At 67.5% G+C, this 115,343-nt stretch carries 87 protein-coding genes and 1 tRNA gene (2 of these 88 cut by a window edge); 58 read left to right on the top strand and 30 right to left on the bottom strand.

Annotation, left to right across the window (positions count from 1 at the left end; genetic code table 11):
• The 19 genes from ACQHGV_RS04805 to ACQHGV_RS04715 form a co-directional block, all read left to right on the top strand.
• Positions 1–479, top strand: the 3' portion of a protein-coding gene (locus ACQHGV_RS04805) for a UDP-2,3-diacylglucosamine diphosphatase (RefSeq protein ID WP_440979643.1). 406 nt of this gene lie to the left of the window's left edge; only the last 479 of its 885 coding nucleotides appear in the window; its start codon lies beyond the left edge, outside the window; it ends in the stop codon at positions 477–479.
• A 16-nt stretch (positions 480–495) separates the two neighbouring features.
• The gene (locus tag ACQHGV_RS04800) at positions 496–1,524 is read left to right on the top strand and encodes a glycosyltransferase family 4 protein (RefSeq protein ID WP_440979642.1); all 1,029 of its coding nucleotides are present in this window, start codon (positions 496–498) and stop codon (positions 1,522–1,524) included.
• Positions 1,525–1,940: 416 nt separating this feature from the next.
• Entirely contained in the window at positions 1,941–3,575 is a 1,635-nt protein-coding gene (locus ACQHGV_RS04795; protein WP_440979641.1) for a Na+/H+ antiporter, read from the top strand.
• A gap of 87 nt (positions 3,576–3,662) precedes the next feature.
• On the top strand, positions 3,663–4,670 hold the full coding sequence (locus ACQHGV_RS04790; protein WP_440979640.1) for a DUF3667 domain-containing protein: 1,008 nt from the start codon (positions 3,663–3,665) through the stop codon (positions 4,668–4,670).
• 286 nt (positions 4,671–4,956) lie between these two features.
• Positions 4,957–7,542, top strand: coding sequence for a beta-mannosidase (locus ACQHGV_RS04785; protein WP_440979639.1), 2,586 nt, complete (start codon positions 4,957–4,959; stop codon positions 7,540–7,542).
• Positions 7,539–10,055: a glycoside hydrolase family 3 C-terminal domain-containing protein gene (locus ACQHGV_RS04780; protein ID WP_440979638.1), complete on the top strand. Its 2,517-nt coding sequence runs from the start codon at positions 7,539–7,541 to the stop codon at positions 10,053–10,055. Before ACQHGV_RS04785 ends, ACQHGV_RS04780 begins: the two co-directional genes overlap by 4 nt.
• Positions 10,056–10,075: 20 nt before the next feature.
• Complete coding sequence (locus ACQHGV_RS04775) at positions 10,076–11,476, top strand: glycoside hydrolase family 125 protein (protein ID WP_440980145.1); 1,401 nt, start codon at positions 10,076–10,078, stop codon at positions 11,474–11,476.
• Entirely contained in the window at positions 11,473–13,785 is a 2,313-nt protein-coding gene (locus ACQHGV_RS04770; protein WP_440979637.1) for a GH92 family glycosyl hydrolase, read from the top strand. Before ACQHGV_RS04775 ends, ACQHGV_RS04770 begins: the two co-directional genes overlap by 4 nt.
• A gap of 23 nt (positions 13,786–13,808) precedes the next feature.
• Positions 13,809–15,719 (top strand): alpha-L-fucosidase, encoded by a 1,911-nt coding sequence (locus tag ACQHGV_RS04765; RefSeq protein ID WP_440979636.1) that lies wholly within the window; start codon positions 13,809–13,811, stop codon positions 15,717–15,719.
• A 95-nt stretch (positions 15,720–15,814) separates the two neighbouring features.
• On the top strand, positions 15,815–16,879 hold the full coding sequence (locus tag ACQHGV_RS04760; RefSeq protein WP_440979635.1) for a patatin-like phospholipase family protein: 1,065 nt from the start codon (positions 15,815–15,817) through the stop codon (positions 16,877–16,879).
• Positions 16,880–16,958: 79 nt separating this feature from the next.
• Positions 16,959–17,723 (top strand): SDR family NAD(P)-dependent oxidoreductase, encoded by a 765-nt coding sequence (locus ACQHGV_RS04755; RefSeq protein ID WP_440979634.1) that lies wholly within the window; start codon positions 16,959–16,961, stop codon positions 17,721–17,723.
• Between the two features lie 127 nt (positions 17,724–17,850).
• Positions 17,851–19,866, top strand: coding sequence for an HAD-IIB family hydrolase (locus ACQHGV_RS04750; RefSeq protein ID WP_440979633.1), 2,016 nt, complete (start codon positions 17,851–17,853; stop codon positions 19,864–19,866).
• On the top strand, positions 19,863–21,011 hold the full coding sequence (locus ACQHGV_RS04745) for a hypothetical protein (protein WP_440979632.1): 1,149 nt from the start codon (positions 19,863–19,865) through the stop codon (positions 21,009–21,011). The genes ACQHGV_RS04750 and ACQHGV_RS04745 overlap by 4 nt, the downstream gene beginning before the upstream one ends.
• A complete protein-coding gene (locus tag ACQHGV_RS04740; protein ID WP_440979631.1) occupies positions 21,008–21,922 on the top strand; it encodes a galactosyltransferase-related protein in 915 nt (304 codons plus the stop codon). The genes ACQHGV_RS04745 and ACQHGV_RS04740 overlap by 4 nt, the downstream gene beginning before the upstream one ends.
• A complete protein-coding gene (locus ACQHGV_RS04735; protein WP_440979630.1) occupies positions 21,919–22,995 on the top strand; it encodes a glycosyltransferase in 1,077 nt (358 codons plus the stop codon). Before ACQHGV_RS04740 ends, ACQHGV_RS04735 begins: the two co-directional genes overlap by 4 nt.
• Positions 22,992–23,906, top strand: a complete 915-nt coding sequence (locus ACQHGV_RS04730; protein WP_440979629.1) for a polysaccharide pyruvyl transferase family protein — start codon at positions 22,992–22,994, stop codon at positions 23,904–23,906. Before ACQHGV_RS04735 ends, ACQHGV_RS04730 begins: the two co-directional genes overlap by 4 nt.
• Positions 23,903–24,796: a glycosyltransferase family 2 protein gene (locus ACQHGV_RS04725; protein WP_440979628.1), complete on the top strand. Its 894-nt coding sequence runs from the start codon at positions 23,903–23,905 to the stop codon at positions 24,794–24,796. Before ACQHGV_RS04730 ends, ACQHGV_RS04725 begins: the two co-directional genes overlap by 4 nt.
• 81 nt (positions 24,797–24,877) lie before the next feature.
• Positions 24,878–25,750 carry a glutathione-dependent disulfide-bond oxidoreductase gene (yghU, locus tag ACQHGV_RS04720; protein WP_440979627.1) on the top strand — a complete coding sequence of 291 codons (873 nt, stop codon included), beginning with the start codon at positions 24,878–24,880 and terminating at the stop codon, positions 25,748–25,750.
• Positions 25,751–25,836: 86 nt separating this feature from the next.
• A complete protein-coding gene (locus tag ACQHGV_RS04715; protein WP_440979626.1) occupies positions 25,837–28,230 on the top strand; it encodes a hypothetical protein in 2,394 nt (797 codons plus the stop codon).
• Positions 28,231–28,410: 180 nt separating this feature from the next.
• On the opposite strand, the gene ACQHGV_RS04710 is transcribed toward ACQHGV_RS04715, so the two are convergent.
• Positions 28,411–28,857: a MarR family winged helix-turn-helix transcriptional regulator gene (locus ACQHGV_RS04710; protein WP_183951442.1), complete on the bottom strand. Its 447-nt coding sequence runs from the start codon at positions 28,855–28,857 to the stop codon at positions 28,411–28,413.
• Positions 28,858–28,970: 113 nt separating this feature from the next.
• On the opposite strand from ACQHGV_RS04710, the gene ACQHGV_RS04705 reads away from it, so the two are divergent.
• Entirely contained in the window at positions 28,971–29,396 is a 426-nt protein-coding gene (locus ACQHGV_RS04705) for an organic hydroperoxide resistance protein (RefSeq protein ID WP_440979625.1), read from the top strand.
• An 88-nt stretch (positions 29,397–29,484) separates the two neighbouring features.
• Here the strand turns inward: ACQHGV_RS04705 and ACQHGV_RS04700 are convergent, their stop codons facing one another.
• Entirely contained in the window at positions 29,485–30,846 is a 1,362-nt protein-coding gene (locus ACQHGV_RS04700; protein ID WP_440979624.1) for an FAD/NAD(P)-binding protein, read from the bottom strand.
• A 135-nt stretch (positions 30,847–30,981) separates the two neighbouring features.
• Here ACQHGV_RS04700 and ACQHGV_RS04695 point away from each other — a divergent pair, with 135 nt between their 5' ends.
• A complete protein-coding gene (locus ACQHGV_RS04695) occupies positions 30,982–33,240 on the top strand; it encodes a S9 family peptidase (protein ID WP_440979623.1) in 2,259 nt (752 codons plus the stop codon).
• Here the strand turns inward: ACQHGV_RS04695 and ACQHGV_RS04690 are convergent.
• On the bottom strand, positions 33,204–34,040 hold the full coding sequence (locus ACQHGV_RS04690) for an acyl-CoA desaturase (RefSeq protein ID WP_440979622.1): 837 nt from the start codon (positions 34,038–34,040) through the stop codon (positions 33,204–33,206). The genes ACQHGV_RS04695 and ACQHGV_RS04690 overlap by 37 nt on opposite strands.
• Positions 34,041–34,226: 186 nt before the next feature.
• Between ACQHGV_RS04690 and ACQHGV_RS04685 the strand changes: the two genes are divergently transcribed.
• The 3 genes from ACQHGV_RS04685 (at position 34,227) to ACQHGV_RS04675 (ending at position 37,205) form a co-directional block, all read left to right on the top strand.
• On the top strand, positions 34,227–34,544 hold the full coding sequence (locus ACQHGV_RS04685; RefSeq protein WP_440979621.1) for a metalloregulator ArsR/SmtB family transcription factor: 318 nt from the start codon (positions 34,227–34,229) through the stop codon (positions 34,542–34,544).
• A gap of 145 nt (positions 34,545–34,689) precedes the next feature.
• The gene (locus tag ACQHGV_RS04680) at positions 34,690–36,045 is read left to right on the top strand and encodes an MFS transporter (RefSeq protein ID WP_440979620.1); all 1,356 of its coding nucleotides are present in this window, start codon (positions 34,690–34,692) and stop codon (positions 36,043–36,045) included.
• A 32-nt stretch (positions 36,046–36,077) separates the two neighbouring features.
• On the top strand, positions 36,078–37,205 hold the full coding sequence (locus tag ACQHGV_RS04675) for a glycoside hydrolase family 68 protein (RefSeq protein ID WP_440979619.1): 1,128 nt from the start codon (positions 36,078–36,080) through the stop codon (positions 37,203–37,205).
• Positions 37,206–37,208: 3 nt separating this feature from the next.
• Here ACQHGV_RS04675 and ACQHGV_RS04670 read toward each other — a convergent pair whose 3' ends face one another.
• From ACQHGV_RS04670 to ACQHGV_RS04635, 8 genes are all read right to left on the bottom strand, one after another.
• Positions 37,209–38,258, bottom strand: coding sequence for a LacI family DNA-binding transcriptional regulator (locus tag ACQHGV_RS04670; RefSeq protein ID WP_240455888.1), 1,050 nt, complete (start codon positions 38,256–38,258; stop codon positions 37,209–37,211).
• 417 nt (positions 38,259–38,675) lie between these two features.
• Entirely contained in the window at positions 38,676–39,605 is a 930-nt protein-coding gene (locus ACQHGV_RS04665; protein ID WP_440978846.1) for an electron transfer flavoprotein subunit alpha/FixB family protein, read from the bottom strand.
• Positions 39,602–40,351 carry an electron transfer flavoprotein subunit beta/FixA family protein gene (locus ACQHGV_RS04660; RefSeq protein WP_440978845.1) on the bottom strand — a complete coding sequence of 250 codons (750 nt, stop codon included), beginning with the start codon at positions 40,349–40,351 and terminating at the stop codon, positions 39,602–39,604. The genes ACQHGV_RS04665 and ACQHGV_RS04660 overlap by 4 nt, the downstream gene beginning before the upstream one ends.
• Before the next feature lie 14 nt (positions 40,352–40,365).
• Positions 40,366–41,676, bottom strand: coding sequence for an OmpP1/FadL family transporter (locus ACQHGV_RS04655; RefSeq protein WP_183951450.1), 1,311 nt, complete (start codon positions 41,674–41,676; stop codon positions 40,366–40,368).
• 38 nt (positions 41,677–41,714) lie between these two features.
• Entirely contained in the window at positions 41,715–42,122 is a 408-nt protein-coding gene (locus tag ACQHGV_RS04650; protein ID WP_440979618.1) for a DUF2147 domain-containing protein, read from the bottom strand.
• A gap of 162 nt (positions 42,123–42,284) precedes the next feature.
• Complete coding sequence (locus ACQHGV_RS04645; protein ID WP_440979617.1) at positions 42,285–44,081, bottom strand: acyl-CoA dehydrogenase C-terminal domain-containing protein; 1,797 nt, start codon at positions 44,079–44,081, stop codon at positions 42,285–42,287.
• An 18-nt stretch (positions 44,082–44,099) separates the two neighbouring features.
• The gene (locus tag ACQHGV_RS04640) at positions 44,100–46,427 is read right to left on the bottom strand and encodes a 3-hydroxyacyl-CoA dehydrogenase NAD-binding domain-containing protein (RefSeq protein WP_440980144.1); all 2,328 of its coding nucleotides are present in this window, start codon (positions 46,425–46,427) and stop codon (positions 44,100–44,102) included.
• Positions 46,427–47,563 carry a thiolase family protein gene (locus tag ACQHGV_RS04635; RefSeq protein WP_440979616.1) on the bottom strand — a complete coding sequence of 379 codons (1,137 nt, stop codon included), beginning with the start codon at positions 47,561–47,563 and terminating at the stop codon, positions 46,427–46,429. Before ACQHGV_RS04635 ends, ACQHGV_RS04640 begins: the two co-directional genes overlap by 1 nt.
• A 250-nt stretch (positions 47,564–47,813) precedes the next feature.
• On the opposite strand from ACQHGV_RS04635, the gene ACQHGV_RS04630 reads away from it, so the two are divergent.
• Together ACQHGV_RS04630 and ACQHGV_RS04625 are read left to right on the top strand one after the other, a co-directional pair.
• Positions 47,814–49,439: a long-chain-fatty-acid--CoA ligase gene (locus tag ACQHGV_RS04630; RefSeq protein WP_440980143.1), complete on the top strand. Its 1,626-nt coding sequence runs from the start codon at positions 47,814–47,816 to the stop codon at positions 49,437–49,439.
• Entirely contained in the window at positions 49,436–49,825 is a 390-nt protein-coding gene (locus ACQHGV_RS04625) for a MerR family transcriptional regulator (RefSeq protein WP_183951455.1), read from the top strand. Before ACQHGV_RS04630 ends, ACQHGV_RS04625 begins: the two co-directional genes overlap by 4 nt.
• A gap of 98 nt (positions 49,826–49,923) precedes the next feature.
• On the opposite strand, the gene ACQHGV_RS04620 is transcribed toward ACQHGV_RS04625, so the two are convergent.
• Both ACQHGV_RS04620 and ACQHGV_RS04615 read right to left on the bottom strand, forming a co-directional pair.
• Positions 49,924–51,333, bottom strand: coding sequence for a sensor histidine kinase (locus ACQHGV_RS04620; protein ID WP_440979615.1), 1,410 nt, complete (start codon positions 51,331–51,333; stop codon positions 49,924–49,926).
• Entirely contained in the window at positions 51,323–51,988 is a 666-nt protein-coding gene (locus ACQHGV_RS04615; RefSeq protein ID WP_440979614.1) for a response regulator, read from the bottom strand. The genes ACQHGV_RS04620 and ACQHGV_RS04615 overlap by 11 nt, the downstream gene beginning before the upstream one ends.
• A gap of 118 nt (positions 51,989–52,106) precedes the next feature.
• Between ACQHGV_RS04615 and ACQHGV_RS04610 the strand changes: the two genes are divergently transcribed.
• The 4 genes from ACQHGV_RS04610 to ACQHGV_RS04595 are packed head-to-tail and all read left to right on the top strand — an operon-like array spanning position 52,107 to position 56,682.
• Entirely contained in the window at positions 52,107–53,180 is a 1,074-nt protein-coding gene (locus tag ACQHGV_RS04610) for an ABC transporter substrate-binding protein (RefSeq protein ID WP_440979613.1), read from the top strand.
• Positions 53,177–54,667: a porin gene (locus tag ACQHGV_RS04605; protein ID WP_440979612.1), complete on the top strand. Its 1,491-nt coding sequence runs from the start codon at positions 53,177–53,179 to the stop codon at positions 54,665–54,667. The genes ACQHGV_RS04610 and ACQHGV_RS04605 overlap by 4 nt, the downstream gene beginning before the upstream one ends.
• Before the next feature lie 43 nt (positions 54,668–54,710).
• A complete protein-coding gene (locus ACQHGV_RS04600) occupies positions 54,711–56,012 on the top strand; it encodes a CitMHS family transporter (protein WP_440979611.1) in 1,302 nt (433 codons plus the stop codon).
• A 16-nt stretch (positions 56,013–56,028) separates the two neighbouring features.
• A complete protein-coding gene (locus ACQHGV_RS04595; protein ID WP_440979610.1) occupies positions 56,029–56,682 on the top strand; it encodes an alpha/beta fold hydrolase in 654 nt (217 codons plus the stop codon).
• A 396-nt stretch (positions 56,683–57,078) separates the two neighbouring features.
• Here the strand turns inward: ACQHGV_RS04595 and ACQHGV_RS04590 are convergent, their stop codons facing one another.
• Both ACQHGV_RS04590 and ACQHGV_RS04585 read right to left on the bottom strand, forming a co-directional pair.
• Entirely contained in the window at positions 57,079–57,279 is a 201-nt protein-coding gene (locus ACQHGV_RS04590; RefSeq protein WP_440979609.1) for a hypothetical protein, read from the bottom strand.
• Positions 57,280–57,338: 59 nt separating this feature from the next.
• Complete coding sequence (locus tag ACQHGV_RS04585) at positions 57,339–57,647, bottom strand: hypothetical protein (protein ID WP_440979608.1); 309 nt, start codon at positions 57,645–57,647, stop codon at positions 57,339–57,341.
• 292 nt (positions 57,648–57,939) lie between these two features.
• Between ACQHGV_RS04585 and ACQHGV_RS04580 the strand changes: the two genes are divergently transcribed.
• The gene (locus ACQHGV_RS04580) at positions 57,940–59,445 is read left to right on the top strand and encodes an MFS transporter (RefSeq protein WP_440979607.1); all 1,506 of its coding nucleotides are present in this window, start codon (positions 57,940–57,942) and stop codon (positions 59,443–59,445) included.
• Between the two features lie 9 nt (positions 59,446–59,454).
• Here the strand turns inward: ACQHGV_RS04580 and lldD are convergent, their stop codons facing one another.
• On the bottom strand, positions 59,455–60,615 hold the full coding sequence (gene lldD, locus ACQHGV_RS04575) for an FMN-dependent L-lactate dehydrogenase LldD (RefSeq protein WP_440979606.1): 1,161 nt from the start codon (positions 60,613–60,615) through the stop codon (positions 59,455–59,457).
• A 287-nt stretch (positions 60,616–60,902) separates the two neighbouring features.
• Here lldD and nhaA point away from each other — a divergent pair, with 287 nt between their 5' ends.
• Genes nhaA through map form a run of 4 tightly spaced genes read left to right on the top strand, consistent with a single transcriptional unit; the run spans position 60,903 to position 63,513 of the window.
• Positions 60,903–62,084: a Na+/H+ antiporter NhaA gene (gene nhaA / locus ACQHGV_RS04570; protein WP_440979605.1), complete on the top strand. Its 1,182-nt coding sequence runs from the start codon at positions 60,903–60,905 to the stop codon at positions 62,082–62,084.
• Positions 62,085–62,137: 53 nt separating this feature from the next.
• The gene (locus ACQHGV_RS04565; protein WP_440979604.1) at positions 62,138–62,497 is read left to right on the top strand and encodes a YbaN family protein; all 360 of its coding nucleotides are present in this window, start codon (positions 62,138–62,140) and stop codon (positions 62,495–62,497) included.
• A gap of 40 nt (positions 62,498–62,537) precedes the next feature.
• Positions 62,538–62,747, top strand: a complete 210-nt coding sequence (locus ACQHGV_RS04560; protein WP_440979603.1) for a ParD-like family protein — start codon at positions 62,538–62,540, stop codon at positions 62,745–62,747.
• 1 nt (position 62,748) lies between these two features.
• A complete protein-coding gene (gene map / locus ACQHGV_RS04555; RefSeq protein ID WP_440979602.1) occupies positions 62,749–63,513 on the top strand; it encodes a type I methionyl aminopeptidase in 765 nt (254 codons plus the stop codon).
• A gap of 127 nt (positions 63,514–63,640) precedes the next feature.
• On the opposite strand, the gene ACQHGV_RS04550 is transcribed toward map, so the two are convergent.
• From ACQHGV_RS04550 to ACQHGV_RS04520, 7 genes are all read right to left on the bottom strand, one after another.
• On the bottom strand, positions 63,641–64,327 hold the full coding sequence (locus tag ACQHGV_RS04550) for a response regulator transcription factor (RefSeq protein ID WP_440979601.1): 687 nt from the start codon (positions 64,325–64,327) through the stop codon (positions 63,641–63,643).
• Positions 64,327–67,008 (bottom strand): DUF4118 domain-containing protein, encoded by a 2,682-nt coding sequence (locus ACQHGV_RS04545; RefSeq protein WP_440979600.1) that lies wholly within the window; start codon positions 67,006–67,008, stop codon positions 64,327–64,329. The genes ACQHGV_RS04550 and ACQHGV_RS04545 overlap by 1 nt, the downstream gene beginning before the upstream one ends.
• Positions 67,005–67,577, bottom strand: coding sequence for a potassium-transporting ATPase subunit KdpC (kdpC, locus tag ACQHGV_RS04540; RefSeq protein WP_440979599.1), 573 nt, complete (start codon positions 67,575–67,577; stop codon positions 67,005–67,007). Before kdpC ends, ACQHGV_RS04545 begins: the two co-directional genes overlap by 4 nt.
• Positions 67,578–67,708: 131 nt before the next feature.
• Entirely contained in the window at positions 67,709–69,745 is a 2,037-nt protein-coding gene (gene kdpB / locus ACQHGV_RS04535; RefSeq protein ID WP_440979598.1) for a potassium-transporting ATPase subunit KdpB, read from the bottom strand.
• A 15-nt stretch (positions 69,746–69,760) separates the two neighbouring features.
• Positions 69,761–71,464, bottom strand: a complete 1,704-nt coding sequence (gene kdpA, locus ACQHGV_RS04530) for a potassium-transporting ATPase subunit KdpA (protein ID WP_440979597.1) — start codon at positions 71,462–71,464, stop codon at positions 69,761–69,763.
• A 12-nt stretch (positions 71,465–71,476) separates the two neighbouring features.
• Positions 71,477–71,566, bottom strand: a complete 90-nt coding sequence (gene kdpF, locus ACQHGV_RS04525) for a K(+)-transporting ATPase subunit F (RefSeq protein ID WP_019517694.1) — start codon at positions 71,564–71,566, stop codon at positions 71,477–71,479.
• Between the two features lie 108 nt (positions 71,567–71,674).
• Positions 71,675–72,526 carry a TorF family putative porin gene (locus ACQHGV_RS04520; RefSeq protein ID WP_440979596.1) on the bottom strand — a complete coding sequence of 284 codons (852 nt, stop codon included), beginning with the start codon at positions 72,524–72,526 and terminating at the stop codon, positions 71,675–71,677.
• A gap of 317 nt (positions 72,527–72,843) precedes the next feature.
• On the opposite strand from ACQHGV_RS04520, the gene ACQHGV_RS04515 reads away from it, so the two are divergent.
• The 3 genes from ACQHGV_RS04515 to ACQHGV_RS04505 all read left to right on the top strand — a co-directional run bounded on the left by ACQHGV_RS04515 (position 72,844) and on the right by ACQHGV_RS04505 (position 78,041).
• A complete protein-coding gene (locus ACQHGV_RS04515) occupies positions 72,844–74,913 on the top strand; it encodes a phosphocholine-specific phospholipase C (RefSeq protein ID WP_440979595.1) in 2,070 nt (689 codons plus the stop codon).
• Between the two features lie 102 nt (positions 74,914–75,015).
• A complete protein-coding gene (locus ACQHGV_RS04510) occupies positions 75,016–77,370 on the top strand; it encodes a glycoside hydrolase family 31 protein (protein WP_440980142.1) in 2,355 nt (784 codons plus the stop codon).
• A gap of 104 nt (positions 77,371–77,474) precedes the next feature.
• Positions 77,475–78,041: a hypothetical protein gene (locus ACQHGV_RS04505; protein WP_409786881.1), complete on the top strand. Its 567-nt coding sequence runs from the start codon at positions 77,475–77,477 to the stop codon at positions 78,039–78,041.
• Positions 78,042–78,335: 294 nt separating this feature from the next.
• Here ACQHGV_RS04505 and ACQHGV_RS04500 read toward each other — a convergent pair whose 3' ends face one another.
• Entirely contained in the window at positions 78,336–81,764 is a 3,429-nt protein-coding gene (locus ACQHGV_RS04500; protein ID WP_440979594.1) for a TonB-dependent receptor, read from the bottom strand.
• 318 nt (positions 81,765–82,082) lie between these two features.
• On the opposite strand from ACQHGV_RS04500, the gene ACQHGV_RS04495 reads away from it, so the two are divergent.
• Genes ACQHGV_RS04495 through ACQHGV_RS04475 form a run of 5 tightly spaced genes read left to right on the top strand, consistent with a single transcriptional unit; the run spans position 82,083 to position 89,900 of the window.
• Complete coding sequence (locus ACQHGV_RS04495; RefSeq protein WP_440980141.1) at positions 82,083–83,540, top strand: tryptophan halogenase family protein; 1,458 nt, start codon at positions 82,083–82,085, stop codon at positions 83,538–83,540.
• A complete protein-coding gene (locus tag ACQHGV_RS04490; protein WP_440979593.1) occupies positions 83,537–85,009 on the top strand; it encodes a tryptophan halogenase family protein in 1,473 nt (490 codons plus the stop codon). The genes ACQHGV_RS04495 and ACQHGV_RS04490 overlap by 4 nt, the downstream gene beginning before the upstream one ends.
• Positions 85,006–86,616: a tryptophan halogenase family protein gene (locus ACQHGV_RS04485; RefSeq protein ID WP_440979592.1), complete on the top strand. Its 1,611-nt coding sequence runs from the start codon at positions 85,006–85,008 to the stop codon at positions 86,614–86,616. The genes ACQHGV_RS04490 and ACQHGV_RS04485 overlap by 4 nt, the downstream gene beginning before the upstream one ends.
• 2 nt (positions 86,617–86,618) lie before the next feature.
• Entirely contained in the window at positions 86,619–88,412 is a 1,794-nt protein-coding gene (locus ACQHGV_RS04480; RefSeq protein ID WP_440980140.1) for a glycoside hydrolase family 9 protein, read from the top strand.
• A gap of 42 nt (positions 88,413–88,454) precedes the next feature.
• Positions 88,455–89,900 carry a GH1 family beta-glucosidase gene (locus tag ACQHGV_RS04475; protein WP_440979591.1) on the top strand — a complete coding sequence of 482 codons (1,446 nt, stop codon included), beginning with the start codon at positions 88,455–88,457 and terminating at the stop codon, positions 89,898–89,900.
• A 276-nt stretch (positions 89,901–90,176) separates the two neighbouring features.
• Here ACQHGV_RS04475 and ACQHGV_RS04470 read toward each other — a convergent pair whose 3' ends face one another.
• From ACQHGV_RS04470 to ACQHGV_RS04460, 3 genes are all read right to left on the bottom strand, one after another.
• Positions 90,177–93,083, bottom strand: coding sequence for a TonB-dependent receptor (locus ACQHGV_RS04470; protein ID WP_440979590.1), 2,907 nt, complete (start codon positions 93,081–93,083; stop codon positions 90,177–90,179).
• Positions 93,084–93,363: 280 nt separating this feature from the next.
• The gene (locus ACQHGV_RS04465) at positions 93,364–94,419 is read right to left on the bottom strand and encodes a glycoside hydrolase family 43 protein (RefSeq protein ID WP_440979589.1); all 1,056 of its coding nucleotides are present in this window, start codon (positions 94,417–94,419) and stop codon (positions 93,364–93,366) included.
• Positions 94,416–95,462: an arabinan endo-1,5-alpha-L-arabinosidase gene (locus tag ACQHGV_RS04460; RefSeq protein ID WP_440979588.1), complete on the bottom strand. Its 1,047-nt coding sequence runs from the start codon at positions 95,460–95,462 to the stop codon at positions 94,416–94,418. Before ACQHGV_RS04460 ends, ACQHGV_RS04465 begins: the two co-directional genes overlap by 4 nt.
• A gap of 184 nt (positions 95,463–95,646) precedes the next feature.
• Between ACQHGV_RS04460 and ACQHGV_RS04455 the strand changes: the two genes are divergently transcribed.
• The 8 genes from ACQHGV_RS04455 to cobA all read left to right on the top strand — a co-directional run bounded on the left by ACQHGV_RS04455 (position 95,647) and on the right by cobA (position 106,034).
• Positions 95,647–96,228 (top strand): ANTAR domain-containing response regulator, encoded by a 582-nt coding sequence (locus tag ACQHGV_RS04455; protein ID WP_440979587.1) that lies wholly within the window; start codon positions 95,647–95,649, stop codon positions 96,226–96,228.
• Positions 96,225–97,436, top strand: coding sequence for a CmpA/NrtA family ABC transporter substrate-binding protein (locus ACQHGV_RS04450; protein ID WP_440979586.1), 1,212 nt, complete (start codon positions 96,225–96,227; stop codon positions 97,434–97,436). The genes ACQHGV_RS04455 and ACQHGV_RS04450 overlap by 4 nt, the downstream gene beginning before the upstream one ends.
• 80 nt (positions 97,437–97,516) lie before the next feature.
• Positions 97,517–98,134, top strand: coding sequence for a GyrI-like domain-containing protein (locus ACQHGV_RS04445; protein ID WP_440979585.1), 618 nt, complete (start codon positions 97,517–97,519; stop codon positions 98,132–98,134).
• A 275-nt stretch (positions 98,135–98,409) separates the two neighbouring features.
• Positions 98,410–99,657, top strand: coding sequence for a nitrate/nitrite transporter (locus ACQHGV_RS04440; RefSeq protein WP_440979584.1), 1,248 nt, complete (start codon positions 98,410–98,412; stop codon positions 99,655–99,657).
• Between the two features lie 28 nt (positions 99,658–99,685).
• Positions 99,686–102,166, top strand: a complete 2,481-nt coding sequence (gene nirB, locus ACQHGV_RS04435; RefSeq protein ID WP_440979583.1) for a nitrite reductase large subunit NirB — start codon at positions 99,686–99,688, stop codon at positions 102,164–102,166.
• Positions 102,163–102,516, top strand: a complete 354-nt coding sequence (nirD, locus tag ACQHGV_RS04430; protein WP_440979582.1) for a nitrite reductase small subunit NirD — start codon at positions 102,163–102,165, stop codon at positions 102,514–102,516. Before nirB ends, nirD begins: the two co-directional genes overlap by 4 nt.
• Before the next feature lie 142 nt (positions 102,517–102,658).
• Positions 102,659–105,256 carry a molybdopterin-dependent oxidoreductase gene (locus tag ACQHGV_RS04425; protein WP_440979581.1) on the top strand — a complete coding sequence of 866 codons (2,598 nt, stop codon included), beginning with the start codon at positions 102,659–102,661 and terminating at the stop codon, positions 105,254–105,256.
• Positions 105,249–106,034 (top strand): uroporphyrinogen-III C-methyltransferase, encoded by a 786-nt coding sequence (gene cobA / locus ACQHGV_RS04420; RefSeq protein WP_440980139.1) that lies wholly within the window; start codon positions 105,249–105,251, stop codon positions 106,032–106,034. Before ACQHGV_RS04425 ends, cobA begins: the two co-directional genes overlap by 8 nt.
• 7 nt (positions 106,035–106,041) lie before the next feature.
• Here cobA and ACQHGV_RS04415 read toward each other — a convergent pair.
• From ACQHGV_RS04415 to ACQHGV_RS04405, 3 genes are all read right to left on the bottom strand, one after another.
• Positions 106,042–106,126, bottom strand: a tRNA-Leu gene (locus ACQHGV_RS04415).
• Between the two features lie 65 nt (positions 106,127–106,191).
• A complete protein-coding gene (locus tag ACQHGV_RS04410; protein ID WP_440979580.1) occupies positions 106,192–106,455 on the bottom strand; it encodes a hypothetical protein in 264 nt (87 codons plus the stop codon).
• 93 nt (positions 106,456–106,548) lie between these two features.
• Complete coding sequence (locus ACQHGV_RS04405) at positions 106,549–108,063, bottom strand: YifB family Mg chelatase-like AAA ATPase (RefSeq protein WP_440979579.1); 1,515 nt, start codon at positions 108,061–108,063, stop codon at positions 106,549–106,551.
• A 197-nt stretch (positions 108,064–108,260) separates the two neighbouring features.
• On the opposite strand from ACQHGV_RS04405, the gene rpmH reads away from it, so the two are divergent.
• The 7 genes from rpmH to ACQHGV_RS04370 form a co-directional block, all read left to right on the top strand.
• Positions 108,261–108,395: a 50S ribosomal protein L34 gene (gene rpmH / locus ACQHGV_RS04400; protein ID WP_007404632.1), complete on the top strand. Its 135-nt coding sequence runs from the start codon at positions 108,261–108,263 to the stop codon at positions 108,393–108,395.
• A gap of 59 nt (positions 108,396–108,454) precedes the next feature.
• Entirely contained in the window at positions 108,455–108,865 is a 411-nt protein-coding gene (rnpA, locus tag ACQHGV_RS04395) for a ribonuclease P protein component (protein ID WP_440980138.1), read from the top strand.
• Between the two features lie 2 nt (positions 108,866–108,867).
• The gene (gene yidD, locus ACQHGV_RS04390) at positions 108,868–109,080 is read left to right on the top strand and encodes a membrane protein insertion efficiency factor YidD (RefSeq protein WP_206362490.1); all 213 of its coding nucleotides are present in this window, start codon (positions 108,868–108,870) and stop codon (positions 109,078–109,080) included.
• Positions 109,081–109,098: 18 nt separating this feature from the next.
• Entirely contained in the window at positions 109,099–110,796 is a 1,698-nt protein-coding gene (gene yidC / locus ACQHGV_RS04385; protein ID WP_440979578.1) for a membrane protein insertase YidC, read from the top strand.
• Positions 110,793–111,467: a ribosome biogenesis GTP-binding protein YihA/YsxC gene (yihA, locus tag ACQHGV_RS04380; RefSeq protein ID WP_338110508.1), complete on the top strand. Its 675-nt coding sequence runs from the start codon at positions 110,793–110,795 to the stop codon at positions 111,465–111,467. Before yidC ends, yihA begins: the two co-directional genes overlap by 4 nt.
• Before the next feature lie 303 nt (positions 111,468–111,770).
• A complete protein-coding gene (locus ACQHGV_RS04375) occupies positions 111,771–114,854 on the top strand; it encodes a TonB-dependent receptor plug domain-containing protein (protein WP_440979577.1) in 3,084 nt (1,027 codons plus the stop codon).
• 110 nt (positions 114,855–114,964) lie between these two features.
• On the top strand, positions 114,965–115,343 hold the 5' portion of the coding sequence (locus ACQHGV_RS04370; protein ID WP_440979576.1) for a glutathione S-transferase family protein. The gene runs 284 nt beyond the window's last position; 379 of the gene's 663 nt are visible here — the first part of the coding sequence; it begins with the start codon at positions 114,965–114,967; the stop codon falls past the right edge of the window.

Raw genomic sequence — 115,343 nt, 5'->3', positions numbered from 1 at the left:
GCAAGGCGATCCACGAGACGGCGGACGGCCGCCGCCTGCTGGTCCTGCACGGCGACGAGTTCGACGCGATCACGCTGGCGCATCGCTGGCTCGCCCATGTCGGCGACTTCGCCTACACCGCGCTGATGGAGGTCAACCGCTGGGTGAACATCGTCCGGCGGTGGATGAAGCGCCCCTATTGGTCGCTGTCCAAGCACGCCAAGGCCAAGGTGAAGAACGCCGTCGCCTTCATCTCGCATTTCGAGGAGGTGGTCGCCCATGCCGCGGGCGCACGTGGCGTCGACGGGGTGGTGTGCGGCCATATCCACACAGCCGAAATCCGCGACATCAACGGCGTCACCTATTATAATGACGGCGACTGGGTGGAAGGTTGCACCGCGTTGGTCGAGCATTTCGACGGCACGATGGAAATCCTGCACTGGGGCGACGAGATGGAAGCGCGGCGGCAGCGGCCCGTCGTCGCCGCCATCGCCGCCTGACCAAGGGGCCGAACGGATGCGGATCGCGATCGTCACCGATGCCTGGGCGCCGCAGGTCAATGGCGTCGTCCGCACCCTGCAATCGGTGACCGCCGAACTGCGCACGATGGGGCATGAGCTGTGCATCATCGCGCCCGATCGCTACGCCTCGATCCCCTGCCCCACCTATCCCGAAATCCGGCTGGCGCTGCCCGGCCCGGGCAAGGTTGGGCGGACGCTCGCCGCCTTCCGGCCCGACGCGGTGCATATCGCGACCGAAGGACCGCTGGGCCTGCTCGCGCGGCGCTGGTGCCTGGCGCAGGCGCTGCCCTTCACCACCGCCTATCACACCCAGTTCCCCGACTATGTCGCCGCCCGTATCCGCGCGGTCAGCCCCGAATTCGTGTGGCGCTATGTCCGCTGGTTCCATGCCCCCTCGGTCGCCATCCTGGCCTCGACGCCCAGCGTCGCCGCCACGCTCGCCGCGCATGACCTGCCGCAGAGCCGCCACTGGGGACGCGGCGTCGACACCGCACTGTTCCGCGCCGACGGCCCGCGCGATGCCTTCGTCACCGGCCTGCCCGGCCCGGTGCAGCTCTATGCCGGTCGCGTCGCGGTCGAAAAGAACATCGCCGCCTTCCTCGCCACCGATACACCGGGCAGCAAGGTCGTCGTCGGCGACGGCCCCGCACGCGCGAACCTGGCCGCCGAATATCCCGACGTGCATTTCCTGGGCGCGAAGTTCGGCGAGGACCTGGCCGCCCTCTACCGCGCGGCGGATGTCTTCGTCTTCCCCAGCCGCACCGACACCTTCGGGCTGGTCATGATCGAAGCGCTGGCCTGCGGCACCCCGGTCGCCGCGCTGCCCGTCCAGGGGCCGGTCGACGTCCTCAGCCCCGAGGTCGGGGTGATGGACGAGTCCCTCGGCAAGGCCATCGCGCAGGCGCTGACGCTGGATCGCGAAACCTGCGCGACCTATGGCCAGGGCTTTTCCTGGCGGGCCAGCGCCGAGCAATTCCTGGCCGCGCTTGCCCCGATCGATCGGGGCTTGAAAGCGGCGGCCTGACGGAGGGGGCTTTCCCGCACGACATGCCTTGAGGCTTCGCGGTTCGCCGCGGTCCCCCTCTCCGTGCCGGCGGATCGCTGAAAAGCTTCTCACACTATCGCGGCGCAGGCCGGGGTCCAGTTGGGCAAACGCTGATAAGCGATGAGTAGCGTTCCGTATCTCGACCCCGGCCTTTGTCGGGGTCGAGCGTGAAGAGCAGGAAACGCCAAACTCGCAACGACCCCGCGCCGCAAAAGGATCGTATGTCACTCCAATCCATCATAAACCCCGTTTAACGGGTTGAACGCGCCATGCCTCGCATGTCATGCTGAGGCTCGCGCGATTCGTGATGCCTTGCCGTCACGCCTCGCTGATCTGCCGGTCGTGCCGCCCCGTCGCCATGGCCACTCCAACCGCTGCACCCGAAAGGTCCCCGATTGGACATCGTCACGCTCAGCCTGTTCCTTCTGTTCGCCGTCGTCCTGAGCGGCATCATCTCGCGGGTGCTGCCCTCCGCCCTGCCCCGACCTTTGGTCCAGATCGCGCTGGGCGCGGTGATCGGCGGGATCGCGCAGATCAGGGTCGAGCTGGACCCGGAAATCTTCTTCCTGCTGTTCGTGCCGCCGCTGTTGTTCCTCGACGGCTGGCGCATCCCGAAGGACGAGTTGTTCCGCGACGCGGGCGCGGTGCTGGGGCTGGCGCTGGGGCTGGTGTTCCTGACGGTGCTGGGCATGGGGCTGTTCATCCACTGGATGATTCCGGCCGTGCCCTATGCGGTCGCCTTCGCGCTGGCCGCCGTGGTCTCGCCCACCGATCCGATCGCGGTATCCGCCATCGCGCAGAAGGCGCCGATCCCGAAGCGGATGATGCATATCCTGGAGGGGGAGTCGCTGCTCAACGACGCCTCGGGCCTCGTCTGCCTGCGTTTCGCGGTCGCGGCGGCGCTGACGGGCGCGTTTTCGCTGACCTCCGCCTCGCTCACCTTCCTGTGGATGGCGGTGTCCGGAGTCGGGCTGGGCGTCGCCATCGCCTGGGGCACGATCAACGCCAAGAACATCTTCGCGCGCCGTTTCGGCGACGATAGCGGGTCGAACATCCTGGTCAGCCTGCTGATCCCCTTCGCCGCCTATCTGGTCGCCGAGCATGTCGAAAGCTCGGGCGTGCTGGCGGCGGCGGCGGCGGGCATCGCCATGTCGTTCACCAACGTCTCGTCGGGTGCCAAGGCCGCGACCCGTATCCGCCGGCAGGCGGTGTGGGACATGCTGCAATTCACGCTGAACGGCATCATCTTCGTCCTGCTCGGCGAACAGTTGCCGCAGGTGTTCGCCGGCGCGCGCGACACGGTGATGCTGACCGGGCATGACAGCGTCTGGTGGCTGGGCCTGTATGTCATCGCGATCGTCGCCGGGCTGGCGGCGCTGCGCTTCGCCTGGACCTGGGTCGCGCTGCGCCTGACCCTGTTCCGGCAGCGCAACGATCCGCAGCGGACCAGCCCTCCCCGCCGGGTCATCACGGCGATGTCGGTCGCGGGCGCACGCGGTGCGATCACGCTGGCGGGTGCGCTGACCCTGCCGCTGACGCTGAACGACGGCACCCCCTTTCCGGCGCGCGATCTGGTCATCTTCCTGGCGTGCGGGGTCATCCTGTTCTCGCTGGTCATCGCCAGCCTGACGCTGCCGCTGCTGCTGCGCGGGCTGGCGCTGCCACTCGAGGATGCGAACAACGAGCTGGACCGCACCCGCGTCGCCGCCGCCAAGGCCGCCATCGCCGAGCTGGAGCGGTTGCAGCACGAAATGGCCGAGGGCCGCGACGATGCCGACCAATATGTCGAGATCGCCTCGCGCCTGATGGACGGCTATCGCAGCCGCATCGACACGCTGGAGGGCGATACCGATCCCGACGAGGCGCGGCGCATGGAAGCACTGGAACGCAAGATGCGGCTGGCCGCGATCCGGGCCGAGCGGCGGGTGGTGTTCGACCTTCTGAACGCCCGCGTCATCGGTTCCGAGACCGCCGGCAAGCTGGGCCGCGAACTGGATCTGCTCGACACGCGCCTGTCCGCGCAGGTGTGATACCCGTCGTTCCGCATCAGGGCGCTTGCACGACGCGCGGAATTATCGTGTCTTTCGCGTGGGGTTACTGGATGGGGAGGGCACGATATGCAGACCGAGGGTCATGGGGCCGGGGCGGCACGCTGCCTGAATTGCGGGGCCGATCTGGTCGGCGATTATTGCCACGTCTGTGGCCAGTCGACGCATATCCACCGCACGCTGGGCGCGTGGTGGCATGATTTCAGCCATGGCGTGCTGCATATCGAGGGGCAGGTCTGGCGGACCATCGCCTTCCTCTTCACCCGCCCCGGCGAGCTGACCCGGCGCTATATCGCGGGCGAGCGGCGGCGCTTCCTGTCGCCGCTCGCGCTGTATCTGTTCAGCGTCTTCCTGCTCTACATCGCCTATTCGACGCTGGGTGGCTTCGCGACGCTGAGCGCCCCCGGCACCGAACAGGCCGTCACCGAATTACGGGCCGAGGTGACCAAGACGGAAGGCCGCATCGCCGCGCTCGACCGGCAGCGTGCCGCGATGCTGGCCGCGCGGCAGGATGTGACCGCGATCGACCGGCAACGCGCCCGTCTGGCCGAGCGGCAACATGATCTGGAGGTCACCAGCATGGCACTGGGCGGCGACCTGACCGAGGCATCGGCGGACGGCGAAAGCCATGGCGCGCAGCGGATCACCGGCTGGCAATCGCTTGACGAGAAGATCGTCCATGCCATCCGCGATCCCGAGCTGCTGATCTTCAAGATGGAGGCCAATGGCTATAAATTCTCCTGGGCGCTGATCCTGATCTCGATGCCGTTCATGGGCCTGCTCTTCGCCTGGAAGCGCGGGGTGGCGATCTTCGACCATGCCGTCTTCGTCACCTATTCGCTCAGCTTCATCTGCCTGTTGATGGTCGCGATGATCCTGTGGACGCGGGCGGCGCATCTGCCCGGCGTCGGCCTGCTCATGCTCGCCTTTCCCGCGCATCTGTTCCAGCAGGTGCGCGGCGCCTATCGGCTGGGCCGCCCCGCCGCGCTGGTCATGACGCTGGCGATTTTGATGATGGCGATGCTCGTCCTGTCGCTCTGGATCATTGCGCTGCTGGCGTTGGGCATGGCGCATTGAGCCGCCAATCCATTGCAATGCGGCCGGGCTAAATCCGACGCGCGAAAAGGGTGGACGCCCCCGATCCACCTCGCCATGATACCAAAACATATCATGAGAATACCGGCGAGCGACAAGCCGGTGGATTTGGGGGTCTGGGGTGGCGAGGAAGAGCCTGACACGACGGGGAAATTTTCCGTTCGCCGCCGCTCGCCCCGGCTCCGGCGATATGCATCGGCATCTGTCCACCGCCCTGGACCCGCGTCGCGACGCGACCGTCGGGGCGCCGTTTTCGGGGAAAATCGTCTTGAAACATCGCCTCGGCCTGATCCTGGCCGCGCTTGCCCTGCCCTTCCCTGCGCTGGCCGCGCCCAAGACGGTGGCGACGCTCGACCGCTGGCAGGTGCGGATCGACCCGAAGGACGCGTCCGCCGCCAGCGCGCATCCGAAAGCGGCGAACTGGCTGAGCGCCACCGTGCCGGGCAGCGTGCAGCAGGACCTGATCGCCGCCAATATCGTGCCCGATCCCTATAAGGGCGCGAACGAGGCCCCGATCCAATGGGCGGGCCTGACCGGCTGGCAATATCGCACCAACTTGGACGTAACGCCGGAGATGCTGCGCCGCGATCACCTCGACCTGGTGTTCGACGGGCTGGACACCTTCGCGACCGTGACGGTCAACGGCCAGCCCCTGTTGTCGGCGGACAATGCCCATCGCCGCTGGCGGGCGGACGCCAAGCCGCTGCTGAAGGCGGGCGCGAACGAGATCGTCGTCACCTTCGCCTCGCCGATCAAGACGCTCCAGCCGATGGTGCTGGCCGAGAAGCATCCGCTGCCCGGCGAATATGACTCGCCTTACGGCGACGAGCCCAAGGGCGTTCAGACCTCGCCCTATATCCGCAAGCCGAAATACCAATATGGCTGGGACTGGGCGCCGCGCATCGTCAATGTCGGCATCTGGCGCCCCGCGCGGTTGGAGGCGTGGGACGCCGCGCGCATCGACAATCTCCGCATCGAGCAGGAGGCGCTGACCGATGCCGAGGCGCGCATCCTCGCGCGCGCTTCGGTCGTCGCCGACCGTGCGCAGACGGGGCGGATGGACGTGACCGTCACCGGCCCCGACGGCAAGCGTATCCGTGTCCGCCGCGAGGTCGCGCTACAAGCGGGCCAGAACGACGTGGTCGTCCCCGTCGCGATCACCAGGCCGCAACGCTGGCAGCCGATCGGCTTCGGCGCGCATCCGCTCTACACGGTCAACGCCGCGCTGGCCGGGGCCGATGCGGTCGAAAAGCGCACCGGCCTGCGCACCGTCGAACTGGTGCGGAAGGACGGCAGCTTCGGGCTGAAGATCAACGGCAACGTCATCTTCGCCAAGGGCACCAACGTCATCCCGTTCGACGCCTTCCCGTCGCGCGTATCGCCCGCGACCGAGCGCCAGCTGCTGGAAAAGGCGGCGGCCGCCAACATGAACATCGTCCGCATCTGGGGCGGCGGCTATTATCCCGAGCACAGCTTCTACGACGCCGCCGACGAGCTGGGCCTGATGGTCTGGCAGGACTTCATGTTCGGCGGCGCGGTCACGCCCCCTGACGCCAAGTTCCGCGAAAATGTCCGTATCGAGGCCGAGGAACAGGTCGCGCGCCTGCAATCGCATCCCTCGCTGGTCATCTGGGCGGGGAATAACGAGGTGCTGTCGGGCTGGGAAAACTGGTCGGATCGCAAGGCGTTCAAGAAGGCGGTCGGCCCGGACGAGCAGGAGCGGATCGGCACCGGCATGGCCGTGCTGTTCGACCGCGTGCTGCGCGAGGCGGTGACGAAGAATTCGCCCGGCATCCCCTATTGGCCCGGCTCGCCCTCGACCGATTATGAGGGGCCGACCGACACCGACAAGGATGGCGACCGCCATTTCTGGGACGTCTGGTCGGGCTCCAAGCCGATCAAGAATTACACCCTGAGCTGCCCGCGCTTCATGTCGGAATATGGCTTCCAGGCCTTTCCCGACCTGTCGACTATCGCGACCTTCGCCGATCCGGCGGACTTCCGCATCGACAGCCCGGTGATGAAGGCGCACCAGAAGTTCCTGGCCGGTGAAGGCAATGACCGGATCACCTTCTACCTGAAGCAGAATCTGCGTGACCCGCGCGACTTCGCCGATCTGGTCTATCTGAGCCAGGCGATGCAGGCCCGCGCCATCGGCCTCGCTGCGCGTCACCACCGCGCCTGCCGCCCGGTGACGCTCGGTTCGCTCTATTGGCAGCTCAACGACAGCTGGCCCGCGATCAGCTGGTCGAGCATCGACTGGACCGGGCATGACAAGATGCTCCAGCACGAGGTTCGCCGTTTCTTCGCCCCCCAGACCATCGTCGCGGAGACCAAGCCCGGCGCCACACGGATCGCCCTCGTGTCCGACGCCACCACGCCCAAGCCGCTCGGCTGGCGCGTCACCGGATACGGCATGGGCGGCCGCAAGCTGGGTTCGCAATCGGGCAGCGTGACGATGGCCGCCGCCTCGGCCAGCGATGTCGCGACGATCCCCGACGCGACGCTGTTCGCAGGCGCGGCGCCGGAGAGCAGCTACGGCGTCGCCGAACTGTTCGACGGCGACAAGGTCATCGCCCGGCAGATCATCGAGCGGAAGGTGCCGCGCGACATGCTCTACCCTGCGCCGGGCATCACCGCGCGCTGGGCGGGCAAGCAGTTGACGCTGACCGCGCGCAACCTGGCGCGGCAGGTGCAGGTCAATTTTGGCACGACCGCCGCCGAACCCTCCGATGACGGCTTTGACCTGTTGCCCGGCGAGAGCATCACGCTCACCATTCAAAGCGACGCTGACGCCGCCACTCTGGCGCGCGAGCTGAAAATCTACACCCTCGGTCCGAAGGACGCCCAGTGATCCCCTTCCTCCTCCTCGCCGCCGCCGGTCAGGCCGCCACCCCCGCCCTTCCCCCCGAAGCGCAGAAGCTGACCATCGCGCAAAAGGCGGCACAGCTGGTCAACGAGGCACCGGCCGAGCCCGCGCTGAACCTGCCCGCCTATGACTGGTGGAGCGAGGGGCTGCACGGCATCGCGCGCAACGGGCCCTCGACCGTCTTCCCGCAGGCGATGGGCATGGCCGCGACCTGGGACACCGCGCTGATCCAGAAGGTCGGCGATGTCGTCGCTACCGAGGCGCGCGCGAAGTTCAATGCGCAGCCGCTGAACGCCGATCGCGGCCTGTATCAGGGCCTAACCATCTGGTCGCCCAACATCAACATCTTCCGCGATCCGCGCTGGGGCCGCGGCCAGGAAACCTATGGCGAGGACCCCTTCCTCACCAGCCGCATCGGCATCGCCTTCGTGCGTGGTCTGCAAGGCCCGGACCTGAAGCACCCCAAGGTCATCGCGACCGTCAAGCATATGGCGGTGCATTCTGGTCCCGAGGGCGGGCGGGACAGCTTCGACGTGATGGTGTCCCCGCGCGATCTGGAGGCGACCTATCTTCCCGCCTTCCGCGCGACGGTGACCGAGGGCAAGGCGCTGTCGCTGATGTGCGCCTATAACGCGATCCACGGCACGCCGGTCTGCGCCAACCCGATGCTGCTGACCCAGCGACTGCGTACCGACTGGGGTTTCAGCGGCCTCGTCGTGTCGGACTGCGATGCGGTCGGCAATATCTGGATGTTCCACCATGCCCAGCCCGACGCGCCCGCCGCAGCGGCGGCGGCGTTGCGCGCGGGCACCGACCTGAATTGCGGCAACGCCTATCGCTCGCTGTCTCAGGCGGTGGAGCGCGGCCTGATTACCGAGGGCGAGATCGACACCGCACTCGCCCGTGCGCTGGCGGTGCGGCGGATGCTGACTGTCGACAGCCCCTGGAACCGGATCAAGGCGAGCGAGGTCGGCACCCCTGCCCACCGCGCGCTGGCGCTGGAGACGGCACGCAAGGGCATCATCCTGCTCGACAATCCGAACGACCTGCTGCCGCTCAAGGGCAAGAAACTGGCGGTGTTCGGTGCGGATGCCGATGATCTGGGCGTACTGGAGGGCAATTATCACGGCACCGCGATCAACCCCGTCACCCCGCTGGATGGAATCCGCGCCAAGTTCGGCCGCGATGTCCGCTATGCACAAGGCTCGGTGCTGGCCGAAGGCGCGTTCGTCGGCGTGCCCGAGACCGCGCTGGCGGCGAACGGCAAGCCCGGCCTGACGGTCGAGACGATGGGCGCGAACGGCCAGTGGACCGCCGCCGGGCAGGATCGCCGCATCGACTTCAACTATACCAAGACCGCGCCCTTCCAGCGGCGCTGGACCGGCACGCTGACCCCGCCGGGGCCGGGCCAGTACAAGCTCCGCCTCGACGGCCCCGCCTGCTGGCACGCCTGCCCCGCGCATGACGCGGTGAAGCTCTATATCGACGACCAGCTGGTCGTGGACGACGTGATCGGCGGCAAGAAGCTGGAAACCATCATTGACGGTTCGGCCCCGCGCCGCATCCGCGTCGAGATCGATCACAAGGGCGGCGACGAAGGCCTACGTCTGCAATGGCTGCCGCCCGCCGAGGCGCTGACCGCCGAGGCGTTGAAGGTCGCGGGCACCGCCGATGTGCTGATCGCCGTCGTCGGCCTGTCGCCCGACCTGGAGGGCGAGGCGCTCGGCGTCTCGGTTCCCGGCTTCGCGGGCGGCGACCGCACCGAGGTCGTCCTGCCCGAGCCGCAGCGCAAGCTGCTCGCGGCGCTCCAGGCGACCGGCAAGCCCGTGGTCGCGGTCGTCATGTCGGGCTCGGCGGTGTCGCTGGGCGACTTCAAGCCCGCCGCCACGCTGGCGGCCTTTTATCCGGGCACCGAGGGCGGCACCGCGCTGGCCGAGATCCTGGCCGGAGACGTGAACCCGTCGGGCCGCTTGCCCGTCACCATCTACAGCTCGACCGCCGACCTGCCCGCCTTCGCCGATTACGGCATGAAGGAGCGCACCTATCGCTACTTCACCGGCAAGCCCGCCTGGGGCTTCGGGCACGGCCTGAGCTACACGAAGTTCGACTATGGCCAGCCGACCGTCACCGCCAGCGTCGCGGCGGGCCAACCGGTCGATGTCGCGGTGCAACTGCGCAATATCGGCCAGCGTGCGGGCGAAGAGGTGGCGCAGGCCTATCTGGTCCCGCCCGCCACCGACGAGAAGCTGGTGCTGACCGACCCCGTGCTGCAACGCCAGCTGGTCGGCTTCACCCGTGTCGCATTGAAGCCCGGTCAGGCGGGCACGGCGCGCTTCACCATCGATCCGCGTATGATGAGCCAGGTCTGGCGCGACGGCACCCGCCGCATCCTGCCGGGCACGTACAAGCTCTATATCGGTGGCGGCCAGCCGGGTGACGGGGCGGGCCAATGGACCCAGTTCACCGTGACCGGCCAGGCGCAGGACCTGCCCAAGTGACGCCCAACCGTCGCGAACTGATGGCGGGGGCAGCGGCGCTGGCCGCCGCCCCCGCCTTCGCCGCCGCGCCCGGCTTCGTCAGCAAGCGCCCGCCGGTCGCCGAACGGCGCTTCGTGTCCAAGGCGGTCGAGGCGGAGATCACCCGTATCTCCAAACTGATCGCCGATCCCGAACTCCGCTGGATGTTCGGCAATTGCTATCCCAACACGCTCGACACCACGGTGCTGTCGCTGGGCGAGGTGAACGGCAAGCTGGATGCCTTCGTCATCACCGGCGACATCCCCTGCCTGTGGCTGCGGGACTCGGCGGCGCAGTTGCGGCCTTACTTGCATCTGGTGAAGCGCGATCCGGCGCTAGGGCAGCTGTTTCGCGGTCTGATCGGGCGGCAGGCGCGGTCGATCCTGATCGATCCCTATGCCAACGCCTTCATGCAGGACCCGACCGCCAAGACCAACCTCAGCTGGGCGCTGCACGACGATACCGACATGAAGCCCGGCGTGGCCGAGCGGAAGTGGGAGATCGACTCGCTCTGCTACGCGATCCGGCTGGCGCATGACTATTGGCGTGAGACGGGCGACACGACGCCCTTCGACGCCGAGTGGAAAGCCTCCGCACGGGCCATCGTGAAGACCTTCCGCGAGCAGCAGCGCAAGGAAGGCCCCGGCCCCTATCGCTTCCGCCGCTCCGCGCCCGAGCCGACCGAGACGCTCTATCGCGGCACCGGCCTGCCGACGCGTCCCAACGGCATGATCCATTCTGGCTTCCGCCCCTCGGACGATGCCTGTCTCTACGGCCAGTTCGTGCCCGCCAATCTGTTCGCGATGACTACGTTGCGCGAACTCGCCGCACTGTCGAATGCGGTCGGTGAGCCCGCCCTGGCGCAGGACGCGACCGCGCTGGCCGCCGAGGTGGAGGCCGCGCTCAAGCAGTTCGGCACGATGACCCTGCCCAGCGGCAAACGCGTCTGGGCCTATGAGGTCGATGGCTATGGCAATACCGTCTTCATGGACGACGCCAATGTGCCGTCGCTATCGGGTCTCGCCTATCTTCGCTGCGTCGACGCAGCCGATCCGCTGTGGCAGCGGACGCTTGCGGCCTGCTGGAGCAAGGACAATCCCTGGTATTTCGAGGGCAAGGCGCTGACCGGTATCGGCGGCCCGCACACCGGCCCGGGCCAGGTCTGGCCGATGTCGATCATCACCCGCGCCCTGACCTCGACCGACCCTGCGCTGCTGCGCAACAGCCTGTCGATGATCCGTGGATCGCACGGGCATACGGGCTTCATTCACGAAGGGGTCGATATTGACGATCCCACCAAGTTCACACGCGACTGGTTCGCCTGGGCCAATGGCCTGTTCGGCGAGCTGATCGTCCATGTCTCGGCCACCCGGCCGGAAATATTGCGGGAGACGTTCGCATGATCCTCAGCCGCCGCTCGCTCCTCGCCGGGACCGCGCTCGCCAGCCTGCCGCTCGGGGGCGTCAGCGCCGCCGTGCCGATGACGGTCGCGCGACCCAATCTGTTCGTCGGCACTGGCGGTGACGGCCATACCTATCCGGGCGCGGTGATGCCCTTCGGCATGGTGCAGCTCAGCCCCGATACCGATGTCGAGCGCTGGGACACCTGTTCGGGCTATCATCATGGCGACGGCTCGATCATGGGGTTCAGCCACACGCATCTGTCGGGCACCGGCATCGGCGACATGCTGGACGTACTGGTCGTGCCCACCCGCGGCGCGCTGAAGCTGGTCGCGGGGCCGCTCGCCAATCCCGATGCAGGCTATCGCCAGCGTTACTCGGACGAGCAGGCCGAGCCTGGCTATTACCGGGTGAAGCTGGAGTCGGGCGTGCTCGCCGAACTGACGGTGACCGAGCGGACCGGCTGGCACCGCTACACCTACCCCAAGGGGCCGGGTCATGTGCTGATCGACTTGTCGCATCTGGTGCTGGACAAGACCGATGAGAAGCCGCTTATCACCGATGCCGAACTGACCGTCGAGCCCGACGGCACCATCACCGGCACCCGCCGCGTGTTCCGCTGGGCCAAGGGGCGGCGCATCTTCTTCGCGATGCAGCTGTCGAAGAAGCCTGCCCGCATCCAGCTTTACGGCGACAATGACGCGCCTGCGAACGGCACCGCCGTCAAGGGCAACCGGCTGAAGGCCGCTCTGTTCTTCGACGAACTGGGCGATGCGCCACTGCTGATCCGCTGCGGCATCTCGGCGGTCGATGTCGCGGGGGCGAAGGCGAACCTGGCGGCCGAGGCGAAGCACTGGGACTTCGACCGCACCCGCCGTGCCGCGATGACCCGCTGGGCCGAGACGCTCGGCGGCGTCCGGGTCGACGGCGGGACGCCGGACCAGCAGGCGATCATGGCCTCGGCCAATTACCACACGCTGGTCGCGCCGACGCTCTTCTCGGACGTGAATGGCCGCTATGTCGGGCTGGACGGTCAGGTGCACACCGCCCCCGCCGGGCAGTTCGCCTACAGTACCTTCTCCACCTGGGACACGTACCGCGCGCTCCACCCCTGGCTGATCCTGACCCAGCCGGCCCAGGCCAAAAAGCTGGTCGACGACATCATCCGCCAGACCCAGCAAAGCGCCTACGGCCCGCCGGTCTGGACGCTGCAGGGCAAGGAGACGGGTGTGATGATCGGCTGGCACGGCACGCCGATCATGGCCGAGGCGATGGTGAAGGGCATTCCCGCCGATTACGCCGCCGCCTGGCCCGGCATCGCCAAGCGCAGCTTCGACTTCTCCGCGCCCGACATGGACAACAGCAAGGGCCGCGACCTGTACGACGCCAAGGGCTATGTCCCAGCCGACAAATGGTTCGAGAGCGTCAGTCGGACCCAGGAATATGCCTATGACGACTGGGCGGCGTCGCACATCGCGCGTCGCGTCGGCAAAACCACCGAGGCCGACCGCCTGCGCAAGCGCTCGGGCAACTGGCGCAACGTCATCGATCCCTCGATCGGTTTCGCCCGCCCCCGCTTCGACGACGGCAGCTGGTGGAAGGATTACGACCCCGTCCAGCTCGGCCACATGCCCAAGCCCTGGTGGCGCGACTATACCGAGGCGAATGGCTGGCAGGCGACCTTCCTCAACCAGCATGACGTGTACGGCCTGATCCGCCACATGGGCGGCGACGCGAAGTTCGAGGCGAAGCTGGACGCGCTGTTCTCCGCGCCGTCGACGCTCCCGAAGAACGCGCCGCCGGACATTTCCGGGCTGGTCGGCCAGTATGCGCATGGCAACGAGCCGGACCAGCATGCCGCCTATCTCTACGCCTATGTCGGCGCGCCCTGGAAGACCCAGCGCATGGTCCGTCGCCTGCTGACCGAGATGTACAAGAACGCGCCCGACGGCATCATCGGCAATGACGATTGCGGCCAGATGAGCGCGTGGTTCCTGTTCTCCGCGCTCGGCTTCTATCCGGTCGATCCGGTCAGCGGCGCCTATGTCTTCGGCGGCCCGCTCTTCGACCGGGCGCAGGTGACGGTCGGCGGCAACGGGACGCTGGTCGTCGAGGCGAAGGGCAATGGGCCCGACACGCCCTATATCCAGTCGGTGACGTGGAACGGTCGCCCCTGGACGAAGAGCTGGATCGACCATGCCACCCTGTCCAAGGGCGGCACCCTGTCCTTCACCATGGGGGAGCAGCCCAATCCCGCCTTCGGCCGCGATCCCAAGGACCGGCCACCCTCCTTCGACCACCAGCCCGCCTGATCCCTCCCGGAGCCGAATTGACGATGACCGATTTCTCCCGCCGCGCCGTCCTCGCCTCCGGGCTGGTCGCTTCCGCCGCGCCCGCCTTCGCGCAAAAGGGGGCGGGTGCGCCCGCGCCTTATGGCGCGGTCCCCTCGGCGCGGCAGTGGCGCTGGCACCAGCGCGAGCAATACGCCTTCATCCACTTCGCGATGAACACCTTCACCGACAAGGAATGGGGCTATGGCGACGAAGACCCCAAGATGTTCAACCCCAGCGACTTCAGCGCGGACCAGATCGTCGGGGCGGCCAAGGCCGGCAATCTGAAGGGCATCATCCTTACCGCCAAGCATCATGACGGCTTCTGCCTGTGGCCGACCAAGCTGACCGAGCATTGCATCCGCAACTCGCCGTACAAGAACGGCCAGGGCGACATCGTCCGCGAAATGTCGGACGCGTGCAAGCGCGCAGGCCTCGCCTTCGGCATCTATCTCTCGCCCTGGGACCGCAACCATCCCGAATATGGCCGGCCCGCCTATGTCGACTATTTCCGCAAGCAGGTCGTCGAGCTCTGCACCGGCTATGGCGAGCTGTTCGAATTCTGGTTCGACGGCGCCAATGGCGGCGACGGCTATTATGGCGGCGCGCGCGAGACGCGGCAGATCGACGCGCCCAAATATTACAACTGGCCCTCGATCATCGCGCTGGTCCATCAGCATCAGCCGATGGCCTGTACCTTCGATCCGCTGGGTGCCGACATCCGCTGGGTCGGCAATGAGGACGGCATCGCGGGCGATCCGTGCTGGCCGACCATGCCGAACCATCCGTACGTCCAGTCGGAGGGCAATTCGGGCGTGCGCGGCGGTGCGCTCTGGTGGCCCGCCGAGACCAACACTTCGATCCGGCCCGGCTGGTTCTATCATGCGGATGAGGACTCCAAGGTGCGCAGCCCCGAGAATCTCGTCGGCTATTTCGACACCTCGGTCGCGCGCGGCACCAACATGAACCTGAACCTGCCGCCTGACCGGCGCGGGCGCATCCCCGATCAGGACGTGAAGATCCTGAAGAGCTTCGGCGACGCGATCCGCGCCAGCTTCGCGACCGATCTGGCAAAGGGCACGGTGGCGAGCGCCAGCCATGTGCGCGGCAAGGGCTATGAGGCCGCCAAGGTGCTGGACGGCCAGCGCGACACCTATTGGTCCGCGCCGGACGGCGTCACCACGCCCAGCCTGACGCTGGACCTGCCGCCGGGTCGCCGTTTCGACTTGATCCGCATCCGCGAATATCTGCCGCTGGGCGTGCGCGTCACGCGCTTCGCGGTCGATGTCGAAGTGAACGGCAAATGGCAGCAGCTCGCCGAGCATGAGTGCATCAGCGCGCAGCGGATCATCCGCCTGCCCCAGCCGATCACGGCGCGCCGTGTCCGCCTGCGCATCGTCGACGCGCCGGTCTGTCCGGCGATCAGCGAGGTGTCGCTGTTCCAGAGCGTCGCACCGGTCCCCGTCCCCGCCATCGTGTCGAGCGACCCGACCGTGCTGGCGACGACCGACTGGACGATCGTCGCGGCAACCGCGCCGGGCGCCGAAAAGCTGCTCGACAATGATGCCAAGACCATCTGGGTCCAACCTGCGCCGGTCGCGGGCAAGCCGGCCAGCGTCACGGTCGACATGGGCCAGGTCCGCGATGTCGCGGGCTTCAGCCTGACGCCTTCGCGCCAGGTCATGATCGACGCCGCACCGCCACGCGGCTACGTCGCGGAGACCAGCGTCGACGGCAAGAGCTGGACCCCGGCGGGTTCGGGTGAGTTCTCGAACATCGCCTATGCCCTGTCGACCCAGCGCCTGCCCTTCACCAGCGTCCGGCCGGTCCGCTATCTCCGTCTGACCTTCGCCGAAATGTCCAAGCCCGCCGCGAAGCTGGCGATCGCCGGGATCGGCGGCTTTACCAGGCGCTGACCCGATCCCACCCCGCCGCCGTTAATTTTGCATGGCGGCGGGGTGGTATTTGCCTCTTGTGCGTTGCAACATGGCATGACGCACAGGAGGATGACATGACCGACCGTCACGATCCGAACGCGACGAAGCCGGAAGGTGCCGAGCGTCCCCGCGTCGCCCTCGCGCTGCAAGGCGGTGGCGCGCACGGGGCCTATGGCTGGGGCGTCGTCGAACGCCTGCTCGAAGAGGACATCGAAATAGTCGGCGTCAGCGGCGCCAGCGCCGGGGCCATCAACGGGGCGGCCGTGGTTTCGGGCTATGTGGCGCATGGTCGCGAGGGCGCGGTGGCCGCACTCGAGCGACTGTGGCGCAACGTCGCCGACGCCTCGCCGCTCGCCCCGCTCGACGTCGGTGCCCTGGGCGGCCCGTTTTTCGAGCCGCTGCTGCGCCGCTCGCTCGACATCGCCAAGATGTCCAGCCGCTATGTCGCGCCCTTCCTGCCCGGCGTCCGCGATATGAGCGCGCTGCGCCGCGCGGTCGGGGGCAGCGTCGATCTCGACCTGCTCGCACGCCAGACCACCCTGCCCTTCTACGTCGCCGCCACGCATATCGCCTCTGGCTCCGCGCGGCTGTTCACCGGCGAGGCGGTGACGCTCGACGCGCTGATGGCCTCGGCCTGCCTGCCCGATCTATTCGCGGCGGTGGAGATCGATGACGAGCAATATTGGGACGGGGGCTTCACCGCCAACCCGGCGCTGGAGCCGCTGCTGGCCAATGCGATCGGCGCGACCGACATGATCATCGTCCAGATCACGCCCTTCACCGTCGAGGATGTCGGCGATTCGGTCGGCGAGGTGATGCGCCGGGTCAGCGACATCAGCTTCAACGCCTGTCTCCGCCGCGATCTGCGCGCGCTGTCGGAAGTTCAGGACATCGCGCGCGCCGACGCCTCGCGCGATCCACGCATGCAGGCGATCGCGCGGGTCAACCTGCACCTGATGTCGCCGCCCGACGCGCTTGCCGGTCCCTCGGGCACCAGCAAGGTCGATACGCGCTGGTCGGTGCTGGAGGATTTGCGTGCCATGGGTCGGACGCAGGCGGAGACGTGGCTGACCGAGCATCGCGATTTTCTGGGGCGCGATTCCTCCTTCGAGGGGCTGCCTGAGGATCGGCGGCCATAAGGCCCTGCGCACTTCCGGCGGAACGCTATGCCATGGCGACGGTTCAGGCACCCTTGATCCCAGGGCAGGAGCTGACACCATGGCCAGATTTTCCGACACGATCGTCGTCATCACCGGGGCGGCGTCGGGGATCGGCGAAGGTGCCGCGCGACGCTTCGCCGAGGAAGGCGCGACCTTGGTCCTGGGCGACACCGATGCCGAAGGGCTGAACAGGCTGGCCCACGACTTGGCGCCCGCCACGGTGGCGACGCGGGAAACCGATGTGTCCGACATGGCGGACTGCGAAGCGCTGGTGGCGCTCGCCATTGAGCGGTTCGGGCGGATCGACGTGCTGGTCAGCAATGCCGGGATCGATCATCTCGGAAAACTGGACGAAGGTGACGTCTCGGCCTTCGCCAAGGTGATCGAGACCGATCTCTACGGCGTCGTCCATATGGCGCGCGCCGCCATCGCGCATCTGCGCGTCTCACGGGGCTGCATCATCAACATGTCCTCGGTGTCCGGGCTGGGCGGCGACTGGAACCACAGCTTCTATTGCGCGGCCAAAGGCGCGGTGACGAACTTTACCCGCGCGCTGGCGCTGGACGAAGCGGCGCATGGCGTGCGCGTCAATGCGGTGAACCCATCGCTGACCTACACCGCGCTGACCGCCGGCATGAAGGAACAGCCCGAGCTGATCGCCAAGTTCGAGGAGCGCATCCCCATGGGCCGTGGCGCGCAGCCCGAGGATATCGCCGGCGCGATCGCCTTTCTGGCGAGCGACGACGCACGCTTCATCACCGGCGTCAACCTGACGGTGGATGGCGGCCTGAGTGCATCGAACGGGCAACCGCCGCTCCACTGAAATATAGATGCAGATCAAGATTGATCGGAGCCATCGAAGCGCGGCCCCTATCCCGTATCAATCTCTTATGTGATTGGGAGCCAAATAATAAATCCGACGTTGTCGCTCCATAACGAAAGGGGCGAGATTGTTCATTCTGCATCTGGCGCTTGGCGGCTGCCTGAAATCGCCTCCCGTCCATTATGGCATTACGGCCGATACGGGCGGACATATCGCCTATATTCTGGATGCAGCCGCCGCACAGGCCGAGAATATCGATACCGATCAAGTCTCGATCGTCACGCGCCTGTTTGAGGGCGAAGGCCTGGCGGCCGAACATGGTCTCGTCTCGGAACGCCTGCGTCCGGCCCTGACCATCGATCGCATCGCCACCGACGACCGCCGCTATCTGGAGAAGGATGCGCTGGCCGAGGACATGCCGGCCTTTGTCGAGGCATTCTGCGCGCACATCGCCCGACTGCCGCGACGCCCCGACGTGATCCACGCCCATTTCTCGGATGCCGCCGCCGTCGCGGCCGAAGCGCGCCGCCGCTTCGCCATCCCCTTCGTCTACACCCCGCACGCGCTGGGCATCGACAAGCGCACCCAGCAGGGCTCCTGCCCCGCGCTCGATGCGCGGATCGCGGCGGAGGAGCGCGCCATCGCGCAGGCCGATGCCATCATCGTGTCGACGCGTGACGAGGCCGAGCGACAGGTCCATGCCTATCGCACGGCCACCTCGGCGCGCATCCATTGCATCGCCCCCGGCGTGCCCAGCCGCGATGGCGGCACCGCCGCCGCGCCGACGCTCGCCGATCGCGTCGACCAATGGTTCACCGATCCGGCCAAGCCCATCGTGCTCGCCATCGCCCGACCGGTCGCCAAGAAGAACCTGATCGGCCTCGCCCGCGCCTATGCCGCGTCGCCCGACATGCAGGCGGCGGCCAATCTGGTCATTCTCGCCGGCCAGCATGACGGCCCCGGATCGCCCGAGGAACGCCACGTCCTGGGCGAACTGCAAGACATGGCGGCGCAACCCGCAATGCAGGGGCGCTTCGCTTTGCCGCCGACGCATGACGGGCGCGATGTCGCTGCGCTGTATGACCGGGCGGCGCGGGGCGGCGTCTTCGTCAACCCGGCCTTGCACGAGCCGTTCGGCCTGACCCTGATCGAAGCGGCTGCGGCGGGCGTGCCGGTCGTCGCGACGCAGGCGGGCGGCCCGGCGGAGATCGTCGCGGCGCTGTGCCACGGCCTGCTGATCGATCCACGCGACGACGCGGCCATCGCCGATGCCTGTCTGTCGATCCTGACCGATGCCGACCGCCACGCACGGATGAGCGCATCGGGTCGCCGCGGCGTGACGCGCTATGACTGGGGTCGCTACGCGGCGGAGTCGATCGCGCTCTATGCCCGCCTGCCGCGTGCGCCCTCGCTCCTCGCCAGCGACATCGACCATACGTTGACCGGCTGTCCGGTCGGGGCGCAGGGTTTCGCCCAGTGGCGGCGCGCCAGCAGCCTGCCCTTCGTCGTCGCGACCGGCCGCTCCTTCGCGATGGCGCGGATGATCCTGACGCAATGGGGGCTGCCCGAACCCGATGCCTTTATCACCGATGTCGGCACGCGGATCATGCTGAAGGGCCAGCGCGGCTGGCACGAATGCCCAGTCTATGCCGCGCGGCTGAACGAGGGATGGGATCGCAAGGCGGTGGCGACCGCGCTCAAGCCGCTGCGCCTGCGTCCCCAGCCGCGCGACACCGCCGGTCCGCACAAGCTGAGCTTCTTCGGCACCGCCGCCGATGCGGAACGCGTTCGGACCGTGCTCGCCGAGCAGCAACTGGCGGCGAAGGTCGTCTTCTCGCACGGCAAGCTGATCGACGTGCTCGCACCGCTCGGTGGCAAGGCGGCGGCGGTGGCGGCCTATGCCCGGCGGCTCGATCTGCCGCTCGGCGCGTGCATCGCGGCGGGCGACAGCGGCAACGATGTCGACATGCTGGAGGCGTGCGGCCATGCCATCGTGGTCGGCAATGCCAGCGGCGAGCTGGACGGGCTGTCGCCGCGCGAGGGGCTGATGCGCGTCGCGGGCCATCATGCGCACGGCGTCATGGAGGGATTGGAGCGGCTGGGCCTGACGGCACCGGCGCTCGCCCAGGCCAGCGCGGCATGATCCGCCCCTTCGGCTATTTCGTCCATCATCAGGGGCGCGGCCATGCCGAACGCTGCGCCGCGATCCTGAACGCGCTGCCGCCCGAGCGGCCGGTGACGATCTTCTGCGCGCGCGACGACATATTTCCGCCGCTCCCCAAGAGCGCGACGATCGTGACCATCCCCTCGCTGTTCGAGCCGACCGGCGGCGAGGCCGGGACGATGGATGCGGTGCCGACCCCCGACACGCTGCATTGCGCGCCGCTCGGCTGGCCGGGCATCCGCCATGCCATGGCGGTGATCGCCCAATGGTTCGACACCGCCGACCCCGCGTTGATGATCTGCGACGTGTCCGCCGAGATCGCGCAACTGTCGCGCATCTGCTCGGTCCCGCACGTCAAGGTGCTGCAGCATGGCGACCGCCACGATCCCGGCCACCGTGCCGCCTATGACGGCGCCGCCGGCCTGCTGGCGGCGTTCGACGAGGCGCTCGCCCAGCCCGAATGGGACACGGGCATGCGTGCCAAGACCTGTTTCGCCGGCGGGCTGGGCGTCGATACCCGCGTGCCCGAGCGCGAACTGGCGCGACAGCGGATCGGCGTCGGCGCGGACGAGGAACTGATTCTCGTCATGTCGGGCGGCGGCGGTGGCGGCTTCGCGCAGGCGCCGCTCGGCGTCGGCGCCCGCAGCCGGCCGGGTGCACGCTGGATCACCATCGGCCCGGTACAGCGCGACTGGCATGCGACCGAGCCCGGCAATATCGAGCATCGCGGCTGGGTCGATAACCCGGCGGACCATGTCGCCGCCGCCGACCTCGTCATCGCCTCGACCGGCAACACGACGTGCCAGCAAATCCTGGCCGCCGCGCGCCCCTGGCTCGCCATTCCCGAATGGCGCTATTTCGACGAGCAGCACCGCAAGGCCGAAGCGCTGGCCGCCGCCGGCGTCGCCTGTGTCCGCCCGCATCTGCCCTCCTCGGCGCAGGCCTGGACCGCCGCGCTCGCCGAGACGCGCGCGGGTCATCGCCCGGCGGCGCAGCGGGCGATGATCGCCGATGCGCCCGCGCAGCGCGCCGCCGACTGGCTGGAGGCGCTCGCCACCCGATTGTGGCCGGTCGCGATCGACCTGTCCATGCCCTCACCCGATCCCAGCGGAGTCGTTTCATGATCTCGGTCGTCACGCTTGCCGGGGGCCGCCCCGACCACCTCCGCAACGTCGTCCTCGGCCTGGCCCGCCAGACCGTCCTGCCCGCCGAGCTGATCGTCGCGGTGATCCAGGACACGACCTATGACCTGCCGAATGCCCCCTTCCCCATCCGGCAGATGATGATCGACGGCCCCCGCCTGCCGCTGGCGACCGCACGCAACACGGCGGCGCGCGCGGCGATCGGCGACAAGCTGATCTTCCTCGACATGGACTGCATCCCGACGCCCGGGCTGCTGGCCGATTACGACCGTTATCTCGACGAGATGGACGGGTTGCTGATGGGCGAGGTGATGTACCTGCCCGGTGGCGCGACCCAGGGGGACTGGTCGACCGACCGGTTCGCCGACATCGCGGTGCGCCATTCGGACCGGCGCGGCCCGCCACCGGCGGGGATCGAGGTGTGCGAGGATTATCGCTGCTTTTGGTCGCTCAACTTCGCGATGCGGCGCGACACCTTCCTGGGCACCGGCGGGTTCGACGAACGCTATGCCGGCTATGGCGGCGAGGACACCGATTTCGGCAAGGTCGTGGACAAGGCCGGCATTCCGATCGCCTGGATCAAGGGGGGCCTTGCCTATCACCAATATCACCCGCACCACATGCCGCCGGTCCATCATCTGGAAAGCGTGGTCCGCAACGCCGAGGCGTTCGAGGCCAAATGGGGCTATCGCACCATGGGCCACTGGCTGCACGCCTTTCGCCTGATGGGCCTGATCGACGACACGCCCGGCCGCCCGATCCGCATCCTGCGCGCGCCCAATGAGGAGGACCTGACCCTGACGGGCCAGCAGAGCCACCAGCCCTATGCCAATACCGCCAGCGTCATCCGCCTGCTGGAGGAGCGCGCGGCCGCCGGCCGGGCCGCCGCATGAGGATCGCGCTCCTCGCCCATGTCCGCCAGCCGATCCGGCAACCCTTTCTGGGCGGCATGGAGGCGCATGGCTGGTATCTGGCCGAGGGGCTGATGGCGCGCGGGCATGAGGTGGTGCTGTTCGCCAGCGGCGACAGCGACCCGCGCTTTACCATCGATCCGGTGCTGCCCACCCATTATGAGGCGGTATTCCCCTGGGCCGAGCATCGCGGCAAGCCCGAACTGATCGCGCATGTCGATGCCGGCTATGCCGCCGCCTGCGACCGGATCGCGCGCGGGGGTTTCGATGTCGTCCACAATAACAGCCTCCACCGCTTTCCGCTGGAGCAGCGGCGCACGGCGGTGACGCCGACCGTCACCTCGCTGCACGTACCGCCCTATGACGCGCTCCACCATTTCGTGACGGTCAGCCCGTCCCCCAGCCATCATTTGACCGTCACCTCGCAAAGCCAGTTGCGCGCCTGGTGGCCCGATGGCGCGCCGCCCGAGGTGTCGGTCCTGCACAACGCGATCGATCCCGCCGCCTGGCCCTTCGTCGCGAACGGCAATGGCGAGGCGGTATGGTGCGGGCGGATCACCCCCAACAAGGGCACGCATCTGGCGATCGACGCCGCGCGCCGGTCCGGCGTGGCGCTGACGCTGTTCGGTGCGGTCGAGGACCCGGATTACTGGGCGGCCGAGATTGCGCCCCGCCTGGGCGACGGTGTCCGCTATGGCGGGCATCTGGACGGGGCGGCGCTCGCTGCCGAGTTGGGCCGCGCCTCGGTCTTCCTGTTCACCCCCTGCTGGGACGAGCCCTTCGGTCTGGTCGCGATCGAGGCGATGGCGTGCGGCCTGCCCGTCGCCGCCTTCGACCAAGGAGCCGCGCGCGAGGTGGTCGGTGAGGCCGGGGTGATCGCACCCGCCGGAGACGTCACCGCGCTTGCCGCTGCCATTCAAGACAGCCTGGCCATCCACCGGGCGGTGCCGCGCCGCCGGGTGGAAGCGCATTTCGCGCGCGACCTATGGCTCGACCGATGCGAGGCGCTTTACGCCGGCGTCACCGCCGCCCGGCCGGGTGCCATCGCGGCGTGAACGATCCCGTCATCGCCGCCCAGCGTGCGGCCCTGATCGATCTCTATCGCCGCCATGCGCCGCCGCCGGGCACGCCCTATGCACTGGTCGATTTCCCGGACCACCCCAATGTCGGCGACAGCGCTATCTGGCTGGGCGAGATCGCGCTGCTCCGGGAGGTCGGTGCGGGCGATCCGGCCTATGTCTGCCGCTGGGACGATTTCGACGAGGAGGCCTTTCGCGCCGCCTGTCCCGAGGGGCCGATCCTGATCCATGGCGGCGGCAATCTGGGCGACATCTGGCCGCATCACCAGCATTTCCGCGAGGCGTTGCTGACCCGCTTTCCCGACCGGCGGATCGTGCAGCTGCCCCAGTCGATCCGCTTCCGCGATCCCGCCAACCGCGATCGCTTTGCCGCCACCGTCGCGCGGCATCCGGACTTCCACCTGTGCCTCCGCGATGACGCCAGCCTGGCCGAGGCGCGGGCGCATTTCGCTTGTCCCAGCGAACTCGCCCCCGACTCCGCCTTCGGGCTCGGAGCCCTCGCCCGGCCGGTCAAACCCGATTGCGACGTGCTGATGCTGCTGCGCTCCGACGCGGAGCGGGCCGCACGCGATGATGACGGCTTGCGCGCGCTTCGCGGTGCCGTCGCGCTCGACTGGCTGGAGGAGGAACCGGTCACGGGGACCGACCCGACCGAACGCGCCCGCCAGCGTGTGGAGCGCGGGCTGCGCCTGTTGTCGCGCGGGGATAGGATCGTGACCGATCGGCTCCACGGCCATATCCTGGCGCTGCTGCTCGGCATCCGCCACGTCATCCTCGACAATGATTATGGCAAGGTCGCCGCCTATCATGCCGCCTGGACCGCCGGCTCGCCGCTGGTCCGTCAGGCCGCTACGGCGGAGGAGGCCTTGGCCGGGCTGATGGCATGATCGACATCAGCCTGCTGATCTGCACCCGCAATCGCCGCGCCAGCCTGTCCGCCACGCTGGCCTCGATCGCGGCGGCGGCGGGTGGTCAGCGGCTGGAGGTGATCGTCGTCGACAATGGCTCGACCGACGACAGCGCCGCGCCGGTCCGGGCATGGGCAGCGGATCAGTCCTTCACCGTCCGCCTGCTCGCCGAGCCGCGCCCCGGCCTGGCCCGCGCGCGCAACGTCGCATTGGCGGCGGCGCGGGGGCGGATCATCGCGATGACCGACGATGACTGCGTCCTCCATCCCGACTATTTCGCGCAACTGGCCCGCGCCTTCGCCGAACAGCCGGCCCCCGTCATCATCGGTGGCCGTATCCTCTTGGGTGATCCGGCCGATCTGCCGGTGACCGTCAAGCTGGAGGATCACCCGATGATCGCCCCGGCAAGCGGCTTTCCCGGCGGCTTCGTGATGGGCGCCAACCTGGCCTTCACCGCCGATGTCCGCGACCGCGTGGGTCTGTTCGACGAGCGCTTCGGCGCGGGCGCGCCGTTTCGCGCGGCCGAGGATACCGATTACCTGTTCCGCGCGCTCGGCCACGGCATTCCGGTCCGCTACGACCCGCATTTCGTCGTCGATCATCACCATGGCCGCCGCCGCGCCGAAGAGGTCGTCGCGCTGCTCGCCGGCTATGGCTATGGCGATGGTGCACTCTATGCCAAGCATCTGCTGACCGACCGGCGCATCTCCTGTGCGATAGGGCGCGACCTGGCGCATCTGCGCGAACGGATCGTCGGTCCGGTGCCTGCCATCCGCCATTTCCACGCCTTTCGCCTGCGCCACGTCCTGGCGGGACTGGTCGGCTATGGCCGCGCGGCGATCCGGCATCGGGTGGCACTTCGCCGCTGAGCGAATACGGCACGGTCGCGGTTGTTTTCGCCGACCCAGCCTCCCATTTGCGGCGACGAACCCCGATGGAGCTATCCGCCGATGAGTGACGACGCCTATACCCCGCCCGCCATCTGGACCTGGGACAAGGAAAGCGGCGGTCGCTTCGCCGCAATCAACCGCCCCATCGCCGGCCCGACGCATGACAAGGACCTGCCGGTCGGCCAGCATCCCTTCCAGCTCTATTCGATGGGCACGCCCAATGGCGTGAAGGTCACCATCCTGTTCGAGGAACTGCTCGCCGCCGGCCATGCGGGCGCGGAATATGACGCCTGGCTGATCCGCATCAACGAAGGCGATCAGTTCGGCAGCGGCTTCGTCGCGGTCAACCCCAATTCCAAGATCCCCGCGCTTGTCGACCGGCGCGGCGACCAGCCGATCTCCATCTTCGAATCGGGCGCGATCATGGTCCATCTGGCGGAGAGCTTCGGCGCGTTCCTGCCGACCGAGCCCGCCGCCCGCGCACATGTCCTGTCCTGGCTGTTCTGGCAGATGGGCAGTGCGCCTTTCCTGGGCGGCGGCTTCGGCCATTTCTACGCCTATGCGCCGGTGAAGATCGAATATGCGATCAACCGCTATGCCATGGAGGCCAAGCGCCAGCTCGACGTGCTCGACCGGCAACTGGCGCAGCACCGCTATGTCGCGGGCGACGAATACAGCATCGCCGACATGGCGATCTGGTCGTGGTACGGGCAGCTGGTGCTGGGCGATCTCTACAACGCCGCCGAGTTCCTGCAGGTGAACGACTATACCCATGTCCGCCGCTGGGCCGAGGAACTGGCGGCGCGGCCGGCGGTCAAGCGCGGGCGGATGGTCAACCGCACGATCGGCGACCCCGCCGAACAACTGCTCGAACGCCATGACGCCAGCGACTTCGACGAGCGCACGCAGGACAAGCTCGCCACTGACGCCTGACCCATGAGCGCTTCGCGGCGGGATCGCCCGCCATCCGCCGCGAAGCGCTTGATCGGCGCAACGTATCGCGCTTTTACACTGCCCTCATGTCGCGCGTTCTTCCCCGCCTGCCCCGCCCCCTCCTCGCGCTCGGGCTGACCGGGCTGGGGCTGTGCGCCACGCCGTTCGTCACGGCCGACCCCGCGCCGTTCGACCTGCCTGGCCCCACGCTTCGCATCACCGTCACGCGCGGCGAGCGGACGCTGCCCATCGCCGAGGTGCCCAATCTGGCGGCGGGCGACCGGCTGACCGTCGATGCCGACCTGCCCAAGGATCAGCGCGCGCATTATCTGCTGTTCTCCGCCTTTCTGAGCGGTGCGACCAATCCGCCGCCCAAGAACTGGGTCCAGTCGGCCGAGACGTGGAAGGACAAGGACAAGGATCGCCGCCTGACCCTGACCGTGCCCAAGGGGGCGCGACAGATGGCGCTGTTCCTGGTGCCCGAGACGGGCGGCGCGTCGGGCACCATCGTCGATGCGGTCCGCGACCGCCCGGGCGAGTTCGTCCGCGCGGTGCAGGACCTGAACCAGGCCTCGCTCGACCGGTCGCGGCTCAACGCCTTCGTCGCGGCGATCCGCGCGCAGGAAAACAGCCACCCCGAATTCCTGCGCACCATCGCGCCGGCCCTGGCGGGCAGCCTGGCGATCAAGATGAACCCGGACTGCCTGGCGCGGGTAATCGAGTTGCAGGCGGCCTGTCTCCTCGAAAATCGCGACGCGCTGGTCCTTGCCGACATCCATAGCAGTTCGATGACCGACACCCTGATCGGCGCGCCGACCGATCTGGCGCTGCAGCTCAGCTATACGCGCGAGGCGGGGCTGGGCTATTACAGTCCCTATATCGGCGTCATCCGCGACATCGCGCGCGTGTTCGGCGCGTTCGGCAATCCGCAGTTCGGCTATCTGCCGACACTCGCCACGCGCGACGGCGACAGGCTGTCGTTGCTGCTCAACGCCGCGCCGTCCTTCGCCAAGCCCAAATCGGTGCTGGTCGCCGCCATGCCTGCGATCGATGCGGGCAGCCCACCGCGCCTGCGCGCCGCCACCGACCAGCCGCTGTGCGGGGCGAAGCCGGGCCTCGTCCTGCCGGTCGAGGGTGCGCCGCTGATCTATTCCACCGCCTTCGCGCGCGACATGGCGGTGACGCTGACCCAGGCGAACGGTCAGCGGATCGAGGTGCCGGTGCGCGCCCGCGCCGATCGCGGTGGCTATATCCTGGCCGAGCCGCTGCCCGCCGGTCTGTCGGGCAAGGCGACCGCCAAGCTGCACGGCCAATGGGGCTTCGAGTCGTTCGAAGGGCCGGGCTTCGCGCTGCAATTCCCAAGCGACGGCGAGTGGCGCGCCGGCGACACCGACCAGAGCCTGGTGGTCGGGCGCGACAATGTGGTCGAGCTGACCGGTCCGGCCGCCGCCTGCGTCACCGGCGTGACGATGCGCGCCGGCAATGGCGCGGCGCAGGGCGTGGCTTTTACCCCGCGCGGGGCCGATGCGATCGCCGTCACCCTGCCGATGAAGGGCAGCCGCGCCGGACCGGTCACGCTGGAGGTGCAGCAGATGGGCCGCGACACGCCCCGCACCGTGACCTTGCGCGCCTATTCGCCCGCGAGCCGGGTCGACAGCGTGGCGCTGGCGCGCGGCGACCGGTTCGTGACGCTGACCGGCCAGCGGCTGGACGAGATCGCCGGGGTCGACATGGGCGGCGTGGCCCTGTCCCCCGGCACGGTGACGCGCGAGGGCGACAGCGACCGCCTGATCGCCACGGCGGCGGGCGACCGCACGCCCGAGGGCACGACCGCCCGGATCAAGCTGAACGATGGGCGGACGCTGACCGTCCCGGTGACGAGCGCCCCGCCGCGCCCCGCCGCGATGCTGGTCAGCCGGACGCTGACCATGCCCGACAGTCCCAAGGGGCTGGCGCTGGCGACGCGCGACGAGACGGTCCTGCCCGACAATGCCCGGCTGACCTTCGCCATCCATGCCGGTGAGGGACAGTCGCTGACCCCCGCCGACGCGGTCGAGGTGACGACGGCGGATGGCGGCACGTCGGTGGTTCTGGAGGGCGGGCGCGACGTCCGGCTCTCCTCGCCCGAGATCGCGGTGGCGACGCTCGATCCGGCACGGCTGGGGCCGGCGGCGGCGGGGCCGCTGCGCTTCCGGCTGGTGCGCGGGGCGATCAAGGGCGATTGGGTGCCGCTCGCCACGCTGGTGCGCCTGCCCAGGATCGAGGCGGTGCGGTGCGACGCCGGCCAGTGCCGGATGGAGGGACGCGACCTTTTCCTGATCGACCGGGTCGCGGCCAGCGCTGACATGGCGGGCGCGGTCACGGTGCCAGCGGGCTATACCGCCGCGCGCCTCGCGGTGCCCGCCCCCAATGCCGGGTCGCTCTATGTGACGTTGCGCGATGCCCCGGCCGTGCCCTTCACGCTGGCGACAGGGCAATAACCAGGGCGGGAAAGACGGCTGGTCCTGGAAGAAGTGCGCCCACCCCTCCCCTTCAGGGGAGGGGTGGGGGGTGGGGCGTGTCCTCAAGCGCGGCGTTCGTGGAGAGGCCCCACCCCACCCCCTCCCCTGAAGGGGAGGGGCTTATAATAATGCGAGGCATCGTTATCGAAACCTGAGGCATCACGCCGTCTCGGCACCCCGTTGCTCCAGCGCATCGCGCAGCGCGCGCACCTCGTCGCGCAGCGCCTGGAGATCGTCGATCGCCATGCCCGAGCGCGCGATGATCTCCTCGCCTAGGCAGCCGCAGCGATCGCGCAGGTCTAGCCCCGCCGGGGTCAGCGTCACGCGCACCTGTCGCTCGTCCTGCGCATCGCGCTCGCGGGTCACGAAGCCACCCGCCTCCAGCCGCTTGATCAGCGGCGTCACCGTGCTCGATTCCAGCCCCAGCCGCTGCGCGATGGCGCCGATCGTGCGACCATCCTCTTCCCACAGGACATGCAGCGCCAGATATTGCGGATAGGTCAGGCCGAGCTGGTCGAGCATCGGCTTATAGGTCCGCTGGACCGCCATATTGGCCGCGTAAAGCGCAAAGCAAAGCTGGTCGTCGAGCGGCCATGGTGCCGACATTCGGCCTTCTCCCGGAAAATCGTCGAAATTTCATATCGCGATAAAAGAAGGACTGGACAAGACCAAGTCGCCATGTACATATATATCGCGATAAAGATTATCGGAGACACGGTGTGACGATCGATGTGAAGTACCAGACCCAGGCCCGCGCGACCGGTGGCCGTGACGGCCATGCCCGGACCCAGGACGGCACGCTCGACGTCGCGCTCTCCACGCCCAAGGAGCTGGGCGGCGCGGGCGGTGAAGGCACCAATCCGGAACAGCTGTTCGCTGCAGGCTATTCGGCCTGTTTCATCGGCGCGCTGAAGGTCGCCGGCCAGCAGTTGAAGCTGAAGGTCCCCGCCGATGTCGCGGTGTCGGCCAAGGTCGGTATCGGACCCCGCGCGGCGGGTGGCTTCGGCATCACCACCGACCTGACCGTCGAGCTGCCGGGCCTGGACCGCGCCGACGCCGAAAAGCTGGTGGAAGCGGCGCATCAGATCTGCCCCTATTCCAATGCCACGCGCGGCAATGTCGATGTCGGCCTGACCATCGCCTGATCGCGCTCACGAACTCCCGTCCCTGCCGGCGCGATCGATTCTTCCCTAAGATCGCGCCGGTTTTTTTTTGCGTCCGGTCGGGGTGACCCTACAGCCCCTCGCCGCCCACCCACTGCGCATGGGCGAGCCGCCGGGCCAGTTCCCAATTCTGCTGCCGAAGGTCGGGCACCGCCACGACTTCCCACAGGCCGCCGCGCGTCATCGGGCCGATGCAATAGAGCCGGTCGTCGATGCAACCGTCCGCCGTCACGACATGGCTCTGCGCATCGACCTCCAGACCGATGCGAAGGGTATCGGGGCGGATCATGCCCGCCGCCAGCAATTGCCGGATCAGCGGCTCGCGTGAACGCAGCAGGTCACCCTGCGGCCCCGTGCAATTGACGATCCGCGCGACGCGCAGCGTCTCGACCCCGTCCTGCCCGCGCGGCCGCCAGTCGGCGATCGCCCCCGCACCGTCCGGCGCGACCCCAACCAGCTTGCCGCCCGCGATCGTCAGCCGCCCGCGCGCCATGAGGCCGTCGACCGCCTCAGCGATGGCGGGGGCCAGCCGGTGGCGGTGGACGTCCCAATAGGGGCGCAGATGGCGCAGGAACCGCGCCCGCGTCGCCGCATCGGCCGCACCCCACATCATCTGAGTCACCGGGCGCAGGCTGTCGACAGCGCCGCGCCAGCCCTGCTCGCCCGCGACGCAGCGGACATGACGGACCAGCGCCGACAGGCTCGCCGCCGGCCGCTCGCGCAAGGGCTGGACCGGCGGGCTGTCGGCATGCCGCCGGGGGGCGAGGCCCCGCCGCGACAGCGCCAGCGTCCGCCCGCCAAAGCCATTGGCATCGAGCAGCAGCGCGGCATCGATCGCGGTCAGCCCACTGCCGACGAGCAGCACCTGATCGTCGTCGCACAGCCCCTCGGCAATGTCGCCCGCCCAGGGGTCCTCGCGATAGCAGCCCTCGGCCAGCACCGATGGATCGATCCCCGGCGGGGTGTGCGGCGGCAGATTGCCCAGCGCCAGCACCGCCGCATCGGCGGTCATCTCACGCCCCTCGGCCAGGGTCAGCCGAAAGCCGGCGCCATCGCGGGTCAGCGCACAGACCTCGCCCTGCGCCAGCGCCAGCCGCGTCGGATCGGCGGCGATCGTCTCCATCAGCAGATCGCGCAGATAGTCGCCGTACACCCGGCGCGGCACGAAGGTCCTGGCGTCCCCGGCCCCGCGCGCCTGCAACCAGCGGACGAAATGACCGGGATCGTCGCGCAACGCGCTCATATTGCCGGCACGGACGTTCAACAGATGTTCGGCATGCGCCGCGCTATAGGCGACGCCCCGCGCCAATTGCCCCGCATGCCGCTCGATCAGCGTCGCGCGCGGGCCGCCATGGCGGACGAGGTTGATGGCCAGCAGCGTACCGGCAAAGCCGCCGCCGATGATCGCCACATGGTCGATACCCGAAGTCATGATCCCGCCACATCCTTCACGCTGTCGATCCGCTTTCCTCTACGCCACCGACGCGCATCCGCCACCCGAGAAATCGGTATACGATCCCCTGATGCTGCATTACGCTGTCCTTTTTGACGAAGGATCGAGCGGATCATGCGGGGATATTGGCGGGTTTCCGGCTTGGCCTTGGCGCTGACCACGACCGCATGGGTCGTGCCCGTGACGGCGCAGACCGCCCGCCCCGCCCCGCTATCGGTCGAGGGGATTTTCGGGCCCAAGGCGGTCCGCACAGAGTCCGTGCGCGCCAGCCGCTGGAGCCCCGACGGCGAGAGCTATCTGGCGATCGAGGACAATCCCAAGGCCGGGCAGGACATCGTCCGCTATCGTATCGCCGATGGCCGGCGCGAGGTGGTGGTCGCCGCCGCCGACCTGACGCCCAAGGGCGCCGCCGCGCCGCTGGGCATCGATGGCTATGAATGGTCGCCCGATCACCGCTGGCTGCTGATCCGCACCAATGGCAAGAGCTTCCGGCGGACCAACGCCATGGCCGACTACTGGCTGTTCGACGGCACCAGCAAGAGCCTGCGCCAGATCGGCGGCGGCGCGGCGCCCTCGACGCTCTTCTATGCCAGCTTCTCCCCCGACAGCGGCCGCATCGCCTATGTCCGCGCCAACAACCTCTATGTCGAACCGGTCGCGGGCGGCGCGCCGGTCGCGCTGACGCGGGACGGCGACGACTTCATCGTCAACGGCCTGGCCGACTGGGTCTATGAAGAGGAATTCTCGCTCCACCGCGCGTTCGAGTGGAGTCCGGACTCGAAGCGCATTGCCTTTTTCCGCTTCGACACCCGCGGCGTCGGCACCTTCGACATGGTGAAGAACACCGGCGGCCAATATTCGCAGATCATACCGCTGCAATATCCCAAGGCCGGCACGACCAATTCGGCGGTGACGGTCGGCACCGTCGACGTCGCCGACGGCGCCACGCGCTGGTTCAAGCTGGAGGGCGATCCGCGCCAGAATTACGTACCGCAGATGAGCTGGGCCGGCGGATCGAACGCCGTCTTCCTCCAGCAGTCCAACCGCTTGCAGAACACCTACAAGGTCCTGCTCGGCGATCCCGCGACCGGCGCGGTCAAGCCGGTCATGGTCGAGAAGGACGCCGCCTGGGTCGAGGCCAATAACGCGCCCGAATGGCTGGAGGGCGGACACCGCTTCACCTGGCTGTCGGAGCGCGACGGCTGGCGGCACCTCTACACCATCGACCGGGCGAGCGGGCGCGCGACCTTACGCACGCCGGGCCGGTTCGATGTGGTCGAGCTGCTCAATGTCGATGAGAAGGCCGGCTATGCCTGGTTCATCGCCTCGCCCGACAATCCGACCCAACGCTACCTCTATCGCACCACCCTGTCAGGTACGCCCAAGGTCGAGCGGCTGACGCCTGCGAACCAGCCGGGCACGCACAGCTATGACATCGCACCCGGCGAGCATTGGGCGCTGCACACCGTGTCGCGCTTCGACGCCCCGCCGGTGACCGACATGCTCGACCTGACGCGCCAGCAGCCGCTGCGCACGCTGGCCGCCAATGCACCGCTCACCAAGGTGGTCAAGGACACCGGTCTCGCGCCGACCGAGTTCTTCCGCGTCGACATCGGGGGCGGTACGCAGCTCGACGGCTGGCTGATCAAGCCGGCCGGCTTCGACCCCGCCAAGCGCTACCCCATCCTCTACTTCGTCTATGGCGAACCCTGGGGCCAGACGGTCGCGGATCGATGGGCGGGATCGCAAGGACTTTGGCACCGGATGCTGGCGCAAAAGGGCTATTTGGTCGCCAGCATCGATCCGCGCGGCACCGCCACCCCGCGCGGGCGCGACTGGCGCAAGAGCATCTATCGCCAGGTCGGTATCCAGGCCTCCGCCGACTATGCCGCGGCGGTCCGCAAGATGCTGAGCACCCGCCCCTATATCGATCCCGACCGGATCGGCATCTGGGGCTGGAGCGGCGGCGGCGCGATGACCCAGAACGCGCTGTTCCGCTATCCCGATCTCTACAAGACGGGAATCGCGGTGGCGGGGCCGACGGACATGACGCTCTACGACACCGTCTACCAGGAACGCTATATGGGCCTGCCGCCGGACAATGCGGAAGGCTATAAGAACGGCTCGCCCATCACCTTCGCCGACCGGCTGAAGGGCAATCTGCTGCTGATCCACGGCACGCTGGACGACAATGTTCATTACCAGAACCAGGATCAGCTGGTGGATCGCCTGATCCACTTCAACAAGCCGTTTACGATGATGGCCTATCCCGACCGCAGCCACGGCATCTATGAGGGGGAGAATACCAGCATCCACCTGTATTCGCTGATGACCCGCTATCTGGAGACGAACCTGCCGCCCGGCGGGCGGTGATCGACGGTAACCCGGTGAAGGCCCTCGCGCGGGGCCAGCATCGCGGGTTCCTTGATATCCCAGACCAGCCCTAAACGCCGCAGGGTGATTAAGACCCACCAGCCGGGATCATGCTGTCCCGGCTCGATGCCCAAGCGCGCCGAGTCCGGCCAAGCGTGGTGATTGCCATGCCACGCCTCGCCAAATGTGACCAGCGCGGCGGCGGGCAGATCATGGCCCTGCACCGCGACATCCTCGATCCGCCAGCCCTGGGGGCCGCGACGATGGGTGATGTGACCGACCAGCCAATGGCCGGTTACACCTACCGCCACCCGTACCGGCACGCCCCAGATCAGCCAAGGCAGCCCGCCGATCCACAGGAACAACAGCGCCCAGGGCAGTTGCTGCGCCATCCAGCTTCGCTCGAGCAGCGCCAATAGGGGGTCGGTGCGCAGCCGGGCCTCGGGCGCGAAACGCGGCGGGTGCGCCAGTTCCAGCCGACAATGCATCTGCCACCATGCGTCGCGAAGCAGCGACGCGCGGTGTGCATGCAGATCGTGGCAGGCAACCTGTCGCTGCGCCCAATCACGCATGTCGTGCAGTCGCACCATGCCGAGCGGCCCCGCCATGCCGACCAGCGTGCCCAGATAGACGAGCAGCCTTTCCAGCCAAGGCGAAGTCGCAAAGCTGCGGTGAATCAGCAGGCGGTGAAGCCCGATCGAATGTCCCAGGCACAAGGTGACCACCGATGTCGTCATCCATAGCAGCATGGCCCCAGGCGTGACGTAGATCGGTGCAAGGATCAGCGCCGATCCGGTCATGCCGATCATCCAAAGCGATCGCCCCGGAGACCATTGCACATGCCCGTCACAGGCGTCGCTATCAGCCGAGGCGATCATGCGAGCGGTCGAACGACACGTCATTTTGCGCCCCTTCCTTATTTAGCTATATTCCTAAATATTTTAGATGGTTTGTCAATGCTTAGGTAATTCCCTAAATGCATCGCCATGCAACGCGTGTTCGAGGCGCTGGCCAACCCGGCCCGTCGCCGTATCCTCGCCTATCTGGCCCATGCCGAACTCAGCGCTGGCGACATCGCCTCGCGGTTCGAAATGACCAAGCCATCCATCTCACAGCACCTGTCGGTGCTCGAAGCCGCCGGATTGGTGAGCAGCGAGAAGCGGGGCCAGTTCGTTTTCTATCGGCTCGTTCCCGAAAGCCTGACGAATACGCTTCATGGCTTCGTGCAGGAGGTCTGCCCCGTGGCGCGTCCGCTCAAGCGCGAAAGCGCCACCCTGGCACGGGATCAGGACAAGGACCCCTAACCTGTGCTGATTGCGGTATAATCATAAGCCACAGTCGTTTTTGCAATCGTTTGTTGCAAACCATCCCAGACCACGTCATGATGCTCCCCGACGCGGTAAACCGGCGCTAGATACGGTCCTTACCCCCGCGTGCGAGAGGACCCTGATGACCCCGTCCCATCCTGCCGCCGGCACCATGGCCTCGATGAAGCCGCGCCTGTCGCTGGTCCGTATCCTCGAGATGAATCTGGGCTTTCTCGGCCTGCAATTCAGCTTCGGGTTGCAGCAGGGCAATATGGCACCGATCTACAGCTATCTAGGCGCGTCGGAGGCGCAGATTCCGCTCTTGCAACTGGCGGGGCCGATGACGGGTCTGCTGATCCAGCCACTGATCGGCGCGATGAGCGATCGGACCGACAGCCGCTTCGGCCGGCGCACGCCCTATTTCCTGATCGGTGCGGTGCTGTGCGCGCTGGGGCTGTTCTTCATGCCACTCAGCTCGTCGATCCTGATGGCGGTTTCACTGCTGTGGATTCTCGACGCCGGCAACAACATCACCATGGAGCCGTACCGCGCCTATGTCTCCGACCGGTTGGACCAGAGCCAGCACAATGTCGGCTTCCTGACCCAGAGCGCCTTTACTGGGCTGGCGCAGATGCTCGCCTTTCTGACGCCGTCGCTGCTGGTCTGGGCGGGCATGAACCCCGACTGGGTCGACAGCCACCATATCCCCTATACCGCGCGCATCGTCTTCATGATCGGCGCGGTCCTGTCCTTCGTGACGATCGTCTGGTCGATCCGGCGCGTCCCCGAATTGCCGCTGACCGCTGACGAGCGCGCCCGCATCGCCGCTGCGCCCAAGGGTATCGGCGCGACGCTGGGCGAGATCGGCGATGCGATCCGCACCATGCCGACCGCGATGCGCAAGCTGGCGCTGATGAGCCTGTTCCAGTGGTATGCGATGATGGCCTATTGGAATTACGTCATCTACGCGATCGGGCGTTCGGTCTATGGCACCGCCGACGCCACCTCGTCGGGCTTCCACGCCGCCGTGCTGACCAATGGCGAGGTCGCGGCCTTCTATAACGGTGTGGCGTTCCTGGCGGCCTTTGCGATGGTGCCGCTGGCCAGGCGCTGGGGGGCCGCGCCGCTGCATGCGATCTGCCTGGTCATCACCGGCATCGGCATGATCGCGATGCCGCACATGACCAGCAAGGCGATGCTCTTCCTGCCCGCCATCGGCATCGGCCTGGGCTGGGCCAGCATGATGGGCAACCCTTACGTCATCCTCGCCGGGTCGATCCCGCCCGAGCGGACGGGCGTCTATATGGGCATCTTCAACATGATGATCGTCATCCCGATGCTGATCTTCGGCGTGACGCTGCCACTCTTCTATCAATCCTGGCTGGGCGGCGATCCGCGCAATGTGCTGATCCTGTGTGGGGTACTGATGCTGCTCGCCGCCGCCTCGGTGCTGTCCGTCCGCACGCGACAGCCCCGCGAAGCCCTGCGCCACGCCTGACCGGCTCTCCCCCTTTTCCATTTCGAGGTATCATGACGACAGCCCCTACCCATTGGTCGGCCGACGCGCTTGCCGGTATCGCCGACCAGGCCGATGCCCGCCTGCCGGTCTTCGCCGATGCAGACGTGGTGCCGATCCTGCCCGACCATGATCTGTGGGACATGTGGCAGATCGCCTATGCCGACGGGCGCACCGCGATGCTGGCCGGGCGGAGCTGGTGGTTTTTCCTCGCCACGCCGCGCTTCGACGATCCCGAATGGCGGCATGACGAAGCGCGTATCCGCCTGACCAGCCACGGTGCGGACGGCTGGCGCGACCACGGCGTCACCTTTGCCGACGGCTTCACGCCGGGCAGCCGCGAATGGTCGGGCTCGGCGGTGCTGGGCGAGGACGACACGACGCTGACCATGTATTTCACCGCCTCGGGCCGGTGCGGCGGTCCGCGCACCTTCGAGCAGCGGCTGTTCGAGACGATGGGGCGCTTCATCGTCGAGGGCGATGAGGCACGCTGCGAAGGTTGGGATACGCCGGTGGAGAGCGTGGCGGCGGACGGCCATCACTATATCGTCGCCAATCAGGCCGAGCCGGAAAATGGCGGCATCAAGGGCTTTCGCGATCCGGCCTATTTCCGTGACCCGGCGGACGGTTCAGAATATCTGCTGTTCGTCGGCTCGGCCGGTTGGGTCGACGAGCATCTCGACGGCGTCATCGGCGTCGCCAAGCGGGTCGACGGGCGCTGGGTGATCCAGCCCGCGATGATCGAGTCGATCGGCGTCAACAGCGAGCTGGAGCGGCCGCATATCATTGTGCGGGACGGACTCTATTACTGCTTCTGGTCGACCCAGGCCAAGCGCTTCGCCCCCGGCCTAAGCGCGCCGACCGGCCTCTATGCGATGGTCGCCGACAGCATGGCGGGCCCGTGGCGGCCGGTGAACGGCACCGGGCTGGTCGCCGGCAATCCGGTCGAGGAGCCGACCCAGGCCTATTGCTGGTGGGTCACCGGAGAGGGCGATGTCATCAGCTTCGTCGATTATTGGGGTTTGGAAGGTGTCGACGTCAGCACCGACGCCGCGCTTCGCCGCCGGCATTTCGGCGGCACCGCCGCGCCGTGGTTCCGTATCGAGATGGCGGGCGACCGGGTGGCGATCGCCCGCGACTGAGGCTCAGGCGGAGTCCCGCGCGATCAGATCGGGGGCCAGCACCACGGAGCCGGCCTCCTCGCCACCGATCCGCGCGAACAGCGCATCGACCATCGCCTGGGCGCCGGCCGCGATGTCCTGGCGAATGGTGGTCAGGCGCGGCACCGCCTGGGCGGCGAGCGGCAGATCGTCATAGCCGACCACCGCCAGCGCGCCGGGCACCGCGATCGACCGGTCGGCCAGCACGCGCACCGCCGTCATGGCGATCATGTCGGAGGCCGCCGCAATCCCGCAGACCGGCATCTCTCCCCCGCCCTGTTGCAGCAGCGCGTCGATATGCGCGGCGATCTCCTGCTCCATGATGTCGGAGGCGAGATGACAGGACAGCTGCAGCGGCGCATCGGGCAACCCCGCCTCGGCCATGGCGGCGACGACACCGTCATAGCGGGCGCGGATTTCGGGCGCGCTGGTATCGCCCAGAAAGGCGATACGCCGGCATCCATGCGCCACCAGCCGCTCACCGGCCAGCCGGCCGCCGGCCAGATTGTCGGTCCCCACCGCCGCATGGACCTGCCCCGGCAGGGTGACGCCCCAGGCGACCAGCGGGCGATAGCGCCGCGCGACCCGCTCGATCGCGTCATACTGGTTGGACTGACCGATCAGCAGCACGCCATCGACCATCCCCGAATCGACCACCCGGTCCAGCCAGTCCTCGGCATCAGGGATGACGCGTGACAGCATCACGTCATAGCCGTTCTCGGTCAGCGCATCGACCAGATGGCCGAGCATCGTCATGAAGAACGGGTCGGACAGATGCTGCCGCCGCTCATGCCCTAGCGGCACGACGACGCCGATCACGCCGGTGCGACGGGTGCGCAGGCGGCTGGCCATCTGGTTGGGGCGAAAGCCATGCTCGTCGGCCAGCGCCTTGATCCGCTGGCGCGTCTGCTCGTTGACCAGAGTCTTTCCGGCCAGGGCACGCGACACGGTGCCCGGCGACACGCCGGCCAGTTCCGCGAGATCCGCGATGGTACGCACCCGGCGCACATCCTGCTCCATAAAATTCTCATTCATTTGAGAACGCTAACCGCAGCACCCCATGGCGAACAAGCAGGCAACGGCATTTGTCGGACCATTTTTACATGGATTAGCAATAATCGTCCGTGACGCGCTTTGGCGCGCTATGCAAGGCCGCAGGTTGAGGGGGGATCAGACGGCTGGGGGAGTGTATCCGGTGATGACGGTCGAACGGGCTCGCGACCGTCACATGCGTGGTCGCAAAGAAATTCCTATTCCTCCCCTGCAAGGGGAGGTGGCAGGCCGAAGGCCTGACGGAGGGGTGTCACCCTCTCGATAGCGGGACACCCCTCCGACGCGCTACGCGCGCCACCTCCCCTTGCAGGGCAGGAATGATGGTTCGCGCAGAGGCGCAGAGAACGCGGAGAATACGAAATCTTCTCTGCGCCCTCCGCGCCTCTGCGCGAACGCATCTCAGACCTTGTCGGTCAACTCCGGCACGACGGTGAACAGGTCCCCGACCAGACCGATGTCCGCCACCTGGAAGATCGGCGCATCCTCGTCCTTGTTGATCGCGACGATGACCTTGGAGTCCTTCATCCCCGCCAGATGCTGGATCGCGCCCGAGATACCGACCGCGACATAGACTTCGGGTGCCACGATCTTGCCGGTCTGCCCGACCTGATAGTCGTTAGGGGCATAACCCGCATCGACCGCCGCGCGGGATGCGCCGACGGCGGCACCCAGCTTGTCGGCGAGCGGGTCGATCAGCGCGTGGAACTGCTCCTCCGAGCCCAGCGCCCGACCACCCGAGACGATGATCTTGGCGCTGGTCAGCTCGGGGCGGGCGCTCTCGGCCTTTTCCGCGCCGACGAAGCGGGACTTGGCGGCATCGCCGGTTGCGGCGACCGCCTCGACCGTACCCGAACCGCCCTCGGCCGCTGCCTTCTCGAAGGCGGTGGTGCGGACGGTCAGGACCAGCTTCTTGTCGCTAGTCTTCACCGTCGCGATGGCATTGCCCGCATAGATCGGGCGGGTGAAGCTGTCGGGGGCCTCGACCGACAGGATGTCGCTGATCTGCATCACGTCGATGAGGGCGGCGACACGCGGCGCGATGTTCTTGCCCGTCGTGGTCGACGGGGCGAGGAAGGCATCGTGATGACCCATCAGCTCGGCGATCAGCGGCGCGACGTTTTCCGCTAGTGCGTTGGCGTACGCCGCGTCATCGGCGACATGGACCTTGCCCACGCCCGCGATCTTGGCGGCAGCCTGCGCCACGCCGTCCACACCCTGCCCCGCGACGATCAGGTGGACCTCACCCAGCTTGGCCGCCGCCGTGACGGTCGCCAGCGTGGCATCCTTGACGGACCCGCCGTCATGCTCGACCCATACCAGCGTCTTCACTTGGCCACTCCCAGTGCTTTCAGTTTCTCGACCAGTTCGTCGACCGAGCCGACCTTGACGCCCGCCTGGCGCTTGCCGGGTTCGGCGACATGGGTGATCGTCAGGCGCGGCGCGATGTCGACGCCGTAGTCGGCGGCGGTCTTGGTCGCCATCGGCTTGGACTTGGCCTTCATGATGTTCGGGAGCGACGCATAGCGCGGCTCGTTGAGGCGAAGGTCGGTCGTGACGATCGCGGGCAAAGTCAGCGCCACCGTCTCCAGGCCACCGTCGACCTCACGCGTGACGTTGGCGCTGTCACCGTCGATCTCGACCTTCGATGCGAACGTCCCCTGCGCCCAACCGAGCAGCCCGGCGAGCATCTGGCCGGTCTGGTTGTTGTCGCCGTCGATCGCCTGCTTGCCCAGGATCACGAGGCCGGGCTGTTCCTCTTCCACGACCTTGGCCAGCAGCTTGGCGACGCCGAGCGGTTCGACCGGCTGGTCGGCGGTGATGAGGATCGCCCGGTCCGCGCCCATGGCGAGCGCGGTGCGCAGCGTGTCCGCGGCCTTGGGCTCGCCGATCGAGACGACGACCACTTCGGTCGCCGCCCCCTTCTCCTTCAGCCGGATCGCCTCTTCCACCGCGATCTCGTCGAACGGGTTCATGCTCATCTTCACGTTCGCCAGATCGACGCCCGTCCCGTCCGCCTTCACCCGCGGCTTCACATTGTAATCCAACACCCGCTTCACGGGCACGACGATCTTCATAACCACTCTCTCAATCAGAAGCTGAAGCGGCCGCCGATCGACGCCACGAACGCTCGCGCGTTCTGCACCTGGCCCGAGGTCAGGATCGGCGTCTGCACGGCGGTGCCCGCATAGGCGGCGGTGCGGCGGTCGATGCTGGCATTGGCGAAGTCGATATAGCTGCCCGCCGCATCCAGCGTGAAGCGCGGCGTCACCTGATACGAGCCGCCGACCGAGTAATTCCAGCGGTTGGCGTCCGGCACGCGCGCGTCGCGATTGCCGTTCTGCGTCGGGGTGATGCCGCGCTGGACACCCGCCCGCAGGGTCAGGCGATCATTGGCCGCATAATCGAAGCCACCCGCCAGCGAGAAGCTGTTCTTGTAGTTTTCGGGGATCGCGGTGTTGATCGGCGCACCCAGACGGATCGCGTCGAAATCGGCCCAGGTGAAGCGCACGGCCTGCGCGTTCAGCGTCAGCTTGTCGGTCGCGCGGAAACGGCCCGCGACGATGATCTGCGCGGGCGTGTAGAATTCCGCCGTCGCGCCGTCGACCGTCCGGTTCTGGCCAGCCAGCGGGCCGAGCAGACCGCCCACTTCCAGGCTGCCCTTCAGCGTATGCTTGATCCGCGACTTGTAGCTGATGCCGACCGTCGCCCAGTCATTGTGCAGCTGCACGCCGGCGGTCCATCCCAGATCCCAGCCATCGCCCTTCAGCCGCTGGAACCCGTCGGGCAGCGCCGAGGACAGGTTGGGCAGCGCATTGCCCAGCTCGGCCTTGGTATATTCGACGTTCAGCGCGCCACCGACGCGCAGCCAGTCGAGCAGCGCGACGCCGACCGAAGGCTGGATGTCGATGGTCCGAAGCTCGGTCTTGAGCGCGCTGTACCGTGCCCAGCTGTTCGCCTCATATTCGGTGGTGAAGCTGTAGGGCGAGGTCACCGCCAGGCCGACCGCGACCCGGTCGTTCAGCGGAAAGGCGACCGCACCCGAGGGCACGACGCCGCGATTGATCGGATCGCTCGACACGCGGTTGCCGCCGACCGGCTGCAAGGTCTGGCCCGGACGGCGGATCAGCGTGCCCGTATCGACGACATCGCCCTTGGGGATGATCGCCGATGCGCCCAGCACCGCCTCACCGCGTTCCATGCCCGCGATCGAGGCCGGGTTCCACCACAGCGACGACGCGCCGGTGTCGGCACCCTCACCCGAAAAGGCGCGGCCCTGGCCACGGGTCGACTGTTCCTGAAGGTAGAAGGCCTGGCCATGCGCCGCACCCGCGAAGGCGAAGGACGAGGACAGGATGGCGGTCGCCAGCAGCGGCGCCTTGAGCGACTTGGTCATGAGCATACTCCCCGAGATTTTCTATGATGCGTTGGGACGAAGGATCAGCGGATGCGGGTCCAGGTCTGCGTCTTGCACAGCGGCACGAAGACGCAGCCGCGCACCTTCAGCGTATCCGGCCCTTCGGGCGTCAGCTTGGCGCTATAGGTCTTGCCGTCCTCGGCATTGTAGATCGTGCCGCCGCTCCAGGCCGCACCATCCTGCGAGAAGCCCTGCAGGATCAGCAGGTTCTTCAGCGGGCGATTGCGCAGCTTGGCATCGCGGTTGTTCTGGTCGGTCAGATTGGGATTGGTGCGCAGCTTTTCGGAGCTGAGGATCCGGCCGCACACCGAATTGCCGCACTTCTGGATTTCGACCACGCCACCGCGCGTCTGGGTCTGCCAGCGGCCGATCACCGTGTCCGCATTCGCACCGGCCGCCGCAAGGGCCATGGCCGTCAGGGTCAACAACATGCCTCTTCTCCTCTCCATGCCCCATATCCGGGCCGAAGCGCCGCCTGTTCACGGTCGCCCCTGAATTTCCCTATACGTCCATGACGTGACGCATAGGACAACACCGCACTATGACTATAATGCCGACTGACCCTGATCAAGGCCCGCCGGCATCGTGTCACCTCAAAACGCTTCCAGTTCCAGCGCCATCGTCGAGCGCTTGCCCGACTTGATCGCCAGGAACGCCGCCGTCGCCTGCGGCAGGATGCGATCGAAGAAGAAGCCGGTGGTGGCGAGCTTGGCGGTGTAGAACGCCGTCTCGTCCGTCCCCTCGGCCAGCCGCTCGGTCGCGATCCGCGCCGACTTCAGGAAGCAATGGCCGATGCCGACCAACCCCAGCAGACGCAGATAATCGGTCGCCGCCGCGCCCGCTTCCTCGGGGTCCTTCATCCCCTTCTGCGCGATCATGCCGGTGCTGAGCTGGAGCGCGCCGAACGCCTGCTGGAGCGCGGCGGCCCAGCCGGTGATCGCCTTGTCCTCGTGGCAGGTCAGCGCCTCGACCTGTTCCGACACCGCATGGAAGAAGGGACGCATATAGCGGCCCATATGCGCGGGCATCTTGCGGCCGACGAGATCGAGCGCCTGGACGCCGTTGGTGCCCTCATAGATTTGCGCGATGCGGGCGTCGCGGACGAACTGCTCGATGCCATGGTCGCGGATGAAGCCGTGACCGCCATGCACCTGCACCGCCAGATTGGCCGCGTCGAAGGCGAGGTCGGTGAACAGCGCCTTCACGACCGGGGTCATCAGCGCGACGAAATCGGCCGCGCGCGCCTTGTCGGCCGGGTCGATCGCATTCGCCTCGGCATCCAGCCCGCGCGCCGCCCACTGGCCTAGCGCGCGACAGCCCTCGGCATAGACACGCATCGTCATCAGCATGCGGCGCACGTCCGGATGGACGATGATCGGGTCGGCGGGCAGATCGGGCCGCTTGGCCCCGCCCAGCGCACGCCCCTGCAACCGGTCCTTGGCGTAGGCGACGGCCGACTGGTACGCGATCTCGTTGACGCCCAGCCCCTGGATGCCCACCGACACACGCTCGGTATTCATCATGGTGAACATCGCGGCCAGGCCCTTGTTCAGCTCACCCACGACCCAGCCCTTGGAGTCGTTGAACTCCAGCTGGCAGGTGGCCGAAGCCTTCAGGCCCATCTTGTGCTCGATCGCCGCGACGCTGACGCCATTGGCGGGACCAACTGAGCCGTCGTCCTTGGGCAGATATTTCGGCACCAGGAACAGGCTGATCCCCTTCACCCCCTTAGGCGCATCGGGCGTGCGGGCGAGGACAAGGTGGATGACGTTGTCGGTCAGGTCATGGTCGCCCGCCGAGATGAAGATCTTGCCGCCGGTCAGGCGATACGACCCATCCTCCTGCGGCTCGGCGCGGGTGCGGAGCAGACCCAGATCGGTGCCGCAATGCGCCTCGGTCAGGCACATCGTGCCGGACCATTCGCCCGAGATCATCTTCGGCAGGTAGAAGCTCTTCAGGTCTTCCGAACCATGGCCCATCAGCGCGGTGGTCGCGCCGTGCGTCAGGCCGGGATAGAGGCTGAACGACAGGTTGGTCGCGCAGATCATCTCCTCGACCAGCTTGTTCACCGCCTCGGGCAGCCCCTGCCCGCCATATTCGACCGGCGAGGCGAGCGCGGCCCAGCCGCCTTCGCAGAACTGGCTATAGGCTTCCTTGAAACCGGTCGGCGTGCGGACGACGCCGTTCTCCAGCTTGCACCCTTCGATGTCGCCGGTGGCGTTGAGCGGCAGCAGGACCTCCTGCGTGACGCGCGCCGCCTCTTCGAGGATCGCGTCGTACAGTTCGGGACCGAATTCGTCCTGGCCCGCGACGGGGCCGAACTCGTCCTCCTTGAAAAGTTCGTGGAGGACGAAACGCATGTCGCGTAGCGGCGCGTTATAGACTTGCATGGGATTATCCTCTCCCGATCAATTGCGCAGCGGCTTGCCGGTTTCGAGCATATGCTCGACCCGCGCCTGGGTCCGCGCATCCTTGACGCTTTCCATGAAGGCGGCGCGTTCCAGCTTCAGCAGCTGATCCTCGCTCACCTCGTCGATGATGTCGGCCTCGCCGCCGGTGACGATGTTCGCCAGACGGCCCGCGACCACCACGTCATAGGGCGTGGCGACGCCCTTCTTGGCGAAGTCGGCGACCGCGCCGTTGAAGGCGACGCGTCCGGCCGCGCCCGGCAGGCGGAAGACCGGCTTTTCGGGCGGCTGATAGCCCTCGACCAGCGACAACGCCTTCTGCTTGGCATCGGCCAGCAGACGGTCGCGGTTCATGGTGATGCCATCGTCCTTGCGGAGATAGCCCAGGTCCTTGGCCAGTGCCGCCGAGCGCGACACCTGCGCGGTCGAGATGGTTTCGAACGCCTTCATCGCGGCGGGCATCGGACCCTTGGGGCTCTTGGGCGACTTGGCGAGACGATCGATTAGCTCGCCATTGCCGCCCCAGCCCGGCACCAGACCGACGCCGGTTTCGACCAAGCCGATATAGCTCTCCGCATGGGCCTGGATGGCATCGGCATGGAGCAGGATCTCGCACCCGCCGCCCAGCGCCATGCCCGCCGGCGCGGCGACCACCGGGAAGGGCGCGTATTTCAGCGCCTTATACGCCTGCTGGCCTGCGACGACCAGCTTGTCGACCTCACCCCAGGCGGCGATGTTCACCGCGAACATGGCGAGGCCCAGATTCGCGCCGGCCGAGAAGTTGCTGCCCTCGTTATAGATGACCAGCGCCTTATACTGGCTCTTCACCAGCGCGATGGTCTTTTGAAGGAGCGACAACACCTGCTCGTCGAGCGCGTTCATCTTGCCGGTGAACTCGAACGCCACGACGCCGTCGCCGACGTCCCAGGCCGAGGCCGAACCGTTCTTGAGCAGCGGTTCGGAGCGCAGCTTGATGTCCTCGAGCAGCAGCACGCCCTCGGCGCGGACGACATCGGCATAGTCGCCGCCGAGCGTCAGATACTGACGCTTGCCATCGACCACGCGGTAGAAGGGGCGATCCCCCGCCGTCTCCAGCAGCGCGGGCACGGGCTTGCCCTCGGCGCGCCGCCGCTCGGCCAGCTTGCCCGGACCCATGCGATCGATCAGCTCGAACGGGCCGAACTTCCAGTTATAGCCCAGCTTCATCGCGTCATCGATCGCGACCACATCGTCCGCCGCTTCACCGACGAGGCCAGCAGCATAGGACAGGACCGGGCCAAGGATCGCCCAGGCATAGTCGCCGACCTTGCCCGGCGTTGCGACCAAAGCGGCCAGGTCCTTTTCGGCGCGACCGGGTAGACGTTCCGGCTTCTTTTCCGCGCGATACTCGCCGGTCTGCAGATCGATCGCCTGCTTGGCCTTGGTGCCGTCGGGCTTGCGGTCGAGGCGGTAGAAGCCACCCTTGCCCTTGCGACCCGTAAAGCCCTCCGCGATCATCTTGTCGACCAGCGGCAGCGGCCGGATCGTGTCGAAATAGGCGTCACCCTCCGGCAGGGTCGAGGACAGCGACTTGGCGAGCAGCGGCATTAGGTCGATGCCGACCAGGTCGATCAGCCCGAAAATGCCGGTCTTGGGCACGCCCATCGGACGGCCGCCGATCTGGTCGGCCTCCTCAACGGTCAGCCCCTGGTCCATCGCCGCGTTGATCGCGACCGCCAGCCAATAGGTGCCGATGCGGTTGGCAATGAAGCCCGGCGTGTCCTTGGCGCGGACGATCCGCTTGCCCATGCGGTGATCGACGAACTGCTCGACCTTGGCCGCGACACCGGCATCGGTGTGCTCGGAGGTCACGATCTCGATCAGCCGCATATAGCGCGGCGGGTTGAAGAAATGGGTGATGAGGAAGTCTTGTCTGAACTGCTCCGACCGCCCCTCGACCAGATGACCGAGCGGGATGGTCGAGGTGTTCGACGACACCGCCGTGCCGGGGCGCTTCAACTCCTCAAGACGGGCATAAAGAGCCTGCTTGATGTCCAGCCGCTCGACCACCGCCTCGACGATCCAGTCGCACTCGGCAACCTTGTCGAGGTGATCCTCGATGTTGCCCGTTTCCACCAGCTTGGCGGCGGCTGGCGACATGAAGGGCGCAGGCTCGGTCTTGAGCATCTTGGCGACGGCGCCCTTGGCGATCGCGTCGCGGTCGGCGCCGTCCTTGGGCACGATGTCGAGCAGCAGGACGGGCACACCGGCATTGGCGACCTGCGCCGCAATGCCAGCCCCCATCACCCCTGCGCCGATCACGCAAACCTTGTTGATCGTGTCAGCCATCATGCACGCTCCAATACCGTGGCGATGCCCTGCCCGCCGCCGATGCACTGGGTGGCGAGCGCATATTGGCCGCCGTCGCGCGCCAGCAGGGCCGCCGCCTTGCCGACGATGCGCGCGCCGGTCGCGCCCAGCGGATGGCCGATGGCGATGGCGCCGCCGTCCTTGTTGATCGTCTCGTCCTTCAGACCTAGATCGCGGATGCAGGCGATCGCCTGGCTGGCAAAGGCTTCGTTGATCTCGACGACGTCGAGGTCGCTGGCCGAGATACCAGCACGCTCCAGCGCCTTCTTCGACGAACCGATCGGGCCGAGCCCCATCGTCTCCGGCTCGCAGCCCGAAATGCCCACCGACTTGATGCGGGCGAGGATCTTCAGGCCGTGGCGAGTGGCGAACTCTTCAGAGGTGACCAGTACGGCGGCCGCACCATCGGTCAGCGGCGAAGCGGTGCCCGCGGTCACGGTGCCGTCCTTGTCGAAGGCGGGCTTCAGGCCCGACAGAACTTCCTCGGTGGTGTCGGGACGGATCAGGCCGTCCTCGGTCACATCGCCCGCCTTGGTGTGGATCGGCACGATCTCATCGGCCAGACGCCCGGCCGTGCGCGCCTCGGCGGCCTTCTTCTGGCTGGCGACCGCGAACTTCTCCTGCTCGGCGCGGGTGATCTGGTACTTCTCCGCGACATTCTCGGCGGTCTGGCCCATGCCCATATAGGCACCGGGGCGCGCGGCGGCGAGTTCGGGGTTGGGCAGCGGGTTGTAGCCGCCCATCGGCACCCGGCTCATCGACTCGATACCGGCGCAGATGAACGCCTCGCCCGCGCCGATCTGGATCTGGCCCATCGCGATATGGATGGCCGACATGGACGATCCGCAAAAGCGGTTCACCGTCATGCCGCCGACCGACAGCGGCAGGTCCGCCAGCAGGCCGATCAGGCGCGCGACGTTCATCCCCTGCTCGCCCTCGGGGAAGGCGCAGCCCAGGATGATGTCTTCGATCTGCGACGCATCGACGCCGGTCCGCTCGATCAACCCGCGAATCACCTGTGCGGTCAGATCGTCGGGGCGAACCCGGGCCAGGGCGCCCTTGCCCGCCTGAGTGAAGGGAGAGCGGGCATAGCCTGCGATCACGATGTTGGTCATCCAATCCTCTCTTGTGCGGTCATCTTTGGGCTTGCAGCCTCACGTTAAGGTGCGTTACCTACCCTATACGTAAACACCATAAGAAACTCGACCGCAATCGACAACCGGGTATGGTCGAAAAAATAACGAGGAGAGCCGCACGATGACGATCGGATCTGTCGCAGAGGCTGGGGGTGGTGCTGGGAACGGTGGCGTGACGGGCCAGGCGACGGGACGGCCGCTGAGCTTCGTGCCGCGACTGCTGACCGACATGTTCGAGACTACGGTACGGCGGCATCGCGATCGTCCCGCCATCGACTTCATGGGGCGGATCACCCGCTATGGCGAACTGAGCGACATGGTCGATCGCGCCGCCGCCGGCCTCCAGGCGCTGGGCGTGACGAAGGGGACACGCGTCGCGCTCTGCCTGCCCAATATCGTCTATTACCCGGTGCTGTTCTTCGCGACGCAGAAGGTCGGGGGCATCGTCGTCAATGTGAACCCCCTCTATGTCGAGCGCGAGCTGTGCCATCTGCTCGAGGATTCGGGCGCGGAGATCATCGCCACCTGCGACATTCCCGACATCTATGAACGCGTCAGCCATGTCGCCGACAAACTGTCCTTGCGCCACGTCATTTCCTGCCCCGTCGCCGATGCGCTGCCCACCGTGAAGGGCCTGGCCTATCGTCTGCTCAAGCGGTCGATGATCGCCGCGCCCGGCTCCTCGCCCCGCCACCTGACCTTCGCGCAGATGACGAAGCGCGGCGGCGCCCTGACCCCGGTATCGGCCAGCCCCGACGATGTGGCGGTGCTACAATATACCGGCGGCACGACCGGCAGCCCCAAGGCGGCGATGCTGTCGCACGCGAACCTGATCGCCAATGCCGATGCGATGGTGATCCACACCGGCGGCGAGGACGCGATCGGGGCCGAGCGCATCCTGGGCGTCCTGCCGCTGTTCCACGTCTTCGCGCTGACCACCGTGCTCAGCTTCGCGATCCGCGTCGGCGCCGAGATGATCCTGCTCCCCCGGTTCGAGCTGGACCAGGTGCTCAAGACCATCGCGCGCAGCAAGCCGACCTATTTCCCCGCCGTGCCCACCATCTACAACGCCATCGCCGGCGTCGCCGAGGCGCGCGGCGTCGACCTGTCGGCGATCAAGGCCTGCATCTCGGGCGGCGCGCCGCTGCCCGCCGAGGTGCGGGTCGCGTTCGAGACGACGACGGGGGGCAAGCTGGTCGAAGGCTATGGCCTGTCCGAAGCGTCGCCGATCATCACCTGCAACCCGTTGACCGGCGAGAACAAGGGCGGGTCGGCGGGCCTGCCCTTCCCCGGCACGATCATCGAGATCCGCGACCGCGACAATCCCGACCGGCTGATGCCGCCGGGCGAGGTCGGCGAAATCTGCGCGCGCGGGCCGCAGGTGATGGCCGGTTACTGGAACAGGCCGGCGGAAACCGCGCAGGTCTTCATCGACGGCGCGCTGCGCACCGGCGATGTCGGCTATCTGGACGAGGACGGCTATCTGTTCATCGTCGACCGCATCAAGGACGTGATCCTGTGCGGCGGCTACAACGTCTATCCGCGCATGATCGAGGAGGCGTTGTACGAGCATCCGGCGGTCGCCGAGGCGGTCGTGATCGGCATCCCCGACCCCTATCGCGGCCAGTCGCCCAAGGCCTTCGTCAAGCTCGCCCCCGACCATCACGCGACGCCCGACGAACTGCGTGTGTTCCTTCAGGACAAGGTCAGCAAGATCGAACTTCCCCGCGAGGTCGAAATCCGCGAAAGCCTGCCCAAGACCCTGATCGGCAAATTGTCGAAAAAGGAACTGGTCGAGGAAGAATTGGCGAAGGCGGCCGCCAAGGCGGCTGCGGGTGGGGGTATCGCAGGGTGAGTGAAGACGAGGAGTTGCGCGGCATCCAGGATGTGGCCAACAGCCTGGGTGTGACGACGCGCACATTGCGCTTTTACGAGGATCGCGGCCTGATCGAGCCGCGCCGCGTCGGCACCGCGCGCGTCTATTCCAAGCGGGAGACGGCGCGGATGCAGTTGATCCTGCGCGGCAAGCGGCTGGGCTTCTCGCTGCGCGACATCGAGGAATTCCTGCGGCTGTACGACGCCGATCCGCAGCATGTCGAACAGATGCGCGCGCTGGCCGAGCGGTGCCGCGAACGCGTCGACGAGCTGCGCCAGCAGATGACCGCCCTAGTCCAGACGGTCGAGGAACTGGAGACGATCGAACGCGAAGCGCGCGAGCGCGTCAACGCGGCGGGGGCGTGATTACCGACTATTCCTCCCCTTGAAGGGGAGGTGGCAGGCCGAAGGCCTGACGGAGGGGTGTCGCCGGTCGTGAGGGGGTGCCCTCTCCAATATGTGACCTAACCCCGCGCGTCACTCTCCACCTCGGCCGGGAAGCGCAGCGTCGCGCGCAGGCCCGGGCGGGTATTCTCCAGCGTCAGCGTCGCGTCCAGCCGCTGCGCGGCGGAGCGGACGATGGCCAGCCCCAACCCGCTGCCGTCGCGACCCTCGCTGGTCGACAGGCGCGCGAAGCGGATGCCCGCGCGGGCCAGTTCGGCCTCGGGCAGGCCGGGCCCGTCATCGGCGACCGACACCGATATGCCCTGCGCGTCGCGTGCGATCGACAACGTCACCTGTCCGCCGGCGCGATTATAGCGGATGGCATTGTCGACCAGATTGGAGAGGATTTCGAACACCAGCGTCCGGTGGCTGGCGATCGCGATGTCGCCTTGCGCCTCCAGATGCAGGTCCACGCCCGCCTCGATCGCCTGACCGATGCGGCGGTTGATGACCACCACGGCCACCTCACGCAGATCGACCCGCTCGCGCGGGGGCGAGGCGCCCGCCTCCTCGGCACGGGCCAGCGCCAGCAACTGGGTCACCAGATGCTCCAGCCGGTCCGCCGCATCGCCGATCTCGCCCAGTGCCGCCGGGTCGCCGCGCCGCGCCAGTGCCACCTGCACCTTCAGCACCGCGAGCGGCGTGCGCATCTGATGCGAGGCATCGGCGGTGAAGCGCCGCATCCCCGCCGTCGCACTATCCAGCCGGGCGAGCAGATTGTCGAAGGCATCGGCGAGCGGCCGCAGCTCAGCCGGAAGCGGGCCGGTATCGAGCGGCGACAGGTCGGGCGTCGCACGCGTGTCACGCGCCGCCACCGCCCCACGCAACCGGGCAAGCGGCTTCAGGCTCCAGGCGAGCGCCGGCCGGATCAGCAGGAGCGCGACACCGACCAACAGCGTCTCGCCAATCAGCAACGCCATCACCAGCCGCCGCTGCAATGCATGGCGATTGTCCAGCGTCTCGGCGATCTGGACGACGACCGGCATGGCGATGCGCGGCAGGGCGCGGCGCACCTCGGCGATGCGGATGTCCTGATCGCGGTAGCGGGCATAGCGGAACCGGGGCACGTCCAGCGCCAGGTCGCCGGGCTGCGGCGCGGGCAGGTCGGCATAGCCGGTCAGCAAACGGTCACCCACCGCGATCCGGTAATAGACATTGTCGCGCTCGTTATTCTCCAGCATGCCGAAGGCGGCGGCGGGCAGGTCCATCGTCACCTCGCCCCGCTCGACCTGCACCGTCTCGGCGATGGCGCCCAGCGCGCCGCCCAGCACCCGGTCGTTCGTGCGCCGGACGACATCGGCGATCAGCGTCGCCCCGGCCAGCCCCAGCAGGATCGCGATGCCGATCAGCGGCGCCAGCATCGCGGCGGCGAGCCGGGTCCGCAGCGCCAGTGCCTGCCCCCGCTCGGTCTTGTCGTGCTCAGCTTGCATCGAGCAGATAGCCGACGCCGCGCACCGTCCGGATCATCGGCCCGTCGGGGGCCAGCTTGCCGCGCAGCCGGGTGATGTTCACCTCGATCGCATTGGGGCCGACCGGCTCGTCATAGCCGAAGACCTCGGCGAGCAGCGTCTCGCGCGGCACGATCTGGCCGGCGCGCGTCGCCAGCGAATCGAGCACCGCCCATTCGCGTCGCCGCAGGTCGAGCGCCCGCCCCGCCACCTGCGCCTGTCCGGTCGACCGGTTGAGGACCAGCGTGCCGACCATCAGTTCGGGCGTCGGATCGCCACCGCGCCGCCGGCCGAGCGCCCGGATGCGCGCCTCCAGTTCCTCGGGCGCGAAGGGTTTGCGCAGATAATCGTCCGCGCCCAGATCGAGACCGCGCACCCGGTCGTCCAGCGCGTCGCGCGCGGTCAGCATCAGGACCGGCACCCGCTCGCCGCGCCGCCGCAGCGCCTGAAGCACCGCGAAGCCATCGATGTCGGGCAGGCCGACATCGAGGATGACCAGGGCGTATGGCTCGCCCGCGATCACCTCCAGCGCCTCCTCGCCACGCCCGACATGGTCGACCGCATGGCCCGCCGCGCGTAGCAGCGCGATCAGGCTGCGTGCGAGCGCGGCATCGTCCTCTACGATCAGAATCCGCATGACGGGCAGAATCCGCATAAGCAGGCCGACCGGTGAAAGGCGGATGACAGGTTACGGACATAGATCATCGTCATCAGCCTAACCGAACCCAGAGGCGGTAGGCGAGAGGACCTGATCGATGCGTTTTGCAATTTTGCTATCGGCATGGCTGTTCCTGGCCATCCCCGCGGGCGCGCAGCGGCCGACCGGCTATCCGCGCTCCTATGACGCGCTGATCGAGGCGGCGCGGGCGGAGCGAGGCGTGCGCATCTATGGCAATGCCGATGCCACCGCCATGGCGCCGGTGATCGCCGCCTTCTGCCGCGTCTATCCGGGCATCGCCGTCGACTATCGGGACCTGCAATCGCGCGACATCTATACGCGCTTCATGGCCGATATGCGCGCCGGCCGGCCCAGCGCCGACCTGGTCTGGTCCTCGGCGATGGACCTTCAGGTCAAGCTGATCAACGACGGCTATGCCCAGGCCTATCTCAGTCCCGAAAAGCCCGCTCTGCCGCCGGTGTCGGTCTGGAAGAACATGGGCTACGGCGTCACCGCCGAGCCGGTCGCGATCGTCTATAACCGCCGGCTGATTCCGGCCGCGCAGGTGCCGCGCACGCATGAGGCGCTGGAGCGGCTGTTGCGCGCCCGACGCGCCGCACTGACCGGCAAGGTCGTGACCTATGATCCGGCGCGTTCGGACGTCGGCTATCTCTTTCTGACCGAGGATTTCGCGATCACCCGCGACACCCGCTCGCTGATGCTGGCGATCGCGGCGACGCGGCCCTGGCTGTCGCGCACCACCGGGCCGATGCTGGACGCGGTGGCCGACGGGCGCGTGGCGATCGCCTATAATGTCGTCGGCTCCTATGCGCTCACCCGCGCGCGGCGCGATCCGCGACTGGGAGTCGTCTTCACCCGCGATTACAACATCGTCGCCTCGCGCGTCGCCTTCATCGCGCGCGATGCCCGGCGGCCGGCGGCGGCGCGGCTGTTCCTCGATTTCCTGCTGTCGCGCACGGGGCAGACGCTGCTGACCCGCGAATGGCTGTTGCCGGTGCGCCGCGATGTGCGTGCCCCCCGCCTCGCCCCCGATCAGGCCCGGCCAATCCGTGTCGGTCCCCAGTTGCTCGTCCATCTCGATACGCTCAAGCGCCGCCGGTTCCTGGCCGACTGGCGCTCCATTTTGGCCGAAGGAGCCCGTTCGCAATGAAACTTCCCCTGATCGGCTGCGCGCTCGGCGCGCTCGTCATCGCCACGCCCGCATTGGCGCAGACGCCAAGCCAGGAGGATCTGGCCGCGCTGGTCCGTGCGCAGGCCGCCGAGATCGCCGCGCTGAAGGCCCGGCTCGACCGGCTGGAGGGCACGGCCGCCACCGCACCGGCGACAATCGCCGCCACGCCACAGACGACTCCGGCGACACCCGCCCCCGAACGGCTGGCGCAGGTCACCCCACCGCCCATCATCACCCAGCCCTTCGCGCCGCAACTGGTGCCACCCGGCCCCGCCGAGCGCGACATCACCCGCGCCCGCAGCGCCGAGGCCGCCGGCGTCACCACCGAATGGGGGGCGGGCCTGCCCGTCTTCCACTCGGCGGACGGCATCTACACCTTCAAGCCGCGCGGCCGCATTCTGACCGATGTCAGCTCGACCATGGGATCGCGCTATAACGGGCGCAACATCACCACCACCGGCATGCGCGCGCTGCGCCTAGGTCTGGAAGGCGGCGTCGGCAACCACTTCTTCTACCAGTTCGAATCCGACTTCTCGGAGAACGAGGTCGATATCGTCACCGCCTTCATCGGGTGGCGCAACCGGATCGGCAAGGGCATCGACTATGACGTGCGCGCCGGCCATCTGTTCAACGATCGCGGCTTCGAAGGCTCGACCGGCTCGGACTCGACGCCGTTTCTGGAGCGCACCGTCGTCTCCACCGCGATCCTGCCCCAGCGTGGCTTCTACGGCATCGGCATCATGCCGCGGCTGTTCTGGAAGACCGGCCATGCCTCGCTGACCGTGACCGGCGACCGGGTCGATGGCAATCAGGGCAGCAATGACAGCCGCACCGTGCTGGCCCGCGCGCACTGGAACCCGATCAAGGACGACCGCCGCGTCCTGCATGTCGGCCTGTGGGGCTTTGACGAAGGGCTGTCGGCGACCGCCGGGACGCTCACCCGCAACACCGTGATCGGCGGCCGCTTCAACGGCGCGCTGCGCGTCTCCACCGGTGCGCTGCTGGGCGGGACCGGCACCACCGGTTACGGCGCGGAGCTGGGCGGCTATGTCGGTCCGGTCTGGGTCATGGGCGAAGCGGGCGAACGTCATGCGCGCCTCGACGGCGGTCGGCCCGATTTCGTCAGCAAGGCGTGGAGTCTGTCGGGCGGCTGGTTCATCACCGGCGACCTGCCCCCCTACAACCCCCGCCTCGGCAGCTTCGGCCAGCCGCGCGTGCTGAAGCCGATCTTCGACGGCGGCCCCGGCGCGATCGAGCTGACCGCGCGCTACGAGAATCTCGACTATTCCAGCCTGTTGACCGGCGGACGCGGCTGGGCCGCGACGGTGGGCGCCAACTGGTACCTCAACAGCTTCACCCGCATCCAGATCAACGCCATCCACTGGGACACCGACAACCGCGCCGGCGCCTATATCGGCCCCGACAATGGCGAGACGGTCAGCGCGCGCGTCGCCGTCACCTTCTGATCCGCCTTCCTCTCTTCATCCCTTTTACGGGAGCTTGCCTGTAATGGACCTCGCCCTGCTCGGCTTCCTGATGGTCGCCACCTTCATGACGCTGATCATGACGAAGCGGATGACCCCGCTCGTCGCGCTGATCGTCGTGCCCACCGCCTTCGCGCTTCTCGCCGGTTTCGCCAGCGGCGTGGGCGACATGATGATCGACGGTATCAAGAACCTCGCGCCCACCGGCGTCATGCTGCTGTTCGCGATCCTGTTCTTCTCGATCATGACCGATACCGGCCTGTTCGACCCGCTGGTCAACCGGTTGCTGCGCGTGGTGCATGGCGACCCGATGCTGATCCTGATCGGCACGGTCGTGCTGTGCGCGCTGGTCAGCCTGGATGGTGACGGATCGACGACCTACATCATCACCATCGCCGCGCTCCTGCCGCTCTACAAGCGCTACGACATGAACCGGCTGTACCTGTGCTGCCTGTTGATGACGACCAGCGGCATCATGAACCTGACCCCCTGGGGCGGCCCGACCGCGCGCGCGGCCAGCGCGCTGAAGCTCGATCCCGCCACGCTGTTCCTGCCGCTGATCCCCGGCATGATCGCAGGGCTCGCCGCGCTGATCGCGCTGGCCGTCTGGTTCGGCCGCAAGGAGCGCCACCGCATCGGCCATGTGAAGGCAAACGAGCCGACCGCTTTCACCGGCATGGCCGTGTCGCAGTTCCCGGAAGCGCGCCGCCCGCATCTGCGCTGGTTCAACGGCGCGCTGACCCTCGCGCTGATCGCAGGGCTGGTCACCGGCATCCTGCCGCTGTCGGTGCTGATGATGCTGGCCTTCGCCATCGCCATGATCGTCAACTATCCGCAGGTCGCCGAGCAGAAGGAGCGCATCTCCGCCCATGCCGGCAACGTCCTGTCGGTCGTGTCGCTGATCTTCGCCGCCGGCATCTTCACCGGCATCCTGTCGGGCACCGGCATGGTCGAGGCGATGAGCAAGGAAGTCGTCGGCTTCATCCCGCCGGTGCTGGGGCCGTATATGGCGCCGATCACTGCCGCGCTCAGCCTGCCCTTCACCTTCTTCATCTCCAACGACGCCTTCTATTTCGGCATGCTGCCGATCCTGGCGGAGGCCGGCACCCATTATGGCGTGTCGCCGATGGCGATCGCGCGCGCCTCGCTGATGGGCCAGCCGGTCCACCTGCTCAGCCCGCTGGTGCCGTCGACCTATCTGCTGGTCAGCTTGGCCGGGATCGATCTGGCCGACCATCAGCGCTTCACGCTGGTGCCCGCCGCCGCGATCTGCGCGGTGATGACCATCGTCGGCATGGCCGTCCTCGCCTTCCCGCTCGTCGGCTGACCCAGGGAGATCCGCGATGATGCGCCACCCCGTCCCGCTCCTCCTGCTGCCCGCCATGGGTTGCGATGGCCAGCTCTGGGCCCGGCAGGTCACCGATCTGGTCGACATCGCCCATCCGCAGATGGGCGACCTGACGGTCGACGACAGCCTGACGGCGATGGCGGCGCGCGTGCTCGCCCATGCCCCGCCGCGCTTCGCCGTCGCCGGGGTCAGTCTGGGCGGCTATGTCGCGCTGGAGATGATCCGGCAGGCGCCCGACCGGATTACCCGCGTGGCGCTGTTCGGCACTCGAGCCTCGATGCAGATGCGACCGCGCACGGTGGCCGAACAGGGACTGTTGGCGACCGCGCCGCATGACGATCCGATGCTGACCCCGATCATCAGCGGCCCGGTCCAAGCCATGGCCGAGCGCGTCGGCACGGCGGTGTTCGAACGACAGCAGCGCGCGCTGCTCGCGCGCCCCGACATCGCCCCCGCCATCGCGGCGGTGACCATGCCCGCGCTAATCGCGGTGGGCGACCGCGACCGCATCTGCCTGCCTGAGGATGCGCGCGCACTGGCCGACCGTATCCCGGGCGCGAATTTTCAGCTGATCCCGCGATGCGGCCACCTGGCCCCGATCGAACGACCGGGGGCGGTGACCGCGCTGCTCCGGGACTGGCTCTCCTGAGCGCGGTCGGGGGCCGATCGATGTCGACGCCGCCATTCCCTTTCCCCTGGATAGGGGAGAGGGTTAGCGGAGCTTGCCAGCGTGCTGGCTAGCGTAGCTTGGGTGAGGGGTTGAGCGAGCCTTTGGCTCGCGCGCTCGCCGAGCGAGCGCAGCACCCCTCACCCAGCTCCGACTAACTCTTTGCTTTCGCAAAGACCAAGTCTGCGCAACCCTCTCCCCTCTGAGAGGGGCGAGGGAAAGCAAGCGCATAGCCGAATGCCGCCTCTAGAAAAGGATGACATGAGGTGGATTCGTCATTGCGAGCGTAGCGAAGCAATCCAGTGTCCAGGCAAGACGCTTTGGATTGCTTCGCTACGCTCGCAATGACGGCTTGGGTCAAACTGACGTTATCCCGCTCTAGCTCGGATGCGCCTCGGATTCGGCCACCGCGCTGTCGGCTTCGGTGGGAAGGGTCGCATTGTCCGTTGCGCCGTCCCCGTCCGACAGGCGCATCTGTTCATAGGCGATTTCCAGATCCTGCACGCCCGAGCCCGTGGGCTGGATCGGCAGGTCCGAAAACGTCTGCGGTTCGGCGGGGGTCATGGGGTCGTCGCGCATGTCGCTCTCCTGGTTATCCGCCATCAACGCACCGGACGCGCGAATGTCCCCGCAGCCGCTTAGCGGGCCAGCGCCAGCATGATCCGCGTCGAACATAGCGCGCAGTCCAGCGCGGATGCGGTCGCGCGCGGACAATCGACACAGGCGGCGCGCGAGCGGGTTCCGTCGAGCAGCCCGATCAGCATGGACTCATCCGCCGACAGACGTTGGCGGCCGACCCGGAAAGGCCGTCCAAGCGCCGCCTCACACAGCGTCATTAGGCTGTCGAACACCGGCGCCAATATGTCGCATCCCATGGGCGCGAGCATCGCGTGCAATCTCTGTTGCACCGGTCCATGCTCGTCGCGCGCCGTACGCCAGGTCCGCATGACGGCGCTGATCAGATCGTCCGCCGCACGAGTGCCTGCCCCGGAGTCGGGTGGCTTTGGCCTTGTATCTGCGGGCATTTCCTGAACCTCCCGACCAACTCTATATTGCGAGTAATTATCATTATCTCATTTGCCATTCGCTGAAAAGAGGCGCAACGGGGTCGGGCCCAGCGGTCGGTCGCCCCGTCGATGCGCGCCGTGACGGGTTTCCGGTCGCCACATCGACGGCCCTGATGATCGCTCGCGCATCCCTTGCGTTGAGGCGGCGGATCGAAAGGAACAGATAACAGGCATGCGGTGGCGGCGGCGGAATCTGGCCTCGATGAGTGCCGATGTGAACGATGGTCTGGCACCGGGTGTCGAGGCGGTCACGAGCGGGACGGGCAGCAAGGAACCGGTCCAGACACGCGGATACCGGGTCATCGCACTGGTCGTCGCGTCGGCCCTGTTCATGCAGCAACTGGACGGCACCGTGCTGACTGTGGCGCTTCCCACCATGGCGCGCGACCTGGGCACGCCGGCGACGGGCCTCAGCCTGGCGCTGACCAGCTATCTACTGGCGCTCGCGCTGTTCATCCCCGCCAGTGGAACGCTGGCCGATCGGTTCGGATCGCGGACCATCTTCTGCTCGGCGATCGGTGTGTTTCTGCTCGGCTCGATCGCCTGTGCGCAGTCGGGCTCGCTGGCCATGCTGGTCATCGCGCGTTTCATCCAGGGCATTGGCGGGGCGATGATGGTCCCCGTCGGTCGCCTCGTCCTGCTGCGCAGCGTCGCCAAGGAGGATATGGTCCAGGCGCTGTCCTGGCTGGTGATGCCCGCGCTCGCCGGGCCGATCCTTGGGCCACCGCTGGGGGGCTTCATCGTCACCTGGCTCGACTGGCGCTGGATCTTCTATCTCAACATCCCGATCGGCCTGTTGGGGGTGCTGGGGTCGATCTTCCTGATCCCCGACGTGCGCGGCGATCCCCGGGCGCGGTTCGACATATCGGGCTTCATCCTGTCGGGCGCGTCGCTAGGTTGCCTGCTTTTCGGGTTCGAGCTGGCGAGCCGGCCGGGCACGGGGCTGGTCGCCATCGGCCTGTTGCTGGTCGGCCTCGTGCTGGGGCTGATCTATATCCGTCACGCCCGCCACACGCGCGAGCCGATCCTCGACCCCACGCTGATGCGGGTACCGACCTTCCGCCTGTCGGTGATCGGCGGGTCGCTGACCCGGATCACCCAGGGGGCGCAGCCCTTCCTCCTGCCGCTGATGTTCCAGATCGGCTTCGGCCTGTCGGCGGCCAAGACCGGCACGATCACCATCGCCGGCGCGATCGGGGCGCTGGCGATGAAGGCGCTGGCGCCGCGCGTGCTGCGTCGCTGGGGGTTTCGCCGCAGCCTGATCGTGTCGGGCCTGGCCAGCAGCGCGGGCTATGCCACCTGCGCGCTGTTCCGTCCCGACTGGGCGGTGCCGGCGATCATGGCGGTGCTGGTCGTGTCGGGTTTCTTCACCTCGTTCCAGTTCACCGGCTATAACGCGATCGCCTATGCCGATATCGACAAGGACCGGATGAGCGCGGCGACGAGCTTCTATGCGACCTTCCAGCAACTGACCCTGTCGCTGGGCATCTGCACCGCCGCGACCGTGCTGGAGCTGGGCAGCTGGGCCAGCGGACGCGGCCAGCCGGCGCTGATCGACTTCTCGATCGCCTTTGTCGTGGTCGCGACCATCTCGGCCTCGGCACTCATCTGGAACCGCCGCTTCGCCCCCGATGCCGGTGAGGCGATGAGCGGCCATCACGCGGCGGAGGAGAAATAGGCCTTCGCGCTACAGGTCGGTCGGGCGGGTCGCCAGGATGTCGGGTGTGATATCGCTGACATCGGTCGCGCCGGTCAGCGCCATGGCGACCCGCATCTCCGCCTCGACCAGCCGGAGCAGATGCGCCACCCCCGCCTGCCCGCCGCCGGCCAGCGCATAGACCCAGGCGCGGCCCAGCAGCACGCCTTTCGCCCCCAGCGCCAACAGCCGCACCACGTCCAGCCCCGATCGCACCCCGCCATCGGCCAGTACGGTCAGCCGGTCCCCCACCGCCTCGGCGATCGGCGGCAGCGCGCGGGCGCTGGACAGCACGCCGTCCAGCTGACGCCCGCCATGGTTCGAGACGACGATCCCGTCCGCGCCGATCTCGGCGGCGGCGCGCGCATCCTCGGTATCGAGAATGCCCTTGATGATCAGCGGGCCGTCCCAGACGTCACGGATGAAATCCAGGTCGCGCCAGCTGACGGTCGGATCGAAATTGTTGCGCATCCAGGCGAAAAAATCCTCCAGCCCGGTATTCTTGCCCAGCACCGGCGCGACATTGCCCAGCTGGTGCGGGCGGCCATGGACGCCCACGTCCCAGGCCCAGCGCGGATGTGTCACGCCCTGCCACATGCGGCGCAGCGCACCGCTCAGGCCCGGATTGCCCGCCAGCCCCGAATGATAGTCGCGGTAGCGCGATCCAGGCACCGGCATGTCGACGGTGAAGACCAGCGCGGAGCAGCCCAGCGCCTTCGCCTTAGCGAGTAATTCGCGCATGAAGCCCCGGTCGCGGATCATGTAGAGCTGGAACCAGAAGGGATCGGCGACCGCCGCCGCCACCTCGTCGAGCGGACAGGCCGAGACGGTCGACAGGCAAAAGGGCACCCCCGCCGCCTCCGCCGCGCGCGCCGCCTGCACCTCGCCGCGCCGCGCGTTCATGCCCGCCAGCCCGACCGGCGCGAGCGCCACCGGCAAAGCCTGGCGGCGGCCGAACAGGGTGGTCGAGACGTCGATGCTCGACACGTCGCGCAGGATTCGCTGACGCAGCGCCACCGCCTCCAGATCGGCGATGTTCCGGCGCAGCGTCACCTCGGCATAGGAGCCGCCATCGATATATTCGAACAGGAAGGGCGGCAGGCGGCGCTTGGCCAGCGTGCGATAATCGAGTGCGGAGGCGGCCTTCCTCATGCCCGGACACCTGCCGCGCTGCGGGCGGCACCGGCCCCTGTCGTGGTTCGATCGCGCATCCGACTGTCCTCACCTATCGTCGCTCGCCTGCGACATCCCCTTCCCTACACGCCGATCCATGGCCGTCGTCAATGGCGGTGCTAGGGCTGGGCGGGGGGCGGGGCGGGCCCCTTGCGCCAGGCCGTGCGACAATGCGATAGCGGTGCCGGGTGTCCACGGGAACGGTGGGCAGGTTCGTGCGCTGGTCGGGCCGCCAGCGATATCCGATCTTGCGGAAGCCCTTTGTCATGCCCGTCCTGTCCCCGCGCCCCGTCAGCGCTATTCGCCGCTTTCTGAACGGCCAGAGTTCGTCGGGCATCGTCCTGATGGCCGCCGCCGCGATCGCGCTGCTGATCGCCAATTCGCCGCTGCGCCACGCCTATGAGCATTTGCTGCATGCGGGCATCGGCCCCTTCTCGGTCGGCCACATGGTCAATGACGGGCTTATGGCGATCTTCTTCCTGCTCGTCGGGCTGGAGATCAAGCGCGAGATGCTGGACGGACAATTGTCGAGCTGGCCTCGGCGCATCCTGCCCGGCATCGCGGCGCTGGGCGGGATGCTGTTCCCGGCGATCATCTACCTCGCCTTCAATCATCATGGCGTGACGAACGGATGGGCGATCCCCACCGCGACCGACATCGCCTTCGCGCTGGCGGTGATCACGCTGGTCGGCGACCGGGTGCCCGCCTCGCTGCGCGTCTTTCTGGCGGCGCTGGCGATCATCGACGATCTCGGCGCGGTCGTGATCATCGCGCTATTCTATACCAGCGGCGTGTCGGTCTTCGATCTGGCGGGTGCGGCGCTGACGCTCGCCGTGCTGATCGGGTTCAATCGCTTCAAGGTCAGGGCTCTGGCGCCCTATCTCCTGGTGGGGGTCATCCTGTGGCTGTTCGTGTGGCGGTCGGGCATCCATGCGACGATCGCCGGCGTGCTGCTGGCGCTGACCATCCCGATGCGCCGCACGCCGGCGCGGTCCGATCACGACCATCGCGACAGTCCGCTCCACAGGCTGGAGCACCGGTTGCACGCGCCTGTCGGCTTCCTGATCCTGCCCTTGTTCGGGCTGGCCAATGCCGGGGTGCCCGTGCTGGGCCTGCCCGCCGGTGCGCTGCTGTCGCCGGTGACGCTCGGCGTCGGGCTGGGCTTGCTGGCCGGCAAGGTCGCCGGCGTGTTCGGGATGACCAGCCTGGCCGTGCGCCTGGGCCTCGCCGACCGCCCCGCCCATGCCAGCCAGGGGCAGTTGTTCGGGATGGCGCTGCTCTGCGGGATCGGTTTCACCATGAGCATCTTCATCACGCTGCTGGCCTTTCCCACCGATCCGCTGCTTCAGGCGGAGGCGAAGATCGGCGTGCTGATGGGATCGATCCTGTCCGGCGTGCTCGGCTATGCCGTGCTGCGGCGCGCCGGGCGGGAGGGTGAGGCGCGCTAGGCCGGACCGGCTTTGGCTTTGCCATGGCGGCGGCGACGCGGTACGCAACCGACATGATACGGCTCGGCTGGCTTGCCCTGGGATGCCTGTTCGTCGGGCTCGGCATGGTCGGGGCCGTCCTGCCGCTGATGCCGACGACGATCTTCCTGATTCTGGCGGCCGGGTGCTTCGCCCGCTCCTCGCCCCGGCTGGAGGCGTGGCTGCTGAACCATCCGCGCTTCGGCCCCACCTTACGCGACTGGCGGGAGCGCGGCGCGATCGGTCCCCGGGCCAAGGCGATGGCCTGTGGCGGCATGACCCTGGGCTACGTGTTCTTCCTGCTCGGCGCGCGGCCGGGACCGGGGCTTGCCCTGTTGGTGGCGGCGGTGATGGGCGGCTGTGCGGCCTTCGTCCTGTCGCGACCCGGCCACTGACGGTTGCGCTTCGGATATACGGACCATATACGCTCCATATATGGGCATTGTGAAAATCGACGATCAGCTTCACGAAGACATCCGCCGCGCCAGCACTGTCATGTGCCGGTCGATCAATGCGCAAGCCGAATTCTGGATGAAGATGGGCATGCTGGCCGAGGCCAATCCGACGCTGAGCTTTCACGAGATCGTGAGGGCGCAGATGGCCGCTGCCGACATCGCTCCGCCGGCGGCGACGCTGGTCGCCTGACATGATCAAGACATCGGACGAACTGGCGTTGATGCGCGTGTCGGGGCGGCTGCTGGCGCGGGTGTTCGAGATGCTGGACAAGCTGTCGCTCGCCGGCCTGTCGACGCTGGCGGTCAACGATCTGGTCGAGCGGTACATCACCCACGACCTGGCCGCCCGTCCTGCCAGCAAGGGGCAATATGGCTTTGCCTATGTGCTCAACAGCTCGATCAACCAGGTGGTGTGCCACGGCGTGCCGAGCGCGGACGATGTGATCCGCGACGGCGACATCGTGAACCTGGACATCACGCTGGAAAAGAACGGCTTCATCGCCGATTCGAGCAAGACCTATATGGTCGGCGAGGTCTCGCCCGCCGCGCGCAAGATCGTGCGCGTCGCGCAGGCCGCGATGTGGAAGGGCATCACGCAGGTCCACCCGGGCGCGCGGCTCGGCGACATCGGCGCGGCGATCGAACGCCATGCCAAGGCGCATGGCTGTTCGGTGGTGCGCGATTATTGCGGCCATGGCATCGGGCGCGAAATGCATGAGGAGCCGAACATCCTCCATTTCGGCCGCCCCGGCACCGGCCCGGCGCTGCGCGAAGGCATGACCTTCACCATCGAGCCGATGATCAACGCCGGCACCCACCGCGTATCGACCGCCGAGGATGGCTGGACGGTGGTGACCAATGACGGGAAGCTCTCGGCGCAGTTCGAGCATACCGTCGCGGTGACGGCAAAGGGGGTCGAGGTGCTGACGCTGCGAGAGGGCGAGACGGTGGGCTGATCCACTTTCCTCCCCCTGTAAGGGGAGGTGGCAGGCCAAAGGCCTGACGGAGGGGTGTAGCGCTATCGAGAAGGGGACACCCCTCCGACGCGCTGCGCGCGCCACCTCCCCTTACAGGGGAGGAATTTTAGACTTCCATCCGCAACCGATACCCGACACCCAGCTCGTTCGCGATGACGCTGCCCACCGGCTGCGGCGCCTCCAGCTTCTGGCGCAGGTTGCGCACGACGATGCGCAGATAATCGATGCGCGGGTCCTCGTCCCCGCCCCAGGCGGCGTCGATGATCCTGTCATGCGTCACCACCCGGCCGGGATGGCGGGCCAGCATCGCCAGCACGTCATACTCCTTGCGCGTCAGATGCTGCTCCTCGCCGCCGCGCGTCACCAGACGGCGGTCGAGGTCGATGACGAGGTCGCCGGTCTTCACCGTGCGCGGCGCCGCCTCGGCCGCGCGGGCATGGCGCAACGCGACGCGCAGCCGGGCGAGCAATTCCTCGCTGTCGAACGGCTTGGTCACATAATCGTCTGCCCCCAGATCGAGCGCCGCGACCTTCTCCTCGGTCGCCTCGCGCGCCGAGACGACCAGCACCACCCGCGCCCCCTGCCCGCGCAACAGCGGGATCAGGCTGAGCCCGTCGCGATCGGGCAGGCCCAGGTCGAGCAGCACCGCATCGGGATGGTCCGCCACCGCACGCGCCAGCGCCTCGCGCCCGTCGCGTGCCTCGACCACCTGATGCCCCGCCTGTTCCAGCGTGTTGCGCAGCAGACGGCGGATCGCGATTTCGTCATCCACCACCAAGATCGTCGCGGGCATCAGGCCATTCCCTCCGGCGCCCCGTCACCCATGACAAGGTCGCGCATGATAAGCTCACGCGGAAAGCACAGCGCGAACGCCGCGCCCTCGCCATCCTCGCGATTGCCCGCCTCTACGCTCAGACCCATCGCCTCGGCAAAGGCCTTGACGATGGCGAGGCCCAGGCCGGTGCCGCCGACCACCCGGTCGGAGCCCTCAAGCCGCCGGAACGTCTCGAACACCTCCTCCTCACGGCCCGGCGGCAGGCCGGGGCCGTGGTCGAGCACCGAGAGGCGCAAAGACCCGTGGCGGTGCCGCCCCTCGATCACGATCTCGGTCCCCGGATCGCCATAACGACCGGCATTGTCGAGCAGGTTGAGCAGACAGTGGTGCAGCAACTGGGGATCGGCGCGGACCAGTGGCAAGTCGGGCGGTACGTCGAGCCGCACCGCATGGCCCTCCAGCGCGCGGCGGGCGTCATGCGCGGCACCCGTCACAGCGTCGCTCAAGTCGATCGCCTCGATTTTCAGCTTCAGCGCCCCCGCCTCGACCCGCGCCATGTCGAGCAGATTGGCGACGAAGCGATTGAGCCGCGCCGCCTCCCCCTCGATGGTCGAAATCAGCTCGGCCGTCGCGCCCTGCCGCAGTTGCGCGGCGGCGGCCATTACGGCGGTCAGCGGTGTGCGCAAGTCATGGCTGACCGAGGACAGCAGCGCGGCGCGCAAGCGATCGCGGGTGCGCACCGCATCCACGTCACGCACCTCCACCTCCAGCCGCAACCGTTCGAGGATCAGCGCCGCCTGATCGATCAACCCGGTCAACAGAGGTAGGCGATCGGCGCGTACCGGCTCGCCGCCCGTCTCCCGCGCCAGCCCCAGCACGGCGAGCGTCCGGTTGCCCGCCTTCAGCGGCTGAAACAGCCATTCGGACGCGGCCAGCGTCGCCGACCCCTTGCCCGCGGGCGTGCCGGTGTCGAACGCCCAGTGGGCGGCGGCCATCTCCATCGTCTCCAGCCGATAATCGGGCTTGGTCGCGGCCTGTACCGCCAGCCCGGCGGGCGACGGGGTGAGCAGCACCGCCTGTACCTCGAACAGTCGGGCGATGTCTTCGCAAATCACGCGCGACGCCTCGGCCGGGTCCGCCAGGCCGCTCAGCCGGTGGAGGAACCCCGCCAGCGTGGCATTATCCCGCGCACTCGCCGCCGCCAGATCGGCTTGGGCACGGACTCGCGAGGTCAACTGACTGGTGGCGATGGCGACGCCCAGCAGGACGAAGATCGAGATGATATTCTCTGGATTGCTGACGCTGAGCGTGCCGACGGGGGGCAGGAAGAAGAAGTTGTAGGCCAGACTGGACACAATCCCGGCGAACAGGCCGGTGCGCAGGCCATAAAGGCTCGCGGCCGCCATGACCGGCAGCAGGTAAAGCAGCGCGACATTGCCCAGGTTCAGGATATGGAACAGCGCGCTCGCCAGCCCGGTGACGCCCGTCACGCCCGCCAGCGTCAGGGCATAGCCGATGGGCGATCCCCATTGCCCACGCCGCCGGGTCCGCTCGCGCTCGAGCGGGGCCTCGCCCACCGGCAGGACATGGACGGTGACGCCCGGCGTCTCGCGCACCAGCCGGTCGACGACCGAGCCATGGCGCAGCTCGAACCAGCGCGAGCGTTTGGCCTTGCCGACGACCAGCTGCGTGGCGCGCGCGTCGGTCAGGAAGGCGCGGATGCCCTCGACCACGCTGGGCGCGGGGACCGTCGCCACCGCCGCGCCCAGTTGCGTCGCCAGCGTCATCGTCGCCGCCAGTCGCCGGTGCTGTGCCTCGCCCAAGGTCGCGGTGCGCGGCGTGTCGATGAACAGCGCGGTCCAGGGTGCCCGCAGCGCGTCGGCGGTGCGCTTGGCGGCGCGGACCAGTTCGTCGGCGCCGGGCAGTTCGCTGACCGCGACGACGAGCCGTTCGCCCGCCGCCCATTTTCCGCCGACGCCCAGCGACCGCACATGGTCGAGCATCTGCGCATCGACCGCCTGCGCCGCGCGCCTAAGCGCCAGTTCGCGCAACGCCGACAGGTTGGATTTGGAAAAGAAATGCGACAGCGCCCGCGTCGCTTCCTGCGGCAGATAGACCTTGCCCGCCTTCAGCCGCTCGATCAGCTCGTCGGGCGGAATGTCGACCATCTCGATCTCGGCGGCCTCCAGGATGCGGTCGGGCACCGTCTCGCGCACGCGGACGCGGGTGAAGCTGGCGACGACGTCGTTCAGGCTTTCGACGTGCTGGATGTTGACCGTCGAATAGACGTCGATCCCGGCCGCCAGCAGCTCCTCGACATCCTGATAGCGTTTGGGATGGCGACTGCCCGGCGCATTGGTGTGGGCCAGTTCGTCGACCAAAGCGAGGCGGGGCGCGCGGGCGAGGACCGCGTCGATGTCCATCTCGTGCAGCGTCCGCCCCTCATAGGGTACGGCGCGGCGGGGCATGACCTCCTGGCCGCGTACCAGCGCCTCGGTCTCGACGCGGCCATGGGTTTCCACGACCGCGACGACGACATCGACGCCGTCGCGGCGCCGGGCCGCACCCTCGGACAGCATCTCGAACGTCTTGCCGACGCCGGGTGCCGCCCCGAGGAAGATTTTCAGGCGGCCGCGCCCCTCGCGCTCGGCGGCGCGTAGCAGGGCATCGGGGTCGGGGCGCGGCTCGCCTGCCGTCATCGCTTGGAAGCGGCGTCTAGCGCGCGGTTGAGGGCCAGGACGTTGACATGCGGGTCGCCCAGGACCGAGTCCTCGCTATGCGCGACGACCAGCGCGCGGACCTGCTCGACGCCCAAGCCACGGGCGCGGGCGATACGTGCCGCCTGCGCCAAGGCAGCGGCGGGCGATAGATCGGGGTCTAGGCCCGAACCGCTGGCGGTGACGAGATCGGCGGGCATTGCGTCCATCACACCCTCGGCCCGGCGCTTGGCGACATCGGCCTTCACCCGGTCGGCCAGCGCCTGCGACGTTGGCCCCAGGTTCGAGCCCGACGAGGCCAGCCCGTCATAGCCCTTGCCCGCCGCCGAGGGGCGCGTCTGGAAGTAGCGGTCGCTGGTGAACGCCTGGCCGACGACCTCGGAGCCGATCACGCGGCCACCGACCCGCACCAAACTGCCATTCGCCTGATGCGGAAAGATTGCCTGTCCGATGCCGGTCATCGCCAGAGGATAGACCAAGCCGAGCAGGATCGCGAACAGGATCGTCATCACGATCGCGGGCCGAAATGCGGAGGTAATGTCCGTGTTCATGATATTCCCTTCCTCAAGCCCCTCCCCTTCAGGGGAGGGGTAGGGGGTGGGGCGCCGTCGCAAACGTAACGCTTGGGGAAAGGCCCCACCCCAACCCCTCCCCCTGAAGGGGAGGGGCTTTTGCCCTCAACTCACGCCAGCCCGAGGCCACCGACCACAAGGTCGATGATCTTGATGCCGACGAACGGCGCGATCAGGCCGCCCAGGCCATAGACGGCGAGATTGCGCGCCAGCAGCGGCCCCGCCCCCATCGGCTTGTAGGCCACGCCCTTCAGCGCCAGCGGCACGAGCAGCGGAATGATGAGCGCGTTGAAGATGATCGCGCTCAGGATCGCCGATTGCGGCGTCGCCAGCCCCATGACGTTCAGCACGCCGAGGCCCGGATAGAGCGCCACGAACATCGCCGGGATGATCGCGAAATATTTCGCCACGTCATTGGCGACCGAGAAGGTCGTCAGCGCGCCGCGCGTCATCAGCAGCTGCTTGCCGAGGCCGACGACCTCGATCAGCTTGGTCGGATCGCTGTCCAGATCGACCATGTTGCCCGCTTCGCGCGCGGCCTGGGTGCCGGTGTTCATCGCGACGCCGACATCCGCCTGGGCCAGCGCCGGCGCATCGTTGGTGCCGTCGCCGCACATCGCGACCAACTTACCGCCCTGCTGTTCCTTGCGGATCAGTGCCAGCTTGTCCTCCGGCGTGGCTTGCGCAAGGAAGTCGTCCACGCCCGCCTCGGCAGCGATGGCGGCGGCGGTCAGGGGGTTGTCGCCGGTGATCATCACCGTGCGGATGCCCATGCGGCGCAGCTCGCCGAAGCGTTCGCGAATGCCTGCCTTGACCACGTCCTTCAGGAAGATGGCACCGAGCAACCGGCCATTTTCCGCCACCGCCAGCGGGGTGCCGCCCGCGCGGGCGATCTCGTCGGTGATGCGGCGCAGCTGGGTCGCCGCCGCCGTCTCCCCCACACCCGGATGAGCACGCAGGATCGAGTCGACCGCGCCCTTCTGGATCAGCCGGTCGCCGATCTTCACGCCCGAGATACGGGTCTGGGCGGTGAAGGGGATGATCTCGGCGTCCGTTGGCAGGCTGGCGATCGAGACCTTGAACTGCTCGCGCGCCAGGACGACGATCGAGCGGCCCTCGGGCGTTTCATCGGCCAGGCTGGCCATCAGCGCGGCCTCGGCCAGCGCATCCACGTCCGAGCCGCCGACGGCACGGAACTCGCTCGCCTGACGGTCGCCGATGGTGATGGTGCCCGTCTTGTCGAGCAGCAGCACGTCGACGTCACCCGCCGCCTCGACCGCACGGCCCGACTTGGCGAGCACGTTGAAGCGGACCAAACGGTCCATGCCCGCAATGCCGATCGCCGACAGCAAGGCCGCGATGGTCGTCGGGATCAGGGTGATGAGCAACGCCGCCAGGATCGCCACCGGGATGCTGCCGCCCGCATAGGAGGCAAAGCCCGGAATGGTGCCGACCGCGATCAGGAAGATGATGGTCAGACCGACGAGCAATATGGTCAGCGCCACCTCGTTCGGGGTCTTCTGCCGCTCGGCCCCCTCGACCAGCGCGATCATGCGGTCGAGGAAGCCCTGCCCCGGATTGACGGTGACGCGCACCCGGATTTCGTCCGAGATGACGCGCGTGCCCGCCGTGACGGCCGAACGGTCGCCACCCGCCTCGCGGATGACGGGCGCGCTCTCGCCTGTGATGGCGGCTTCGTTCACGGAAGCGACACCGGCGACGACTTCACCGTCCGAGGGGATCAGGTCGCCGGTCTCGACCAGCACCACGTCGCCGATCTTCAGCGCGCTGGCGGGGACATTCTCCCACTCATGGCCCGCGCCCTTCAGCCGCTTGGCGGTGAGTTCGGCCTTGGCGGCACGAAGCGAGGCTGCCTGCGCCTTGCCGCGCCCTTCGGCCAGCGCCTCGGCGAAGGTGCCGAACAGCACGGTCAGCCACAGCCAGACGACGAGCTGCAGCTTGAACCCGGTGGTCAGCCCGTCATGCCCGACGACGAGCAGGATGGTCAGGAGTGCGGCGACCACCGCGGTCACGAACATCACCGGGTTGCGGATCAGCTCGCGCGGATTGAGTTTGACGAACGAGGCCTTGATCGCCGGGAGCACGAGCTCGGCGGTGAACAGGCTCTTGGTAGGGGAATGGGCCATGAATGGCGCTCCCGATCAGAAGAGTTGACCGCGGATCATCGCGAGATGATCGGCGATGGGACCAAGGGCGAGGCTCGGGAGGAAGGTCAGGCCGCCTAGCACCAGCACGATGCCGACCAGCAGACCGACCCACAGCACACCCGTGGTCGGGAAGGAGCCGGCCGAGGCGGGGACATGCTTCTTCGCGGCGAGGCTGCCCGCAATGGCGAGCATCGGCACGATGATGAAGAAGCGGCCCACCCACATGGCGACGCCCAACAGGCCGTCATACCAAGGGGTAGAAGCGGTCAGGCCCGCAAAGGCCGAGCCGTTGTTCGCCACCGCGCTGGTAAAGGCATAGAGGATTTCGCCGAACCCATGCGGCCCCTTGTTGAGTGGCCCCGCCAGACCCTGCCCCGTCACGCACGACAGCGCGGTCAGGCCCAGGATGAACAACGGCAGGACGGCGATGGCGAGGACGGCGAGTTTCACCTCGCGGCTCTCGATCTTCTTGCCGACATATTCGGGCGTGCGACCGACCATCAGGCCCGCCACGAATACCGCCAGAATGGCGAACAGCAGGAAGCCGTAGATGCCAGCGCCCACACCGCCGATGACGACCTCGCCCAGCTGCATGTTGAACAGCGGGATCATGCCGCCCAGCGCGGTGAAGCTGTCATGCATCGCATTGACCGCGCCGCACGATGCCGCCGTGGTGACCGCCGCGAACAGAGCCGAGGCGGCGACGCCGAAGCGGACCTCCTTGCCCTCCATATTGCCACCCGCGACGCCCAGCTGGTGCAGCACGGGATTGCCCGCCGATTCGGCCCAATAGGCCACGCTGACGCCGCCCAAGAACAATAGGATCATCGCTGCCAGGATCGCCCAGCCCTGACGCGTGTTGCCGACCGCCTTGCCGAAGCACCAGGTCAGGCCGAAGCCGATCGCGAAGATCGACAGCATCTGGACGAAGTTGGTCAGCGCGGTCGGGTTCTCGAACGGATGCGCGCTGTTGGCGTTGAAGAAGCCGCCGCCATTGGTGCCGAGCATCTTGATCGCTTCCTGGCTCGCGACAGGGCCGAGGAGGATCGACTGGCGCACGCCCTCCAGCGTGTCGACGCTGACGACACCGGCCATGGTCTGCGGCACGCCGCTGGCGATCAGGAAGACGGTGTAGACCACGCAGATCGGCAGCAGCAGGTACAGGGTGATGCGCGTGACATCGGCCCAGAAATTGCCGAGATGCTTCGTCTCGCGCCCCGCAAAACCCCGGAACAACGCAAAGGCCAGCGCGATGCCGGTCGCCGCCGACAGGAAGTTGTGGATGGTCAGGCCCAGCATCTGGCTGAGGTTCGACATGGTCGCCTCGCCGCCATAGCTTTGCCAGTTGGTGTTGGTCGTGAAGCTGATCGCAGTGTTGAACGCCAGATGCGGGGTCAGCCCGGCCAGCCCCTGCGGATTGCCCGGCAGGTAGAATTGCACGCGCAGCACGATATAGGTCAGGACCATCAACGCGACGTTGAAGATCAGCATGTGCAGCGCATAGCGGCGCCAGCCCTGCTGTGCGTTCGGGTCGATACCCGCCAGCTTGTAGAAGCCGCGCTCGACGGGGCCGAGCACGGCATGGAGCGGCGTGCGCCGCCCCTCGTATAGCGCGAACAACCACGCGCCGACCGGCTTGGTCAGCGCGAGCAGGATCGCGACGAAGCCCAGGATCAGGGCCCATCCTTGAAGCGTCATGATGCCGCCCCCTTAAAAACGTTCGGGGCGGATCAGCACCGCCACCAGATAGACGAGAAGGCCGATCGCGGTCAGCGCCGCCAGCCAGAGGTCGAGGGTCATGGCTCAGCCCTCCTCACGCATGGTCGCACAGGCGGGCATAGGCGAGCGTCGCCGCCACCAGCCCGACCATGATCGACAGCCAGATCAAATCATCCACGGCGATGCTCCTCAGAAACCGGCGGTGAGGGTGGCGAGGACGGTGCTGCCCGCGATGTTGCCGGTGCCGTCCTGCCCCTTGCTGAAGCTCGGCCGCAGATAGGCGGCGTCGCGGTCGGAGATGCTGGTATCGACCCAGGCGACGCCCAGCGTCAGGTTACGCCACGTCGTGTCCGCGCCCAGCGACCAGTCCCAATAATCGCCGGTCGGTGTCGGCGCGGTGGCGTTGGGGCCGAGCCCGTCCATGCCCCAGCTATGGCCAATATGCGCCTTGGCGGTGAACGGCGTGCCGGCGATCGCCGCCGCGCCGTCGCCCCAAAGATAGAGATTGTCGCTCTTCGCGCCGGGATGGTCATAGACGCCGGCGGCGGCACTGGCGCCGTTATTGTACCATTTGCCGATAGCCTGCTGCTTGGGCGCATAGGCGACGCCGGCGGTCAGCGAGACCGGGCCGGTCGTGCCCGACAGCTTGGCGAAAGGCTCGGCATAGTCGGTCTTGTTCGCGCCGCCCGGGTACATGTACCAGGTCAGGCCGACGTCGAGCGTGCCGGTCGGGCTGATCTTGGTCTTGTAGCCGCCGATCAGGTCCAGCTCCATGTTCGCGCCGCCGAACGTGCCCCACCCCGCCAGGTTCGACGCCCAGGTGCCGACATACAGGCCGCTCTCATGGGTGGCGGTGATGCCGGCCTGCACTGCCATATGCCCGTCCGACTGCGAAATGCCGCGAAGGCGATAGTCGGAGACGATCGCAGCCGAACCGGTGACGGTCACGGGCGGCGGCGGTGCGGTCTCGGCGGTCTGCGCCGATGCGGCGGCCGGAAACACGAACAGCGCCGTGACGGCGCCCAAGGTGATGGTCTTCATATATGCCCCTATGGACAGGCCGCCGCGAATGAGTGGGGCGACCTCCAGGGCCGAGCAATTAGGCGCGGGGCGCGTAGCAATTCGAGGGCGATCCCCCGGTTTCGCATATAGATGGCGTATAGCGACGCACACATTCCTCCCCTGAAAGGGGAGGTGGCAGGCCGTCAGGCCTGACGGAGGGGTGTCGCGGTTGGCGAGGTACGACTATCCTCGCAACCGGTGACACCCCTCCACCAGCTTCGCTGGTCCCCCTCCCCTTGCAGGGGAGGAAGATAATGGCGTCACGGAAACGTCAACGATCTCGGCCATGGCGGGACATGATCACATTCTCGCGTCGTTCGTTACTCTCCGCCGGGGCCGCGCTCGCCGGCTCCGCCGCCCTGCCCCCCGCCATCGCCCGCGCGGCCGCCATCGCGCCCGACCGGCGGACCGGCACGATCCGCGATGTCGAGCATGTCGTCATCCTGATGCAGGAGAACCGCGGCTTCGACCACTATTTCGGGACGCTGCGCGGCGTACGCGGTTTCGGCGACCGCCTGCCCATCCCGCTCGCCCCGCTATCTCCGGGCGCACCGCCACGCGACGTCTGGCAGCAATATGATCGCACCGCCCCCGAAGGCGCCCGCCTGATCGCGCCCTTCCATCTCGACACGCAGCGCCAGTTCGACCTCATGCGCATGGAAGGCACGCCGCATACCTGGCCCGATGCGCAGGCCGCGTGGGACGAGGGCCGGATGGCGCATTGGCCCGAGGCGAAGAAGCAGCGCGCCATGGGCCATTATGCCCGCGCCGACCTGCCCTTCCAGTTCGCGCTGGCCGAGGCGTTCACCCTCTGCGACGCCTATCACTGCGCGATCCAGACCGGGACCAACACCAACCGCCTGTTCCTGTGGACCGGCACCAACGATCCGGCGGGCCGGGCGGGCGGGCCGGCGATCAGCAACTCGCACGACAATTTCGCGGAAGCGGGCGGCGCGGCCGATCCCTATCGCTGGACGACGGTGGTCGAACGGATGCAGGCGGCCGGGGTCGACTGGCGGCTCTATCAGGACATGGACGACAATTTCACCGACAACCCGCTGGTCGGTTTCGCAGCGTTCCGCGACGCGCATCATGGCAAGGGCGACCCGGCGCTCAAGGACCGCGCGCTGACCACGCGCGGGCTGGACGTGCTGAGGGCCGATGTGCTGGCCGGACGCCTGCCCCAGGTCTCCTACATCATCGCCACCGCCGCCGGATCGGAGCATCCCAATCCGTCCAGCCCGGCTCAGGGGGCGGCTTATACCGCCGAGCTGCTCGACGCGCTGACCGCCGACCCGAAGGTCTGGTCGCGCACCGCGCTGTTCGTGATGTTCGACGAGAATGACGGCTTTTTCGACCATGTCCCCCCGCCGGCCCCGCCATCGCGTGGGGCGGATGGACGGCCGCTCGGCGGATCGACCGTCGACCTGACCGGCGAATATCATGACGTGCCCTCGGGCGGCGACGCCGATGTCGACAAGCCCGCCTATCGCGGCCGCCCTTACGGTCTGGGTCCTCGCGTGCCGATGTATGTCGTCTCACCGTGGAGCCGGGGCGGCTGGGTCAATTCGCAGGTCTTCGATCACACCAGCGTCATCCGCTTCCTGGAGACCCGGTTCGGGTTCCACGAACCCAATATCTCGCCGTGGCGGCGCGCGGTGTGCGGCGACCTGACCAGCGCCTTCAATTTCGCCGCGAACGATACCGCCGCCCCCGCCCTGCCCGACCCGCGCGGTCAGGCCGTGCGCGCCGCCGCGATCAAGGGACAGCTCAGCCCGCAGGCGCCCGGCGATGCCGCCACACCCCGACAGGAGCCGGGTATCCGCCGCTCACGCCCGCTACCCTATCGATTGGAGGTACGAGAGCATCCCGATGCGCACGGCATCCGCCTGTCCTTCCGCGCCGATGGGGCGGGCGCGGTTTTCCATGTCTATGACCGGGCCGCGCTCGATCGGGTGCCACGCCGCTATACGTTGGCGGCGGGCACGCAGATCGAGGATGTCTGGTCGCTCGATGCGATGGGTAACTATGACCTCTGGGTGTTGGGGCCGGCGGGCTTTCATCGTCACCTGACCGGGCGTGGTGCGTCCGCCACGGCGCTATCCTGGTCGGTCGACGATGCGGGGCTGACGCTGACCATTCCGGACGCCTGGACCGATATGGCCGTGATCCGTCAGCGTCCGGCCGCGAAGCCCGGTTCCGCCGAACCGCTGCGTCCCGGTCGGCACCGCTGGGCACTGGACGACAGCCTCGGCTGGTATGACGTGACGCTGACCCGCGCCAGCGATCCGACCTATCGCCGCCGCCTGAGCGGACGCCATGACCGCCCCGGCCGCGCGAGCGTCAGCGACCCGTTCATCGCCTGACGCCGCCGCCCCGATACCCTCTTTCCCACCCCTGCCCGCAGCGATAGGGTAGCGGTCACAATCAAAAGGTTTCGTGGGGGGATGAATCTGATGCGGCAGGACATGCGCGCCGTGGCGGCGGGCCATCGCCGGGGACGTGGCAAGCGCTGGGCGATCACTGCCGCGTTGCTGCTGGGTGGCGCGCCGCTGGCGCTGTCGGCCGATCCGCTGGCGATCGTCGAGCGCAACGGCGCGCAGGTGTCGGTCGAGCCCTACGCCCCCGGCATCGTCCGCGTCACCATCGCCACCGACCGCGCCGAGGCGGCGGGCAAGCCGGGCTATGGCATCAGTGGCACTAGCGATACACGCGGCTGGACCCACCGGACCGACAGCAGCGGCGATGTCTTCGCCTCCGCCGGCCTGACCGTCACCATCGCGCCCCAGCCCTGGCCCAAGCCGCCCAGCCAGATGGAGCGCTATTTCGTTCCCTCGCTTCCCCCGGTGTCGATCGACTTCTCGGGCGCGGACGGCAAGACGCTGACCCGGATGACCGGCTGGGAAAAGGCGCCGCACATGGTGTCGGGCGAGAAGACCTTCCGCGTCGGGGCGAGCTTTTCCGACACGCCCGATACCCATTATTACGGCCTGGGCCAGTATCAGGACGGCGTACTCGACCTGCGCGGGCGCACGATCGATTGCCGCCACGATTATGACCGCCCCGGTGGCGAGTCCGTCTGCGTGCCCTTCATGGTCACCGACAAGGGCTATGCGATCCTGTGGGACAACCCGTCCGCCGCGACCGTCTCGCCCGGCCTGATGAACGCGACCAAATTCGCCTCCAATGTCGGCGAGCGGGTGTCCTTCTTCGTCATCGCCGGCAAGACGACCGACGAACTCTATGCCGGCTATGCCCGGCTGACCGGCGCGACGCCGCTGCCGCCCAAGGCCGCGTTCGGCCTGATCCAGAGCAAGGCGCGCTACGAGACGCAAGGCCAGCTGACCGAGATCGCCGACGGATACCGCAAGCGCGGCCTGCCGCTCGACATCTTGGTGCTCGACTGGTTCTACTGGACGCGGATGGGGCAGCTCGACATCGATCGCACCGCCTTTCCCGATCCCCTGGGCATGAACGCGCATCTCAAGGCGATGGGGATTCAGAGCATCATCAGCATCTGGCCGCGTTTCGAGCGCGAGAGCCGCTGGTTCGACACGCTGGCCGCCAAGGGCTGGCTGATGAAGGACAAGGACGGCGATCCGGTCGACGGCCTGCCCATCCGCTCCGACCGGGCGGGCGCGCTGATCGACACCACCAACCCGGAGGCACGGGAATGGTTCTGGGGCAAGATCCGCGACAACATCTTCTCGCAAGGCTTCGACTATGCCTGGCTCGACGAGACCGAGCCGGATCTGGTGCCCGAAGGGCATTTCTTCTCGATCGGCTCGGGTGATCGCTATCGCAACGTCTATCCGCTGCTCCACACCGCCAGCGTCGCGGACGGATCGGCGCGCGACCGGCCTGACACGCGCAACCTGATCCTGTGCCGCGCCGCCTATCTGGGGACGCAGGCCAATGGCTGCCTGTTCTGGTCGTCGGATGTGCAGTCCAACTGGGAAGCGCTGCGCCGGCAGGTGCCCGCTGGGCTCGGCATGACCGCCAGCGGCATCGCCTATTGGTCGAGCGACACGGGCGGCTGGCAATGGCCCAACGGGCCGGAGGCACCGCGCCCGGTGCTGGTCGATCCGGCGGGCGCGACTGCGATGGCGCCCTCGTACCGCGATTATCCGGAACTGTTCGTCCGCTGGTTCCAGTATAACGCCTTCACCCCGACGCTGCGCATCCATGGCCAGCGTCCGGGCACCGCCTTGTGGGACTATGGCGCGGCGGCCGAACCGATCCTCGCGAACAGCTTGCGGCTGCGTTACGCGCTGATGCCCTATCTCTATGCGCTGGGGCGACAGACCAGCCAGACCGGCGCGCCCTTCATGCGCGCGCTGTTCATGGACTTCCCCCACGATCCGGTCGTGAAGGATCTGGGCGACCAATATATGTTCGGCCCCGCCTTCCTGGTCGCGCCGGTCACCGAACAGGGTCGGACCACGCGCCGCGTCTATCTGCCCTCAGGCGCCGACTGGTATGACTGGTGGACCGATACGCGCTACACCGGCGGCCAGTGGATCGAGGCGGCGGCCCCGATCGATCGCATCCCGCTATTCGTGCGCGCCGGCTCGATCGTACCGATGGGAGTGCAGGTGCCCAGCACCGCGACGGCGCAAGCGCTGGAGAGCATCCGGGTCTATCCCGGCCGCGATGCCGACTTCACGCTCTATGACGATGACGGCACCACCAACGCCTGGCGCAAGACCGGCGGGCGCAGCGCGACGCTGCACTGGAACGATGCCACCCGTCAGCTTACCGCCAACGGCCGCTTGCCGACCGGCCAGACGCCGGCACCGCTGGTCAAGATCATCGGTCGATAACGGGACCGCGCCCGGCCCATTCTCCCTCTTGGGAAATGCGCCGACCGCGATACAATCGATCCGACGGACCGGAATAGTCGGCCGTTTCAGAGGGGAGAGGAAGCATGATCGGTATCATCGCGATGCTGTTGGCCGCGACGTCGGGACAGGCCACGCCCAGCGCCGCCGCCCAGCCCAGCATCTTCGACAAGGCGGTGAACGAGCCGGGTATCGGCTGGAAACTCTACGGTCCCGATCAGTCGGGCAAGCAGGTCCCCGCCGCCGACGTGCCGGGCGGCAATGCCGTGCAGGTAAAGGTCAGCCGCGCCGGGGCGAACCCCTGGGACAGCGGCGCCAGCTATCCCACGATCAAGCCGATCGCGGCGGGCGATACGATGCTGGTCATGGTCTATCTGCGCGCGCCGGGCGCCACCGATGCGGCGCCCGTCACCATCCCGATCGGCGCCGGCGGATCGGAGCCGCCCTACACCCCGATCGTCACCGAGCCGGTGCAGGTCGGCCCGAGCTGGAAACGCTATTACGCCTCGGGTGTGGCGAACCAGGCCTATGCGGCAGGCAAGGCCAATATCTCGGTCCAGCTGGCCGGCGCCAAGCAGGTGATCGAGGTAGGTCCCGCCTTCCTGCTCGACCTGGGGCCGGGGTTCGACCGGTCGAAGCTGCCGCGTAATTGATGGCCATGCCGGGGCGACGCGCCATCGTCCCGGCATCTGTTGCGGCGGCTGAAACATCCTCCCCTGGAAGGGGAGGTGGCAGGCCGAAGGCCTGACGGAGGGGTGTCCCCGCTTGGAAGCGGGGATCGACAATAGCTTTGGCCCCGGCACGGCGTGGCCTTCGACTTCGCTCAGGCGGAACGGCGGTTGGGGCTTTGTCTCATCACAAAAGAAAAGGCCGCCCGCCCCTTTCGGAGCGAACGGCCGTAAGGTTGCATCCGGCCGATCCCGATGGGGACCGGTCGGACACCCGGATCAGAATGTCCCGCGCAGCGCGAACGAGAAGCGGCGGTCGTTGACGATGTACGAACGCGGCGCGGTCTCGGTCGAACCGCTGATATAGGCCTGCTGCGTGCGAACGACCTGATTGGCCAGGTTCACGCCCTGCACGCCGATCTTCAGATATTTGTTCAGGTTGATGAACGCCGACGCGTCCAGCTGCCCGCCCGCATCCTGATAGATCGAGGTATAGGGGAAGATCACATCCGCCGGCGTCAGCAGATACTTCGACCGCCAGTTATACGCCGCACGCAGCGAGACCGGGCCCTTCTCATAGAAAACGGCCGCGTTGACCGTATGCCGCGACAGCCCCTCGAGCGGGATGTTGCCCGGCTTGATGTTCGAGGTATTAGCCGGCGCGCCGCCGTTCAGGAACGAGTTGGGCAAGCCCGAGCTGTCGATATAGGTATAGCTGCCGCTCGCGCCCAGGCCGTTGAGGAAGCCCGGCAGGAAGTCGAAGGTCTGCTGATACGCCGCCTCGAAGCCCTTGATCTTGCCCGTGCCGTCATAGTTGGACGGGCCACGGACCAGCACCGACTGGGTGATGCCATTGCTGGTGATGTTCCGGTTGGTGACCGACTGGTAGAAGAAGTCCTTCACCGACTTGTAGAAGACGTCGAACGACAGCTGGCCGACACGCGCGAAATACCATTCGACCGTGGCGTCGAACTGCCATGCGGTCGCCGGCTTCAGGAACGGATTGCCCGCCGTCGCCGTGATCTGCCCGCTATTGGCGTCGAAGCCCAGCTGCAGGAAGTTGCGGATGTTCGCGAAATCCGGACGCGTCATCACCTTCGACGCCGCCAGACGCAGCACCACGTCGCGACCCAGGCCGAACTTCAGGTTCATGCTGGGCAGCCAGTAATGATACTGGTTGCGCGCCGTGTCGGGCACGGTGACGCCGGTCGAGAAGCGCTGGATCGAGTTGTACGCGGCCTCGCCCAGCTGACAGATACCCGCCGGACGTCCCGTGACGACGGTGCCGTCGGGGCGGGTCGTCGTCGTGATGGCGCAGCGGGTGGCGAACGCGTCGGTCGTGCCGGTCTGCTGTTGCGTCGGGGCGCCGATCGACCCCGCCGACGTCAGATCGGTCAGGACATAGCGGACGCCGATATTGCCGCTCATGCGGACGCCCGGGAACAGGTCACCCGGCGTGGCGAAGTTGATCTGCGCAAAGGCGTTCTTGTCCTGCTGGTTCACCAGCTGGATTTCGGACGGCAGGTAGGGCGTGCCCGACACGACACCCCCACGCTGGGCCAGCGGCGCCCAGGTCGTGGCGGTCGAGCCATTGGCCGACTTCCAGAGATTGCCGATCGACTGGAAGTAGGCTGCCGACTGCTGATAGCCCTCCGTCATGTTGCCCGTGTAATAATAGGCGGACGGCGAGCCGCTGATCGCGCCCCGGAAGAAGTTGGGGAAGGTGTAAAGCTCGGTCTGGCCCGGGGCCTGCGCGAACGACACCGGATTGGTGCCCGACCAGACTTCGGACAGCGCACCCCAGTTATAGGTGGTATAGCGCACTTCCGACGCACGGTCGGCGTAACGCGCGCCGAACTTGGCGTGGGTGAAGAAGCTGCCGTCGTCGAACTTGTAGTCGACATCGGCCTTGAACGCATATTCGCGACCCGTGCTCTCTTCGAGATGGTCCATCGCCGCGCGCCAGAACTGGACGTTGCGATTGGCGAAATACTGCGCGTCGGTCTGCTGGTTCAGGGTCGGGTTGGGCGTGGCCCAGCTCGCCTGCAACGTCGACGGCTTGTGCGGGATGACGGTCGGCAGATTGCCCGACAGATCGAGTTCGGAGTCGGCGAAGGTCGAGCCGAACACGCGCAGGTCGGTGCTGGTCTTCTTGGCGCGGGTATAGTCGCCGTCCAGGTTGACCGACCAATGGTCGTCGAGTTGGGTCTTCAGGTTCAGGCCGAAGTCGGTGACGGTGTTCTCGTCCCGCGTCATGCCGCGCGCCAGCGACTGCTGCGTACCGCCGGTCGGAACCCAGCAGGTCGCATTGCCGCTGCACGATGCGCGATAGCCGTTGCCCGGTGCCGTGATATAGCCCGACTGGAACAGCCCGTTCGCGTCATAGACGTAATTCTTGGTCGTGCCGGTCGGGCACTGGGCGATCGTCGAGTTGGCCGGTCCCAGATTATTCTGAAGGCAGCCCACCGGGAAGGTATTGTACTCGGCCAGATCGGGCGCGGTCTCGAAGGTGCGCTCGGACGTGTTGTTGACCGTGTGCGTGCGCAGGAACTGCGCGGTCAGCAGGGTCCGCTCGTCATTGCTCTGCCACTGGCCCGCCAGCGCAACGCCGTCACGCTTGCGGTCGAATTCCTGCGTCGCGAACTGGCCGCCGATCGGGGCGTAACGCAGCGAGGCCGGGTCGAGGAAGCCGTCGGCGCCGTTCGTGCCGGCCGCACCGCAGGCGAAACCGGTCGAACCGCCGACCGGCAGCGTCGTCTGGTCGGCCGTGCCGGGCAGCGGGTTGCGGCAATTCTGCGCGGTCGTCGAGTTCGCGGCCAGCGCCAGCGTGTTGTCGCGCGTCTGGATATTGGTGATGCGCACGCTGTCGGCACGGCTGCGGACGCGCGAATAAGAGACGTTGCCGAGCAGGCCGAAGCGGCCGATGCCCGTGTCCCAAGTATTGCTCAGCAACAGCGAGCCGGTCGGCGACCACTTCTTCTTGAAGTCGCCATAATTGGCCTCGGCGGTGAAACCGGCATGGAAACCCTTGTTGTCGAAGGGCTTGCGGGTGTTCAGGTTGACCGTGCCGGCCAGGCCGCCCTCGATCAGTTCGGCGGTGGCGTTCTTGTACACCTCGACCGAGCCGAGCAGTTCGGCGGGCACGTCGGAGAAGTTGATCGCCTGCCCGCCGATGCCGGCCGAGAAGGTGTCGCGGCCGTTGAACTCGGAACGGACGAAGGTCAGGCCGCGCACCGCGACGCCCGAGCCTTCGACCGAGAAGTGGTCGGGATCGTTGGCGGCGGCGAAGCGGCTGATCGACACGCCGGGCACGCGTTGCAGCGCTTCGGTGACCGAACGATCGGGCAGCGCGCCGATGTCGCTGGCAGTGATGGCGTCGACGACCGTATCGGAGTTGCGCTTGATCGTCTGGGCATTGGCCAGGCTCTGGCGGATGCCGGTCACGACGACTTCGTTGGTCGACGACTCATCACCGGCGGGCGGCTGGGCGCTGGCGGCCTCGACGCTGGCGGCAGTGCGCGGCGTGGCCGAACCGGCCGTGCCCTGGCCCGCGACCGCGCCGGTCGGCGACGTGGTCTGCGACGCGTCGCTTTGGGCAAAGGCGGGCGTGCTCAGCGACGCGACGCACAGCGCGCCGGCGGAGGCGCTGAACAACAGCCGATGAAATCGATTGGCACTGGCAGTCAAAGGCGCAACCGTGCGCATCATGGTCATCCCCCCCTTTGTCGCGCGCCCCATTGGCGTCGCGGGAAAATAGGTCGTGATCACGGCACGCGCCGTGGTTCACATCCTTGTGATTGCGCTACCAGAAACATTTCGACAAGATACTTAACTTATAAATGTCCGATCCGGGACAAGGTGTAACATTCCTGCCACGCTGGCATGGCGGGTGGATTGCGGCACAACCCCGATCGCGGCATGAGACAGGCAGAATCGGCGCGAGAATCCAAGGCGTCGGAGAGGGGATGCGGGGTGGATAGCGACAAGGTGCGGGTCGTCGTCGTGGGCGGCGGAACCGCCGGCTGGATGGCGGCGGCGGCGCTGGCGCGTCTCCTTCCGGGACAGTGCCAGGTACATCTGATCGAGTCCGAGGCCATCGGCGTGGTCGGAGTCGGCGAGGCGACCCTCCCGCATATTCGCGCCTTTAATGAACGACTTGGTATCAGTGAAAAGGATTTCATGGCGCGTACCCGCGCGACCTTCAAACTGGGGATCGAGTTTCGTGATTGGGGCCGAATCGGCGACAGCTATATCCATCCCTTCGGCACGTTCGGGCGCGGCGGGGGCGCGATCGACTTCCATCATTACTGGTCGCGGTTGAAGAAGGAGGGGGCGGAGCTGCCTCCGCTCGACGACCTGTCCTATGCCTGTGCGCTGGCGCGCGAGGGCCGGTTCGACCATCCGGGCCGCGATCGCGAGCAGCTGTCCTCGACCTTCGGCTATGCCTATCAGTTCGACGCGCTGCTCTTCGCGCCCTATCTGCGATCGCTCGCCGAGGAGATGGGAGCGCTTCGCACCGAAGGGATCGTCGTCGATGTCGAACGCGACGCCGAGAGCGGCCTGATCCGCGCCGTCACGCTGGAGGACGGACAGCGGATCGCGGGCGATCTGTTCATCGATTGCTCGGGTTTCCGCTCGCTGCTGCTCGGCCAGACGCTGGGCGAGCCATTCGAGGATTGGTCGAAATGGCTGCCGGCCGACCGTGCCGTCGCCATGCCGTGCCGGACGCGCACCGCCGTCACCCCCTATACCAGTGCGATCGCGATGCCCGCCGGGTGGCGCTGGCGCATTCCGCTCCAGCACCGCACCGGCAATGGCTATGTCTATGCCAGCGGCTTCGTCAGCGACGACGACGCGCGCCGTGCGCTGGAGGAAGCGGTGGAGGGCGAGCCGATCGCCGAGCCGCGCCTGTTGCGCTTCAAGGCCGGCCGGCGGCGGCGCAGCTGGGTCGGCAATTGCGTGGCCATCGGGCTGGCAAGCGGGTTCCTCGAACCGCTCGAGTCGACCAGCATCTATCTGGTCCAGCAGGCGATCACCGCGCTGATCGAGCTGTTCCCCGAACGCGACGCCAGCGATGCGGACCGCGACGAGTTCAACCGCATCATCGACCTGGAATATGATCGCATCCGCGACTTCCTGATCCTGCATTACCATGCCACGACGCGCGACGATTCGCCCTTCTGGAACTATGTGCGGACGATGCCGATCCCCGACAGCCTGGCCGAGAAGCTGGCGCTGTGGCGGCGCCGCGCGCGGGTGGTAAAGTATCGCGAAGGCGTGTTCCTGGATGCCAGCTGGATCGCGGTCTATCTGGGTCAGGGCATCGTGCCCGAGGGGTGGGACCCGCGCGCCGACATGGCCGGCTCAGCGGAACTGGCCGCGGCGGTCGCTGCCTTGCGCGGCGACATCGCGCGCGACGTGGGCACCCGTCCCGATCACCGCGCATTTCTAGAGCGTTATTGCCCGATGGAAGCAGCGGCGTGAGCGCGCACGAACCGATCCGCCGGGTGCTGGTCGCAGGGTGTGGGCTGACCGGCTGGTACGCCGCCGCCGCGCTGAAGCGGCGCGCGCCGTTCCTCGACGTCACGCTGCTGGCGACGCCGGTCTCGGCGGAGGCGCTGGCCGATCGGATCGCCTGCACCCTGCCCTCGTTGCTCGGATTTCAGGCCGATCTGGGCATCAGCCCGGATGACGGGATCACTCGTGCGGGTGCGGGCTATCGTCTGGGCACGCGCTTCACGGGCTGGGTCGAGGGACTGCCCGATTATGTCCACGCCTATGGCCCCTATGGCCATCCGATCGGGCCGGCGGGCTTTCACCTCCACTGGGTCCGCGCCGCAAAGGCCGGGTCGGTCACCCCGTTCGACGCCTTCGCCCCCGCCGCACAATTGGCGCGGGCCGGACGCTTCGTGCCGCCGACGCCGGATACGGTCTTCGCCGGCCACGAATATGGCCTGACGCTCGACATCGGGCGCCACCAGGCGATGATCCGCGCCTTCGGCCTGCACGTCGGCGTCCGCGAAATCGCAGGGGAGATCGCGGACGTGTCGTGCGAAGACGGCCTCTTGACCGAGGTTCGCACGACCAGCGGTGAAGCACTCGCCGCCGATCTGTTCATCGACGCCACCGGCCCGGCGGCGCGGCTTCGTGGCGCGATCGACAGCGAACGGGACGACTGGTCGCGCTGGCTTCCCTGCGACCGCCTGCTCTTGGCGGATCGACCGCAGGTGGAGAACGCGCCGGTGCTGACCCCGGTCGAGGCGCACGGCGCGGGATGGGGCTGGTCGAGCGGGCGGCAAATGGGTCTGGCCTATGCCAGTGCCCATCTGAGCGACGCGGATGCCGCCGCCATGCTCGGCGGATTGGGCGTGACGGCGGGTGCGCCGATCGCCATTCGCGCCGGCACGCGTCCCCGCCCCTGGCGGGGCAATTGCGTCGCGATCGGTGATGCCGCGACCCAGGTCGAACCGCTCGAATGGTGCAACCTGCATCTGGCGCTGAGCGCGGTCGACCGGTTGATCACCATGCTGCCCGACCGCGCGATGGCCCCGGTCGAGGCCGCCGACTTCAACCGCCAGACGCTGGCCGAGGCGGAGCGGGTGCGCGATTTCCTGGCGATGCACTATCGCACCGCCACCCGTCCCGAGCCGATGTGGCGCGCGCTGGCGCAGGTCACCCCGCCCGACAGCCTGGCGCATACGCTGGCGCAGTTCGAGGAACGCGGCCGCCTGCCCTTTTACGAGGAAGAGACCTTCACCCGCGACAGCTGGGCCGCCGTGCTGCTCGGCCAGGGGCATCTGCCCCGCCGGGTCGATCCGCTGGTCCATGCCGTGCCGCCCGCCGAGGCCAAGGCCGCCATGGCGCAAATGACCGGCGCGATCGCCGCCGCCCTTCCCCAGGCCCCCGCCCATGCCGAATGGCGCGCGGCCCAGACGAGACGCCTTGCCCGATGAGCCAGCCCCCGATCCCGGAGCATGCGATCCGTCAGGTCGTGATCGTCGGCGGCGGCACCGCCGGCTGGATGGCCGCCGCCGCCTTCGCGCGGCTGCTCAACAATGGCTATACCCACGTCACGCTGGTCGAGTCCGAGGAGATCGGCACGGTCGGCGTCGGCGAGGCGACGATCCCGCCGATCCTGAGCTTCAACCAGATGCTGGGGCTGGACGAGAACGACTTCCTCGCCGCCACGGCGGGCACGTTCAAGCTGGGCATCGAATTCGTCGATTGGGGCCAGCGCGGCGAGCGTTACTTCCACCCCTTCGGCCGGTTCGGTCAGGATCTGCAAGGCGTCCATTTCCACCAGCTCTGGCTGCGCGAACGCAGCCGGCGCGCGCTGCCCGACATCGTTGAGTGGTCGATGAGCGCGATGGCCGCGAGGGCTGGCCGGTTCGGCCGGGCACGCCCCGATGCGCAATCGCCGGTGCGCGAGCTGTTCTACGCCTTCCATTTCGACGCCGGCCTCTATGCGCGCTACCTGCGCGGCTATGCCGAGCGCGGCGGGGTGACGCGGGTCGAGGGGCGGATCGAGGGCGTCGACCTGCGCCCCGAGGACGGCCATGTCCGCGCGGTGACACTGGCCGATGGCCGCCGGATCGAGGGTGAGCTGTTCATCGACTGCTCGGGCTTTCGCGGTCTGCTGATCGAGGGGGCGCTGGAAACCGGTTACGAAAGCTATGCGCACTGGCTGCCCTGCGACCGCGCAGTCGCGGCGCCGTGTGCGCTACCCGATCCACGCGAGCCCGATCCCTTTACCCGGGCGACCGCGCGCGAGGCGGGATGGCAATGGCGCATCCCGTTGCAGCATCGGATGGGCAATGGCCTGGTCTATTGCAGCGATCATCTGGCCGACGACGACGCCGAGGCGCAATTGCTGGGCGCGCTGGAGGGCGAATTGCTCGGCGATCCGCGACGCCTGCGCTTCACCGCCGGGCGGCGGCGCGAAAGCTGGAACCGCAACGTCGTCGCGCTCGGCCTGTCGAGCGGCTTCCTCGAACCACTGGAGTCGACCAGCATCCATCTGGTCCAGGCGGCACTGCAACGGCTGATCGCGCTGTTCCCCGACAATCGCTTCGACCCCGCCGAGCGCGCCGAGTTCAACCGTCAGATGCGCGACCTGTATGAAGATGTGCGCGACTTCATCATCTTCCATTACAAGGCGACGCGGCGCGACGACACGCCCTTCTGGAACCGGGTGCGCACGATGGAGGTGCCCGACAGCCTGGCACGCAAGATGGCGCTATGGGCAGGCAAGGGCCGGCTGTTCCGCGAAGGCTATGACCTGTTCAGCAACCCCAGCTGGGTCGCGGTGGGCCTCGGCCAGGGCATCGTGCCGCAGCATTGGGAGCCGGCGGTCGACGCGCTCGACGAGCATCTCGTCGCGCAGGCGCTGGAGCAGATGCGTGCGGGCTATGCCGACACCGCCGCGCGCCTGCCCAGCCATGGCGATTTCCTGCGCGCCACCGCGCCCTCACCGCTCGCACCCGGCCTGACCGGCGGCACGGCATCGGGGTTCGACTTCGCGCGGCAGGGCATGACCTCCGGCCGGGGGCCGCTATTGTGAGGATGCGCTTCGCCCTGCCGCTTATCGCGCTGGCACTGGTCGGCGCGACCGATGCGCCCGGCCCGCATCTCAACCAGCTCGGCTTTCGCCCCGATACCGCCAAGCGTGCGATCCTCGCGCATGATGGCACCACGCCGCTGCCCTGGCAGGTGATCGATGCGGACGGGCGCACCGTGGCGGAGGGGCAAACCGTGCCGTTCGGGCCCGACGCCGCATCGGGGGATTCGGTCCACCAGATCGACTTCAGCCGCGTCGCAACGCCGGGCACCTATCGCCTGCGGGTCGATGGCCGGACGAGCCATGTCTTCGCCATCGGCGCCGACACTTATCGCCCGCTGGCGCGCGCGGCACTGAACTTCTTCTATCAGCAGCGCGCGGGCACGCCGATCGAGGCGCGCTTCGCCGGCGGCCCGCAATGGGCGCGCGCCGCCGGGCATCCCCGCGAAGTCGTGACCTGTTTCAAGGGCCGCGATCTGGCCGGCACCGACTGGCCGGGCTGCCCCTATACGCGCGACGTCACCGGCGGATGGTATGATGCCGGCGACCAGGGCAAATATGTCGTCAATGGCGGCATCGCGCTGTGGACGCTGCAAAATCTCTATGAGGTGAATGCCGCCGCGCCCCCCTTCCCCGATGGCAGCGCCGCGCTGCCCGAGGCGGGGAACCGGATCGACGACCTGCTCGACGAGACGCGCTGGGAAATGCGCTTCCTGTTGGCGATGCAGGTGCCCGACGGCCAGCATCTGGCGCTGCCGCTGGGGCGACAGGGACGCGGCCCCCTGACGCTGACCGATATCGCTGCCGGCGGCATGGCGCACCACAAGATCGCCGATCGCAACTGGACCAAGATCCCGACAAACCCGGCCGAGGACCGCGAGGAACGGCTGCTCTACCCGCCCAGCACGGCGGCGACGCTGAACCTGGCCGCCACCGCCGCGCAATGCGCGCGCATCTGGCGCGGGATCGACGACGCGTTCGCCAACACCTGCCTGGTCGCCGCCGGTAAGGCGTATCGCGCGGCGCTGCGCAATCCGGATATTTATGCCGCGCAAGCCTTTACCGGCAGCGGCGGTTACGGCGACAACGATCTGTCGGACGAGCTGTATTGGGCCACCGCCGAGCTGTTCGCCACGACCGGCATGCCCGAACTGGCCGAGGCGCTGCACCGGATGCCGCTCCACACCGCGCCGCTGACGGGCGAGCCGAGCTGGGGCAGCGTCGCGGTGCTGGGCACGATCACGCTCGCGACCGCCGACCGGGTCATGCCCGAGGAACGCGCCGCTGCGCGCGCCAAGCTGGTCGCGCTGGCTGATCGCTTCGTCGTCGAGGAGGCCAGATCAGGCTATCACCTGCCCTATGCCGGCACCGCCTATCCCTGGGGGTCGAGCAGCAATTTTCTGAACCGGGGCATGATCCTGTCGCTGGCCGCACGCTTCACCGGCGCGGCGCGCTACCGCGACGCGGCGGTCGACGCGATGGACTATGTGCTGGGCCGCAACCCGCTCGACCAAAGCTATGTCAGCGGATTCGGATGGAAGCCGCTGCGCAATCCGCATCACCGTTTCTGGGCGCATCAGATCGATGCGCGGATGCCGGGGCCGCCGCCGGGCGTAGTGTCGGGCGGCGCGAACAGCTTGAGCTTTCCCGAAAGCGCCTCGGCGGCGCTGAAAGGGCATTGCGCGCCGCAACGCTGCTGGACCGACGACATCCGCGCCTATGCGCATAATGAGGTTGCGATCAACTGGAACGCGCCGCTGGTCTGGCTGGCCAGCGAATTGTCAGCATCGCGCCGCTAAACACCTGTATTGCAGCTTATACTTTTGGAGGGGTATCAGAATATGGATCGTCGCAATTTCATGAAGCACGGCGTGGCGATGGGCAGCGCCGCGCTCGCCACCGGTGGGACCGCGCTGACCGCCGTCGGCGCCGCCGCGCAGACGCCGCTCGACCAGAGCTTTCCCAAGGATTTCCTCTGGGGCACCGCCACCGCCGCCTATCAAATCGAAGGCGCGGTGAACGAGGACGGGCGCGGCCAGACCAACTGGGACGTGTTCTCGCACACCCCCGGCAAGGTCGCGAACGGCGATACCGGCGACGTCGCCTGCGACAGCTATCACCGGTATAAGGAGGACATCGCCCTGATGCGCAATCTGGGCATCAAGGCGTATCGCATGTCGCTCGCCTGGTCGCGCATCTTCCCCGAGGGGCGCGGCAAGCCCAATGCCAAGGGCATCGACTATTATAACCGCGTGATCGACGCGCTGCTCGAAGCCGGTATCCAGCCCAACGTCACCATGTTTCACTGGGACCTGCCGCAGGCGCTGCCCGGCGGCTGGCAGAACCGCGACACCGCTAAGGCGTTCGCGGACTATGCCGGTTTCATGGCGGGCAAGCTGTCCGATCGCGTCCACCGCTTCATGACGGTCAACGAACTGCGCTGCTTCACCGATCTGGGCCATATGGTCGGCATCCACGCGCCGGGCCTGAAGCTGGCGCCTGCGCAGGTGAACCAGGTCCGCCATCACGGCGTGCTCGCGCACGGTCTGGGCGTGCAGGCGATCCGCGCGAACGCCAAGGCCGGGACCGAGGTCGGCATCGCTGACAACGCCAATATCTACGTCCCCGCGATCGAGACGCCCGAGCATATCGAAGCGGCGAAGAAGGCGTTCCGCGACGACAATGCGATGTTCCTGACCGCCGTCATGGAAGGCCGCTATATCGACAGCTATCTGGCCTCGGCCGGGGCGAACGCGCCCAAGGTGCAGGCCGGCGACATGGCCGCGATCGGCAGCCCGCTCGATTTCGTCGCGCTCAACATCTACACGCCGACCTTCGTCAAGGCGGATGCCAGCGACCCGCGCGGCTACACTCCCCTGCCCCATCTGCCGCAATCGCCGCGCATGGCCTCGCCCTGGCTCTATGTCGGCCCCGAAGCCGCCTATTGGGGCGTGCGCGCGGTCAGCGAGCTGTGGAAGCCCAAGGCTATCTACATCTCGGAGAACGGCACTTCGGCGGACGATACGCTGAACAAATCGGGCCTAGTCGATGACTCGGACCGGATCATGTATCTGCGCAACTATCTGGGCCAGTTCCGCCGCGCGGCGGCCGAGGGATACCCGCTCAAGGGCTATTTCCTGTGGAGCCTGATGGACAATTTCGAATGGGCCGACGGCTATGGCAAGCGCTTCGGCATCCACCATGTCGACTTCGCCACCCAGAAGCGGACGCCCAAGCTGAGCGCGCTGTGGTATAAGGAACTGATCCGCCGCAACGCGTTGGTCTGATCCTGTCGGACCCGACATGACGAACCCCGCCGGTCGCACGACCGGCGGGGTTTTGTTTTGGCCGACGCCGATCCGGATGGCCTTTTTTCCTCCCCTGCAAGGGGAGGTGGCGCGCGGAGCGCGTCGGAGGGGTGTCCCCCTCTCGATGGCGCGACACCCCTCCGTCAGGCCTTCGGCCTGCCACCTCCCCTCGCAGGGGAGGAAAGAGTGCAAAAAGGGCGGGAACGGCATCTGTGCCATTCCCGCCCGTGAAGGGACCCCAAGACCCGTAAGGGATCAGAAGCGGAAGCGGACGCCCACGCCGTAATAGCGGCCCTCGTCGCGCACGTCGCGCGGGTAGGACAGGCCGTTGCCATAGCTGCGATAATTGTTGAACGGCTTGGCCAGCAGGTTCGCCGCGTCGAACGCGATCGTGATTTCCTTGGTCAGGTTGTAGTTGAACGCGAAGTCCAGACGCTGGACGCGGGTCGTGCCCTCGCCATTGTAGAAGCCGTCGCCATTGATGAAGTTGCCGTTCAGGAACGCGTCGCGATTGTTGAACGACAACCGGGTCGAGACGTCACCCTTTTCGTAGAACAGCGCGACGTTGTAGGTCCATTTCGACAGACCGGTGATCGGCACGAACGGCGCTTCCGTGGTGCCGCCGGCCGAGGCGAACAGATTGGCGGGGTAACGCTGCTTGCCTTCCAGATAGGTCACGTTCGCCTGGATGCCGAAGCCGCTCCACAGACCCGGCAGGAAGTCGAAGAAGGTCTGGCCGCCGACTTCCACGCCCTTGATCCGACCCTTGCCGGCGTTTTCGGGCCGGCTGATTTCGATCAGGCCATAGACGGGGTCGATCGTACGGTTGACGTAGCGGTCGATGAACCCGTTGAGGTCGCGGTAGAAGACCGCCGCCGTGATCGAGGCGGTGGGCGAGAAATAATATTCGACCGTCGCATCGTAGTTGGTCGAGGTCAGCGGCTGGAGATCCGGGTTGCCGCCGCTGCCAAAGGCGTTGGGCCGGGTGTTGAGGCCAGCGGGAAAGCGCGGATCGAGCGGCTGGTCGGGGATCACCGCCTGCGTGTTCTGAGCGATATTGAGCGCGGGGTTCAGCTGGCCGAACTCGGGCTTGGTCCGCGTCTTGGTCACGCCGAAACGCACCTGCAGCTTGTCGTCGGGCCGGATGCGCAGCGAGAAGTTGGGCAGTACGTCGACATAGTTGGCACGGGTCGTACGGAGCTCGCTACGCCGCACGCCATCGAACTCCACGGTCGAGATACCCTGATAGGTGCCCACGGTATTGACGACACGCGTACCGATCAGGCCATCGAAGCGGACCTTGCCCAGATAGAATTCGTACTTCGCCTGGCCGTAAAAGGCGTAGGTCTGCTCATCGGCAAGGAACGCTTCCAGCGGGTTGAGCTGGACATTCTGCGTCGCGAACCGGCCCAGCGCTTCGCGATAGCCGGTGTCGCCCGGATTGGCCGCGACCAGTCGTGCCAGCGCGTCGTACGAGAATTGACGAAGCTGCGCGGCGTTCCCCGCGATGCCGTCGCGGCTGGGCATCAGCCAGCTGCGGAAGCCCTGGTTGGTACGGAACGCGTCCTGGGTCAGCCCCAGATCGCCGGTCGGCGTCTGTGCCAGTCCGATCCCCAACGGCTCGGTATAGGCATAGCGGTTGCCGCGCTTGAGCGAGGCGTCACGATCGGTCCAGCGTACACCCACTTGCAGGCGTGGGAACAGTGACGAGTCGGTTTCCAGGTCCAGATCGGTGCGCCACTGCCACCCCTTGCCCTGGACCCGGTAGGTCGCCTCGAAATAGCCGCGCCAGATGTAATTGGCCGGATTGCTGGCCTCGAAGCCCGGCAGGTCGAACGACACGCCATTGTCGACGAAGAAACGGACATCGGCGGTCGGCGCCCGGGAGAAGGCGGTGTCGAAGCTCCACTCGTCCGAACCGTACATCGAGTTGGTATAGGCAAGGTCGGTCGACAGATGCGCGCGGCCGATATCCCATTTGGCGCCGCCGGCGGCCTGATAGGTGTTGGTATAGCCCTTGACCGTGCTGCGGTAGGCCTCGGGACGGAAACCGCCGATCTTGGTCAGGCTGTCGACCTGCTCGGGCTGGCCGGGGCGCAGCACGACGTTGCTGAGAGTCGGGTTGTTGTCGAGCAGCGGCACGCGGAACCAGTCATTGGCGATCTCGCCGCGATAGCCCTGATAGAGGAAGTCGTAATAGAGCTCGAGATTGTGGGCCGGGCGCCACTGGACGCTGGCATTGACCGCCGGGCGCCAGCGCTTGCCGCTGTCGTTATAGACGCCGACCGCCGTCGGGATCTGGAAGTTGCGGCCGACCGAGGCGGGCAGGATCGTCGTGCCGGCGGTCGGCGAGGCGGTGTTGCCCTCGCCCCAGCGCACCGCATTGCGATATTGCGCCTGGGTATAGGCGGCGTTGATCAGCCAGCCGATCTCACCGATCGCGGTGTCGGCACGCTGGCTGACCAGCAGATTACCCAGTGGGTCGAACTTCTTGCTCTGGTCGTTATAGGTGCCCCGTACGCCGCCCGCGACGGTGAAGCCCTTTTCGAAGTCGAAGGGACGGCGCGAGCGCACGTTGATCAGGCCCGCCAGGCCGGGTTCGAGCAGGTCGGCGGTGCCGGACTTGTAGACTTCCAGACCGGCAAGCGCGCCGGCGGGGAAATCCTGAAGCGCGGCGCGGCGATTCTCGGCGGTGAAGATGTCGCGGCCGTTGAAGGTGGTCGCCACGTCGGGCAGACCGCGCACTAACACCTGGGTCACTTCGTCGCTGTACCGGTTGACCTGGATACCGGTCACACGGGCCAGCGATTCGGCCGCCGTGTTGTCGGGCAATTTGCCGATGTCCTGTGCCACGATCGCGTCGAGGATCGCGTCCGAATTGCGCTTGATCGCCTGCGCGCTGCCAAGGCTGGCGCGGTAGCCGGTGACGACGATGTCGCGCGGATCGACCTCGCTATCCAGATTTTCGGTCGCCTGGGTGCCGGGGCTGCGACCGGCGGCGCTGGCGGTCGCCTGCTCCTGCGCGACGGGCGCCTGCGCCTCGATCGGCGCATTGGGATCGGCGGCGCGCGCCGCCTCGGCCGGGGTGGCCTGCTGCGCGGCGGCGGGGGCCGCGATCAATGCCAGCGGAGCCGCCGACAGCAACAAGACGTGGTGCTTCATACCCAGATCCCCTCCTATGGCCCGAACTTTCGGTGCCTGTGTCGGGATCATTTGTCTGACTATCTTATACCGCCGTCAAGGCTTTATGAACAATCTATGAAACGACTGTAACAGCGTGGATTTTGGGTCACACCTGCGCAAAACCGTACAAAACGCATGTTAGCGCAATCAATATTGATATTATTCAAGAAAATTGGCCATCCGGCAATTGTGTCCGCCATGCCGACATTTCGGGACTTTGTCTGTGTTAATCACGATAGCGTCGGCATGACGGGATTCCTCAGATCAGCGTCGGCCCGTTGGCCAGCGGCTTGCCGAAATCGGGCGTGCCATCGGCACGATAGCCAAAGCGCTGCACCCGCGTATCGCGATTGGGGTCATAGAGCGGATCGCCGGTGATCTTCTCATAATCGCGGGCGTGATAGACCAGTACGTCGCGCCCAGCGCGGTCGACCGTGAAGCTGTTATGGCCGGGGCCATAGATGCGGCGCTCGGGCGCGCTTTGGAAGACCGGCTCGGGCGACTTGGTCCAGGCGGCCGGGTCCATCAGATCGGCGTCGTCGCGCGCGGTCAGCATGCCCATGCAGTAGCGCGCATCGGTGGCGCTGGCCGAATAGGTCATGAAGACGCGCCCGTTGCGGATCAGGGGCGCCGGCCCCTCGGCGACCTTGAACCCCCGGATTTCCCAGGGCAGCGTCGGCACGGTCAGCCGGGTGGGCTTGGCGGCCAGCGTCGTCGGGCTGGCGAGCGGCGCGAGATAGAGGTTGGAGTTGGTCTCGATCCCCGGCTCCTGCTGCGCCCAGGCGAGATAGCGGGTGCCGTGATGGACGAAGGTCGTCGAATCGAGCGTGAACGTATCCCACGGCGTCTCGAGCTGGCCGCGCACCGACCAGCGGCCCTTGACCGGATCGGGTCCGTCGCACTCCAGCACATAGGTGCGGATGTGGAACACATCGCCGCCATCGCCCGCCGCGACATAGACATACCAGCGGCCATCGATCTGATGGATTTCGGGCGCCCAGATATGCCCGGCCATCTTGCCCGATGCGGGCCGCCGCCACAGCACGGTCTCGGGCGCGGTCGCCAGCCCGGCGATGGTCTTTGCCCGGCGCAGCACCACCCGGTCATATTCGGGAACCGAGGCCATGAAGGTATAAAGCCCATCGGCCTGCAGCGCGATCTGCGCATCGGCGCGCTGGCGGATCAGCGGATTGGTCACGCGCTCGCCCCCGGCCGTACGCCCCGCCTTCGCCAGCAGCGGCGCGGCGGCCAGCGCCGCACCCCCCGCGACCCCGCCCGCGATCAGCGCGCGCCGGGTCATCTCGATCTTGGTCATGGATTTTCCTTTCCGACAAAGGGCCAGCCGGCCGCGTCCCAACGCAATCGGGCGATGCGCAGCGTCGGCGTGCCATTCGCCGCTGCGTCATAAGCATGGTGGATCAGGTAATCGCGGCCGTCGCGATCCTGCAGGATGCCGGCATGGCCCGGCCCGCGAAACCGGTCGCGCCCCGCCGCATCGGCCTGCAACAGCACCGTGCCGCCACCGTCCAGCATCGGACGGCCCGCGCGATCGACATAAGGCCCCACGATTGATCGCGCCCGCCCGACCGTCAGATGATAGCTGCTCTTCGTGCCCCGACAGCACAGGTCGAACGACACGATCAGCCAATACCAGCCGCCATGGTCGATGATGAAGGGCGCCTCGATCGGGTTCGCGCCGCCATCCCCCTCCCCGGGCCCGCGTCGCGCGATCGGCTGGGGAACCGCACCCGGCGCGGCCTTGCCGGTGCGCGGGTCGAGCCGGACCAGCTGGATACCGCCCCAAAAACTGCCGAACGCCAGCCATTCGCCGCCCTGCCGATCACGGGCGAAGGCGGGATCGATCGCATTATAGGGATCGCCCGCCTGGGAGGCGACGACCAGCCCCTCGTCCCGCCAGCCATAGGCCGGGCTGGCGGGGTCGAGCGTCGCGGCGGTGGCCAGCCCGATCACCGAGCGCTGCTGCCCGAAGCGCGACACCGAGTAATAGAGGCGATAGCGATCCCCGACCCGAGCGATATCGGGCGCCCACATCTCACGCGCGCCCGGCACCGCCACCAGCGCCCAGTCGGGAATGGCGCCCAGCGGCGATGGCAGCGCGGTCCAGTGTCGCAAATCGCGCGAGCGGCGCGCGACCAGCGGCACCCGCCCCCGCTGCCCGGTCGAATAGACGTAATAGTCCTGGCCTTCGCGGATCAGGACCGGATCATGCGCGGGGGCCATATCGCCTGAGAGCGCCAGATGCTGTGCGGCAGCCCCCACCGCGACCGCCGACAGGGCCGCCCCGAGGAACAGGGGACGTGCGCCGCGCAGGCTCCGAAATCGGCGCAAACCGCGCATGGTCGCTGACGTCCCTCCCCTCACAAGGCCATGATTTGTCTGGCCATTGGGAGCAGCGATATAGTCCGACATATGGCATGGCAAGCGCCATTCGCCTGCGGGCATGACAAGGCCGTCATCTTCACCCGCATCGCCGTCCGATCGCCCCCTTGTCGGCGCTCGACGGACACGGCACTAAGCCGCCATGCGGATCGCGATCATCGATACCAGCAGCACGCGCGCGGCGATCATCTCCGATGGCCTGCGCGAGGCGGGGCTGACCGATCTGGTGGTGATCGACCCCGGCGGCCCGCTCGCCGCGCAGGTGGAGCGCGCCGCGCCCGAGGTGGTCCTGATCAATCTCGAAAATCCCAGCCGCGACGTGCTGGAGGATTTCTTCGCCATGTCGCGCGCGCTCGACCGGCCGATTGCGATGTTCGTCGACCAGTCGGAACCGGAGACGACGATGGCGGCGGTCGATGCGGGCGTGTCCGCCTATGTCGTCGATGGCCTGGCCAAGCAGCGGATCAAGCCGATCCTCGATCTGGCGGTGCGCCGTTTCCAAGCCTTTTCGCGGCTCCAGACCGAACTGGCCGCGGCGAAGACCGCGCTGGCCGACCGGCAGGTGATCGACCGGGCCAAGGCGATCCTGATGCGGCGGCGCGGGCTGGACGAACCCGCCGCCTATGCCTTGCTGCGCAGCCACGCCATGACCACCAACCGCCGCATCGCCGATGTGGCCGAGGCGATCGTGACCAGCGAGCAGTTGATGGGAGACCTGCCATGAGCGCCGAGACTTTCCGCATCGGCTTCCTCCCGCTGGTCGATGCCGCGCTGCCCATCCTGGCGCACGAACTGGGCTTTGCCGAGGCGGCGGGGGTTGGGATCGAACTGGTCCGCGACGTGACCTGGGCGGCGGTGCGCGATCGGTTGCTCTATGGCCATACCGATGCCGCGCATCTCGTCGCACCGCTCGCCATCGCCACCGCTCTGGGCCGCGACCGGCCGGCGGTGCCGATGGCGGTGCCCTTCGTGCTGGGGCTGAACGGCAATGCGATCACCGTCTCGACCGCGCTCGGAGACGCCATCGGTCTCGGTGAAACGCTGGGCGATCCGGTGGCGATCGGGGCTGCCCTGAAGGCCGAAGCGGCGCGGCGACGCGGGGCGGGAAAACCGCTGCGCTTCGGCGTGGTGCATCGCCATTCCAGCCATAATTACATGCTGCGCTACTGGCTGGCCGGGGTCGGCATCCGCCCCGATCACGATGTCGAGATCGTCGTGACCAGCCCGCCCTTCGCCGCCGACGCGCTGGCGGCGGGCGAGGTCGATGGCATCTGCGTTGGCGAGCCGTGGAACTCGATCGCGGTCGATCGCGGCGTCGGCCGGATCGCGCTCGCCACCGCGCAAATCTGGCGGCGCGGGGTCGAGAAGGTGCTGGCGATGCGCGCCGACCGGGCAGAGGAGCGGCGCGACGGCGTGCTGCGCCTGATCCGCGCGCTCCATGCCGCCGCCGCCCATTTCGTCGATCCCGCGACGGTGGAACAGAGCGCCGCCATCCTCGCGCGGCCGCATTATCTGGATGCCCCCGTCGATGCGATCCTGCGCGCGATCACCGATCGCATTCGCGTGGTGCCGGGCGGCGACCCCGTCCATTATCCCGACTTCATGTTCCAGTATCGCGAGGCCGCCAACTTCCCATGGCGCAGCCAGGCGGGCTGGCTCTATGCGCAGATGGTCCGCTGGGAGGGCCTGCCCTTCTCGAACGCGGACGCCGCGACCGCGCAAGGCGTGTTCCGCCCCGACCTGTACCGCGCCGCGCTCGCGGGCTCGGGCGCACCGCTGCCCGGCGCGAGTTCCAAGCTGGAAGGCGCGCTGGCCGAGCCGATCGGCGCGGGCTCGACGCAAGGACGACTGGTGCTGGGCAGCGACCGCTTCTTCGACGGCCGCGCCTTCGACCCGGACGATATTCCGGGGTATCTTGCCGGCCTGCCCTGAACCCGAAAATCCGCGCTTGCCGTCGAAGGGCCGAAACTTGCAGGATGCATCCCGGTCATGATCTCCAGCAGGGGCCGGCGATGGACAAGCTCGATCTGAAAAAGCAGCTTCGCGACCTGTTCAATCCTCCGAAGCACGATTTTGTGGAAATCATCGTCCCGACCTTGTCGTTCGTAAAGGTCGACGGCGCCGGTGACCCCAATACGGCACCCAGCTATCGGACCGCGGTCGAATGGCTGTACGGCGTCAGCTATGCGATGAAGTTTGCCGCGAAGAATGGGTTGGCGCGCGACTATGTCGTACCGCCGCTGGAGGCGCTCTGGTGGTCCGACGATCCGGGCAGTTTCGTGCGGCGCGAAAAGGACCGCTGGCAATGGACCGTCATGATCATGGCTCCCGACTTCGTCACACCCGCCATGTTCGAGGACGCGGTCGCCAAGACATTGGCCAAGAGGGACGACCGCCCCGCCTCGCTGCGCTTCGAACCCTATGCGGAGGGCCGGTCGCTCCAGATTCTGCACATCGGCAGCTATGACGACGAAGGCCCGGTCCTGAAGCGCCTGCACGAAGCGGTGATGCCGGGACGAGGCGTCACCTTCGACGGCCCGCATCACGAGGTGTATCTGAGTGACCCCCGCAAAACGGACGCGGCCAAGCTCAAGACCATTCTGCGTCAGCCGGTCCGCGCTGTCACGTAACGCCGCTGGCAAGAGACAATCGGGCATGGGTTTGCTGCGATTGCGAAAGGGACTTGCGCCCGCATCGCGATTGAGGCAATTTTCGATTCGCCCGGCAATGGCGTCGGGCACGAGATAGCAGCGGATGCCGCTCCAATGACGGGGTAGCGCGCTGGCGGACGCGGGATTTTCCCGCAATCCGTTTGGAGGCAACGAAGCCGCCAGGATGTGACCCACGGGTCCCACGTCCTGGCGGCTTTTTCTGTTTGGGCCTTATGGCCCCCGGAGACGGCACGATGGCGACGGCATTCTGGGACGACACCGAAAAGGCGAAAGCGGCCGATGACGGCGGCTTCTGGTCGAGCGGGCATACGCCGACCCTGATCGCGGCATTCCTCTACTTCGACCTGGCCTTCATGGTCTGGGTGCTGCTCGGCCCGCTGGCGCCGCAGATTTCCGCCAGTCTGGGGCTGACCCCGGCGCAGAAGGGCGTGATGGTCGCGGTGCCGACGCTGGCGGGCGCAGTGCTGCGGGTCGTCAACGGCTTGGCTGTAGACCGGATCGGGCCGAAGCGCGCCGGCGCGATCAGCCAGTTGATCGTCATCGGCGGGCTGTTCGCGGCCTGGGCGCTGGGGGTGAACAGCTTTGGCGGCACGCTGGCACTGGGTGTCATTCTGGGCTTTGCGGGGGCGAGCTTCGCCATCGCGCTGCCGCTCGCCAGCCGCTGGTATCCGCCCGAGCATCAGGGCAAGGCCATGGGTCTGGCCGGCATGGGGAATTCGGGCACGGTGCTCGCCGCCCTGTTCGCGCCCGCGCTGGCCAAGCTGTTCGGCTGGAACGCCGTTCTGGGTCTGGCCTGTCTGCCGCTGACCCTCGTCTTCCTCGCCTATATGGTGATGGCCAAGGACGCCCCGGGTGCCCCCCCGCCCCGCCGTCTGGTCGAATATCTGTCGCCGCTTCGCCAGGCCGATGCCTGGTGGCTGATGGGCTTCTATGCCGTCACCTTTGGCGGGTTCGTCGGGCTCGCCGCCAGCCTGCCCATTTATTTCACCGACCGGTTCGGGCTGACGCCGGTGCAGGCGGGGTACGCGACGGCGGCGTGCGTCTTCGCCGGGTCGCTGGTGCGGCCGATGGGCGGGGCGCTGGCCGATGCGATCGGCGGCGTGAAGGCGCTGCTCGCCGTGTTCGCCGCCGCCGCCGTGACGCTGACCGGCGTGGCGATGGTCGACGGATTCGCCGCCTCGCTGGCGCTGTTCGTCCTCTCCATGCTGGCGCTGGGGGTCGGCAACGGCTCGGTGTTTCAGCTGGTGCCGCAGCGTTTCGCCGCCGAGATCGGCGTGATGACCGGACTGGTCGGCATGGCGGGCGGGATCGGCGGCTTCTACCTCGCCTCGTCGCTGGGGTTCGCCAAGCAGTGGACGGGCAGCTTTTCGGGCGGGTTCCTGATCTTCGCCGCGCTGGCCCTGGTCGCACTGGCGGGCCTGATGCTGGTCAAGAGCCGCTGGCGCCGCAGCTGGGGCGCGGCCGAGGGCGTGCGGATCTGATGCTTTTCCTCTTCCACGGATCGAACCGATGAAACACGAAGTCGTCACCCTTGCGAAGGTCGATACCCGCGAGCACCTGATCGTCATCGGCAACGGCATGGCCGGATGCCGCGCGGTCGAGGAATTGCTGGCCCGCGATCCCGCCCGCTACCGCATCACCATCTTCGGTGCCGAGCCGCTGGTGAACTACAACCGGATCATGCTGTCGCCGGTGCTGGCGGGCGAGAAGACGTTCGACGAGATCGTCATCAACGGCCATGACTGGTATACCGATAATGGCATCACCCTGGTCAGCGGCGATCCCGTCACCGCGATCGACCGGGGAGCGCGGACCGTCACCGCCAAGAGCGGCATGGTGCTCGACTATGACCGGCTGCTGATCGCGACCGGCTCCGATCCGTTCATCATCCCTGTCCCCGGCCACGACCTGCCCGGCGTCATCAGCTTCCGCGACATGAAGGATGTCGAGCATATGCTCGCCGCCGCCGAGCGGGGCGGCAGTGCGGTGGTGATCGGCGGCGGCCTGCTGGGGCTGGAGGCGGCGCATGGGCTGAGCTTGCGGGGCATGACCGTCACCGTCCTCCATCTGATGCCGACGCTGATGGAGCGGCAGCTGGACGAGGCGGCGGGCTGGTTGCTGAAACAGGCGCTGGAGGCGCGCGGCCAGACCGTGCTGACCGGCGCCGACACCGCCGCGATCCTGGGTGACGGCAAGGTGGAGGCGATCCGCCTGAAGGACGGACGCGAAATCCCCGCCGATCTGGTTGTCATGGCGGTCGGCATCCGCCCCTCGGTCGCGTTGGCCCGCGCCGCCGGGCTGGAGGTGGGGCGCGGGATCAAGGTGGACGACCATATGGTCACCAGCGATCCGCGCATCCTGGCGGTCGGCGAATGCGTCGAGCATGACGGACAGGTCTACGGGCTGGTCGCGCCGCTCTGGGACATGTGCCGCAGCCTCGCCGACGCGCTGACCGGCAGCCCCAGCGGCTATCGCCCCACCGCCACCGCGACCAAGCTGAAGGTCGCCGGGCTCGACGTCTTCTCGGCGGGCGATTTCGGCGGCGGCGACGGTGCGGAGGACATCGTACTGCGCGACGCGTCGCGTGGCATCTACAAGCGTGTCGTGGTCAAGGACGACCGCATCGTCGGGGCGGTGCTGTACGGCGACACCGCCGACGGAAACTGGTATTTCGACCTGCTCAAAAAGGGCGAGAGCGTCGGCGATATTCGCGACGCGCTGATCTTCGGCCAGGCCTTTGCCCAGGGGGGCGCCCTCGCGGACCCTAAGGCGGCCGTTGCGGCGCTTTCCGACGATGCGGAAATCTGCGGCTGCAACGGCGTGACCAAGGGCAAGGTCTTCGCCTGCATCGACGGCGGCGCGCACAGCCTGGATGCGGTGCGGAGCGGCTGCAAGGCGTCGGCAAGCTGCGGCTCGTGCACCAACATCGTCGAGAGCCTGTTGTCGATCCGGCTGGGTGGAGAGGTCGAGGCCGGGCCGAAGACCATGTGCAAATGCACCAGCTTCGGCCATGACGATGTACGTCGCGAGATCGTCGCACAAGAAATGAAGTCGATCCCCGAGGTGATGCAGAAGCTGCACTGGTCGACGCCTGACGGTTGTTCTTCCTGCCGCCCCGCGCTCAATTACTATCTGCTCTGCGCGCTGCCCGGCAAATATCAGGACGACCAGCAGAGCCGTTTCGTCAACGAACGCATGCACGCCAACATCCAGAAGGACGGCACCTATTCGGTCGTGCCGCGCATGTGGGGCGGGATCACGTCCCCGAAGGAACTGCGCGCGATCGCCGATGTGGTCGAGAAGTTCAACGCGCCGATGGTCAAGGTGACGGGCGGCCAGCGGCTCGACATCTTCGGCATCAAGAAGGAGGACCTGCCCGCCGTCTGGGCCGATCTGAACGCGGCGGGGATGGTCTCGGGCCATGCCTATGGCAAGTCGCTTCGCACCGTGAAGACCTGTGTCGGCTCCGAATGGTGCCGCTTCGGTACGCAGGATTCGACCGGGCTGGGCGTCAAGCTGGAGCGCGCGACCTGGGGCTCTTGGATGCCGCACAAGTTCAAGATCGCGGTGTCGGGCTGCCCGCGCAACTGTGCCGAGGCGACGATCAAGGACTTCGGCGTGGTCTGCGTCGACTCAGGCTACGAACTCCATGTCGGCGGCAATGGCGGGATCAAGGTCCGTGCCACCGACCTGCTGTGCAAGGTCGCGACCGAGGCCGAGGCGATGGAGATGTGCGCCGCCTTCGTCCAGCTCTACCGCGAAGAGGCGCGCTATCTGGAGCGGACCGCGCCGTGGATCGAGCGGGTCGGCCTTGCCTACATCCAGTCGCGGCTGTTGCCCGATGAGGAGGCGCGCGCCGAACTCGCCCGCCGCTTCTTCTATTCGCAGAGCTTCTCGCAGGATGATCCCTGGGCCGCGCGCGTCGCGGGCGAGGAACGCGAAATCCATGCGCCGATGGCGCGCTTCACGCCGCAGGAGGAAATGGCATGACCTCTGGTTCTTTGGCAGGCGACTGGCTCGATATCGGCTGGGTGAACGAAATCCCGGTGCGCGGTGCCCGCACCGTGCAGGTCGAGGGCGGCCATGACATCGCCGTCTTCCGCACCGGCGAGAACAAGGTCTTCGCGCTGCTCGACCGATGTCCGCACAAGCATGGGCGGTTGAGCCAGGGCATCGTCCATGGCGGCGCGGTGGCGTGCCCGCTGCACAATTGGCGCATCTCGCTCAGCACGGGGGAAGCACTAGGCGAGGACAAGGGCTGCACGCCGACCGTGCCGGTGAAGATCAGCGGCGGCCGCGTCCTGATCTGCCGTGCCAGCACCCTGAAGGCGGCGGCGTGAGGGTGAATGCATTCCTCCCCTATAAGGGGAGGTGGCAGCGCGAAGCGCTGACGGAGGGGTGTCGCCCTTTCGATAGCGGGACACCCCTTCACCACGCCCTGTCGGGCGCGGTCCCCCTCCCCTTGCAGGGGAGGAATGAAGTATGACGATCCGCACCACCTGCGCCTATTGCGGTGTCGGCTGCGGCATCCGCGCGACCGTGACCGGCGACCGCCAAGTCCGGATCGAGGGCGATCCCGAGCACCCCGCCAATCGCGGCAAGCTCTGTTCCAAGGGCACGCATCTGGGCGAAACGGTCGGCCTCGAAGGCCGTCTGCTCACGCCCATGATCGGCAAGCGCCGCGCGTCGTGGGACAAGGCGCTCGACCTCGTCGCCAAGCGCTTCCGCGACACGATCGCGCAGCACGGTCCCGACAGCGTCGCCTTCTACGTCTCCGGCCAGTTGCTGACCGAGGATTATTACCTCGCCAACAAGCTGATGAAAGGCTTTATCGGCTCGGCGAATATCGACACCAATTCGCGGCTGTGCATGTCGAGCGCGGTGGCGGGCCACACCCGCGCCTTTGGCGAAGACATCGTTCCCGCCACCTATGAAGACATCGACGCCGCCGACCTGATCGTGCTGGTCGGCAGCAACACCGCCTGGTGCCACCCGATCGTCTATCAGCGTATCCGCGCCCGGTGCGACGCCGGCGCCAAGCTGGTGGTCATCGATCCCCGCCGGACCGAGACGGCCGAGCAGGCCGACCTGCATCTCGCGCTGCGCCCGGGCAGCGACGTCGCGCTGATGAACGGCGCGCTCGCCTGGGCTCGCGCGGCGGGCGTGGTGGACGCCGATTTCCTTACCGCCTCGGTCACGACGCCGGAGGATTTCTGGACCGCGCTGGACGAAGGCAGCGACCTGTGGTCGGTCGCCAAGACCTGCGACGTCGCGCCGGCCGATCTCCGCCGCTTCTACGAACTGTTCGCCGCCACGCCGCGCACCGTCACGCTGTTCAGCCAGGGCATCAACCAGTCGACCACCGGCACCGATCAGGTGAACGCGATCCTCAACCTCCACCTCGCGACCGGGCGAATCGGCAAGCCGGGCGCGGCCCCCTTCTCGATCACCGGACAGCCCAATGCGATGGGCGGCCGTGAAGTCGGCGGGCTGGCCTCGACCTTGGCGGCGCATATGGACTTCGCGCCCGAGAACCGCGCGCGCGTACAGCGCTTCTGGGCAGCTCCCAACATCGCGCCCAAGCCGGGGTTGAAGGCGGTCGACCTGTTCCGCGAACTGGGCCAGGGGCGGATCAAGGCGCTGTGGATCATGGCCACCAACCCCGCCGTCTCGATGCCCGATGCGGGTGCGGTGCGCGAGGCGCTGGCCGCCTGCCCCTTCGTCGTGGTCAGCGACGTGGTCGCCGATACCGACAGCGCGACCCATGCGCATGTCCGCCTGCCCGCCGCCGCCTGGGGCGAGAAGGACGGCACCGTCACCAACTCCGACCGCACGATCAGCCGCCAGCGCGCGCTCTTTCCGCTGCCCGGTGACGCGAAGCCCGATTGGTGGATTATCAAGGAAGTCGGCCGCCGCATGGGATGGAAGACCGCCTTCGCCTATGACCGCCCGGCCGAGATATGGCGCGAGCATTGCCGGCTATCCCATTATGAAAATGACGGTTCGCGTCTGTTCGCGCTGCCCGGCCAGTGGAGCGGCGGTAATACGGACTATGACGCCATGATGCCGTTCCGCTGGGGCGGCACGCCCTTTGCCGATGGCCATTTCCCAACGGCCGATGGCCGTGCCCGGCTGGTCACGGTCACGCAGAAGGCGCTTCCCGCACCGCTGCGCGACTGGCCGCTGACGCTCAACACCGGCCGCTATCGCGATCACTGGCATACGATGACCCGCACCGGCCTCGCGCCCAAGCTGGCCCGTCACCGCGAAGAGCCGCTGGTCGAGGTCCATCCCGACGATGCCACGCGCCTGAACCTGACCGATGGCGGGCTAGCGCGGGTCGGCACGCCGCAGGGGACCAGCCTCTATCGCGTGTCGGTCAGCACCGGACAGCGGCCGGGCGAGCTGTTCGTACCCATCCACTGGACCGACCGGACCGCGACCGGCGGCCGCACCGGCCTGCTCCCTCGCCCGCTGACCGATCCCTATTCGGGCCAGCCCGGCTTCAAGCGCACCCCCGCCAGCATCGCCGCCGTCGCGACCCGCTGGCGCGGCTTCGTCATCCTGTCGGGCGAGGCGGATGCGACGCCCGATTGCCTGTGGGCAACCCGCGTCGCGGTGCCCGGCGGCTGGCTGTGGGAAGTGGCGGGGGATGGCGACCCGGCAACGCTCGACGCGCTGCTCCCCAGGGGCCAGCGGGTCGAGGCGACCGACCCCGCACGCGGGTCGCGGCGCGTCGCGGTGATCGCCGACGACCGGCTGGCCGCCGTGCTGTTCCTGACCGAGCGTGGCGAATTGCCGTCGCGCGACTGGCTGATCGCGCAACTCAGCGCACCACAGGTCGCGCCCACCATCCTCGCGGGTCGTGCCTCCGGCGCGCAGGTCGATCGGGGCGCGATCGTCTGCGCCTGTTTCGACATCGGCGTCCGCACCATCGTCGCGGCGATCCGCGACCAGCAACTGGCCGATGTCGCCGCGATCGGTGCGGCGCTGGGTGCTGGCACCAATTGCGGATCGTGCCGCCCCGCCCTCGCCCGCCTGCTCACCGAAGCCCAGGAGCCTGCCCATGCGCATGGATGATTTTCCCGCCGGTTCGGTCTGGCTGGTCGGTGCCGGACCGGGCGATCCCGACTTGCTGACGCGCAAGGCCGAACGGCTGATCGCCGCTGCCGACATCGTCTTCTACGACGCGCTGGTCGGACCGGCGATATTGGCGATGGTCCCCGCCTCAACCGAGCTGGCGAGCGTCGGCAAGCGCTCGGGCCGCCATTCGAAGGATCAGGGCACGATCGACGGCTTGATCGTCGCCGCCGCGCGCAGCGGAAAACGCGTCGTCCGACTGAAGGGCGGCGATCCGTCGATCTTCGGCCGCTCGACGGAGGAGATCGATGCCTGCCGCGCGGCCGGGATCGCGGTCCATATCTGTCCGGGCATCACGGCCGCGAGCGCGGCGGCGGCGTCGGGCCTGATCTCGCTGACCCTGCGCGGCCTGTCGCGTCGCTTGACCCTGGTCACCGCGCATCTGCGCGCGGGCGAACCGCTGTCGCTCGACTGGTCGGCGCTCGCCGCACCCGACGCGACGCTCGCCGTCTATATGGGCCGCGCCGCCGCACCCGAGATCGCGCGCCAACTTGTCGCGGCGGGGATGCCGGCGGACACGCCGGTGATGATCGCGGTCAACGTCTCGCTACCCACCGAACGGCTGATCACCGGCCGCCTCGACGCGCTGGGCTTCCTGACCCGCACCATCGGCGACAAGGACCCCGCGCTCCTGCTGATCGGCGAAGCGGTGGGCGCACGCCGGCTCCCGGCGGAACGTCGATCCTGCGACATGGCGGAGATAGGTGCCCGGTTGTGACCGGAAGTGGTGCCCCTGGCCGGACTCGAACCAGCATGCCTTGCGGCGTTCGATTTTGAGTCGAATGCGTCTACCAATTTCGCCACAGGGGCAGCGAAGAGGCGCTGCTAGACGAGGGTGACGTACGGTGCAAGCGCCGATTGTCGCCAAGGGTAAATCAGCCGCACTCGCCCAGCAGGATACAGCCCGACGCGCCGAGCGTCGCCAGCAGGACGATCGCCATCGCCACGATATAGAGCGGCAGGATCATCAGCATCGTCCGCCGCCGCAGATCGAGCATGCCCAGCCCGATCAGGCCGGGCAGCATCGCCAAGGCCGCCAGACCATAGCCCAGGACCGGGGCCGGCAGGCCGATCCTGGCCGGCTCCGACCATAGGAACGCCAGCCATAACAGTGGCGGCGCCAGCAGCATGAGAGCCACTCCACCGATCCGGCGCGCGGGTGGCGTTCTTAGCATGGCCATGGCCCAGCATGTCAGGATCGGGTGCGACCGACAAGCACCGAATATCCAACCCTAATTGGTCGGCGGTCGCTGGCGATAGCTGAGCGCCTCGGCGACATGGATGCGGCCGATCTGATCCGCCCCCGCCAGATCGGCGATCGTGCGCGCCACCCGTAGCACGCGGGTATAGCCGCGCGCGGTCAGCCGCATCCGCTCCGCCGCCTCGACCAGCAGGGCGCGCCCCGCATCGTCGGGCGTCGCGAACCGTTCGAGCCAGAGGCCGTCCGCCTCGGCATTGGTGCGGATCGTGACCGGCGCATCCCGGTAGCGCGCGGTCTGCAGCGCCCGTGCCGCCGCGACCCGCGCGGCGACGACCGCCGACGATTCGGCGGCGGCGGGGGCGAACAGATCGACCGCGCGGACCGGCTGCACCTCGACCGACAGGTCGATCCGGTCGAGCAAAGGCCCGGAAATCTTCGCCTGATAATCCGCCGCACAGCGTGGCGCCCGCGCGCAGGCCAGTGCCGCGTCGCCCAGATGCCCGCAGCGGCACGGGTTCATCGCCGCGACCAGTTGCACCCGCGCGGGGAAAGTCACATGCGCATTGGCGCGCGCGATGCTGATCGTGCCCGTCTCCAGCGGCTGGCGCAGCGAATCGAGCACCGCGCGCTGGAATTCGGGCAGTTCGTCGAGGAACAGCACGCCCAGATGCGCCAGACTCACCTCGCCGGGCTTGGCCTTCAACCCGCCGCCGGTCAGCGCCGCCATCGATGCCGAGTGATGTGGCGCACGGAAGGGTCGTGTGCGGGTCAGCCGCCCCCCGGCCAAAGTGCCAGCGACGGACTGGACCATCGACACCTCCAGCGCCTCGGCCGCGTCCAGCGGGGGAAGGATACCCGGGAGGCACGCCGCCATCAGCGATTTGCCGGAGCCGGGCGGGCCGCTCATCAGCAGGTTATGCCCGCCCGCCGCCGCGATCTCCAGCGCGCGGCGGGCGTTTTCCTGTCCCTTGACCTGCGACAGGTCGGGGCCGGGCATGCCCTCCTCGACCAGCCCCGCCTCGGGCAGGGGCAGCGCCGAGTGCCCCTTCAGATGGTTGATCAGGGACAACAGATCGGGCGCGGCGATCACCGATCCGCCACCGGCCCAGCTCGCCTCCGCGCCTTGTGCCGCGGGACAGATCAGCCCCTTCTCGACCGACGCGGCATGGATCGCCGCCAGCAACACGCCCGGCGACGGCCCGATCCGGCCGTCGAGCGCCAATTCGCCGACCACGACATGGTCGGCGAGCAGCTCGGCATCGACCACCCCCATCGCGGCCAGCAGGGCGAGCGCGATGGGCAGGTCGAAATGCGATCCTTCCTTGGGCAGGTCGGCAGGCGACAGGTTCACCGCGATCCGCTTGGGGGGCAGGGCGAGGCCCATGGCGGCGATGGCGGCGCGCACGCGTTCGCGGCTTTCGCCCACCGCCTTGTCGGCCAATCCGACCAGATTGAAGGCCGGCAGCCCGGCGATCAGCTGGACCTGCACCTCGACGGCGCGCGCCTCCAGCCCCAGATAGGCCACCGTGGACACGATCGTCGCCATAGAATACCCCCCGCGCGGGCTCTCCCCTGCCCGCCCGCTTTCCCTGCAAAGGAAGCGGCGCGACCGCAAGGGGAAGATGGGTGTGCGCCGACCTTGCACAGCCGATTGACTTGAAAGCCCGCTTTGCGTAAGCGGCTTGCCACCAAGGCCGTCCTCGTGGCGGCCGTTTTTATTCAGACGTATCCAAGGAATGAACGATGAAGCGGACCTTTCAGCCGAGCAATCTGGTGCGCGCTCGCCGTCACGGCTTCCGTGCGCGGATGGCGACGCCCGGCGGCCGTGCGGTGATCCGGGCGCGTCGCGCGCGCGGTCGCAAGAAGCTGTCGGCGTAATCACGACGCTGACCCGCCGCCGCGATTTCCTCGCGGCCAATGGCGGGCGACGCGTGGCGATGCCCGGCTTCGTGCTGCAGGTTCGCCCGCGTGATGACGGTGACGCCGCCATTCGGGTCGGCTTCACCGTCACCAAGAAGATCGGCAACGCGGTCGTTCGCAACCGGATGAAACGCCGGATGCGGGCGCTCGCGCGCGATCTGTTGCCGACAAAGGGCATCGCCGGCGCGGACCATGTCCTGATCGGCCGGCAGGGCGGGATCGAGCGCGACTATCAGGCGCTCACCGCCGAGCTGGCCAAGGCGCTGACCCGTGCCGCCTCGCCCGACACCGGTGGCCATGACCGCCCACGCGAACCGCGCGTGCATCATGGCCGTGGCAAGGGGCATGGCCCCCGTGGCGGCGCGCATCGCCAGCCCGCGACCCCGGCCGTGACCCAGGCCGCGACATCGACTCAAGAGCCCGCGTGACCCTGTTCGCGCGGGCCTTGATTCTGATCGCGCGGGGCTGGCAACTCGGCCCCTCGCTCATTTTGCCGCCCACGTGCCGCTATCAACCGTCCTGTTCGGCCTATGCAATACAGGCCATTGCCCGCTATGGCGCGGTCAAAGGGGGCTGGTTGGCGCTCAAGCGCATCGCGCGGTGCCATCCCTGGGGCGGGCACGGACCCGACCCGGTCCCCTGACACTAACGGGGTTTCCACGTGAACCAAGACCGCAAGAATTTCGTCGTGTTCGCGGTGATCGCGGCGCTGATCCTGTTCGGATGGCCGCTCATCCAGAACAAGTTCTTCCCCAGCAACCCGCCCGCGACGAAGATCGTCGACGGCAAGCAGGTGCCGCTGCCCAAGCCCGAGGCCGATCCCACCGCCGACACCCCCGCCGCGATTCGCGATCGCCGGGTCGTGCTGGCGGAGACCCCGCGCGTCGCGATCGATACGCCGCGCCTGAAGGGGTCGATCAACCTGAAGGGCGCGCGGATCGATGACCTCGTCCTGCTCGACTATAAGGAAACGGTCGCCAAGGATTCGGCCCCGATCCGCCTGTTGTCGCCGGCCGGCGCGACGGGTGCCTATTTCGCGGGCTTTGGCTGGCGCACCAACGGGCTGAACCCGCCCGCCGCCGACACCGTCTGGACCGCGAGCGCGCCCGTGCTGCGCCCCGGCCAACCGGTCACGCTGTCGTCGAGCAATGGCCAGGGCCAGCAATTCCGCATCACCCTGTCGGTCGACAAGGATTACATGTTCACCGTCCAGCAGACGGTGGCCAATGGCGGCACCGCGCCGGTGCCGGTCGCGGCCTATGGCTATATCAATCGCGGCATCTCGGCCGATCCGGACAGCTGGACGATCCATGTCGGCCCGATGTCGGTCAATAACGGCTCGGCCAATTACGGTCCGAACTGGAAGGATCTGGACAAGGCCCCCACCCGCTTCACCACCACCGGCGGCTGGCTGGGCTTCACCGACAAATACTGGCTGGCCACGATGATCCCCGATCAGGCCAAGACGTTCGACGGCCAGTTCCGCGCCGGCGCGGGCCAGACCTATCAGGCGGACTATACGCTCCAGCCGCAGACGCTGGCGCCGGGCCGTCAGGTGACCCAGACCACCCGCTTCTTTGCGGGCGCCAAGGAAGTCGCGCTGCTCGATCGCTATACCGACAAGGAAGGCGCGACGAAGCTCGATTACGCGCTCGACTGGGGGTATCTGCGCGTCCTGGAAAAGCCGATCTTCTATTATCTCGACTGGCTGTTCCGCCTGATCGGCAATTTCGGCGTCGCGATCATCCTGCTGACCGTCACCATCCGCGCGCTGATGTTCCCGATCGCGCAGCGCCAGTTCGCCTCGATGGCGGCGATGCGCGCGGTGCAGCCCAAGATGAAGGCGCTGCAGGAGCGGTACAAGGACGACAAGGTCCGCATGCAGCAGGAGGTCATGGCCCTCTACAAGCAGGAGAAGGTCAATCCGCTGGCGGGCTGTCTGCCGACGCTGATCCAGATCCCGATCTTCTACGCGCTCTACAAGGTGCTGATGCTGACGATCGAAATGCGCCACCAGCATTTCGTCCTGTGGATCAAGGATCTGTCCGCGCCCGATCCGTTGACCCCGGTCAACCTGTTCGGCCTGCTGCCCTTCGTGCCGCCGCACTTCATCGCGATCGGCGTCGTGCCGATCCTGCTGGGCATCTCGATGTACTTCCAGTTCAAGATGAACCCGCAGCCGATGGATGACGCGCAGAAGCAGGTCTTCGCGATCCTGCCCTGGGTGCTGATGTTCGTGATGGCGCCGTTCGCGGTCGGCCTGCAGGTCTACTGGATCACGACCAACTGCATCTCGATCCTGCAGCAGCGCCTGCTCTACGCCCGCCATCCGGGCCTGAAGCAGCCTGTCGCCAAGTGAGCGAGCTTCCCACCCCTGCCCCCTCCGAAGAGCCCGCCGGCTTCTCGGAGGAGCTGGTCGAGCAGGCGCGCAAGCTGTTCGCCGGGCCGGTCACCTTCCTGAAGTCCGCGCCCGCGCTGAAATTCCTGCCCGATCCGATCGTGCCGGAAGTCGCGGTCGCGGGCCGTTCCAATGTCGGCAAGTCGTCGCTGCTCAACGCGCTGACCAACCGCAACGGTCTGGCCCGCACGTCGAACACGCCGGGGCGGACGCAGGAGTTGAACTTCTTCGACGTCGGGACCCCGCCCACGCTGCGACTGGTCGACATGCCGGGCTATGGCTTTGCCAAGGCGCCCAAGGACATGGTCAAGCAGTGGCGCTTCCTGGTGAACGACTTCCTGCGCGGGCGGCAGGCGCTCAAGCGCGCGCTGGTGCTGATCGACTCGCGTCATGGCATCAAGGAGGTCGATCGCGAGATCCTGGAGATGCTCGACCGCGCGGCGGTCAGCTATCGCATCGTTCTGACCAAGGCGGACAAGGTGAAGGCGACCGAACTCGCCGACGTCGTCGCCCGCACCGAGGTGGAAGCGCGCAAGCGTGCCGCCGCGCATCCCGACATACTCGCCACCTCTAGCGAGGGCGGCATGGGCATCGCCGAACTGCGCGCGGCGGTGCTGGAAGCCATCGGCTGATTCGCGGGCTCGGGGCGGCATCGAACGAACCGCCTCGAGCCCGCCTGGCCTAGCGAACAAATTTACCATCGTGGTTCACGGACAGGAACCTTCGGCACGCCGCCGGGTTATTGGCGAAACCGCGCCGCCGCATTTTTTCCGCGTCGCTCGACCGGCTCGCGCCGTCGCTTCGGTGACACAAGTCGCATAAATTGTTGCAGAAATGCTGCACCGGGACACAAACGTCAGCAGATATGACGCTTTTGTTGACCCTGTCCGTGCCGGGGGAATAGCCGGTTACGCATAACCATAAAGTTCAGGGGTATGCGTACCATGTCTCACACCATCAAGGTTCGCGCGCTGCGCGACGTCAGCGCCGTGGCGCTGCTGACCATCCTGGCCGGCCCGGCTTTCGCGCAGACGCTGCCGCCCGCCGCCCCGGAGAGCACGACCGCCCAGAGCGGCACCGCCACCGAGACCACCACGACCAGCCAGAACGGCACGACCACGCAGGATGCGGGCGCCGGCCAGGACGTCGTCGTCACCGGTTCGCGCATCGCACGCCCCGAGTTCGAGACGCTGCAGCCGACCCAGGTCGTCGGTGCCGCGCAGATCGAAAACCGCGGCTATACCAATGTCGGCCAGGTGCTGAGCGAAATCCCCGCCTTCGGCCCTCCGGGCAATAGCGGTGTCGGTGCGCAGTCGTCCTTCGGCCCGGCGCAGACCTTCGTCGACTTTTTCGGCCTGGGGACCCAGCGCACGCTGGTGCTGGTCAATGGCCGCCGCTTCGTATCGTCGAACACCGCCAGCATCTTCGGCCCGGTATCGGCCGGTACGCAGGTCGACCTGAACAACATCCCGACGACGCTGGTCGAGCGGGTCGAGACCGTCGCCATCGGCGGCGCGCCGATCTATGGCTCGGACGCGATCGCGGGCACCGTCAACATCATCCTGAAGCGCAATTACGAAGGGCTTCAGATCGAGGGCCAGGCCGGCGTGTCGCAGATGGGCGACGCCCCCGACCAGCGCCTCAGCCTGCTCGCCGGCAAGAATTTCGCCGATGGCCGCGGCAACATCACCATCTCGGGCGAGTATAACCGCGTCACCGGCCTGACCGCCGCCGACCGCGACATCACCGCCACCGGCTATTTCTTCGGCACGCCCGCGACGCCCGGCGATTTCCAGCGCGTCCTGTATCCGAACCAGCGCTACAGCGCGTTCACCATCGGCGGTGTGCCGTTCAGCGCGGACGACTTCCTCGCCAGCCGTTCGGGCATCCGCAACGCCGCCGGTCAGCTTCTCCAGTTCGGTGCGAACGGCACGCTGGTCCCGCTCGACCTCGGCACGCCGATGCGTCAGGGTTACATCAGCAGCGGCGGCAATGGATATAACCTGCCGCTCCAGTCGAACCTGCTGACCAACTCCGAGCGCTATGTCGCCAATGCGCAGGCGAGCTATCAGATCAGCGACCGCATCCGCTTCTTTGGTGAGGCCTGGTACGTCCGCAGCAAGGGCGTGAACCTGATCGATCAGCCCAATTACAACACGGCGCTGTTCGACGATGCCGGCACCGCCGATGGCAATCTGCTGATCAGCCTCGACAACCCGTATCTGTCGGCCACCGACCGCGCGACGATCGCGGCCAATCTGCCCGCCGGCCAGAACCAGTTCTATGTCGGTCGCGCACTGGCCGACCTGACCACGGGCCGCGCCGAGGCGACCGTCGAGACCTATCGTTTCGTCGGCGGCTTCGACGGCACGGTGCCGCTGCTGGGCCGCGACTTCAAGTGGGAGGCCTCGGCCGTCTATGGCAAGTCGATCACCAACGGCCGCAACTTCGAGCTGATCCAGCAGAATTTCGCCAACGCGATCGACGCGGTGCGCGATGCCTCGGGTAACATCACCTGCCGTCCGGGCGTGGTGAATGCGACCATCCCGTCGATCGGTGGCGGTGGCTGCGCCCCGCTCAACATCTTCGGCATCGGTCAGGCCAGCCAGGCCGCACGCGACTATATCTTCGCGGTCGCCACCCCGCGCTCGGCCAATGAGCAGCTGGTGTTCAACGCTAACATCAACGGCCCGGTCTTCCAGCTGTTCGGCAACGACGTGTCGCTGTCGCTGGGCTACGAGCATCGCGAGGAAAAGACGCAGTTCGATCCGGGCGCCTTCTATTATGGCGAACCCCAGGCGGACGGCAGCCGCGTCCAGTATGGCCGCACGATTCCGATCGATCCTATTCGTGGCAAGTTCCACACCAATGAAGTGTTCGGCGAAGTCGTCGTCCCCTTCGTGTCGAGCAAGAGCGAGCTGAGCTGGCTCAAGACGCTCGAGTTCGACGGCGCGGCGCGTTATGTCGACAACTCGCTGTCGGGCGGCGACGTGACCTGGACGGCGGGCGGCCGTATCGGCTTCTTCCAGGGGCTGACCTTCCGCGGCAACTTCACCCGCTCGATCCGCTCGCCCGCGATCACCGAGGTGTTCAACCCGACCTCGCGCGCATTCGACTCGGGCTTCGACCCGTGCGACGCCCGCTATGTCGGCAACGGCCCCAACCCCGCTGTTCGTCGTGCAAACTGCATCGCCGCCGGCATCAACCCGGACACGTTCGACTCGCGGTTCAGCAACTTCACCATTCCGGTGACGGTCGCGGGCAACCCCAACCTGCGCAACGAAAAGGCCAATAGCTGGACCGTCGGCGCCATCGCACAGCCCGCGTTCATCCCCGGCCTGTCGGTCGCGGTCGACTGGGTCAACATCAAGCTGAACGATGCGATCACCTCGCTCGACGGCGAGTCGATCCTGAACGCCTGCTATGACGGCGCCGGTTATCCCAACCAGTTCTGCGGCCAGTTCGACCGTGGTGCCGATGGCCAGATCACGACCATCCGCGAAGGTTATTTCAACGCCGCGTCCTATGAAATGGCGGGCCTGCAATCGACCATCGCCTATCGCCTGCCGCTCAGCCGCATCGGCCTGGAGAATGCCGGGACGGTGGGTCTGTCGGTCAATTATTTCTACCGCGACAAGCTCCAGACCCAGATCGGTGTCGGCGACGTCGACCACGCCGCTGGCGAGATCGGCTTTCCGCGCCATTCGGGCACGGCGAACCTGACCTATGAGGGCAAGGTCATCAACTTCCTGTTCCAGGGCCAGTATACCGGCAAGGTGAAGTTCAACCTCGACGAGGCCGCCAATGCCCGCAACATCAGCGGCCTGAGCGACTGGATGGTGTTCAACACCACCGTGGGCGTGAAGGTGAACGACCAGTTCAACCTGCGCTTCATCGTCGACAACGTCTTCAACGCCTCGGCGCCCTTCCCGGCGACCTCGGTGGCTGGCGGCACCCGGCCCTATTTCTCGGGCATCATCGGCCGCTTCTTCCGCGTGGCGGCGACCGCCCGCTTCTGATCCGCTTCGGATCGGACAAGGCCTGACAGACAAAACCCATCCGGTTCCCGCCGGATGGGTTTTTCTTTGCCCGGTTGCCGGGCAGGCATGGGCCGGTTACCCCTGTCGCCATGAAGCTGATCATCGGTAACAAGGCCTATTCCTCCTGGTCCCTGCGCGGCTGGCTTGCGTGCCGCCAGTCGGGGATCGCGTTCGAGGAGGTCGTCGTGCCGCTTTACGACGAGGATTGGGACAAGCGCCGTGAGGGGGCCGAGTTCGCGCCGTCGTCCGGCAAGGTGCCGATCCTGTGGGACGGCGAGGCGGTGGTGTGGGACAGCCTGGCCATCATCGACTATCTCGCCGACAAGGTGGGCCGCGACCTGTTTTGGCCGGCCGACGACGCCGCGCGTGCCATGGCGCGGTCGATGGCGGCCGAAATGCATTCCAGCTTCGTCGCGCTGCGCCGCAAGCACAGCATGAACATCCGCCAGATCTATCCGGCGCGGATGC

This window comes from Sphingomonas pseudosanguinis (genome assembly GCF_052056765.1).
GTDB lineage: Bacteria > Pseudomonadota > Alphaproteobacteria > Sphingomonadales > Sphingomonadaceae > Sphingomonas > Sphingomonas pseudosanguinis.
This window is presented reverse-complemented; position numbering and strand designations above follow the sequence as displayed.

Coding starts and splice junctions, on each gene's coding strand:
- ACQHGV_RS04800 (WP_440979642.1), top strand. CDS start 496: ATGCGGATCGCGATCGTCACCGATGCCTGGGCGCCGCAGGTCAATGGC.
- ACQHGV_RS04790 (WP_440979640.1), top strand. CDS start 3,663: ATGCAGACCGAGGGTCATGGGGCCGGGGCGGCACGCTGCCTGAATTGC.
- ACQHGV_RS04775 (WP_440980145.1), top strand. CDS start 10,076: ATGGCGGGGGCAGCGGCGCTGGCCGCCGCCCCCGCCTTCGCCGCCGCG.
- ACQHGV_RS04770 (WP_440979637.1), top strand. CDS start 11,473: ATGATCCTCAGCCGCCGCTCGCTCCTCGCCGGGACCGCGCTCGCCAGC.
- ACQHGV_RS04765 (WP_440979636.1), top strand. CDS start 13,809: ATGACCGATTTCTCCCGCCGCGCCGTCCTCGCCTCCGGGCTGGTCGCT.
- ACQHGV_RS04760 (WP_440979635.1), top strand. CDS start 15,815: ATGACCGACCGTCACGATCCGAACGCGACGAAGCCGGAAGGTGCCGAG.
- ACQHGV_RS04755 (WP_440979634.1), top strand. CDS start 16,959: ATGGCCAGATTTTCCGACACGATCGTCGTCATCACCGGGGCGGCGTCG.
- ACQHGV_RS04745 (WP_440979632.1), top strand. CDS start 19,863: ATGATCCGCCCCTTCGGCTATTTCGTCCATCATCAGGGGCGCGGCCAT.
- ACQHGV_RS04740 (WP_440979631.1), top strand. CDS start 21,008: ATGATCTCGGTCGTCACGCTTGCCGGGGGCCGCCCCGACCACCTCCGC.
- ACQHGV_RS04735 (WP_440979630.1), top strand. CDS start 21,919: ATGAGGATCGCGCTCCTCGCCCATGTCCGCCAGCCGATCCGGCAACCC.
- ACQHGV_RS04725 (WP_440979628.1), top strand. CDS start 23,903: ATGATCGACATCAGCCTGCTGATCTGCACCCGCAATCGCCGCGCCAGC.
- yghU (WP_440979627.1), top strand. CDS start 24,878: ATGAGTGACGACGCCTATACCCCGCCCGCCATCTGGACCTGGGACAAG.
- ACQHGV_RS04715 (WP_440979626.1), top strand. CDS start 25,837: ATGTCGCGCGTTCTTCCCCGCCTGCCCCGCCCCCTCCTCGCGCTCGGG.
- ACQHGV_RS04710 (WP_183951442.1), bottom strand. CDS start 28,857: ATGTCGGCACCATGGCCGCTCGACGACCAGCTTTGCTTTGCGCTTTAC.
- ACQHGV_RS04700 (WP_440979624.1), bottom strand. CDS start 30,846: ATGACTTCGGGTATCGACCATGTGGCGATCATCGGCGGCGGCTTTGCC.
- ACQHGV_RS04695 (WP_440979623.1), top strand. CDS start 30,982: ATGCGGGGATATTGGCGGGTTTCCGGCTTGGCCTTGGCGCTGACCACG.
- ACQHGV_RS04690 (WP_440979622.1), bottom strand. CDS start 34,040: ATGACCGGATCGGCGCTGATCCTTGCACCGATCTACGTCACGCCTGGG.
- ACQHGV_RS04685 (WP_440979621.1), top strand. CDS start 34,227: ATGCAACGCGTGTTCGAGGCGCTGGCCAACCCGGCCCGTCGCCGTATC.
- ACQHGV_RS04680 (WP_440979620.1), top strand. CDS start 34,690: ATGACCCCGTCCCATCCTGCCGCCGGCACCATGGCCTCGATGAAGCCG.
- ACQHGV_RS04675 (WP_440979619.1), top strand. CDS start 36,078: ATGACGACAGCCCCTACCCATTGGTCGGCCGACGCGCTTGCCGGTATC.
- ACQHGV_RS04670 (WP_240455888.1), bottom strand. CDS start 38,258: ATGAATGAGAATTTTATGGAGCAGGATGTGCGCCGGGTGCGTACCATC.
- ACQHGV_RS04660 (WP_440978845.1), bottom strand. CDS start 40,351: ATGAAGATCGTCGTGCCCGTGAAGCGGGTGTTGGATTACAATGTGAAG.
- ACQHGV_RS04655 (WP_183951450.1), bottom strand. CDS start 41,676: ATGCTCATGACCAAGTCGCTCAAGGCGCCGCTGCTGGCGACCGCCATC.
- ACQHGV_RS04650 (WP_440979618.1), bottom strand. CDS start 42,122: ATGTTGTTGACCCTGACGGCCATGGCCCTTGCGGCGGCCGGTGCGAAT.
- ACQHGV_RS04645 (WP_440979617.1), bottom strand. CDS start 44,081: ATGCAAGTCTATAACGCGCCGCTACGCGACATGCGTTTCGTCCTCCAC.
- ACQHGV_RS04640 (WP_440980144.1), bottom strand. CDS start 46,427: ATGGCTGACACGATCAACAAGGTTTGCGTGATCGGCGCAGGGGTGATG.
- ACQHGV_RS04635 (WP_440979616.1), bottom strand. CDS start 47,563: ATGACCAACATCGTGATCGCAGGCTATGCCCGCTCTCCCTTCACTCAG.
- ACQHGV_RS04630 (WP_440980143.1), top strand. CDS start 47,814: ATGTTCGAGACTACGGTACGGCGGCATCGCGATCGTCCCGCCATCGAC.
- ACQHGV_RS04620 (WP_440979615.1), bottom strand. CDS start 51,333: ATGCAAGCTGAGCACGACAAGACCGAGCGGGGGCAGGCACTGGCGCTG.
- ACQHGV_RS04615 (WP_440979614.1), bottom strand. CDS start 51,988: ATGCGGATTCTGATCGTAGAGGACGATGCCGCGCTCGCACGCAGCCTG.
- ACQHGV_RS04610 (WP_440979613.1), top strand. CDS start 52,107: ATGCGTTTTGCAATTTTGCTATCGGCATGGCTGTTCCTGGCCATCCCC.
- ACQHGV_RS04605 (WP_440979612.1), top strand. CDS start 53,177: ATGAAACTTCCCCTGATCGGCTGCGCGCTCGGCGCGCTCGTCATCGCC.
- ACQHGV_RS04600 (WP_440979611.1), top strand. CDS start 54,711: ATGGACCTCGCCCTGCTCGGCTTCCTGATGGTCGCCACCTTCATGACG.
- ACQHGV_RS04595 (WP_440979610.1), top strand. CDS start 56,029: ATGATGCGCCACCCCGTCCCGCTCCTCCTGCTGCCCGCCATGGGTTGC.
- ACQHGV_RS04590 (WP_440979609.1), bottom strand. CDS start 57,279: ATGCGCGACGACCCCATGACCCCCGCCGAACCGCAGACGTTTTCGGAC.
- ACQHGV_RS04585 (WP_440979608.1), bottom strand. CDS start 57,647: ATGCGGACCTGGCGTACGGCGCGCGACGAGCATGGACCGGTGCAACAG.
- ACQHGV_RS04580 (WP_440979607.1), top strand. CDS start 57,940: ATGCGGTGGCGGCGGCGGAATCTGGCCTCGATGAGTGCCGATGTGAAC.
- lldD (WP_440979606.1), bottom strand. CDS start 60,615: ATGAGGAAGGCCGCCTCCGCACTCGATTATCGCACGCTGGCCAAGCGC.
- nhaA (WP_440979605.1), top strand. CDS start 60,903: ATGCCCGTCCTGTCCCCGCGCCCCGTCAGCGCTATTCGCCGCTTTCTG.
- ACQHGV_RS04565 (WP_440979604.1), top strand. CDS start 62,138: ATGATACGGCTCGGCTGGCTTGCCCTGGGATGCCTGTTCGTCGGGCTC.
- ACQHGV_RS04560 (WP_440979603.1), top strand. CDS start 62,538: ATGGGCATTGTGAAAATCGACGATCAGCTTCACGAAGACATCCGCCGC.
- map (WP_440979602.1), top strand. CDS start 62,749: ATGATCAAGACATCGGACGAACTGGCGTTGATGCGCGTGTCGGGGCGG.
- ACQHGV_RS04550 (WP_440979601.1), bottom strand. CDS start 64,327: ATGCCCGCGACGATCTTGGTGGTGGATGACGAAATCGCGATCCGCCGT.
- ACQHGV_RS04545 (WP_440979600.1), bottom strand. CDS start 67,008: ATGACGGCAGGCGAGCCGCGCCCCGACCCCGATGCCCTGCTACGCGCC.
- kdpC (WP_440979599.1), bottom strand. CDS start 67,577: ATGAACACGGACATTACCTCCGCATTTCGGCCCGCGATCGTGATGACG.
- kdpB (WP_440979598.1), bottom strand. CDS start 69,745: ATGGCCCATTCCCCTACCAAGAGCCTGTTCACCGCCGAGCTCGTGCTC.
- kdpA (WP_440979597.1), bottom strand. CDS start 71,464: ATGACGCTTCAAGGATGGGCCCTGATCCTGGGCTTCGTCGCGATCCTG.
- kdpF (WP_019517694.1), bottom strand. CDS start 71,566: ATGACCCTCGACCTCTGGCTGGCGGCGCTGACCGCGATCGGCCTTCTC.
- ACQHGV_RS04520 (WP_440979596.1), bottom strand. CDS start 72,526: ATGAAGACCATCACCTTGGGCGCCGTCACGGCGCTGTTCGTGTTTCCG.
- ACQHGV_RS04515 (WP_440979595.1), top strand. CDS start 72,844: ATGATCACATTCTCGCGTCGTTCGTTACTCTCCGCCGGGGCCGCGCTC.
- ACQHGV_RS04510 (WP_440980142.1), top strand. CDS start 75,016: ATGCGCGCCGTGGCGGCGGGCCATCGCCGGGGACGTGGCAAGCGCTGG.
- ACQHGV_RS04505 (WP_409786881.1), top strand. CDS start 77,475: ATGATCGGTATCATCGCGATGCTGTTGGCCGCGACGTCGGGACAGGCC.
- ACQHGV_RS04500 (WP_440979594.1), bottom strand. CDS start 81,764: ATGATGCGCACGGTTGCGCCTTTGACTGCCAGTGCCAATCGATTTCAT.
- ACQHGV_RS04495 (WP_440980141.1), top strand. CDS start 82,083: ATGGCGGCGGCGGCGCTGGCGCGTCTCCTTCCGGGACAGTGCCAGGTA.
- ACQHGV_RS04485 (WP_440979592.1), top strand. CDS start 85,006: ATGAGCCAGCCCCCGATCCCGGAGCATGCGATCCGTCAGGTCGTGATC.
- ACQHGV_RS04480 (WP_440980140.1), top strand. CDS start 86,619: ATGCGCTTCGCCCTGCCGCTTATCGCGCTGGCACTGGTCGGCGCGACC.
- ACQHGV_RS04475 (WP_440979591.1), top strand. CDS start 88,455: ATGGATCGTCGCAATTTCATGAAGCACGGCGTGGCGATGGGCAGCGCC.
- ACQHGV_RS04470 (WP_440979590.1), bottom strand. CDS start 93,083: ATGAAGCACCACGTCTTGTTGCTGTCGGCGGCTCCGCTGGCATTGATC.
- ACQHGV_RS04465 (WP_440979589.1), bottom strand. CDS start 94,419: ATGACCAAGATCGAGATGACCCGGCGCGCGCTGATCGCGGGCGGGGTC.
- ACQHGV_RS04460 (WP_440979588.1), bottom strand. CDS start 95,462: ATGCGCGGTTTGCGCCGATTTCGGAGCCTGCGCGGCGCACGTCCCCTG.
- ACQHGV_RS04455 (WP_440979587.1), top strand. CDS start 95,647: ATGCGGATCGCGATCATCGATACCAGCAGCACGCGCGCGGCGATCATC.
- ACQHGV_RS04450 (WP_440979586.1), top strand. CDS start 96,225: ATGAGCGCCGAGACTTTCCGCATCGGCTTCCTCCCGCTGGTCGATGCC.
- ACQHGV_RS04445 (WP_440979585.1), top strand. CDS start 97,517: ATGGACAAGCTCGATCTGAAAAAGCAGCTTCGCGACCTGTTCAATCCT.
- ACQHGV_RS04440 (WP_440979584.1), top strand. CDS start 98,410: ATGGCGACGGCATTCTGGGACGACACCGAAAAGGCGAAAGCGGCCGAT.
- nirB (WP_440979583.1), top strand. CDS start 99,686: ATGAAACACGAAGTCGTCACCCTTGCGAAGGTCGATACCCGCGAGCAC.
- nirD (WP_440979582.1), top strand. CDS start 102,163: ATGACCTCTGGTTCTTTGGCAGGCGACTGGCTCGATATCGGCTGGGTG.
- ACQHGV_RS04425 (WP_440979581.1), top strand. CDS start 102,659: ATGACGATCCGCACCACCTGCGCCTATTGCGGTGTCGGCTGCGGCATC.
- cobA (WP_440980139.1), top strand. CDS start 105,249: ATGGATGATTTTCCCGCCGGTTCGGTCTGGCTGGTCGGTGCCGGACCG.
- ACQHGV_RS04405 (WP_440979579.1), bottom strand. CDS start 108,063: ATGGCGACGATCGTGTCCACGGTGGCCTATCTGGGGCTGGAGGCGCGC.
- rpmH (WP_007404632.1), top strand. CDS start 108,261: ATGAAGCGGACCTTTCAGCCGAGCAATCTGGTGCGCGCTCGCCGTCAC.
- rnpA (WP_440980138.1), top strand. CDS start 108,455: ATGCCCGGCTTCGTGCTGCAGGTTCGCCCGCGTGATGACGGTGACGCC.
- ACQHGV_RS04375 (WP_440979577.1), top strand. CDS start 111,771: ATGCGTACCATGTCTCACACCATCAAGGTTCGCGCGCTGCGCGACGTC.